Here is a 115,343-nt window from a genome sequence, read left to right on the forward strand (position 1 = left end):
TAGGACTGACGTTGCGCAAAAGCGGGAATCAAGCGCATATAGATGGGCCAATCTTGAGTCGCCGCCGTTTGGCCTGAACCTGTGGTCAGTCCTGCGGCCAGTTTTATTATTACGCTGTCTTGTTCTGCAATGGCTTGTTTTAAGCGACTGACAATGCGCGCTCTATCAATTGACTGTAAAGCGTATACATATTGTTCACCAGCGAAACGTTGTTCGTTAATCGCTTGTTCCAGCTCAATAGGGGCGGTAGCGATTTGAGTGTATGCCGTTTGAATTTTGGCAACTTGCTGGTTGCCATTGTTCGAGGTGACTTGCGTATTTTGCGTACTGACTTGACTGACTTGGGTCTTCAGTTGTTGAGCAATTTGTCCATTGCCGTTTTGCTCGGCTTGAGCAAAAGCCAAGGCTAGATTGTCTATTTTAGGCGCACTGCCAACTCCGTATATATGGGTTGAACTTTTAGGTGGAGAGCTTACCCAATCTGGCAGCACATTGGTGGCTTTATTTGTTTGACTAAAACTGCCAAAACACCCACTCAGGCTGGCGGCAATAGTTGCCCATAATAACCACTTAATAGTACGCAATGTTGCCATTAGAAGAAGCCTTTATCAGCTAACTTTTTTATTTTCTTTTGACCGTTCCAAACTTCGCGATTGGTGGTCATGTCAATCAACTTTAGGTCCACTTGGTAGAAGCTGACGCGCTGATCTCCATTTGAGTCGACAATAGAATTAATGGTACCTGATAAAGCAAATCCGGCACCTTGTTCTAAACCAAATTGTGCTGCAGTGCCTGGTGCCGCATTCAATTCTTGGTCTTCGCGTTCGCTGCGAATGTCTTCACGCTCTGCCCCTGACACAACGAAGTCCACTTTTCCGGCACGCAATAGACTACGCTTAATATCATTGATGAAGGTATCCACCGGAATGTGTTCAGAAGATTTATTACGAATCGTTTGAATGATGACGGTAGGATTACCTTTTTGTGTGAAATTGAAGTCTCGGAACCAAGGAAACGTTAGCATATCTGTCATCATTTCTTCGGCCACTAAGCGAGAGTCTGTGTCGTTCCAACGATCAGACAAAGCCACTTCTTCATTGTCTCCGAGACGTTTAACGCTGCCGCTGCAGGCTGTCAGTATCAATGCCAACATTAGGGTCAGTAGTTTATGCCATGAAAAAGCTTGCCAATGTACTGTGGTTGTCAGTTGGTTTTTCATCGTCTTTTCCTTATGTCACCTTGTGAAAAGTGCGTCACCGACGCTATATGTTCTGGGTTAGTGTAATCAATTTAGTATGGATTACGTAAGTTCCATACTTTAATTTCATTATTCTTAAGTTGTATTTTACCCAATGTAAAGCTTTGGCCATTGGTTTCATACTCAGGACTATATTCCCCGGCGCTCAGGGCTTGGCGAGTTAATCTTACTTGCGCAGGCAAGGTTAACCAATTGCGAGTATCCGCAGCAGAAGACGCCATAACAGTGACTTGTCCGATCAAATTAAACAATAACGCGGTACTGTCGTCTTGAATTTCTGATGTGACTCGATAAGCCAACCAGGTGCGAATGACCTCACGTATCATGCTTTCGTATATGTCTCTTTGTGCGTTGGCGAGTTGTTCTTGAAAAGCAATGTCGGCTAATGACGTCATGCGCAAACTGTTGACGGTTTGCAAGGTAGAGTGCTGGGGAAAAATGAGTTTGGTAGAGTGAGAATCTAAAGTGAAGCGACGATAGTAGGGCACAGTAACACGGATGGATTGTGAGGCCAGCATTTTATCGATATTCGCTTGTTTGAGTTGTCCCCAAATACCTGATCCTAAGATAACCCGTTTGGTAAACACACCAGAAAATGCGCCCCAAGCTCCGCCGACTTTATAATTGGCAATCATATTAAGTGGATTAATGTCAGCATACACCATAGTAAACCAACGAAATGCATCGTTATCTTCCATGCGGCCACCCCCATGAAGTGGTTCAAGTACCAAGCTGGTTGACCAAGGTTCAGCATAGAGTAATAAAGAAAGCTCACTTTTATCGGGCATAAAGCCCTGATGTTCCAAAATAACCAATTCAGCGTCTTTGTCTTGATAGGTTTGCAATATTTTTTGCATGGCCGCAGGAAGATGTTGTTCAATGGCGGCATCGATTTCGGCGCGGCTGTAACCGCCTTTTTGCATCATACGAATGGCGTCTAGCCAAGCTCGTTCAGCCGTCATCGGGCTGAGTTCGTATTGTTTGGCGTAGCCCGCTTCATAAAGTTCTGCTGATTTCTGGTAACTGATGCGGGCATCATCGTATTCGCCACTGATTTCGTATTGTAGCCCCGCCATGTAGCGCGCCCAGGCGTCATCACGATAAAGGAAGTTATCACGGTCTAAACGACCTGTGTAAAAGCCGCTTAGCCAGCGAATGGCTTGCTCATAAAAAGCACTATCTTTTTTAGCATCTAAAGTTTGATAGCTAGGTGTTTGTGCTGAAATTTCGTTGAGTTTTATATCAATTCGGCGTACTTCAACGAGAGCAGAGTCTAATAATTGTTGTCTGGCTTGGCGAGATGTAGCACTTTCTGACAAGGCCAGATAATTGAGAGATTTTAAATAACTGATGTAGACTCTTTCGATACCGTTACCACGGTAATCACTTTGTCTTGGGTTGCTTAATAAAGCCCAAGAGCGGTTCGCCAAACTTTCTTTTAGAAACGTATCACTGAGCCTTTCGGCCTGCTCTAGGAGCTGGTTGCTGCGTTGGTAGTCACCCTGATTTTGCGCCAAAGTACCTATTTCTAAGTAATACAAGAGTTTGTCTTGACTGTTATCTAGAGCATTACTAAGGGGTGTTTCAGCGGCTTGCCATTCTCCTTGTTTGGCCAGTTTTAAACCTTCGTCTATGTCTTCGCGGTAGGTGGCACAGCCAGATAAGAGAATGGCGTATAGGCCAATTAATAGCCAGTAGTATAGCTTGCTCACTCTAGTATCCCTTTGCTAGAAATTGATTCACTATCAGTAGGCCAAATAAGGCGAAGCAACAGAGATACAAAAGTAGCCAGCGGGCTTTGAGACAATTAGGACAAGGTTTTTTCTTTTTACTCATCACAGCATCCATTTGAGATTACATCACACCTTGTTGGTATGCGCTTTTCCTATGCTATAAAAAAAGGAGGCTTAAGGCCTCCTTTTTTTATACAAATTTGTATCCAATATTACTGTTCGGTTTCAGTCTTTTGTTTTTGCAGACTTTCAACATATAAAGCATCAAAGTTGATTGGTGCAAGCATGATGGCTGGGAAGCTGCCTTTTACCACAATCGCGTCAATGTTTTCTCGCGCATATGGGAACAGAGTTGCAGGACAAAAAGCGCCTAGTGCATGATGCAATTGCTGATCGTCCAAGCCAGAAATAACGAACAAACCACCTTGTTGAACCTGTACTAGATAACCTGTTTCACCGCCATTTTTTACAGTAACCGTGATTTCTAGTACGACTTCGTAAACGTTCTCGCCAACCTGACGGCTTTTGGTATTAAGCTCAAGACCAACTTCTGGTTTCCATTCTTCTTGGAAAATCATAGGTGCGCGTGGTGACTCGAAAGAAATGTCTTTCAAAAATACACGTTGAAGAGACAATTGTGGTGTTGGAGCTTCTTGAGTTGCAGCGGTATCAGACATGCTAGTTCCTTGTTTGAATCATTTAATGTGTTATTTGCTATGGTTTATTAGGTGATATGAAGAATGCTTTATTGCGTCAATAATGTGTCTAATTTTTGTTCACGCTCTAGTGCATAAAGGTCATCGCATCCGCCAATATGTTGTTCGCCAATCCAGATTTGTGGAACGGTATGACGGCCACTTTTTTCCATCATTTCCTGACGAAGTTCTCGCTGACCATCAACGCGAATTTCATTAAATGCCACATTTTTGGCGCTTAACAGTTGTTTTGCTCTAACACAAAATGGGCAGTAGTCGCTTGAATAGATAGTTACCGTGGCCATAATTCACATTAACCTTTCACTAATGGGAGGTTTGACGATTGCCATTCGGCAATGCCGCCTTGCATCTTGTATACCTTGCTAAAGCCTTCTTTTTTAAGATCTTTAGCACTTGGACCGGCGGTAATGCCAGACTTACAAACCAAAATGATGGGGGCATCTTTGTATTTCTCAAGACGATGTAAACTTTCTTTCATTTTGGTGGCTGGAATATTTAATGCGCCAGTAATGTGGCCAGCATTGAATTCTTTTTCGGTACGAATATCGACCACAACCGCATCTTGTGTGTTCATCAAATTCGTTGCTGCAGAAGGCGTAACACCCTGAGCGCCACCTTTTCGTTCTACGAAAATTAAGGTGATTAGGATAGCGAAGAAGACAGCGACCATTTCCCAGTGGTTGATCGAAAATTCAATAAATTGATTCATCATAATTGCAAGGCCCATTTTTAAACTGGGAGCATTATACACGGCAAGATGAATCGGTACATACTCAGACTGAATGGTAGGCCAAAAATTCCGTTACAGCATCTAATATCTAATACTGCGACTACAAGTAATTGTCACGTTTCTCAGCGTTGGTGGAGTCGAAGATTTTATCGGCGTTGCCTTCAATAAAACTGTCGAATAGGGTGCCGTTTGGCATGGTGTGACGACGTGCAAATTCGTAGAAACAGCTTGGTATGCTAGCTTCTTTGTCATCGGAAAAATGATATTGAATCTTATCTGCCATGGTGGAAGATTGCTCTAAAAAGAGTTCCGCCGAGCCTTTTACCAAACCGCCAACTTCATTTAAGGAGTAGCCTTGTTCCAATAGTAATTGGTTCACTGACTCTATGCTATTCAGTTTAGTTAAGTGGTTGATGCTAACCGTAAAGTGATTGGCTTGTAACCCCATGCTGGTTAACCAAGCTGCGTATTCGCTGTGTTTGGCAAGGGCCTGATAATCAGTATGACTTGGTGTTGACCACAGCAGACCTGTGTAAAAAATGCTTGGATCTTGTACTGCGTCAGCGGGAATTTGAGCGATGTACTTGTGCAATATTTCCTGACAAGAGGAAGGTAATTCTTCGACCAGCAATTCGGAAAGAAAGATTTTTGGTGCGTTTTGATCGTCTGTGTGGCGATAACAGCGCGCTATTAGGTGTTTGCTCTCAAAACGAAAAGATCCGTATGCTTGGTAGCCAAGAGAGAGCAGTTGAGGCTCTAGTTTGTCTAAGCAGATAGGGGAATTATTGAAGGTTCGAAACGCCACATGATCATTCACCACTTTCTCACCCATATTGAGAAATAAGTTTTGAATGCTCAAGGCTTGTGGCGTGACTTTGATGTATTGCTGCCACAAAGCGTTGAAAAAATCCTGATACGCCATGAAAAAACTCCAAATAAGGTGAGGCTAATAAATGTGGATTAGGTCACTTTACTATAGGAGCCAAATCAATCACAAAAGTAAAAAAAGCATTTCCTAATGCAAAAATGTCTTATGAAAGTCTGCGTAAAAAATACTTATTAGACTGACATGCTTGAACAAGTTTGCAGCTCTATTAGCCGCTTTCTCGTTGTTTAGCTTATAGTGTCTCTTTTAGTTCTTTGGGGAGTAAACAAGTGTTGTCTTGCGGTCAATATGGTGTTTATTAAGTGGGCAGGAAAACTGCGATTTTTAGGGTGGGCCAAACCAACCACGCGTTTTAGTTTTACGTCATTTAAAGGGCGCAGACATACATCGGCGCGCCCTCTTGAAGAATGTTCAGGAATCAGCGAGATGCCTAAACCCGCAGCGACCAAGTCCAATGCGTATTCTTCGGTTTTCACTTGCGCACGAACATCTGTGGTGAGCTCTTGTTTTTGCATCAAGTAGTTCCAGGATTCCAGAATGTCACAAGGTGTTCTGGAGATAAAAGCTTGCTTATCAATTTGTTTGAGGGACACGGAAGGAAAGTCCGCCAACCAATGATCTAAAGGCATGGCGATCACATAATCGTCTTCCCATAAAGGGTAAAACACGTCTTCTTCTGTCGTGTATCTCTGGCAAGTAAAGCGTAAGTCGGCGCTTTCGGATTCATCGACTAACTTGAGTGTTAAGCCTGCTACCTCATCCAACATGGTTTTGATGACTTGACTGATGAGTGCTCCAGAGAGAAAAGGCGCCAGAGAAATGGACAAAGACAGAGGCGTCGGCGACTGACTGAATAACTGTTTCATAGCGCTCATGTCACTGACCATTTTACAAGCATGTGGGTAAAGTTGACTGCCGCTATCGGTGGCGGAAACGCCTTTAGAATGTCGCACAAAAAGTTTGGTGCCCACATCCTCTTCTAATTGCATTAGGGTATTGGAAATAGAGGGCTGTGCTACAAAGCAACGCTTGGCTGCAGCACTGAGGCTGCCTTCTTCGTATACGGCAATGAAATAACGTAGTGATCGAATGTCCATGCTAGCCTCTGCTGATCTAATCTCTTCAATATACCTATAGCTACCTATGCTTGCTATAAGAAAAAACTAGACCCTTACCAGTAAAAGCATATTTCTCATCTATGGCGTCACTGCGCTAAGGTGATGACATCTATTTTTCTTTCAATCTTTGCTGACCAATTCAATAGTTAGGAGTTCATCATGTCACTGTCTTGCTTAGAAACTTTGGGTGTTACTTCTCTCGTCTCTGGCGATACGTATTTTAGTGTACTCACAGGGACTCAACAGAGTTTGGGGGAAGGGACAAAATTTTCAGTGCAAAGTCCAATCGATGGTAAAACCCTATCAAACTTTGCCAATGCCACTGCGCAACAATTGCCAAACGTCAATCAAGAATTACAAGCGGCTTTTAAAGCCTTGCGCGTCATCCCGGCACCTCGTCGTGGTGAATTGGTACGTCGTATTGGTGAAGAGGCGCGTAAGTATAAGCAGGAGTTGGCGCAAGTTATCTCACTGGAAGCCGGTAAAATCATGCCAGAAGCCCTTGGCGAAGTGCAGGAATGGATCGATGTATGTGATTTTGCCGTAGGGCAATCGCGCATGTTACATGGTTTGTCCATTGTTTCTGAGCGTCCAGGTCACCGCATGATGGAGCAATGGCAACCCCTTGGTCCTGTGGCTGTCATCACCGCCTTTAACTTCCCTATGGCGGTTTGGTCATGGAACGCTATGTTGGGACTAATTTGTGGTGATCCGATCCTTTTAAAACCTTCTGAAAAAGCGCCCTTATGTGCTCTTGCTATGTACCAAATTGCACAGAATGTGTTGGCGGATATGCCGGATATTCCAAAAGCGTCTGTATCCGTGATGGTAGGTGGGCGCGATTTGGGCGAAGCCATTGCTGCCAGCGAGACTTTTCCTTTGGTATCGGCAACCGGTTCTACGGCTATGGGGCGTGCTGTGGCGCAAACCGTGGCCGCTCGCTTAGGTCGTTCTTTATTGGAGCTAGGTGGTAATAACGCCATGATAGTGTCAGATACGGCGGACTTGGAGTTGGCTTTGCGAGCCATTGTCTTTTCTGCAGCGGGTACGGCGGGTCAGCGTTGTACTACTTTGCGTCGTCTGATTTGTCATGAATCTGTTGTCGAAGGGTTGGTATCTCGCTTGGCCAAGTCTTACTCCTTTTTGCCCATTGGCAACCCTTTGACAGAGGGTACTTTGGTCGGTCCACTGATTGATGAAAACAGTTATAACCGTATGCAGTCTGCAATTGAAGCGGCCAAAGCCCAAGGCGGTGAGCTAGTGTGCGGCGGTCAACGTGTGACGCAAGGGGTTCCGGAAGGGGGCTTTTATGTGCAACCAGCCATAGTGCGAATTGCGCACGATGCGCCCATTGTGCATGAGGAAACCTTTGCACCTATCTTATATGTGTTGACCTACTCAGACTTTGCCGAGGCCATTGATATTCAAAACGAAGTAACACAAGGTCTGTCTTCGGCTGTATTCACTGAAAGCATGCGTGAAGCCGAATTCTTCATGTCTCCTGCTGGTTCTGACTGTGGCATTGCTAACGTTAATATTGGTACCTCTGGCGCTGAAATAGGTGGGGCATTTGGCGGTGAAAAAGACACCGGCGGTGGTCGAGAGTCTGGGTCGGATGCGTGGCGTAATTACATGCGTCGTACCACTAATACGGTCAACTATGGTGGTGATTTGCCATTGGCTCAGGGCATTGTGTTTGAGTAAGGCTGTCCAAGCTGGCTTGTACTAGGATCGTAATTCTTTGGTTGTGAGGTGAAGAGAAATGACGCAATCTCCTTGTCGATCATTGTGGCGTGATAGCGCACCTGCAATACCTACTTTATCTTACTTAGAAGGTGAGCATCAGGTTGAAGTAGTGATTGTCGGTGGTGGTTTCACCGGTCTTTCGACGGCACTTCATCTGGCCAAACAAGGTGTATCCGTTTCCGTTTTAGAGGCCAATGAAATTGGCTTTGGCGGTTCTGGCCGTAACGTCGGTTTGGTGAATGCAGGCGTTTGGTTGGAGCCGAAGTTATTGGATAAAACCCTTGGTAAGGCCGCGGGCAGGCGCATGTATGATGCACTTGCTGTGGCTCCAGATTATGTTTTCCAGTTAATTGCGGAATATGACATAGCGTGTGAAGCAACACGTCATGGTACGTTGCACGCCTCGGTAGGAAAGTCGGGCTTGGCTCAATTGCAGCGTCGTTGCCAACAGATGCAAGCGCGCGGTGCTCCTGTGTCTTTGCTAAGTGAACAAGAGGCGCAACAACGTATCGGATCAGACAAATTTAATGCTGCTTTGTTTGATCCAAGAGCGGGCACTATCCAGCCTTTGGCTTATGTTCGAGGTTTGGCGCGTGCCGCGTTGCAAGAAGGCGCGAGTATCTATGACGGTTCCCCTGTGACCGCTATAGAAAAGAGCCAAAATGGATGGCAAGTCAGTTCCAAACAGGGTTCGATACAAGCGGCAAAAGTGATTTTGGCAACCAATGCCTATTGTCAGGATGGTGTTGCGGATTTGGCCGGTAAGTTTGTGCCTATTGCTTATTCTCAACTCGCGAGCAAGCCATTAACCGAATCGCAATTGGCTCATATCCTGCCGAACAAAGAAGGCGTATGGGATACCTGTACCGTGATGAGTTCGTTTCGCTTAGATCAGGCGGGGCGTTTGATCTTCGGTGGCATGGGAGCTGAGGGGCGGGTGTTATCAAATTGGGCCAGTCAGCGTGTTACTGACATGTTTCCAATGCTAGAAAAAGTAGAGTGGGAGTTTTGTTGGACGGGAAACATTGCTTACAGTGCTGATCACTTGCCTCATTGCCAGCAATTAGAGCAAGGGCTTTGGTCTATCTCGGGTTACAGCGGGCGTGGAATTGGACCTGGTACGGTATTGGGGGCTGAGCTTGCTGATTGGCTAGTTGGAAAGCGAGAGCAATTATCTGTCCCAACGTCTACTCTGAAAGACATTCCTTTCCGTGAGATCCAAAGGCTGTTTTATGAACTGGGTGCGCAGACCTATCATTTGGGTCAACAAACTCATGCATTAAGCTGATTCAGGGTAAAGGCTGGAATGATAGTTTTATTTGCCTCTTTTTGGTGCGTTTTTACGCTATTTTTGCCTTTTATCAGTTGGGAAACGCCTCGTTATAGGATACAGTTGTTGGCTTATGTTTTTCATTGATGAGTAACGCTTGGCATGCGTCGTTATATCCCTTCTTCTACGGCTTTGAAATGTTTTGAAGCCTCGGTCAGACATTTGAGTTTTACCAAAGCAGCTGAAGAGTTGCACCTTACCCAAAGTGCGGTAAGTCGTCAGATTCGTAATCTCGAAGAGTTTCTCTCGCGGGATCTTTTTATTCGACTTAATAAACGCTTGATTCTCACTGGAACGGGCGCCGCCTATTTTAGGGAAGTGGTGCCTTTGCTGGACAGGATGGAAAACGCTTCTTTACGTATGCTGCATCGAGAAGATGAAAAAATCACCCTGACCATTTCGGCTTTACCCACTTTAGTGTCTTATTGGTTGATGCCATTGTTAGCCGAGTTTCAGGCGACGCATCCACAATTTCAACTCAAAGTTCGTTCTTTAGATGATGCCGCTAAAATTGATCCCGATGCAGTGGATGTAATTCTGCATTATGGCGGTGATCATTGGCCGCGCGCTGTGTCTCATCAGTTGATGCGCGAAGAGGTAGTGGCCGTATGTTCACCAGAATTGCTAGAGAAAGTCATGCCTCATAAAACGGATTGGCAAGTTGAAGATGTGGTGAATTTCCCATTTTTACACCTTTCCTCACGCATTCATGCATGGCCGGATTGGATGATGGCTCAGGGCCTTGAAAGCGGCTCTTTTGCTGGCGCTTCTTTTGCTCACTTTCATATGCTGTTGGAAGCGGCGAAAAACAGCATGGGTATCGCGATTTTACCCTGTATCTTGGCGCAAAAAAGTCTAGCAAGTGGTGAGTTACGGGCGCCTTTTGGAGGCTCTGTGGTCACTCCCCATGAATATTTATTGTCTTATCCAATAGACAAAGCTGACCTTGAACAGGTCATGGTGTTTCGTGACTGGTTATTGGCTTGTTTGGCTGATCATAAGCAAAATTAATGGTCTGAATAGAGAAGGTAGTCTGTAATTAAATTACATGCCTGTGATAGTATCAAACAATAATCATGATCAAGTTTCGGGATAGATTACCATGAATAAAAAGACCACAGCACTTTTCATCCTTGATGGTTGGGGGTACAGCGAAACCTCAACTTCTAATGCCATAGAAGCAGCCAATACACCGAATTGGGATAAGCTTTGGGCCAATCACCCTCACTCTCTGATCAAAACCTCTGGTCTTGCGGTTGGATTACCTGATGGACAAATGGGCAACTCGGAAGTTGGCCATATGAACATAGGGGCAGGCCGGATTGTTTATCAAAACTTTACTCGCATCGGCAAAGCCATTGAAGACGGTTCATTCTTTGACAATTCAGCTTTAGTGGGTGCGGTTGATAAAGCCATTGCTGCAGGCAAAGCGGTTCATATTTTGGGCTTACTTTCGGACGGTGGCGTGCACAGTCATCATGAACAAATCATGGCAATGTGTGAGCTTGCGGTGAAGCGTGGCGCGCAAAAAGTCTATGTTCACGGCTTTACTGACGGCCGTGATACACCACCTCGGTCTGCGAAAACGCCGGTGGCTGAGTTGGAAGCAAAACTGGCCGAATTGGGTGTGGGCAAAATTGCTACGCTGACTGGCCGTTATTACGCCATGGACCGAGACAATCGTTGGGAGCGTGTGCAAACCGCTTATGATGCGATTGTGTTAGGACAAGGCGAAGGCGCGCAAAGTGCTGAACAAGCGATTCAAGCCGCTTATGATAGAGATGAAACCGATGAGTTTGTCAAAGCCTCGGTTATTGGTGATGCCGTACCTATGGAAGACGGTGATGCGGTGGTATTTGCCAACTTCCGCCCTGACCGTGCGCGTCAACTAACCCGTGCTTTTACGGATGCGGGTTTTGATGGTTTTGAACGTGCTGTTGTACCTAAACTGTCGGCTTTTGTGACTTTTACCGAATACGCTTCTGATATTGTCGCTGATGTGGCTTTCCCCCCCGAAGCTTTGAAAAATACTTTGGGTGAAGTGTTGGCCAGCAGTGGTAAGAAACAATTGCGTATTGCGGAGACAGAGAAATACGCTCATGTCACTTTCTTCTTTAATGGTGGTGAGGAAGCTTTGTTTGATGGTGAAGAGCGTGAATTGATTCCATCTCCCAATGTGGCGACCTACGATTTACAGCCTGAAATGAGTGCCCCAGAAATGACGGACAAGCTGGTGGAAGTGATTGAAGCGGGCAAGTACGACACCATCATTTGTAACTTTGCCAACGGCGATATGGTTGGGCACAGTGGTGTATTTGATGCGGCGGTAAAAGCCGTTGAAGCAGTGGATGCTTGCTTAGGACGCATTATGACAGCTCTAGATCACAATGGTGGTCAGTGTTTGATAACGGCAGACCATGGTAATGTGGAACAAATGCTGAGTGACGATGGTTCACAACCTTTGACGTCTCACACTAATGGACCTGTGCCATTGGTTCTGTACTCTGCAGATAAGCATTTGGCGCTTAACGATGGTGCTTTGTGTGATCTTGCCCCAACTTTATTGGACATGATGGGCATGGATTTACCTGCAGAGATGTCAGGTGTGAGCATCCTAACGCGTTCTTGAGGATAACATGATCGGAATATTACGTTCTTGTTTTATTTGCCTTCTGTTACTGCCAAGCGTGGTTTTGGCAGTCGGGGAGCCGCAAACGCCGGAAGAGGCCAAGCAGCAGATTGAGGCTTTGCAAAAAGATCTCAAAAAGCTAAACACTTGGCTTAAAGAGGTGAAATCAGAACGTTCCGATGTTGAAAAACAGCTGGAAAGCAAAGAAAAAGACATCCAAGAGTTACTCAAAAAGATTCAAAGTATTCAGGACAGTCTGCAACAAGGCGAACAGCAATTAAGTCAATTGCGTATCCAACAAAAATCTTTGCAATTAAGTATTCAACAGCAGAACGATCAAATAGCCGCCCAATTAAGGGCGGTTTATCGTTCAGGCAAAGAAGAAAGTATTAAGCTGTTTTTAAATGGTGATAACACCGAAGATTCGCAGCGTTTGGTGCAATACAATCGTTACTTTTCTAATGCACGACAATCCTTGATCAACGGTTTTATTACCGAAGTGAATGATCTCAATCTAGTGGAAAAGAGCATCCGCAGTCACCGGGCTCAGCAAGCCAGAGAAGAAGTAGAGCTCAAACAGCAACGCCAAGCCTTATTGGCGCAACAAACTGAGCGTCGCAGCCTCTTAGCTAAGTTGGATAAAGACTTAGCGCAAGGTGGTCAGCGAGCACGTCAAATTCAACAAGATCAGCAAAACCTAAAAGATTTATTGCAGCGACTGGAAGAAGCCTTGGCCGACATTCAGATTCCTGATCCAGAAGTACCATTTGCTTCATTACGAGGTAAGTTAATTAAACCACTCACTAGGTTATCCGAATTACGCACCACAGGTATTGATTTGGGTGGCGTGACATTAAGGGCACGAGAAGGTGAGCCTGTGCACGCAATTTCACAAGGACGAGTGGTATTTGCTGATTGGATGCGAGGTTTCGGTTTTTTACTGATTCTCGATCATGGCGATGGTTATATGTCTATGTATGGCTACAATCAAAGTTTATTAAAAGAAGTTGGCGAATGGGTAGGGGCCAATGATATTGTAGCCATGGCAGGCAGTACGGGTGGGCAGCCTGACAGCGCTTTATTCTTTGCCATTCGCCACAATGGAGCCCCCTTAAATCCGTTAGCTTGGGTAGCGGGTTAGTATTCTTCGATAGGAATAATTATGATCAAATTGTTTGGTTGTGGTCTGACATTCTCCGTGTTGATGACCATGACGCCTTTCTCTCTTGCTGCAGATTCACAAGATGGCTCAGTTTTGCCAACAGCACAAATTCAATCTTTTGTTGAAGCCTTTGAGACGATTCGTGAAGGTTATGTGGAAGAGCTCTCTGATGAGGATATTCTCCATAAAGCCTTAAAAGGTATGGCCACGGCTTTAGATCCACATTCAGAGTATTTTACCAAAACGGAATTGGCGGATTTCAACGAACTCACATCGGGAAATTATGCCGGCATAGGTGTTGAAGTCGAAATGAAAGACAAACGTCTTACTGTGGTCACGCCAATTGATGGCTCAGCGGCAGCCGAGGCAGGCATCTTACCAGGGGATGTCATAGTGCGTATTAATAATACCCTAATCACAGATTTGGATATGCAGGACATCGTCACTCTGATGAGAGGGGAGGTTGGTTCATTAGTGACTTTAGATATTGAACGTAACGGTGAGATACAAGAATTTGTGTTGACGCGTCGTCTTGTTGAAGACGACAGTGTGACTTATAAATGGTTAGATGATTCGATTGCGTATTTTCGTATCAGTCAGTTCCAAAGTGATACGTCGAGAGAGTTTGTGAATGCCATCGAAACACTCAAAGCAGAAAGTACCATTCAAGGTGTGGTGTTGGATTTACGTAATAATTCGGGCGGTGTTTTGCAAAGTGCGGTGGGTGTGGTCAATGCCTTTATTAATGATGGCATGATTGTCTATACAGATGGCCGTCATAACATGTCAAAAAGTCAGTTTGTTGCTGATCGTGCCAGTACTTTATTGGCGCAAGTAGCTGTGGTGGTATTAGTGAACGATGGTTCTGCTTCTGCGTCTGAAATTGTCGCCGGGGCTTTGCAGGATCATAAACGTGCAGTCATTTTGGGTACTGAAACCTTTGGTAAAGGTTCTGTGCAAACAGTAGTGCCTTTGTCGAATGGTGATGCGGTGAAATTAACGACTGCCTTGTATTTTACACCAAATGGACGTTCCATTCAGGCACAAGGTATTCAGCCTGATCTGATGATTCCGCAGGCTAAATTGAGCTTTGATGAAGAACAGTTTTTTGTAAAAGAAGCTGAATTAAAAGGGCACCTGGGTAATGCCACTGGCGGCAAAGAACGTACCAGTGCGGATGTAGAAACAGAGATTGCAGACCTTGCTAAAACGGATTTTCAATTGTTTCAAGCCGTTACTATCTTGAAGACGCTACCGAAACTGATTCAATAGTCGTGAAGTACCCAGTGAAAAAAAATGCTTTTGATTTGTGCTCAAACGCACTTGTTGTATTGTTATTGAGTTTGCCGATAGGCTTTTCTCAAATTGTGGAAGGGAGTGACAATACGGAGGAGAACGCTTCAGTAATGCCTTCTCCAGCGCCGATCGAAGATTATTTGGATTGGTCAGAATATTGGTCGTTACCGATTGAACAAGCTGCACCTATTTCACCACAATGGTTAGGTCCGGTGTTGCCCAAGGCGCAAGATATTCCTCTCATCTTGCCGACACAAAAGCCCATTTATGATGCTGGGCCTGTTGTTGGTGCCGAACCTAAATCTATTATTGATGTTGAACCTATTGTAGATGCAGAAAAAGCTTGGGAGCCAGTGGTTGCACCGATTTTGCAAGCACCGGATACGATCTTGAATCAGCAGAGCCATCCGCAACCTTGGTTGAATACTTTTACTGATGAGCAGGCTTCTCAATTGCGTAAGCAGGCGGTTGATGAGCACCCAAGACCCTCAAAAATAGCCATTTTGATCGATGACTTAGGTTATAACCGTCGTGGCATGAAAGGTTCTTTGGCATTGCCTACTGAAGTGGCACTGGCCATCTTACCTGAAACGCCTTACGCGCAACAAACCGCACGTGAAGCACAACAACAATCACGCATTACCTTATTACACGCGCCAATGGAGAATGAGCGTGAATTGAAATTAGGGCCTGGGGGCTTGTATGCCAAGATGTCTGAGCAGGAACTTAAAGCGGTATTGATAAAAGATTTAGAGGGCTTGCCAGGGATCCAAGGTGCTAATAATCACATGGGCAGTTTACTGACCACTAAGCCTGAAGCCATGAAATGGGTGATGGAAGTGTTACAAGAACGCTCGATGTTTTTCATCGACAGCTTAACCAGCCCGAAAAGTATTGCTGAGCAAACCGCGAGACAACATGGTTTAAAAACCGTCCGCCGTGATGTGTTCTTAGACAATATCCGTACTCATCAAGCCATTGATAAGCAATTTAACCGTTTGCTTAAATTAGCGCGCCGACATGGCAGTGCCTTAGCCATAGGTCACCCCTACCCAGAAACATTGGACTATCTTAAACAAAGATTGGTTCAGTTGGAAAAGGATGGCGTTTTACTGGTTCCCTTATCCGCTTTATTAAAATTGCCCAAAAAATAACATTTCAGAGTTTTTTGAAATAAAAGCGGATTTTTTTGCAATTTTTTCTTTGCGATTTGTACTAAATTATTAATGGCTTCAAAATTCTTTTTATTGAACCCAGTCTTTCTCTTCAAAAACCTCCTTGCCCTTTGTGTCCAAACGGTGCAACAGATCTCTATTGTCAGAAGAAAACTCTAAAATATTCTATTTTTATAGTGGCTTAAGCTATTTTTTCTTTTATTTATGGATTTATATTTGTTTTTTTGGTGATTTACCAGTGCACTGCTATTGACCAAGTAATGTGCAAATATTATTGTTTAGCTTTATTTTAGTGCACATTTCTTGAATAATTTCAGTGCAAGTTCCTTCCAAAATACTAATTTTAGGGTTTAGTTTTGGTTGGAACGCTTCTTGCTTTTGGATAACAACGATAAAACACAAAACGAGTAGAGGCTTTTCTTATGTCAAATGCGGTAATTAGAAAAACATTGGTATCTCTTGCTGTTGCTGGTGCAGTAACGGTCGCTCAAGCGGATGTTATCATCGGTGTTGCAGGTCCTCATACGGGTGCCTACGCAGCTTTCGGTGCGCAGCTATGGAATGGTGCTTCTGCAGCAGCCCAAGCGATTAATGACGCCGGCGGTATCGATGGCGAAATGATTAAATTGGTTAAAGCTGACGATGCTTGTGAGCCAAAACAAGCAGTATCTGTTGCCAACCGTCTAGTGGACTCTGATGAAGCGATAGCGGTGGTTGGTCACTTCTGTTCATCTTCTTCTATCCCAGCTTCCAATATCTATGAAGAGGCGGGTGTTCTTCAAGTGACTCCAGCGTCAACGAACCCTGGTTTTACTGATCGTGGTTTACCCAACGTATTCCGTGTTTGTGGCCGTGATGACCAGCAAGGCGACGTAGCTGCGAGCTACATTGTTGATACTTTGGGTGCCAAGAAAGTTGCCGTGATTCACGACAAAGATACCTATGGTAAAGGCTTGGCTGACGCTATGAAGAAAACCCTTAACAGTTACGGCGTGAAAGAAGTGCTGTATGAAGGTTTGACCCGTGGTGAGAAAGACTTCAACGCTTTGGTAACGAAAATTCGTTCTGTTGACGCAGATGTCGTTTACTTTGGTGGTTTGCATTCAGAAGCCGGCCCATTAGTGCGTCAGCTGCGTGAACAAGGTTCAAAAGCGGTGTTTATCTCAGGTGACGGTATCGTCTCTGATGAATTTGTATCGGTAGCAGGTTCACCTAAATACGTTGATGGCGTATTGATGACATTTGGTGCGGATCCAACCACATATGCCGCAGGTAAAGACGTTGTAGAGAAATTCCGTGCCGACGGCATCGAGCCAGAAGGTTACGTAATGTATTCTTACGCGGCGATGCAAGTGGTAGCAGAAGCGCTTAAACAGGCTGATTTGGATCCTGTCAAAGCGGCTGACTGGTTGCATGGTCATAAAGTAGAAACAGTAATGGGAACCAAGTCTTTCGACGAGAAAGGAGATTTGTTGGTGTCTGACTACGTAATGTACGAGTGGGACGACAAAGGCAAATACAGCATGCTAGACATGTAATGTCACTTTCTAAAAATCATGGGCTGGCTAACATCGCCAGTCCATGTGCCTTTCTGTTTATGTTCCCAAGAGGTTTTTGATGGATATCATTCTCCAGCAGCTGGTCAATGGGCTTTCCCTTGGCTCTGTTTACGGGCTAATTGCAATTGGGTACACCATGGTTTACGGGATCATTGGTATGATCAACTTCGCTCATGGCGATGTGTACATGGTGTCCGCTTACATCACGGCAATTGCGATTGCTTTACTTTCTTTCTTCGGTATTGAGTCTTTTCCTGTTGTTATTCTAGGTACTCTCATTTTCACTATTTTTGTGACAGGTGTTTACGGTTGGGTAATTGAACGCGTGGCGTATCGTCCTTTGCGCGGCTCCAGTCGTTTGTCTATTTTGATTTCCGCCATTGGCATGTCCCTGATTTTGCAGAACTATGTACAGTTAAGCCAAGGTGCAAAACAACAAGGTGTGTCCACTTTGTTATCCGGTGCTATTCGTTTTGACGTAGGCGATGGCTTTGTGCAGCTGACCTATATGAAGCTGTTTATACTCTGTGCCTCCTTTATAGGTATGGGTGTACTGACTTACATCATCCAAAAAACCAAATTAGGCCGTATGTGTCGCGCGACGCAACAAGATCCTAAAATGGCGTCGATTTTGGGTATCGATACCGACAAAATTATTTCAACCGTGTTTGTTATCGGTGCCACCATGGCCGCATTGGCGGGTGTTTTGGTAACACTGGATTATGGCGGTTTTGACTTCTATGTTGGCTTTATTATCGGTATCAAAGCTTTCACTGCTGCGGTGCTAGGCGGTATCGGTTCACTTCCAGGTGCCATGTTAGGTGGTATCATTTTAGGTCTGTCGGAAGCTCTATTCGCCGGCTTGATCAGCTCAGATTATAAGGATGTGTTCTCTTTCTCTTTATTGGTGATAATTTTGATCTTCCGCCCAAGTGGTTTATTGGGTAAACCTGAAGTGGAGAAAGTGTAATGAGCCAAACAACGACGAATATTGATTTCAAAAAAAGCATCATTGATGCCGTGATTGCCGGTTTATTAGCCCTGATTGTGTTTGGTCCAATCGTTGGTATTGTGCTGGACGGTTATGATTTTAATGCGGAACCACAGCGTCTTATCGGTATTATTGCCGTCGTGATGGCGGGGCGTTTTTTGGCATCTGTGTTTTTTCAAACACCAAAAGGCGCAGCTTTTCTTTATAAGCATGTCTCGAAAGACGACGGTGTTCACGTTTTGCCAGCCGACCACAAGTCTAAGCTGCGTTGGATTATTCCTTTGACCATAGTGGTGGCGCTGTTAGTGCCATTTGTCGCCTCAAAATACATCTTAACCGTGGTGATTCTGGGCCTTATCTACGTCTTGTTGGGCTTGGGTCTTAACATAGTGGTAGGGCTTGCTGGTCTATTGGATTTGGGTTTTGTGGGCTTTTACGCCATTGGTGCTTATGGCTTGGCGTTAGGCTACGAATATTTGGGTTTAGGTTTTTGGTCTATGTTGCCGATTGCCGCCATCATTGCCGCCATATTTGGGGCCATTTTAGGTTTCCCTGTGTTGCGTATGCATGGTGACTACTTAGCCATCGTAACCTTAGGCTTTGGTGAGATTATTCGTTTGGTATTAACCAACTGGACGGAAGTGACCCAAGGACCTAATGGGATGAATGCTCCATTGCCGACTTTCTTTGGTATGGAATTCAAGCGTCGCGCCAGCGAAGGTCATGTGCCTTTCCATGAATTTTTTGGCATTCCTTACAGCTCAGGTTATAAGTATATTTTTATTTATCTGGTCTTGCTGCTGGTCGTGTTAGGCGTGCTGTATGTGAAAAAACGCTTAACCAAAATGCCAATTGGCCGTGCCTGGGAAGCGCTCCGTGAAGACGAAATTGCATGTCGTTCATTGGGTCTAAACCATGTCTTGGTAAAATTGTCAGCCTTCATGATAGGGGCTTCTACCGGTGGTTTGGCAGGGGTATTCTTTGCGACCTACCAAGGTTTTGTAAACCCTTCTTCTTTCACCTTCTTTGAATCGGCCTTGATTCTGGCGATTGTGGTGTTAGGTGGTATGGGGTCAACTTTGGGTGTGGTAATTGCTGCTTTTGTTTTGACCGTTGCGCCAGAGTTGTTAAGGGAATTTGCAGACTACCGCGTATTGGCCTTCGGTATGCTAATGGTGTTAATGATGATTTGGAAACCTCGTGGTCTTGTACGTATGACTCGTACTGGTGTAGAGCAGCGTGAGGGGAATGTGAAATGAGCCAAGACAGTATCTTAAAAGTAGACAATTTGGTCATGCATTTTGGCGGTATTAAAGCCCTCAATGACATTGATTTTGAAATTAAACGTGGCTCAGTTTCGGCATTGATTGGTCCAAATGGTGCCGGTAAAACCACAGTATTTAATTGTTTAACCGGTTTCTATAAAGCGACTGGCGGTAGCATAATGTTGAACGCTGGTGGTAAAACGACCAGTATAATTCAAGTATTGGGTGAGCCATTCCAAGGTTCAGACTTTATTAATCCCATTGCCTTTATAAAACGTCTTAAATACAAGATGTTTGGCGGTTCGCATTTGGTGAACCGTGCAGGCTTGTCGCGTACCTTCCAGAACATACGTTTGTTCAAAGAAATGTCGGTAGTTGAGAATCTATTGGTTGCCCAGCATATGCGCGTTAACCGTAGTTTGATAGCTGGTATTTTCAACACTAAAACATTTAAAAAGTCTGAAGAAGAAGCTCTTGAACGCGCTTTTTACTGGCTTGGTGTGGTGGATCTGAAAGATTTTGCTAACCGTTTGGCGGGGGAATTGTCTTACGGTCAGCAACGTCGTCTAGAAATTGCGCGGGCCATGTGTACTAATCCAGAAATTGTTTGTTTGGATGAGCCTGCGGCCGGTCTTAACCCTTCTGAAACGGAAGCCTTGACCAAGATGATCCGAGTTTTGCGTGATGAGCACAATACCACAGTATTGCTCATTGAGCATGATATGGGCATGGTCATGAATATCTCTGATTACATTGTGGTGTTGGACCATGGTGAGGTAATTGCAAAAGGCGGTCCCGATGACATTAAGTCGAATCCAAAAGTGATTGCGGCTTACTTGGGAGCGGAAGAAGGTGAAGAGGTGACGTTATGAGCAGCTTGATGGAATTTAAAGAGGTTGATGTTCATTACGGTCCTATTCAAGCTCTAAAAAAAGTCTCTTTGTCGGTCAATGAAGGGGAGATAGTGACTCTGATTGGCGCAAACGGGGCAGGTAAATCGACCTTACTTATGTCCATCTTTGGTCAGCCTAGAATCTCGTCGGGCGAGATTGTTTATCGTGGTGAAGACATTTCTAAGAAATCGGCTCACTATGTAGCGTCGCATGGTCTGGCGCAATCGCCGGAAGGTCGTCGTATCTTTCCTGGTATGACGGTGGAGGAGAACTTGTTAATGGGCACCATTCCCATTGGCATGGATCACGCCGAAGAAGACATGCGTAAAATGTTTGATCTCTTCCCTCGACTTGAGGAACGCCGTAATCAGCGAGCTTCTACCATGTCAGGGGGTGAGCAGCAAATGCTTGCCATTGCCCGTGCTTTAATGAGTCGCCCTAAACTCTTGTTGCTGGATGAGCCGAGTTTGGGTCTGGCGCCTATTATTGTTAAACAGATCTTTGAAATTCTGAAAGACGTAGCTAGCACAGGCATGACCATTTTCTTAGTAGAGCAAAATGCCAACCACGCATTGAAGCTGGCTGACCGTGGCTATGTGATGGTCAATGGTGAAATTCGTATGACGGGCACTGGTGATGAGTTACTAGTGAACCCAGAAGTGCGCGATGCATATCTAGGTGGTCATTAAACGACTTAGTAAATTAGGTGATAGATAAAAGCGAAACGGCGAGTTGTTCACAGCTCGCCGTTTTTTTATATATGTGTATAAGTATATGACTTTTCAACAGAAATATTAAAATCTTATGTTGTTATCAAGCGCGAAACAGTTTTCCTGTTAGTATGTCTTTTACTTGAGAAGGTTGGGCTGCTGCGCCCAGTGGCGCTTGATAAATGCCGTCAAGTTGATCACCAAAGTAGTTCATTACTTGCTCTGCGCTTAGGGCAGGATCAAGGCCCGCAGGGTTTGCAGAAGTGGACACAATGACACCACCAAATACCTGAGATAATGTCTGAACTGGTGGATGTTGGCTAAGACGAATGGCAACGCTGGCATGTTCTCCTCGTACCCAACTTGGTGTGATGTCAGTATCCGGCACCACCCAGGAAGTAGGGCGCTCGGTTTTGTTGAGTAAACGTTGGGCAGCCTCTGTGGGTAAAGTATCTGCCCATGCTTGTAGATGCTCCGCTTGACCGGTAATTAGGATAAGCCCTTTGGCTTCTGGGCGAGACTTGAGTGTCAAAATTCGCTTTACCGCCACTTCATTGAACGGGTCACAACCTAGTCCCCAAACCGCTTCCGTTGGGTAGGCAATAACACCGCCGTTGCGCAAAATACTGGCAAGTTCGTGTGCAGAGGTAATGAGTTTCATAGCAGGCCAAAATAACATATAGGGTTGAACAAAAAATAGGCCGGCAATTGTAGCGAGAAAAATGGTAAGGAACCAGTGTTGGCCAACGCGAGGGCGTCAGCCAACAGGCCAGATATTATGACATAGCGTCGATTTTTTCTTTGATTTCGCTGATCTTGCTATTGACGACTTTTTCTAAGTGTTCAAGTTCTTTGATCAGATCTTCTTTGGTTGCTTTGCTTTGATGTTGTTTGCCGACGATTTGTTCTAGTTCCTCCATGGCTCTTAATACAACCAATGAAGGTTCTTGTACTTGACGATAGGTTTGTTGCCCGCCATCAGCCAATACTGTTTTAGTGGAACGACCGAACTTGAATTTCTTACTCTTTGGCAGTAAAGATCCTTTTTCGCGACGGTAATAAATTTTCAGTACGTCATGGCCAGATTCATAGCGTAGAGTGAATTTTTCAATGTCTTGAATACTGGTAACGCCCATTGACTGAAGAGTTGGATACATAAGTCTGTTCCCTTTATTAGTGTTCGAATCTCATCCGTAATTAGTAGGGGATTGACGCAGGAAAAGCAAGTCAAAAATACCCAGATAAACAGAAGATGCCAGTTACCTTGATGTAACTGGCAGTTTTTGCGACAAGCTTGATGGTTTATTCTTCGTCTTGTTCTGCGTGATCGATATTGAGCTCTTTTATTTTGCGTGTCAGGGTGTTACGCCCCCAACCGAGTAGCAAAGAAGCATCGCGCCGGCGACCACCTGTGTGGGCTAAAGCGGTTTCAATCATGATGCGCTCAAACTTGGGCACAGCTTGATCGAGAATGCCTTTTTGGCCCGTTGCAAGCGTACTGTCTACCCAGTTTTTTAACGCTTCTTCCCAAGATGAGAAAGGTTGTTCATTTGGCACTGCGGTTAATAACTCGGGTGGTAAATCCTCTACCAATACTTCACGGCCAGAAGCCATGACTATTAGCCAACGGCAGGTGTTTTCTAACTGACGTACGTTACCCGGCCAGTCTAACTGAGTTAAGTAGTTTTCCGTTTCTTTAGTCAGTTGTTTGGGTTCTACAGACAATTCTTCGGCAGCACGATTTAAGAAATGACGCGCTAGTTTTGGAATGTCTTCACGACGTTCAGATAGCTTGGGTAAATGGATGCGAATGACGTTCAAACGGTGAAATAAATCTTCACGGAATGAACCTTTTTGCACCAGACTTTCCAAATCTTGGTGGGTTGCCGCTATGATGCGTACGTCAACTTTTACGGGAGTATGACCACCAACACGATAAAATTCACCATCGGCTAACACACGTAATAGACGAGTTTGTGTTTCCGCTGGCATATCTCCAATCTCGTCTAGAAAAAGCGTACCACCGTTCGCCTGTTCAAAACGACCACGGCGTTGCGTATTCGCACCCGTAAAGGCGCCTTTTTCATGACCAAATAACTCGGATTCGATTAAGTCGTGTGGAATGGCTGCCATATTGAGGGCAATGAAAGGGTTTGCCGCGCGTGGACTGTGCGTATGTAACGCTTGTGCGACGAGTTCTTTTCCTGTTCCAGATTCACCATTAATGAGCACGGTAATGTTAGAGTTAGCTAGGCGACCAATAGCACGAAATACTTCCTGCATGGCAGGGGCTTCACCTATGATTTCTTTGTCGACTTGCGGTTCCACTTCTTGTTCCATGTCGTCCGTACTTGGCATGGCATTTTTATGGTGAAGCATGGCGCGCTTCACTAAGCTTACCGCTTCTTCGACATCAAAAGGCTTAGGCAGGTATTCAAAAGCACCACCCTGATAAGAAGCCACCGCACTCTCCAAGTCGGAATGGGCGGTCATAATGATGACAGGCAAATAAGGGTAGTCGTTTTGCAATTTTTCTAATAATTTTAAACCGTCCATACCTGGCATGCGGATATCACTGATAATGGCGTTAGGTTGCTCTTTATCTATCATGTGTACTAGGTTTTCAGCGGAATCAAACAAGCGACACTGAATGCCTTCTTGTTCTAAGGTTTTTTCTAGAACCCAGCGAATGGAACGGTCATCGTCAACAATCCATACGGTTTCTTCAGTTGTCATAACGCTTTCTCCTGTTCTAGGACTGTCGTCTCAATGGGAATCAAAATATTGAATTCTGTGTGTTTTGGCTCACTGTTACATTCCACTATGCCTTGATGTTGGTTAATAACAGATTGTGCAATAGAAAGGCCAAGTCCAGTGCCATCGGCACGGCCGCTGACCATAGGATAAAATAGGGTGTTTAAGATGTTCTCGGGAATTCCTGGGCCATTATCCACTATGCTGATTTTACAGACTAAGCGGTGACGCTTTGAACCAATGGTAAATTGACGAAGTGTACGTGTGACAATGTGAATGGTCTTGTCTTGATTATTATCATCTGCCATCAGTGCTTGCATGGCATTTCGGGTAATATTAAGTAATGCTTGAATAAGTTGTGATTCATCACCAATCAGATCGGGAATACTCGGGTCGTAGTCGCGAATGAGATGAATTTGATTGTCGGTTTCGACGGAAATCAATTGGCGAACACGTTCAATGACTTTGTGAATATTCAGTGCCTTATTTTTGGGCAATTGACGTGGCCCTAGTAATCTATCAACTAAATCCCGAAGGCGGTCGGATTCTTCAATAATAACTTGAGTGTAATCTTTTAAAGCTTCATCGCTAAAGGCACGACTAATCAGCTGAGCAGCGCCGCGTATGCCACCTAATGGGTTTTTAATTTCATGGGCCAAACCTCGCACCAACTCTTTGCTGCTTTCGTGATTGGCAATGATTTCATCTTCTTTGGAAATACGCTTCATTCGATCTCTTGGATAGAGTTCAATAATCAGACTTTCGGTAAAGTTTGAAGAACCCATCACCGGAGTCACAGTATAGTCGCAGAAGAGCTTTTTGCCATTGCTGCACTCAATTTCCGCTTCACGTTTGGTATAAGGATGGCCGGACTCAATAGCGGAATGAAGCGCTTCAATGCTCTCTTCAACTTCGCGGAATGCGGCACTTAAATCATTGCCATAAATGCGACGACGACTGACTGCCAACAGCATTTCTGCTGCTGGATTTAGATATTCGATTTCTAGTGCATTGTTAAGCTCAACAACGGCAGTTGATAAGTGATCTATAAGTAGGTTGTACACTGCATTCGCCTCTCTTCTGACGTTTAACTAACTGCAAAAAACGAACCAACATTGGGCAAATTAAAAGCGCTTGTTTTTCAAGAGTCTCATTTTTTTACGAAAGGTGTTTTGCACCATTATAGCGCACTCAATAAGAGTTGTTTTTTTTAGTGCAAAAAAAAAGCCCCGAAACTGTGTCGGGGCTTTTTGATGTTTAGTATGACTTAAACACTGTAGTAAAGATCGAACTCTACTGGGTGAGTGGTCATGTTTACACGCTCAACTTCTTCAGACTTAAGATCGATGTAAGCGTCGATCATCTCATCAGAGAATACGCCACCTTCTGTTAGGAAAGCGCGGTCATCAGATAGGCACTGAAGGGCTTCTTCTAGGCTACCAGCAACCGTTGGGATGGCAGCAGCTTCTTCAGCAGGAAGATCGTAAAGATCTTTGTCAGCAGCATCGCCAGGGTGAATTTTGTTTTTGATACCGTCAAGGCCAGCCATCAACATAGCTGCGAAAGCTAGGTATGGGTTAGCGGTTGGATCAGGGAAACGTGCTTCGATACGTTTTGCTTTCGGGCTGGCAACATATGGAATACGGATAGAAGCAGAACGGTTACGAGCTGAGTAAGCCAACATTACAGGCGCTTCGAAACCTGGAACAAGACGCTTGTATGAGTTGGTAGAAGCGTTCGCGAAGGCGTTGATTGCTTTAGCGTGCTTGATGATACCACCAATGTAGAACAAAGCTGTTTCAGATAGACCAGCGTACTGATCACCAGAGAATTGGTTTACACCGTCTTTCCAGAAAGATTGGTGCACGTGCATACCAGAACCATTATCACCTACGATTGGTTTAGGCATGAAAGTCGCTGTTTTACCGAAAGCGTGAGCGACGTTGTGTACGCAGTATTTCAATACTTGTACTTCGTCGGCTTTTTTCACTAGGGTATTGAATTTAACACCGATTTCGTTCTGACCCGCTGTCGCTACTTCGTGGTGATGAACTTCCACTTCAAGGCCCATTGTTTCCATTGCACCACACATTGCAGAGCGTAGGTCGTGATGCGAATCAACTGGTGGTACTGGGAAGTAACCGCCTTTAACGCGAGGACGGTGACCCATGTTGCCACCTTCAATTTTTTTGCCAGATGACCAAGCGGCTTCTTCAGCGTTGATTTCAACAGAACAACCAGACATGTCTGCTTTCCAGCGAACATCATCAAAGACAAAGAATTCTGGCTCAGGGCCGAAGAAAGCGGTATCACCCAAACCAGTCGATTTTAGGTATTCTTCTGCACGTAGGGCAACAGAACGAGGATCGCGGTCGTAACCCTGCATTGTAGAAGGCTCGATGATGTTACAGCGGATGATAACGGTTGGCTCTTCAGTGAAAGGATCAATCAAAGCGGTATCATCTTGTGGCATCATGATCATGTCTGATTCGTTAATGCCTTTCCAGCCAGCGATGGAAGAACCATCAAACATCTGACCATTTTCAAAAAACTCTTCATCTACAGAAGATGCTGGAATAGATACGTGTTGCTCTTTACCTTTAAAGTCAGTAAAACGAAGGTCAACCCACTTCGCGTCATGCTCGGCGATCAAGGCAAGGGTCTTGTTTGACATAGTTTTTCTCCAGTCGTAGTTTAAAGCTTTCATAGCTTTTCGTTTGATAGTGCTTCAAAGCAAAGCACAATTTCTCCAATATAAAGCACAACCTATGCCAGAAGTTTGTGCGGTCAAAAAAAGCCATAAAAAACATAAAGATAAATAATCTGTATAAAAAATATGCACAGAAGTGTGACCCATAAAAACACACAAAAACAACAAAACGCACCAAATTTGATCTATATTTTTTCTTTCGTTTTATTTTGGTGCAAATATTAAATTTTCGTATCTGGATGCTTTTCTTTATAATGCGCTCTCTTTTTAACCAGCTAACTACGAAACGCACACTTTTTATGAAATTTATTGTTAAGTTCTTCCCCGAAATCACCATTAAAAGCCGTCCTGTACGAAAAGCTTTTATTAAGCAACTTCGTCATAATCTTAAGCTGGTGTTAAAGAAACATGATGCAGACGTTGTAGTAGCAGGTAACTGGGATTTCATTGAGGTTTTATCCGATAAAGATGAGCTAAGAGACGATTTTACCGATACTCTTTCTCATGTTGCCGGTATCGCGCATTTTCAATACGTACGTGAGTTTCCACTGACTTCTCTTGATGTCATTGTTGACGAAGCGTTGGCTTCTTATGGGGATGTTTTACAAGACGCTGTTTTTGCCGTACGTGTTAAACGTGTTGGTCAACACGAGTTTTCATCCGTGGAAGCAGAACGTTATATCGGTGGTTGTTTGAAAGCCAAAAGTGGTGCTCAAGCGGTGCGCTTAAAGAACCCTGATGTGCTTGTACCGATTGATATTCGTGACGATAGAGTCTGGTTGATTGAGCAACGCGTTGAAGGGCTTGGCGGTTATCCATTAGGTTCGCAGGATTCTGTATTGTCTTTAATTTCAGGTGGTTATGATTCAACCGTAAGTTCATACTTGGCTATGAGTCGTGGCTTAAAAACGCATTTTTGTTTCTTTAATTTGGGCGGCGATGCTCATGAAATTGGCGTGAAGCAAGTGTCGAATTTTATCTGGGAAAAATACGGCTCGGCTTTGAATGTGAAGTTCATCACCATTCCATTTGAAGCAGTGGTGGGTGAAATACTGACTAAAGTCGGCAATTCTGAAATGGGCGTTATTCTGAAGCGAATGATGTTAAGAGCGGCTTCGCAAGTAATGGAAGGTGTTGGCGCAAAAGCCTTGGTGACAGGGGAAAGTATTGCACAGGTTTCCAGTCAAACCCTGGTTAATTTAAAAGTGATTGATCAGGTGACAGATGAGCTTGTTATTCGCCCCTTGATGACCACCAACAAACAAGAAATCATTGATAAAGCCATTGACATAGGTACGGCACCATTCGCTGCTAGCATGCCAGAATTTTGTGGGGTGATTTCTGTGAAGCCGACCACGCGCGCCAAAATGCATCGTATTGAACGCGAAGAAGCCAAATTTGACTTTGCTGTGTTAGAAAAGGCCATTGAAGATGCCAGAGTGATGTCGATCCAAAATGTGATGGACGATGTTGAGAAACAATATCAAGGTGAAGTGCCTGTTGTGCGTATGCCGGTGGGTGACGAAATCATCATAGACATTCGCCATCCGGACGAAGCAGAGAGAAAACCGCTTAAAGTGAGTGGCCGCCCGGTTAAAGCCATTCCTTTCTTTGCGCTGGAATCTGGCTGGGCCGACATGCCAGCGGAAACCACACACTTACTTTATTGTGGTAAAGGCGTAATGAGCCGAATCCATGCGTCTTACCTATTAGGAAAAGGCTATAACAACGTAGGCATTTACCTGCCTTAACCTTGTTTTAGGTAAAGCTCTGTATGAAGTAGAAGCCAACTCCTCAAGTTGGCTTTTTTGTTGCGCTGGATCTAGTGATTCTTTTGCAGGGTGAGGTAATTTTCTATGCCGTTAATTTTGTCTTCGGCATGATGGTTCACGTAGAGCACTGTGGTGTGTTGGCTAGCGCAAATTTTTTCGATTAGGGCCAATTCAAGATATCGGGCACAAATCACTTTCCTAAATCCTCCTTTAATTCTCGCGTTTTTCCCTGAGTTTAGCGCCATGAACAGCGATACGCTTTTTAACTACTGGAAAAAAGCCAACCATTAAAGGAGCAATCTGATGCCAAATAATCCCCTTCAAGGCAGGGCAGATCCGAGTGATAAATCGTCTGCCAATCCTATCACCGCTGTCAGAAAAATTGCCAAAGGAGCTTCATCAGGACAACTGTTAGGTGAACAACTATTGATCCGCTATGGCAAAGCTAACAATATTGAAAACCCGACAAGTATTACTCAACAGCAGATCTTGGATACATTTGTTGTTACTGGCTTGGACTTTGTTGGCCAGACCTCTCATGGATACGGTGCCAAAGGCGTGGGTGTTGGTATCGATTTTGGTGTCGATATTGGCAAAGCGGTACTGCCCGGATTCGTCACTGCCGGTGCTAATGTTAATTTGACTGCATCGGGTGCGAGCGAAGTGTTGGTCGCTTTGACCCGTCAACCTTGTGAACTTAATGTCTATCCTATCTGTTTGATGACCGCGAAAGGCAAGCTATGGGAAGGAGAATTGGGCATTGGCGCATCGATTGGATTGATGGCTTCCGCCTCAATCAATGCTTCGGGCCAGTCCAGTACTATGATGACCAGTGATGAGGAGGGTGACCGACAAAAAAAAGATGCACAGCAGCAGTTTGGTACTTATGGCACGTTAGCGCTAGAGCAAATTGCTTTGGAAGCTTCCGCTAGTATCGGGGCAGAAGCTAATGCCAAGTATCACGGTGAATTGATGATGCTACGAGACCCTTACCCTTCTTGGTATAACAGTGTAAGAGATCCGGCGCTAGAGGAAATTTTCTATGAACTGGTTGACTATGGTAGCAAAACAGGCAGCAAGTCGAGGATCAAACAATTCTTTGAGCGAGAAAGTAAAACGATAGGCCCATTGTTTAAAGAGTTAAGCTTCTGGCAAACCATTCAAAAGGCCATCACAGGCGGCAATATTCCATTTGAGCAACTACTAGGGAGTTTGTCCGATGCCAGCGAATGGTTACTGCAGATTCAGGCCATAAACGCAGATAACAAGCAGGGAACCAAAGAAACGTTAAAAAAATTATCTAAGGACATCACAGATCAACAGGAAGAAAACTGGTTTGTACGTCGTTTTGATAAGAATAAAAAGCGCGAAGTAAAAATAACCGCGCTGGAATATTTCGAAGAGCAAGGCTTTAACTTGTTGTTGCCCAAAAAAGGGTTAAGTGGCTATGCGAGTTTGAAGGACTGGCAAAATGCCATTTCCTGGATACAAGAAGCCTTAGCTTTGGACGCATCAAAGCTTAATGAATTGCTTGGTGAAGTTACTCATCACCAAAAAGTCATTGCCTACTTCCAGACTAAGCCTAAATCCTCACCGATGGTGCCAGCCTACTCATTCAGACGCAATCGTCTATGTTTTGTTAATTTATGGGGTCATGCTGCTGCCGCAGGAGCGGGTGCTAAAATTGAACTTTCGGGTAAGGCTACCCCAGCATTGTCGCTGGCCACTAATGCGGGGGTAAGTGTTAGCGGCGAGAAAAAATGGACGAGTTATCGCTTTCAACAATTTGAAGTATCTCCCGCTAAAAGCGAAGAGCAGATCGATGAGCGTATTTTTACTCAGGACAGCAGCATTACCTACACTCAAGCGGCCATCAAAGGAGAAGCGGCACTAAACATTTCACTGGTAGGCATAGATCCGGTGAAGAAACTCTCTGGTAAATCAGTAGAAGCTTCCAAGGATAAAGTCTTAGTCAATACCTTGGGGTACCATTCTGCCCAGTTCACCTGGCAGCCTATGTTAAAAGCGACAGAAGTCAAATTGGAAGAGGGGACAGGACTAACATACGGCTATTCCATTACAGTGGCAAACCTAAACAAGATTATTGCGAAAGCACCTGGTAGTGACAAGTTGTTGAATACCCTTGCTGACTTATTGCACGTATCGACAACCGATTTGCTTACTGTTATCACAGCTGGAAAATGGATTACAAAAAGCGAGCTACCAGCTCCAGTATTATTGTTAGAAAGCACGTTTGCGGTAGGTGAAGGTTCAAGTGCTCGTGTTAACTGGGGTGAACATCTTGAACCGCAGCTTTGTGAACACGCGCGTAGCCAACTAATTGAACGTACGAGCGCGGCAATTGAAGCGGATAAGAGTTTGTCTGCTGACGAGAAAAAATGCCTACAAACGATTCGCTTCCGCTATAGAATTGCGGATGTTTTAGACGACAGTAACTCCTTCAAATTAGGTATTCCAGTCGGCATATTCAATGTGGGGGTAGAGCTTAATGCGGTTGCACGAGCTGGCGCTTTCGGTATCGTCGATTTACACACTCATTGGTTTGGAAAAGATTCGGAATCTTTAAACCGTAAAGCCAATTATCCAACCAAAAGCGTTCCTGCTACAACATTATTGCATCAATAATAAAAAGAGAGTTTAAGTCAGTTACTTGTTAAGTTGTTGAGAGTTCCGCCTTTTCTTTTTAAGTATTGGCTCTCAATATCACCTTATAATTGTTAAGTTTAATTTTGTGTTTGAGGCCAACTCTTTTGAGTTGGCTTTTTGTTGCGCTGGACTTAATGGTTCTTCTCCAACCCCAAATAATTGTCTATGCCGTTAATTTTGTCTTCGGCATGATGGTTCACGTAGAGCACTGTGGTGTGTTGGCTAGCGCAAATTTTTTCGATTAAGGCCAATACCAGTTGACGATTCATGTCGTCCAATCCTAAACACGGCTCGTCGAGAATCAATAATGGTGGGTGTTTGACCATGGCGCGGGCGATCAGCAACAGGCGTTGGTCACCGTAGGAGAGTTTGTTAAATGGCTGGTCCGCTCTCTCACTCATGCCTAATAGTGCAAGCCATTGATCAGCTGTCGCTTTTTCCTTATCACTCGGTTTGCTGTACATGCCTATGCTGTCATGAAATCCTGAAATGATCACATTTCGACAGCTGGTGTTGACGCGGTACTCCCATTGTAGTGATGTTGAGACATAACCAATAAACTGTTTTATCTGCCAGATGCTTTCGCCGTTGCCGCGCTGGAAACCAAACACGAAGATATCATTCACATAACATTGCGGATGATCACCGGTAATCAGAGAGAGTACTCCGGTTTTGCCGCTGCCATTTGGGCCGCTGAGTTGCCAATGCTGTCCTTTTTCAATCGTCCAATTGAGCTTATCGACAATGACAGTGTCACCGTATTTGATGGTGATGTCCGTCAGTTTGACAAGCGGTTGGTTTGGATCAAGTTCGGGCAGTTGGTTGGCTGTATCAATGCCTGGGATGGTGAGTTTAGTGGTCTTTAGGTGGAACAGTTGGGCGAGTTCGTCGAACGCCTTTTTATCTTCTTTATCAATGGTCAATGCCAGACGACCAGAATCAGTCGAGGCGTCTTGGTGAGACTTTTCCATATAGGCCACATGGGTGATGAAATCTGGCATTTCATCAAAACGATTTAACACCAATACCATTGGTATGCTGTCTACGATGGACGCAAGGTGATTTTGCAGCATCGTTAAAGTATCAGCATCTAAGCCATCAAATGGTTCATCAAGAATAAGCAGATCTGGCTTGCTGCATAGGGCACGAATCAGCAGAACTTTGCGAGTCTCCCCAGTGGAGAGCTTGCGAAAAGCCCGATCTTGTAGATGATCTAGGCCAAATTTATCGATCAACTCTTTTGCTAAGATTTCATCTTGGCAATCTTCAAAGAGAATCTCATGCACAGGCGTGCCTTCTGAGATCACATCCATGATGTCGGCATCGTCTTTTTTTAATTCACGGGCGATAAGTTCAGCTTGAGCTTCAAAAGAGACTAAGGCAGGACGCTTTGGGCGACCATCAAATTGGCCGCTTTTTACTTCGCCAACACCTGCCAGCAAAGCTGCCAAAGCGGATTTACCTGAACCGTTGGCCCCCGTGATGACCCAATGCTGGTTGCTAGAGAGTTGCCAATTGAGGTTGTTGAGGGTAAAGCTTTCATCGAAATCCACGGTCAATTGGTTGAGACGAATGTCCGTTGCCATAGTAATCTTCCTCAAGTATCCAAGCCCATGCTAAAAACAAAAAAGCCGAGATGTTTTCTATCTCGGCTTTTGATTAGGTGTTGCCTAATATGAATTAAACGATTTTCTTCATGTCAGCCATGTGACCACGTAGAACAGCACCGATTGCTTCTACTGGGTGGCTACGTAACGCAGTGTTTACTTCGATTAGACGAGCGTTGTCTACGCCGTTGTCGTCAGATTCAAGACCTTTACCGATTACGTCAGTCTTGATGCCTTTCATGAAGTCGCCTAGTAGCGGTAGGCAAGCGTGGTTGTATAGGTAACAACCGTACTCTGCTGTATCAGAAATAGTCGCGTTCATTTCGTAAAGTTTCTTACGAGCGATGGTGTTCGCGATAAGCGGAGTTTCATGTAGAGACTCGTAGTAAGCTGACTCAGCGATGATGCCAGCAGCCGTCATGGTTTCGAATGCTAGCTCAACACCGGCTTTCACCATGGCAACCATCAAGATACCTTTGTCGAAGAACTCTTGCTCAGAGATTTCAACGTCGCCAGCAGGTGTCTTCTCGAAGTTTGTCTCAGCGGTTTCTGCACGCCAACCTAGTAGGTTTTTGTCATCGTTCGCCCAGTCTTCCATCATCACGCGAGAGAAAGTACCGTTGATGATGTCGTCTTGGTGCTTGTTGTAAAGCGGACGCATGATGACTTTCAACTCTTCAGAAAGATCGAATGCTTTGATCTTAGCTGGGTTAGATAGTCGATCTAGCATGTTTGTCACGCCGCCGTACTTAAGTGCTTCCGTGATGGTTTCCCAACCGTATTGGATCAACTTAGAGGCGTAACCTGCATCGATGCCTTCTTCAACCATTTTGTCGAAGCAAAGGATAGAGCCAGTTTGCAACATACCACAAAGGATAGTTTGCTCACCCATCAGGTCAGATTTTACTTCTGCGATGAAAGAAGACATTAGAACGCCTGCTTTGTGACCGCCAGTTCCGACAGCGTAAGCTTTCGCTAGAGCAAGACCTTCGCCTTTAGGGTCGTTGTCTTCGTGAACTGCGATCAGTGTTGGTACACCGAAGCCACGAACGTATTCTGCACGTACTTCAGAACCTGGGCACTTAGGTGCCACCATGATAACCGTTAGGTCGTCACGGATTTGCATGCCTTCTTCAACAATGTTGAAACCGTGCGAGTAAGATAGGCACGCGCCTTGTTTCATAAGCGGCATAACGGCTTTAACAACAGGCGTGTGCTGCTTATCTGGTGTTAGGTTTAGAACAACGTCAGCGGTTGGAATTAGCTCTTCATAAGTGCCTACTACAAAACCGTTTTCCGTCGCGTTTTTCCAAGATTGACGCTTTTCAGCGATGGCCGCTTCACGTAGCGCGTAAGATACGTCTAGGCCAGAATCTCGTAGGTTCAAACCTTGGTTAAGACCTTGAGCACCACAACCGATCACAACCAGTTTTTTGCCTTTAAGGGCATCAACACCGTCTGCAAATTCAGAACGGTCCATGAAACGGCATTTGCCTAATTGCTCTAGTTGCTCACGTAGCGGCAAGGTATTGAAGTAGTTAGCCATGATCAGCATTTCCTAATTTTGAAAGTGGAATCAATGATGAAAACACATTGAATAGGTTGTTCGTGTTACTCAAGCCGTCATGACTTGGTAACCAATGTAAGCTACTTTAGTGAAGTTTTTAATTTTCGTAAATTGATATATTTGCAAAACAATGTCCCATTTTTTGCAACGATAGAGTATGATGGTGTCTGTAAAAATTATTGGTCATTATTTTGAATATTAAAACCATCAAACATTTTTTAGCGCTGGCAGAAAGTTTGCATTTTGGCCGTGCCAGTGAAGAATGCCATATCAGTATTTCTGCTTTGTCGCGCAACATTCGTCAATTAGAAGAAGAGGTGGGAGTGGCACTGTTCACTCGAGACAATCGCACCGTGACATTGACGCAAGAGGGTAAGACGTTTTTAGCCTATGCCCGTGAGGCCATTAGCCAATGGCGTTTAATTCGTCATGAATTGTCAGACAGCTCTGATCAGTTGCACGGTGAAATCAGCATTTATTGTTCGGTCACCGCAAGCTATAGCTTTTTGTTTGAGTTACTAAATCGCTTTCGACAAGTGCATCCTGGTATCGAAATTAAGTTGCACACGGGAGATCCTGATGAAGCCATTAGCCGCATATTAGATGGTAAAGAAGACCTCACCATCGCGGCTCGTCCCGCCAATATGCATCCTAGTTTAGCCTTTAAACCCATTACCTTTTCGCCTTTGGTGTTTATTGCGCCGAATGAGCAACATCTGCCCAGTGTGCCGACGGTGCCGCCGGACTCTTCTGAGGCTTGGGCGCAAGTGCCTATGATAGTGTCAGAAGCTGGGGTATCGCGAAATCGCGTTGACGATTGGTTTTATCAGCACAACATCAGTCCGAAAATATACGCTCAGGTGGCGGGTAATGAAGCCATTGTCAGTATGGTGAGTTTGGGTTTTGGAATAGGCGTGGTGCCTAAAATTGTATTGGATAATAGCCCTTTGCAAGAAAGAGTGAAAATTTGGCCTGTGTTACCCGAATTAGCGCCTTATGATATAGGTTTGTTTACTCTGCAGAAAAATCTAAAAAACCCGATGATTTCGGCCTTCTGGGAGTTGATGGTGGAGCGTCCAAGCCCTTAAATTGTGCTAATTCTTCTGTAATTTGTCTTAAATCTTAGCTTGCCGAAAAAATCCATAATTTGCCTATTTCTTTATTGGTGAAAAAATGGACAATGTGCACCTAGTTTGGTCTTCTCTCTTCGATGGATTTTTCTTAGGTAATCATGACAGCTATACCGCCTTTAGAGGAAACGGTTTCACGCCGTGTCCAATACCTTCGTGTGTTTATTTTGGGTTTCAGTGCCTTTATTTTTAATACCACGGAATTTGTGCCGGTGGGGTTATTGACGGATATTGCCGATAGTTTTGCTATTGCGCCTGCTCAAGTGGGTTGGATGCTGACCATATACGCTTGGATTGTTGCCCTTATGTCTTTGCCTATGATGCTATTGACTCGCAACATGGAGCGTAAGACCTTGCTGCTTGCTTTGTTTGCGCTCTTTATCGTCAGTCACTTATTAACGGTATTTGCCTGGAATTATGGTGCCTTGTTAGTGAGTCGTATCGGTATCGCCTTTGCGCACGCGGTGTTTTGGTCGATTACGGCGTCCATTGCTATCCGAGTAGCGCCACCGGGCAAGGAAACCTTTGCTTTAAGTGTGTTGGCGACCGGTACTGGATTGGCTATGGTGCTCGGTGTTCCTGCCGGACGCATCATAGGGCAGTTACTTGGCTGGCGGGCTACTTTCGCCGTTATCACGCTGATTGCCATCGTGGTTGCAGTGGTGTTATTGAGCTTGTTGCCTAAATTGCCAAGCTTGTTTTCTGGCTCATTAAGCAAAGTACCCGAGGTGTTCCGAAATCGCATATTGCTGGGTATGTACTTGTTTATATTCGTGATTTTTTCTGCTCACTATACGGCATACAGCTATATTGAACCTTTTTTACAGCAAGTTGGCGGTGTCAGTGAGCACTTTACCACTCTTATCCTATTGTTATTCGGAATCGCAGGGATTGGTGGCAGTATCTTGTTTAGTCAGCTCGGTGATCGTGCCAATACACATATGTTAGTCATCAGTGCTGTCGTTGCGTCAATTTGCATGTTGGTGCTGTTTTTTGTGGCTCAGCGAACGAATGCTTTGATCTTTGCGATTTTGCTTTGGGGAGCGGCCATGATGATTATTGGCTTGAGTATGCAGATTAAAGTGTTGAGTGTAGACAGCAGTGCGGCAGACATCATTATGTCTTTGTACTCTGGCATCATTAACCTAGGCATTGGGGCGGGTGCTTTGCTCGGTGGACAAGCGATATTGCTTATTGGTTTACCCAGTGTGGGTTTTAGTGGCGCATTTTTAGGCGTTTTGGCATTGTTGATCCTTGCCTTATTGTTGAAATCGATTCAGCGCCAACAAGCTACTTCCATCAACACTAATCACTAGTTCGCATCGATGTCATCAAAGTGAGTTGCCTGATTGCGTCCTTGTGCTTTTGAGTCGTAAAGGGCTTGATCGGCAAACTTCATTAAGGCGTTTGCAACGATTGTGTTCAGCATTGAATACAATGGTAAAAGGACGATTCGCTTAAGTAATATGGCTTTAAACACAAGATAGTGGAAGATAGATGACTTATTGGTAGGCGACGTAAATTAGCACTAGATTCCTATTTGATGTTTTGGTCTGTTTCTTAATCACCGCATGGTCTAAGATGGGGGCAATTTTTTACTTCATTCACACCACATAAAAGATGTTTATGTTTAATTGGTTTAATGCCTCTATGACGAAGAAAGTCGGCGGTCTTGCTTTTATTTTGTTGTCTTTTTTGTTTATCGTTATTCTTTACTCTGCGCTGCAATCCCAACGTATTTATTGGAATATGAAAGAAGTTGCTGAGATTGATATTCCGTTATTGGAGGTCATCGCAGACATAGAGGTGTTGCAGCTTAAGCAAGATTTATTGTTAGAATCTTTGCGTTTACAACAACGTCAGGCGACGACACCTGTTATCTTATTCAATCCCTCTAGTCTCCATTCAGTAGAGGTAAGTTTTCATACTTTCAGTAAAGGGTTAATAGGGCAGTTAGAAAAAGCGGAAAAAATTCTATTAAATGCATTAACACTGGGCAATATTCGCCTGAACATAGAGCAACACCAAAGACTAATGGAACAGATTCGCCAGCTCCATAAACATCGTTTGGCTTATGAATACGCGATCAGGCCAGTGTTTCAACAACCCAGTATTGCCCTAGCGGCATGGCGAGATATTGAAGCACAAGACAAGCAATTACAGGCAGAAACAGATCAGTTGCTAGTAATGATAGGTGAGCTGGCGGTGAGCGTCAGCGCTAAAGTGGAAGAGCAAGAACAGCGTTTTGTAATAGTGAATGCCGTCTTGGGTATCTCGGCCTTTGCCATTGGCTTGTATTTAACCCTCTATATTATAGTGTCTTTTCGACGTCGAATTTGGTCATTACGGGGGCAAATTCAACATCTTCATCAGGCCATTTCAACGGACCTTGTTCAGGAAGAGAATACGCAATTTGGTAAAGATGAGCTGGATGAGTTGGAAATGGATTTGCACATTCTCATGGGGCGTTTGTCTTCTGAGTTAGACAGTCGCCAACAACTGGAAAGTCGCTTGATTGAGCTGGCGACACGGGACAAATTAACAGGTGCTTTCAATCTACATAAATGGGACGAACAGATTCAGCAAGCATTTGCGTTGGCAGAAGAAGACCATCCATTTGCTGTGTTATTAATCGATGTTGACCACTTTAAAAAAATCAACGATACCTATGGCCATGATATAGGAGACCAAGTGCTGCATAGACTGGTGATTGAGTTAAGTTCAAAACTTCAATTGCCAAGGGACAGTGTGTTCCGTCTTGGTGGTGAAGAGTTTGCGGTCTTAATGCGACAAACTGAATTGCCCGCTGCTACTTCGAAGGCAGAAGCGCTACGACAACATATATCTCAGTTGAACGTAGAAAATTTGCCCAAGATCACCATCAGTATTGGTGTGACGGCTGTTCAAGCAGGGGATGACAGTAAAAGCATTATGAAAAGAGCAGATCGCTTGTTGTATGAAGCCAAAGGCGCTGGGCGAAATCAAGTCATGGTTGGTTAGGGAAGCGATCGTCAGCGCCTTAAAAACGCTAACGTATCGCTTCCTATGCTTTGTTTGATAGGTTTTTATTGGGGTGCAAGATACGCTTTCAGAAAGTCATCAAACGGCAATTCATCTGCCGCCTCAATTGTCTCTTGTTCGTTAATAGAGGCAGTGGCTTGTTCCGCAAAAGTGTGTAGCAATTGCGTTGATAGAGGTTGAGCCAACCATTGTGATTGTTGCTGCTTTGACAGGTTTAACATGGCAGCTTGATAACCATTATGTTGCTGGCAAAGCTGCAAGAGCTGTGCGGAAGGCAATTTATTGGCATCTTTCAGCTTGTCTTTCTGTTGTTGTACGGCTTCAAGGTAAGCCGCATTCCCCGTTTGCGATACGAGGAAATGCGCAACTTCTTCTAACGCTTCCAATACTTTATTTGCTTTATCTGCCAGCTTGATAGGCCCGTGGCCAAAATCAAAGTCTTTCTGTAAGTCTCGGCCGTGAGCAGCAATTTGTTGTTGTAGTGAACGCAGCTTGCTGCATTCTTCTGCATCCAATCGTTCGTCTCCTCGCAACATACAGAACAATAAAAAGACGTCAATAAAATACAGGGTAGAGGTTTGCATCCCGATGGGAGAAGATGGGTCCAAGTCCATGATGCGCACTTCTATGTATTCGACGCCGCGAGACTGTAATGCCGCACTGGGGTGTTCACCTGATCGAGTGACTCTTTTAGGGCGAATGTCACTGTAGTATTCGTTTTCAATTTGCAGCAAATTGGTGTTTAGTTGACGATAGTGCCCATCTACTTTTGTGCCTATATCCTGATATTTTTGATAAGGTGTCTGTAGAGCTTTTTTTATGGTGCTGATGTAAGTATCTACTTCGTTGTAGCACACATATAAATCGGCTTGAGCCTTATTTTGATAACCCAAGTCACTCATGCGTAATGACGTTGCGTGAGGGCCATACCAAGTGTGATCACTCAGTTCTTCCAGACTACTGGGCTTGCTCGGTAAAAAACTGCTATCGACGGCGGGTGAGGCGCCAAATAAAAGTGATAAAAGCCAAGAGTTGCGGCGGAAATTACGGATTAATGCGAAGTAACTGTCAGATTGAAAGGCTTGTTGCTCATCGGCTGTTAAGTTATGGCGTCCTTTGTAGTTCGCTAAGAAGTGCCAGAAGTGATTGTCAAAGGAAAAGTTATAATGCATGCCCGCGATGCATTGCATAATACGACCATATCGATTGGAAAGGCCTTCTCGATACACTCGCTTTAGCTTGCCGGTGTTGGACTCACCATAATAGGCAATCGGCACATCCTCGTTACCCTCTAAGAAACACGGCATGCTGGCTGGCCATAAGACTTCATCCAACTGATCCAACTTATGATTGACTACTTGATGAATGTCTTCCAGTTCTTTGATTACCCCTTCTACGCTAGGATGAACTTGGGTAATAAACTCCATTAGCGCTTCAGAATAGTCTGTGGTAATGGCGCTATGAGTAAGGGTAGAACCTAAACTTTTAGGATGAGCTTGATGAGAAATACGGCCATTTGAAGCTTGTACTCGCAAGGCTTCTCGTTCGATACCTCGATGAAAGGTGATGGCTGTCGATGAACCGGAGTGCTGACAAAATTCCGCTAATGCGCTTAATGCATTGGTTAAGGTGGTCAAGAAGTGTTCCTTCTGCAAATAAAGCCAAATGATGTCGCAGATTGTACTCGGCCTGACTCTGACGCGGCAAGTTATCCATTACATTGTGCACAAAAGTTGCGGACTTTTATTATGCAGGTTAAGCATAAGCGCTAATGGCACTATTTGTACTTTCTTTAACTAAAGGATCATTATTTCAACAAATGACCATTGGCACAATTTTTAGAAATGTCCCCTGCCATGGCGCGGATCAGATTATCGATTGCACAAATGATCATTTTATGGCGAGTCTCTTGGGTTGCTGAGCCGATGTGCGGAAAGAGCACAGCATTGTCTAACTGGCATAATGGTGAATCAGCGGGTAAGGGTTCTTGTTGGAAAACATCCAATCCTGCTGCTCTAATTTGTTTGTTTTGCAGGGTTCTTATTAAAGCATCTTCCTCTATGACTCGGCCTCTGGAACCATTAATAAAGATACTGTCTGGTTTCATTAAAGCAAATTCCCTTGCCCCAATCAGACCTTCTGTTTCGGCGGTTAATGGTGTCATCACGCAGACGAAATCAGAGTTCGCCAGTAAGGTGTCCATGTCCATATATTGTGCTTTGTAGGCTTGTTCCGCTTGTGGATGGCGACGGCGATTAGTGTATTGAATCTTCATATCAAAACCTAAGTGCGCGCGCTTGGCCAAAGCTTGGCCGATCCGTCCCATACCAATAATGCCAAGGGTTTTGCCGTACACATCCGTGCCATATAGTTCAGGACCTATGGTATGTTTCCAATTTCCTTCCTTTACCATGTTAGACAGTTCGATAGTGCGTCGAGCAGTACACATAAGTAAGGCAAACAGGGTGTCGGCAGTGGTCTCATTGAGCACGCCCGGGGTGTGCATAACAGGGACATTGCGGCGTGCGAGATAGTCCAGATCGTATTGATCTGTACCAACGGAAATGGTAGAAGCGACTTTAAGATTGACAGCTTGTTCAAGTTGTTCTGTTGTCAATTTGATGCCTGAGCCACCAATGATTCCCTCAGCTTGTCTTAACGCCGTTAAAAACTCGATGTGATTATCAGGGTGAAAACCATCGAACTCGACGAGGTCAAAGTGAGTCGCAAGTCGCTGTCGCTCTCCATCTGGAAGGGGCTTGTAGAGCAATACTTTAGGCTTCATATCCATCCACTTTTTCTAAGGTGTTTAGTCGATCTCTTGTTGGTAAACCTTCGCTGTCCCCTCGCACCTGAACGGTTAAGGAGCCTAGTAAATTACCGCGACGGGCTGCATGGGTCATATCATGGCCATCCAGCAAGGCAGAAATGACCCCCACAGCAAAACTGTCACCTGCCCCTACGGTATCAACAACCTTATCCACTGGGAAACCTGCCACAGTGGCTGACTCGCCAGAACGTATTTTATAGTATGCGCCTTTACTGCCCAGTTTTACCACCACAGCTTGGCTGCCACCCTGTAAGTAGAAGTCAGCAATCGCTTCTGGTTGATCACTTCCTGTCAAAATTTTACCTTCTTCAATGCCGGGTAACACTATGTCACTTGCAAAAGCAAAGTCGTTGATTTCTCTAATCATAGTGGCTTGGTCTGGCCATAGGGCAGGGCGCAAATTGGTGTCAAAGGAGACCCGACAACCTTGCTCTTTTGCCTGTTTTAAAGCGTGTTTAGCGGCATTTCGTAGATTTTCGGAAACGGCAACTGACACACCGGTGAGGTGAAGGTGAGGTTGTTGGTGGAAGAGGCTAGTATCAATGTCGTCAGCGTTTAAGGTGGAGGCCGCCGAGTTTCTCCGGTAATACTCCACCTTTGGATCACTGCCATCCGTCACATTGGATTTCAGCATGAAGCCAGTGGCATTTGTAGCGCATTCTAATATCTGGTGGGTTTGAATGTTTTCGTGTTGAATCGACTGCTTAATAAAGTCACCGAAGCTGTCATTACCCACTTTAGTGATGTAGGTGGAATGAAAACCCAGTCTCGCCATGCCAATGGCCACATTGACTTCAGCGCCCGCTAAAGAGCGTGAAAATGAAATCACCTGAGATAAGTCCCCTGGCGTATCCGCCACAAACATGGTCATGGCTTCTCCAATGGTGACAAAGTTTGGAACAACATTCGACATGGTAGACCTCTTTTAATTTATCTTTATTATTGGTTTAAAAGACTATATATGGAACCGGTTCCATAAGCAATCTTAGTCGCGAAATTTGGCTTTCTAGGAGGGCGGCTAATTAGGTGGATTTTCGGACAAGGAGTTCGGCATTAAGGGTTAAATGTTGTGGCGCTTCTTGATTACCTTGAATGCGACTGAGTAAGCGCTCACAGGCGGTTTTTCCTATGGTTTTAGAGGGTTGGCGCATGACAGTAATACCACCCTCAAATAGTTGTGCCCATTCAGGATCATCAATGCCAATTAACCCAATGTCATGACGAATTTGTAGTTCGAGTTTTTTTAAAGCTTTGGCGGTGCTCATCATGGCCACGCCATTGGTGGTAAATATGGCTTTCTTATGTTTAGGAAATTTTGCCATGAAGGTTGAAATGGTTTGTGCAATAGAATCAACACACATTTTATCCGTTTCAAACACTTGATACTGGAATCTTGCGTTTTGTTCACAGAAGTTACTTATGGCATCCACACGTGCTTGTCTTGGCTCAACTTCCAACGATTCTGTGATGACCAATAAGGCATCATAGGATTCGCTGACGAGGTGCTGACAGGCTTGAGTAACGGCTTGCTGGTTATCCAGACCTACGGAATCATAACCGAGAGAGGTATTGATTCGGTCTACCAGCACCAGTGGGCAACTTAGCGATTGAAAATGGCTGACTTGTTTTGGTGTCATACCTGCTGTGTTGACAATTAAGCCATCGACACGATGCGCTTCTAATAAACTTAAATATTGTGCTTGTAGATCCTGTTGATTATTGGTGTTACACACCATCAACATATAGCCCTGTTGGCGACAGACATCTTCAATGCCTTGTAAAACATCTATGGAATAGGGGTTAGTCACATCCGCTAATACAAGACCAATCAGTTTAGATTGTCCTGCTTTCAGCATGCGCGCAGAGTGATTAGGGCGGTAATCTAACAGCTTGATGGCACAGGCGATTTTATCAACCATTTGTTCTGATAATTTATTTTGCTCGCCGTTTAAATATCGCGACACACTGGTTTTGCCAACATTAGCCTGTTTGGCAACATCTGAAATGGTGGCGAAGCCTTTTTTCTTCTGCAAACTGGTTCTCGATCATTGTGAATGGAGACCTTTACTCTAATGTATGCTGAGTGTTTTAGGCAATTTTTCTGTTATCACTGTTTTGAGTATGAAAGTAAGAGATAAGACACACTTGTTATAATCTAGTGTGTCCTATTTTATCTTAATTATTACCAGTCATAGCTCACGCTCGCAATGATGTTGCGGCTGTCGCCGTAATAGCAAGTATTTGTATCACCTAGTGCGTCGCTAGTGGTTGTTGAACAAGTTGATACATATTCTTTATCAAACAGGTTTTTCACCATGATTTGGAACTTATAATCGTTCCACTGATAGTTCGCCATGGCATCAAATAAGGTGTAAGAGGGAACCTTGATGGTTTCTTTATCATCTCCATAAGAATCACCTATGTAACGGACGCCTGCACCGACCTTTAAGCCATCTAAAATGCCATCCATAAAGCGGTAGTTGCCCCATACAGAGGCCAGTCGGTCTGCAATTTGCTGTGGGGTTTTACCCACTTTCGAACTGTCATCGTCTTCTGTGACTTCTGAATCGACAGAACTCAATGTGCCCACCAGAGTAAAGGCTTGGTTAAGGTTGGCCACGGCTTCAAATTCAATGCCTCGGTTACGCACTTCGCCGATTTGCTGAAAGCTTGAAGTACCACTGGAGCCGCTGGTGAGATTTTCCTTGGTGACCTGATAGGCAGCGACGCCAAATTGACCATCGAAGTTTTGTGGCTTGAACTTCACACCAACTTCATAACTGTTGGCTCGTTCTGGGTCGGCCGGATCATTGTTTTCATCGAATGAATTGATCGGCGTGAAAGATTGAGCAAAGTTAGCGTAGGTCACCACTCCCATACCTAGATCATAGGAAGCGCCCACATTGGAGGTCCAAGCGTCAATGTCCACATCCGTTTTCGTGTTCGTATCGATAATATGGGTTTCATTGCTGACATCATCATAACGTAAGCCCGCTAACAAGGTTAGCTGTTCTGTTAATTCGGCTTTATCCTGAACATAGAAGCCTAACTGACGATTTTTGGTTTTAGTTGTTACTAAATCATCATCGGTGAGGGCTGCCGTGGATAATGTACTTAGGTTGGTTACCCTAACTAGAGAGGTGTCACCATAAGTTGGGTTAAATGGATTGAAAAAAATGCTACCATTTACTGATGCAAGTGGTGTGGTTGATCCAAAATTTTGTCCTTCTTTATCAAGACTTTGATAGTCTAGTCCAGTTAATAGAGTATGTTTGATTGAGCCTGTATCAAAGTCATAAATAAAACGATTGTCGAGGTTCAATGCATCTGATTCGCCATCTTCATAGGTGACACCACGAATAATTGAGCTGCTACTACTTAAAGTTGTAAGGTAATACATTTGGCGTACATTGATGTCCATGTGGCTAAAGCGCGCCGATTGTTGGAATTTGAGATCCTCGTTGAAAATGTGTTCCAGCTCATAGCCCACTGAGGTTTGTTCCCGTTGAAAGGTTTCCCAGTCGGGATCGCCTAAAGCCATGTCATAGTCAATAGTGCCGCTGTCTGTTGTTAGAGTGCCATCTTTAGGAAGAAACTGTACGTACGGATCGGAATCGTCTTTCTGGTAGCTGGCTAAAATGGTTAGGTTTGTCTTATCGCTGATTTGCCAAGCCAGAGAAGGGGCCAATAAGGTACGTTCTGCTTCGACGCCATCCACCTTGGTGCCGTTTTCACGGGTGAGGGCCACCATGCGGAATGCCATCTTATCGTTGAGTAGCTTATTTACATCAAGGTTGATTTCTTTACGGTCGTAGGAGCCAACGGAACCCGTCACAGCGCCAAAATCTTCATCTAATTGGGCTCGTTTGCTGATCACGTTGATAACCCCACCCGGTGGCGTTTGGCCATTTAACGTCGACGCTGGCCCCCGTAAGATTTCAATGCGCTCTAGCATGAAGGGGTCGATTTGCCAGCTATAGAAGCCAGACGAATAAAGGCGTGTGCCGTCTTGGTATAAACCATTATTGGCTTGCTTAAAGCCACGTACCACAAACCAATCTTGTTTGTTGTCTTCGCCATAGAAGTTAGTCTGGATGCTGGGAGTGTATTGCAAAGCATCGGAAATACTGATGGGAGCGCGATCGTCCATTTGTTCTTGGGTTACCACGGAGACAGCGCGGGGAATTTTAACTATTTCCTCATCTGATTTGGTTGCCGTTTGTGCCACATCACTGACATAGGAAAAGTTATTTGCGGTAGAGCTTTGTTCTTCGGTATCGCCTTCAACCACAAGGGTGTCAAGGTCTTCGGCGTCGCTTTCAAGCGCAATGGTGCTAGTGTCTTCGGCATGGCCAAGCATGCTAAAGAGTGAAAGGGTTACCGCCAGTGAAACAGGAGTTAAGCGGAATAATGAATTCATTTACAACATCCTTAAGTTATTATCTGATTATGAGAATCATTAGATTTTGTGTGTGGATACTATTTTAAATGATCATCATTTACAAATGTAAATTGATTGCAATAATTGCTTTAAATATGGTTTGTGGTTAGCTTCATTGCTTCCATAAAGCCATTAAAAAAACCATGTCTAAAGCAATCATTTTATGATTACTTTAAGGAGACTTTATTGCCTATAGTGTCACTTTATTTCGCACGATTTTAATGGCAGATAGGTGATTTAGCATGACGCATAACAAAAGTATTGGTATTGGAACGCAAGCAGTATGGGGCGGTGAAGAAGGGCATCCATACCGAGCAACGCAGACGCCAATCGTGGCTAGTGCGGCCTATGGCTACCAAGATATTGATCATTGGTATGATGTGGCATTGGGTGAAGCTCCTGGTTTTATTTATAGTAGAATGAGCAATCCAACCGTTGAAACCTTGGAAGCCAAAATATGCGTATTGGAAAATGCCGAGTCTGCGGTGGCTTTCAGCACAGGGATGGCGGCTATCAGTAGTGCGTTATATACCTTCTTAAAGAATGGCAGTCGTGTGGTGTCTACCAAAGACAGCTACGGTGGCACGAATAAGGTGTTTGAGGAGTTTTTACCTCGCATGGGAGTGGAGGTGGTGTTATGCGAAACCCACAGTCACGAGCAAATTGAAGCAGAAATTGCCAAAGGATGTGACGTTCTTTATCTGGAAACACCAACGAATCCGACTTTGAAAATTGTCGACATCAAACGCTTAGCAACTGCTGCTAAAAAGGTTGGGGCTATTGTGATGGCGGATAATACGTTTGCCACACCATTAAATCAAAACCCCCTTGCTTTGGGGGTAGACATTGTCATTCACAGTGCCACTAAGTTCTTAAGTGGTCATGCCGATGCGATGGGTGGTTTGGTATGTGGTGCAGAAAGCTTGATGGAAAAAGTTAGGCATTACCGAGAAATAAACGGAGCTGCATTGGACCCTTTTTCAGCTTATTTGATTATTCGTGGTATCAAAACCTTGGCATTACGTGTTCGTCAGCAGCAGCAAAGTGCGCAAGTAATTGCAAAATATCTACTGACCGAACCTCTGGTCGAGGCGGTAAATTATCCAGGTTTGCAGACGCACAAAAATCATCACATCGCAGTTGCGCAGATGCGCGGTTTTGGTGCTATGGTTAGTTTTGTGCTGGCTGGTGGTATGGACATGGTGACGCGATTGTTACCGCAATTGCGTTATGCCCATTGTGCCGGAAATCTAGGTGCGGTTGAGACTATATATGGCCCAGCAAGAACCACTAGCCATGTGGAAAACACCTTAGAAGAGCGTCAAGCATTGGGGATTTCAGAAGGTCTAGTGCGGATTTCCGTGGGTATTGAAGATACTGAGGATTTAATTGCTGATCTAAAACAGGCGTTTGAGATAGTTAGGAATGCTTCTTGCAGGTAAATTGCACATAAGCTCATCGCTAGCCTCATAGGCTTCAGGTTCAAAAAATGAGAATTCATAAGGACTGTTGATATGAATTTAGGTATTATGCGCGGCTTAGTTACAACACTAAGATAATAATGATTTGTTAATTGGGGACATTAGATAATGAAAAAAGTACTGATTGCCTTTGCGGCCCTAGTAAGCGCAACTGTTGCGTCTGCTTCAGACAACAGTTTATGGGAAAAATCTACCTTGAACGAGATTCTAACGCGCGGTGAGATGCAAGTGTGTCTTGAAGCGGGTTACATGCCATTCGATATGCGTGATAAAAAAGGCAACATCGTCGGTTTTGATGTGGACATTGCCAAATCTATGGCAAAAGCAATGGGCGTAAAAATCGATCTACGTAACACGGCTTGGGACGGTATTATTCCAGCATTATTGACTGCGAAATGTGACATCATCATTTCTGGTATGACCATCACTGCGGAACGTAACTTGAAAATTAATTTCACTGACCCCTACATCGTTGTTGGTCAAAGTATTTTGTTAAGCAAAAAACTAGAAGGCAAAGTGAATTCATACCGTGACCTTAACAACAGCAAGTACACTATTGCGACTAAGCTTGGTACGACTGCAGATTACGCAACGAAGCGTTACCTAAGTAAAGCCAAGATCAACCTTTTTGAAACAGAATCTGATGGTGCACTAGAAGTGATCAATGGTAACGCAGACGCTTTCGTTTACGACTTACCATTTAACGCAATCTACGGTGCGCAAAACAGTGACAAGTTGGTCCACCTAGACATTCCCTTTACTTATGAACCTCTCGGTATGGCGATTCGTAAAGGCGATCCAGACTTCATGAACTTTATCAATAACTACCTAGCGCAAATTAAAGGCGATGGTACTTACGATAAAATTTATAACAAATGGTTCGCAAGTGATGCATGGATGAAGAACATCCAGTAAAATCCGTTCCGGTTACGAGAAGTGGCGCAATCAGCGCCACTTTTTGTTTGCAGAACGGCTAGCTGATGGCCCCCTCGGTCTGGCTAGTGTCCTAGTAGGTTTGGATACCTATTCTTAATTAAAGTTGGAAACACGACGGGGAATCTCTCATCGATGGAAAAACAATCACATCTGCTTTTATGGAAAGGTCTTTTTGTGCTAATCCTACTAGCCTTAGGCTTTGGTATATATGCCTCCAGCAAAAGCATTGACTATACTTGGCGTTGGGAACGTATTCCCCAGTACATAGTGAGTACTGAGCCGACGGAAATTCGGGCGCCTTTTGATGGTACGGCTTACGTAGACGATGCGACCAATACCATTACTATAGAATCCGACATTGGTCTTGATCCTCTTATCATTAAGAAATTTGACGATGCGCTGATTTATGATGGTGATCTGGTATTTGAGGGTGACCCAGTCGCTCAGCGAATTGGTTGGACAATTGGCCCTATTACTTGGGGGTTATGGATCACACTGAAACTGTCTGTGGTGTCTTTGATTTTTGCCGTTATTATTGGTTTGTTTACCGGTTTGGCGCGTATTTCTCACAATCCTACCCTGCGCTACCTCGCCATTACTTACATTGAATTGGTACGCGGTACGCCGCTTTTAGTACAAATTTTTATCTTCTATTTCTTTATCGGCACGGTATTAAGCTTAGATCGATTTACGGCTGGTGTAGCAGCATTGTCTGTATTTACAGGGGCCTACATAGCTGAGATTGTGCGTTCTGGTATTCAATCGATTCATCCAGGGCAGATGGAAGCGGCACGCAGTTTGGGCATGAATTATGTTCAGGCGATGATCGAAGTCATTTTGCCGCAGGCGTTTAAGCGTACCTTACCGCCGATGGCGGGACAATTCATCAACCTGATCAAGGACTCCTCGTTGGTTTCTGTTATCTCGATTACAGATTTAACCAAGGCGGGACGCGAGGTGGTCAGTTCTACCTTTGCGCCGTTCGAAGTCTGGTTTACCGTTGCATTGTTGTATTTGGTGCTTACTGGCACTTTATCTTGGGCCATTCAATATCTAGAGAAGAGGTTGTCAGCCAGTGACTAAGCAAGTTGATGAGCGCATTATTCGCGCCAAACATGTGGAAAAAGTGTATCCAAATGGCTGTCACGCCTTAAAAGACGTGTCTTTGGATATTAAGCGTGGTGAAGTGGTGGTAATTATTGGGCCGAGTGGCTCAGGTAAATCGACTTTTTTGCGTACCCTAAATCAGTTAGAAACCATCTCTGAAGGCACTATACTGATCGATGATGTCAGTTTGACGGATAAGAAAACCAACATTAATAAAGTCCGTGAAGAAGTGGGCATGGTGTTTCAATCCTTTAACTTGTTTCCGCACAAAACGGCTCTTGGTAACGTTATGTTGTCGCCTATCAAGGTGTTGAAAAAGAGCAAGCAAGCAGCGGAACAAGAAGGTCGTGAGTTGTTGCAGCGTGTTGGTCTGGCTGAGCGTATGAACAACTTCCCATCGCACTTATCAGGCGGTCAACAGCAACGTGTTGCCATTGCTCGAGCTTTGGCTATGATGCCGAAAATCATGTTGTTTGATGAGCCAACCAGTGCCCTTGATCCAGAAATGGTTGGGGAAGTGCTGGATGTAATGAAGAGTCTTGCCAGTGAAGGCATGACCATGGTGGTGGTAACGCACGAAATGGGCTTTGCCCGTGAAGTGGCTGATCGTGTTGTCTTTATGGAAGACGGTGAGTTGGTATTTGAAGAAGCTCCAGAACGCTTCTTTGAATCGGACAACCCACGTTTACAGCGCTTCTTGGGGCAAGTTCTATAAGGGCTTGTGCGGTTTGACTGCTGTATAACATAGCCACCTTGCTGATTTGGTGTAAGGTGGCTTTATTAGGCATTGAATATGAACCAAAAGTCTCTCCCTCCTTTAAACTGGCTGCACACCTTTGAAGCGTCTGCACGTCACCTTAACTTCACTCATGCTGCGACAGAATTGTGTCTAACCCAAGGGGCGGTAAGTCAGCAAATACGTTTGCTCGAAAGTCATCTTGGTGTGGCTTTGTTCCAGCGCTTAGCCCGTGGCTTGAGCCTAACCAAAGAAGGGCGCGCTTATTATCCTGTGGTACAGGACGCTATCAGTCGCCTGTCTGCGGGCACCGGCGAAATCTTCTCTTCTAACAGCTCCAGTATCGTCAAAGTGCGCGGGAGTCTGGCCTTTTTTAGCTTTTGGTTAGCCCCTAGATTGGCCAATTTTAAAGCGCTTTATCCGCACATTGATATCCGTTATGCCAGCCACATCTGGTTAGCAGATTGGGATGCCGAGGAAGACATGGAAATTCGTTGGGGGCATGGTGATTGGCAGGGTCTGCAATCACAGCGTTTGACATGGGACAGCTTGCTGCCGGTTTGTTCGCCAGCTTTATTGCAGCATACGCCTTTAGCATCGCCTGCAGATTTAGTGAATCATATTTTATTGCATGTTCTAGGTTACGAAGAAGGGTGGGGATATTGGTTGAATATCATGGGCGAAAGCTCGGTTGATTATTCCAAAGGAATGCAATTCGATACTTTAGTTTCCACTTTACGTATGGCGGAGCTCGGACAGGGTGTGGCGTTAGCCAGGTCGTCTATGGTCGAAGGTTTGATTGCAGAAGGGCGATTGGTGGCGCCTTTTGCTAAACAAATCGAAGCAAGTGAGTCGTTTTACCTAGTGAAGGAGCCCAATGCACCATTGCACATGGCGGCACAAGTATTTTTTGATTGGTTATTAGAGCAGGCTCACCGCAGCAAACCTGCTTAATAAGCATAGGAATTACTCTTCAAGATTAAAAAAATAACCAGCTGAAGAGTTCAATGACACCAGCGACGAGGCCAAAAATAACCAAGAGTAATAAAGTGTTTACTGTGTATTTTAGACGCTTGTAGGCTTTGCGATTGGTTTTCTTCAATTCTTTACTGCGCTGCAGCATAGGCGTCACAGTTTTAAATACTTTGTTCGCTAATCCGCTTTTATCTTCTGAGGTGTTAGGTACCAATGACGCCTTCATTAAAATCTTGTAGCAGAAATTGATCAATTTTCCGAACAGATTCACTGGGCGATCAAAATCACACATCAAAATCAAACGGCTTTCTTCAGTGTTGTTTTTGACAAAATGTAAGTAGGTTTCATCAAATAACAAGTCTTTACCATCTTGCCAAGCGTACTCTTGGCCATCCACATTGATAAAGCAGTCTTTAGAATTAGGAGTCTGAAGACCCAAGTGATAGCGCAAGGAACAAGCCACAGGGTCAAGGTGACGAGTCAGTTCAGAGTTAGCTGGCATGTAAGCAAACATGGCGCCGTTGATGTTTTTGATTCGGCTGAGAATTTCCGTTGTTTTCGGACACATGGTTTGTGCTGATGTGTGAGTGTAGCCATACCATTTAAGATAAAACTTACGCCAACCGTACTTGTGGAAGGTTCTGAACCCGACATCATAGTATGCGTCTGAGCCCGGTTGATTGATGTCTTCTAAATCCCCTTGCTGTTGTAAAGCGAGAGCTTCGTCTCGAATCACTTCCCAATTATCGCGTAATTCATCTAGCTCTTTGAACTGTAGCGTATCGATAATAGGTTGTTTCACTTTCTTATAAGAAAACAGATACAAAAGACAATTCAGTGGCGCAAAAATGGGCCAGCCTTTACGAAAGTACTCTGTCCAATTGGCATAGCGAATATTGCCACGGTAGGTATAGATGTAATACATGGAAGACAAACTGAAGAGCGCTGCGAAGAATAAAATGACGAGAAACTGCATTTCTTTATCCTAAAGAATAAACGACATTGTGCATCATTATTGACTAAATTGGTTGAAATGTGAACAAAATAGTCCTCATTTAATCCTTTTTTATGCCACATATAACAAATAGGACTAAATGTTTTTCTTTTTTTGGAATAATTTCTATTCACAAGGCATCAGAAATGACGTGTGATAAAAAGTCGTACAACGGAATTTGTTAGCACGACTTACCCTGTTGAGGAAAAGATTAAGACTGCGAGTGATAATAAATCCTAAGCAGCGTGGCTCTCATCAAAGTTGTCGTCATCAAATGGATCGGCGATGGCTTCTTCTTGATAGACTTGTTCTTCATCGGTTTCTATCACCAAGTCTTCTAAGTCTGTGCTGGGTGTTTTGGGCGTTTTATTGAGAGCCAGTTCCGTTTGTGGACTGGGGGTGTTCTTCTTTTTGCTGGTCGTTTTCTTTTTTGGGCCAAGTGCATCAATGACACTGTTTTTGTGTTCTGCTAAGTACATAGCTATTGTTTCTTTCAGCTGATCGTCTTCAACAAGCTGGCTATGACTGAGAATCTCCATGAGTGCCTCAGCACTATCGAGAAGTTTATCGTACGCATCGGCTTCGGCTTTTGAAGTAAAGGTCATTTTTTCGATTCCATGGCGTTCTACGACGTATTTAATAATGACGGACATAAGTCACCTCACAAAAATTATGCTGTATAAATATACAGTATAATTTTTTATCTTGTCTAGACTTTATTGTTGTCGTAGTGAATGAATTGTTGTTGCAAAGAATGATTGTTAAGGTATCGACTTTCACACAGAAGTGACTCTTTATGCCTTTCGATTATTCTCAATGGGATGTTTCCATTATTACAGATCATGTAGAACTGGTTCTTACTTTGGCCCTAATCTTACTGGTCTATTTTATTCGCCGCTATACAAAGCGCGCCATTCGTCTTAACCAACATATTGATCATGATAAAAAACGTCAAAGGATCAATGCGGCAGACAATTCCTTTAATTTTTTATTTGTTGTGGGTCTGATCCTCATATGGTCATCTGAACTGCAAAACATTGCCATTTCCATTGCTGCTTTTATGGTGGCATTAGTCATTGCCACAAAAGAATTTATTGCTTGTATCGTGGGGGCGTTTTACCGCGCGAGTACACGGCCTTATCAAGTAGGAGATTGGATTAAGGTTGCGAATTTTGAAGGTGAAGTGACGGACAGTGATTGGTTATCCACTACTTTGTTTGAAGTGGATTTAAAAGGTGGCAGCTACGCTTATACCGGCAGAACAACCGTTGTGCCAAACAGTGTGCTATTGATTCACACGGTGCAAAACCTTAATTACATGCGTCGTTATGTGACTCATACTTTTTCTATTTCCAGGCAATCAGATGAAGTAAATTTATTTGAGATCAAGGAGCAAATCATTGGCAAAATCCGTGAGTATAGCGAGCATTTTCATGAGGTGGCCATTCGTTATAACAGCCTGATCGAAAAGCGCCTTGATATTAATATTTCGGGTCCAGAGCCTCGTGTTCGTATTACCACTACGGCAGAAGGCTTTAATATCTTTACGGTTTCTTTGTTTTGCCCAACCGATGAGGCGGTGGAAATAGAACAAAAAGTAACGGAAGACTTTATGCGTTTTTGGTTTGATAAACGCCAAGCATTTTTAACACAGAAGCCGAATTAGGAGACCTCATGAGATTGAATAGACAATCTTTATATCTTGCGTTATTAACATTACTGAGCCTCACTTTGAGCGGTTGCAATAGTTTTCGCATCAGTGAAACGAAAATTAATGATGATCTCGCCAAGCAAATAGAAAGTGCGCAAAATACTCGCTTTGAATTGGCGGAAGAGGGTCAAGCAGTCGCATTAAATCTAGCCATTAAACAAGCAGACATCGACTTTCTTGAACGTGATGGTGGTGTGATTGCGATCGCCTTGATGTGTGATTTAACCGGTGAAGTGTCGGCGTTTGGACAGAGCTTTTCATTAACCATGCAAGTCAATCCTGACTTTGAGGCAGGTATACGTATTCAAGATAAAGATCTTTTTTTAGTGGCACCACGACTCACACAAGTTGCCATCAAAGGCTCCCGTTTTAATGAAAAAATCATCCGCTCGACGCTAGGTTCTTTGCAAGACCGAGTGGAACGGGTGCTGCGTCAATATTTTGATAAACACCCAATTTACACCTTAAATCATTCACAATTTGAGAAATTGGCAGCCACTTTGGTGTCGGACATTGAAATAAAAGATGATTCTCTTGAATTATCACTGTTTTAGCGGAATGAAGCCCTTATAATGGCACCATGCATTGTGCAGTAACCTATTGAAATAAGGATAACCCATGTCGATTGCAGACAATCAAGTGGTGCAGTTTCACTACACCCTTCGCAGTGGTGACGAACTGATCGAAACGTCCGCTGGTAAAGATCCAGTGGCATATCTTCATGGTCACGGCAACATTATTCCGGGCTTGGAAAAGGCCATGGCTGGAAAAGCGGCTGGAGAGGAATTCGAAGTGACCGTAACCCCGGAAGAAGGTTATGGTGAACGTAAAGAAAACCACACTCAACAAGTGCCAGTAAAACACCTTCAAGGCGCTAAGCGTTGGCAGCCAGGTATGGTGGCGACGGTTCAAACAGACAAAGGTCTGCGCCAAGTCACCATAGTAAAAGCAGGTTTAAAACATGCCACAGTGGACATCAACCACCCACTGTCAGGTAAGGATTTAACCTTTAATATCCAAGTGATTGATGTACGTGAAGCGACTAATGATGAAATCGCGCACGGTCATGCGCACGGCGTTGGTGGTCATCACCACTGATTTAAGTGTCAATAGTCAAATTTGTAGTGCTGTTCAGCCTCTACCTAGGTAGGGGCTTTTTTGTGCTTTTTGCCTAATGTTAATGATCTTAATCAAAACTCTCACCATCATGTCTAAATTTTAATAAGAATCGTTATCAATTTCTTGACAGCCTAGGATTAACCGAACATTATTGATAATAGTTATCATTTAATATATCGGAGGGTAGGACGATGAGTCGTTACTTGGTGCCATTTTCTGTTCTTGAGCAAACCATTCAGGCAGGTCAGTGCGCCGACTCGCCGGAGGTTTTGTACCACTATCTTAATTTGACTGAAGAATACGCAGAGCGTTTGAACATTACAGATGCCACACAATTGCACCAACGAGTGTTTAATGTCCTATTGGATACCGTGTGTGATACCAGTATCGCGCCACAATGGCGACAAACCTGTTTGGACAAAGTGTATCTGCCTCTGTCGCACCTGAAACGCCTGATTGTGACCTACCAAGACGCAAGAAACTATTTCAAAATGGAGCATAACCTTAGGGTATTGAGCCATTACTTCATCTCTTCTTTTGAGTCGTAAACAAAGGAAACCATTAGCGAATGAAAACACGCATTGAAAAAGACAGCATGGGTGAGCTAGAAGTCCCTGAAAACGCCCTGTATGGTGCTCAAACCCAACGCGCCATTAACAATTTTCCTATCAGTGACGAAGCCATGCCGGAGGCTTTCATTCGTTCTCTGATCTTGATCAAAGCCGCTGCCGCACAGGCCAATGAAGCGCTTGAATGCATTACCCCGAAACAAGCTCAAGCGATTCAGAATGCTTGCAATGAGTTGTTGGATGCCGATGACCTGATGCAGCACTTTCCGGTGGACGTATATCAAACCGGCTCTGGCACCAGTTCGAATATGAATGCCAATGAAGTGATTGCCACTTTAGCCAGTCAATACAATGGCGAGACCATCAACCCTAACGACCATGTGAACTTTGGTCAGAGCAGTAATGACGTCATACCCAGTGCCATTCATGTGAGCGCCACATTGGAATTGGCTGGCCACTTGTTACCCGCTTTGGAGCATTTAAAAAATACCATTATTGAAAAGGGTAAGAGTCTTGCGGGTTATACCAAAACAGGTCGTACCCATTTAATGGATGCCATGCCTGTGCGTCTGGATCAGACATTCAATGCTTGGGCAGCGCAGCTGCAAGATAACATTGATAACCTCAATCATATCAAGACAAAAACCAGCCAATTGGCGCAAGGTGGCACGGCGGTAGGGACGGGCATTAATGCGCATCCTGAATTTGCCGCAGGCTTTGCGAAAGCCTTATCTGAATTAACTAAGGAAACCTTCTCTCCGGGTCAGGATTTCTTTGCCTTGATTGGTTCACAAGACACAGCAGTGGCCTTGTCTGGTCAGCTGAAAGCCGTGGCGGTGACCTATATGAAGATCGCCAATGACTTGCGCTGGATGAATTCAGGCCCATTAGCTGGGTTGGGGGAAATCACTCTACAAGCCTTGCAACCTGGGTCGTCCATTATGCCGGGTAAAGTCAACCCGGTGATTCCAGAAGCGGCGGCTATGGTTGCAGCGCAAGTCATAGGTAATGACGCAGCCATCACCATTGGTGGACAATCAGGTAATTTTGAGTTGAACGTCATGTTGCCAATGATTGCCAAAAATCTATTAAACAGCATTAAATTATTGACCAACAGCGGGCAATTATTAGCAGACAACGCCATTGCCACGCTGACGGTGAATGAAGACAAATTGAATCAAGCGCTGCATCGCAATCCAATATTGGTCACCGCCTTGAATCCCATCATTGGTTACGCAAAAGCAGCTGAAATTGCTAAGAAAGCCTACCGAGAAGGGCGACCTGTGATCGATGTGGCCGATGAGGGTACGGATTTAACGCGAGAAGAACTAACCAATTTGCTTGATCCCGCTAAATTGACCCACGGCGGTCTGTAAGTTTATTAGTAGATTAGTAGGTTCGATGGGTTATCCCTTGCCTGTTAATTCACTCCCTATTGATGAAATCAAGCCAGCAATCTTTGCTGGCTTTTTTGTTTGTGCGTCGAAATCTTGTTAAAGAGTCTTGATCTGTTACAGAGTTTTGGTCATAAAGGTGCTGTAAGGATCAGGCTGGTAATCGGCAAATGGACCACACTCTGTAAATCCATGTTTTTTGTATAAGGCTCTTGCCGGTGCGAAAAAGTCTTGCGTACCTGTTTCTAAACTGATCTTAATCAGACCTTGTTGTTTGGCGTCGTTTAAAATGTGTAGTAACAAGGTGGAGGCAACGCCTTTCTTACGAGCGGCATGGGAAGTGCGCATGGATTTGATCTCGCCTTCCTCTGTATTGTGGTTTTTTAATGCGCCACAACCGAGTAACTGACCTTTTTCCCACACTGTCCAAAGGCGAATGTCGGTTTGCTTTAGTTCGGATAAATCCAGTGCGTGAACGCTTTCCTCTGGTGAGGTCTGATACATGTCATCCAAATGTTCTTGCAACAACTTCTTGATTTCAGGTCCGTTTAAATCGTCTAATCGAATGTCCATATTAAAGCCCTTAATGAAAATATAACTTGGGGTGAAAAGGTATCGTTAACAAAGCAAATTTTGACCCTTTATGCCCTTTTGGTAAAGTGAAATGACCTTGGCAATGACGAAATAACAAAAATGAGGACTGTGTGTGTTAGTTGAATTGCGGCAGGCGACGCTGGAGGATGCAGACCTGTTATTAGATTGGCGCAATGATGCTTCGACTCGAAAAGCGTCCATATCGTCTGAGAAAGTCTCCAAAGCCGAACATCTCACTTGGTTACAGGCATCATTACGCAACAAAGATCGTCGTCTGTGGATGGCTCAAGTTGAAGATGCCGTGATTGGCAGTTGCCGAGCAGATCGCCTACCAGAAGGCTGGTTGTTATCTTGGACAATCGCGCCTGATAGGCGAGGCAAAGGATTGGCATACCCAATGTTGCAGGCAATGCTAACGGATTTAACAGGCCCTTTCTTTGCACAGATCAAAGAGGACAACTTAGCCTCAATTAAGGTGGCTGAAAAGGCGGGCTTTACTTGCCAAGAGAGAAAGGGCGAGGTTTTGTATTATGTTCGCGAAGTGGGTTAATCATCAAAGCGAATGCGTACTTTGGGTTCGTCATTCTTGCTCTGCTCAGGCAAACGCAATGGATCGACCAAGTTTTCCAAGCCGTTGATTTTGATCTCCAAACAAAGTTGCAACCAAGTGCCTAAATTACCATTCGGCCAACCCTCGTGAGCAAACCACAATAAATAGGCTTCGGGAAGGTCAATTAAAATGCGTCCCTGATATTTACCAAATGGCATGGTTTGGCGTGCGACCTGAATTAAATCTTCTTGTGCAAACATGTGATTGTCCTGATGAATTGCCCGCTATTTAACCATACTCGCGATGTTGATGAAATGGGGCATTATCTTGAAAACAGGTGATTAAATAATCGCAAATGGCACTGAGTTTAGGGGACGGGTGTTGAACTTTTGGGTATACCAACCAGACCCCACTATAGGGATATTGATATTGAGGCAAAAGGGATACTAAGCGGCCGGCGGCTATTTCGTCTTTGACATAATAATCTGGTAATTGGGCAATGCCTAAGCCCTTTTTCACCGCATCAAGTAACGCCGGGCCAGAATTGCTGCGCCATTGATTGCTGACTCGTACTTCCTTGCGATGACCTTCTTGTTGAAATTGCCAATGACTTTTTGAGCCTAATAAACATTTGTGTTTGTTCAGTTCTGCCAAAGTATGTGGCACGCCAAATTGATCAACGTATTCTCTGGAAGCACACAGAAACTCCTCACGATCACATAAGCGTCGCGACAGCAAACTGGAGTCTTTCATCGCCCCCATGCGAATGGCCAGATCGTAATCTTCCTCAATCAAGTCGACTGCTCGGTTGGTCAAGTGTAAGTCCAGCTCAATTTTGGGATTTTGCTTGAGAAAGTCATTCATCAATGGCGCGATATAACGCTCACCAAAGGTGGTGGCGCAGGTCATTTTGAAACTGCCAATTGTCGCTTGATTTAAGGATGACACGACTTCTTCAGCACTGGTCAGAGCGGCTGGTAAATTACGACAATGTTGGTAATAGAGCTCACCCGCTTCACTTAAGTTAATGCGTCTTGTTGTACGATGTAATAGCGTACAACCTAGGGTATTCTCCAGTTGTGTCACTAAGCGGCTGATATGTGACGCCGACACATTGAGCTGGCTGGCGGCAGCCGAAAAGCTGCCTTGTCGCACGACTTCGACAAAGGCTTCCATGGCTTCCCAATTCTTCATACAGACAACCCCAATTGATTTAATAGATTGTTATATTATAACCATTTAAGGCTCTTTTTAAATTATTATTGCTGTATGGCAATAATGAATTGCTGAAATGTCCATTATCCTCGAACCAAATTACGACTAGACTGAATAACATTCAAAGAGTCACTCGGACTCATCTTAGTAAAAACCTATGTTGGAGAATTGCATGAAATGTAAAGCTGCTGTTGCTTGGGGCCCTGGTCAACCGCTAAAAATCGAAGAAGTGGATGTACAAGATCCGCAAGCAGGTGAAGTATTGGTGCGTATGGTGGCAACCGGTGTGTGTCACACAGATGCTTTTACTTTGTCAGGTGAAGACCCAGAAGGTATTTTCCCCGCCATTTTAGGTCACGAAGGAGCAGGTGTCGTTGAGGCCGTCGGTGAAGGCGTTACCGGTCTTAAGCCTGGTGATCACGTTATTCCTCTGTACACTGCTGAGTGTGGCGAATGTAAATTCTGTACATCAGGCAAAACCAACTTGTGTCAGGCGGTTCGTGAAACCCAAGGTAAAGGCTTGATGCCTGACGGTACCAGCCGTTTCAGTATTAATGGCGAGCCAATTTACCACTACATGGGCACCTCAACCTTCTCTGAATACAGTGTGGTACCGGAAATTTCATTAGCAAAAATTCACGTTGACGCGCCGCTGGAAAAAGTGTGTCTGCTAGGTTGTGGTATCACCACGGGTATCGGCGCCGTACTTAACACGGCGAAAGTGGAAGAAGGTGCCACGGTAGCGGTATTTGGCTTGGGCGGCATTGGTTTGTCGGTTATTCAAGGGGCTCGCATGGCGGGGGCTTCGAAAATTATCGCCATTGATATCAATGAGTCTAAGTTCGAAATGGCGCAACAATTTGGCGCAACTGACTGCATCAACCCGAAAAACTTTGATGCACCGATTCAGCAAGTGATCGTCGATATGACAGACGGTGGTGTGGATTATTCGTTTGAATGTATCGGTAACGTGCAAGTGATGCGTCAAGCACTTGAGTGCTGTCATAAAGGCTGGGGTGAATCCATCATCATAGGTGTGGCGGGGGCTGGCCAAGAGATTTCTACTCGTCCATTCCAGTTGGTTACGGGCCGTGTGTGGAAAGGTTCCGCCTTTGGCGGTGTAAAAGGGCGCAGTCAATTACCCGGTTACGTAGAAGACTACATGAATGGCAAAATAGAAATCGATCCCTTTGTGACTCACACTATGCCACTTGAGCAGATTAACGAAGCGTTTGATCTTATGCATGAAGGTAAGAGTATTCGTACGGTTATCTTGTTTGATCAATGAGTGTGGAACGATACCTTATTGCCATAATGCACGCCGTCTAATTTAGGCGGTGTGTGTTCACAGGAGAAAAACATGGAACTTATATCCAGCACCAAGAGCTTCGGCGGTTGGTTAAAGCGTTACCAGCATGAAAGTTTGTCCGTAAAGGGTGATATGACCTTTGCGATTTATTTGCCACCGCAAGCAGAAAGTCAGCAAGTGCCAGTACTTTATTGGTTGTCCGGTCTCACTTGTACTGATGAAAATTTTACCCAAAAAGCCGGCGCCTTTCGCAAGGCTGCAGAATTAGGTTTGGCCATCGTTTGTCCAGACACCAGCCCTCGCGGTACGGATTATTATGGTGAACACGACAGTTATGATTTTGGCTCGGCAGCGGGGTTTTATCTAAATGCAACCGTCGTGCCTTATTCGAACACTTACCATATGTACGATTATGTGGTGCAAGAGTTGCCGCATCTGATCGAAACCAATTTCCCTGTCACCGATAAACGTTCAATTTCAGGTCATTCCATGGGCGGTCACGGTGCCTTGATTTGTGCCTTGAAAAACCCAGGTTATTATCAGTCTGTGTCTGCGTTTGCGCCTATTGCCAACCCTACCAACTGCCCTTGGGGTGAAAAAGCCTTTACTGGGTATTTGGGCGAAGATAAAAGCACTTGGCAAGAATGGGACGCCAGTTTGTTGATCGCAGATGCCAAAGAGCGTTTGCCTTTGTTGGTGGATCAAGGGGAAGCGGACAATTTCCTTGTAGAACAGCTGAAACCAGAAGCCTTGGAAGCAGCGTGTGAATCAGCGGGACATCCACTGACGTTACGTCGTCAGCCGGGCTATGATCATAGCTATTTCTTTATCGCCAGCTTTATCGATGACCATTTAGAGCATCATGCTAAAGCATTAGAGCTTTAGATTTCATAAACCAAAGTTGGACAAAGCGAGCTGAGGCTCGCTTTTTTGTTGCTTCATTGGCGATGCTTATCATTACCTTCGATCATTTATTTTGTCTCTCTTTTACATGTAAAACATAAAAAACAATAAAAACGGTATGTTGTTATGGTTATTGATTTTGATCAATTCTTTAAAATAAAACATTGTTTTATTAATTTCCTTAGACTATTTTTTTCTGGCGATATCTGTGATCAGAGGGAGGCAGAAACGGGATTGCGTTAACCTTTTTGTTCTCAACTCGCGAATGGCTTTGCTATCGTTATTAGAATAGGGATAGTTTTATGATGGGCTTTTCATCCTATCATTATCCGAATATCAACATATTAAAGTAAGGATGAAGGGATGACTTTACGATATTCAAAAAGACTCTTTAATACCATCATAGCAGTGTCTATTTTTCTTGTTACGACATTGCTTCATGCTAAAAATGTAGATTTAAGTGGTCAAATCGCCATTGACGGTGTGTCAGGGGCGGCAGAGATTTATGACAAGGTCGGCATTGTTGATGAACAAGTGATTTTCAAAAAAGAAGGGGCATGGCAACTGGGGCCAAAACTGCCTGTGCAAGGGAGTAGTAATCCAAATCGACATGTCAGTGTGAGTAAACGATTTATCGCTGTTGGTTCGCAATCAGAGAACAAAGTCTGGGTATTTAAGCGATCAAACGATGATTGGTTGTTAATGACAACATTCACTCCGCCGTCAGGTTTTTTGCCAGGCAATTATGGCGGCACTGTCTTCATTGATGACCACCTTCTTGCGGTAGCAGACACCTCAGGTCAACAGGTTTTTCTTTATAAACGAAGTTATGACCATTGGGAGTATGAAAGGCAGCTGGACGCCTCGGATTTGCCCCAGAGCTTCTATCAATCTTTTGGTATGACAATCAAAAAAGTTAAGAATGAGCTGTATATCAGTGATTCAGGTTCCGATAGATTGTTCATTTATAAGAACATAAAAGATCGCTGGCAACGTTCGCAAGTCATTGAAGCGCCTATTGAGTTGCCGAATGTTGATAATCAAAGTTTTTCTTATGCTTTTGATGTAGATCGACATACCTTGGCGATTAGTGCTTATGTGTTTGGTCAAGGCTATATACAGATGTATAAGCGAGACCATTCCAACCAGCCTTGGGTTATGGGGCAAAGGATTCATCAAACTGATATTGATGACCAAAGTGGTTACTTTGGACATGATGTTGAATTGGATCGTTCGGTACTTTTGGTGGGCGATGACCACTTGAAAAAAATCTATCGGTTTGATGAACGAGAAGATCAATGGCAACTTACTGACATGCTTATGGGGGATCAATCTAATACTAATTTTGGTTACTCGTTTGGTTATGATAACGGTATCTTGCTGGTGGGGGCCAAGCAGTCATTTCTCTATACTCGCCCTTTTAAAACTGTCAAACTCTTTGGTCGCGTGTTAACGGATAATCAAATACCCGTAAAAAATGCCCAAGTTCAAGGCTATCTAAATAATGCCTTAACCGATCAAAATGGTGAATACGCGTTGACAGTGCAACGCGGTTGGTCTGGAGCTTTGCAAGCGACGCCGACTATTTTTATGGAGCAAGACGTGGTTTCTCAAATAGAAACCCTGAATAGAGTCACGCGTGATACACAGCTTAATGATCTTGTTTTTACCTCTCCTTATCTTATTCAGCAATGGATTGGTTTTTTGGGGAATTGTTTTGATCCAAATATGACGTTTGCTGGGTTATCAGATGATGCAGTGGAAGTGACTGAGAGAGGTACTGTTAGTGTGACGACAAACTATGGTTGGAGTGGCTTATTAACCCCAGTTTCAGACATATGTACTTTCACCCCAACTTCCATTGCTGTTGAGTTTATGGATTACGATAATTTTTTTATGTTTAACTCACAGTGAAGTGACATGCTTGTCATTTCACTTGATCATTTATTTTGTTTCTCTTTTACATGCAAAAATCAAAATACAACAAAAATTGTATTTTGATTTTTGCCATAATACAGAAGAGAAGCAATGGCGTGTCATTGACTCACCTGAAAATACTCTGCAGATTAAGCCAGTTCAGATGATGGGTAAGGTAACGGAAGTTTACTGACTGCGTGATATTTCCCGAATTGCCTGTTTGACATCATCAACATGCGTCAAGTTGATGATGTGGTCAGCGCCTTCTAGCCATTTAACGTCAACTTTACTGTTTTTAAACAAGGAGGTGGCAACCGATGCATTATTCGGTCGGACAAGTTTATCTTCCGTCCCTTGTATCACTTGAATCGGCTGTGTGATGGCTGAGAATTTTACTCTCGCGTCTGCAAGCCCCTGTGATAAAGCCAGCACTTCGTCGTTTGAATGTGCCCATATATCTGGGACGACGGCCTTTGGAATCCAGTTAAGGGCATGGTTATACCAACGAGCGGCGGCTAATTTAGCATCGAGATCGCCAGCTAAAATGACAAGACTTTTTACGTATTGGGGATAATCTGCGGCGAGTAGAGGTACCAAAGATCCTCCTAATGAGTGACCAACAAGAGTAAATTTTTGTTTGTCATTATTTTCCCAGATGGATTTCAACATAGGCCCTAACAGTTGTGATTGTGTCTCTAACGATAAGGGAAAAACGTCGCCGGGATATGAGGATTCTCCCCAGCCTGGTCTATCTAAAGAAATGAGGCGAAAATCTTGTTCAAATGATTCTTCTAGATAGTATTTTGAAAAGCTAGACCAACTTCCAGGTGTGCCATGCACAAATACCACGGTTTGTCTTGATCGGATACTGAGATCATTGGTCTTATAATGAAGCTTATACTGACCAAGGTGATGATCGACGTCGACATATGCGTCTTTGGTAAGGCCTGATGTGTTTAATACCAGATTCGTTGTTGCTTGATTTTTACGGATATCTTCTGGCGTAGTGCATGCCGCTAGAGCGAGGGAGCAGAAAGTAACAAGGGGGGCCTTTCTGAATAATGGTTTCATACGTGCTCCGTTTCAGAGAGTAACATTATTGAGACGTGATATGGGACTGCAGAGGGACTCGAAAGTTCCTTTGATATTTTCCTAAGGTGCGCCATTGCCCCTGATTACGTAACGTCATAGTGTATTCTATATGACTTGCTTCTCAGAAAAGACCCTTTCGTTGTGAATGGGGTATAGTTAGTTATCAAGCCATCATAGACTTTACTCCTAGCGTAAAGTCTATGATGGCTTGTGCGATTAAGAGAAACGGAATTGAGAGATTTTGGTATTCAATTCGTCAGTCATCTTGGCGATGATATCACTGTTGTCAGTAACTTGCTGAGCATCAATTAAGACTTTTTCAGAAACCTGTTTTATCTCCATTAGATTATGATTGATGTCTTCGGCGACGACATCTTGTTGCTCAGCAGAGGAGGCAATATGCTGACTGCGATTAGATACATCATCAATTTGTGTCTGCATATCGCTTAATTTGGCGACGGCATATTGTACTTGTTTGGCACCTTTTTCCGCATCTTGTGTACTGCTTGCCATAGACTGAGAAGCGGCGGTAGATTGCTGTTGTAGTTTTTCGATAATACTGCGAATTTCGATAGTGGATTCTTGGGTGCGATTCGCCAAAGATCTTACTTCGTCAGCCACCACAGCAAAACCACGCCCTAATTCACCAGCTCGTGCGGCTTCAATGGCGGCGTTAAGAGCAAGCAGGTTGGTTTGTTCTGAAATATCACCAATCACACCAAGTACAGAATCTATGTCATTGGTTTGATTAAGCAGCTCTAAAATGACTTGATTGGCGCTTTCAATCTGTACTGTTAAATGTTGGATATCGGTATTGGTGGTATCAAGTTCTTGACTACTCTGACGGGTAACTTGTTGAACCGTTTGGGTCGCATGAGCAGTATCAAGCGCATTTTGAGCGACGTCTTTAATGGAGTAGGACATCTCATTCATAGCGGTCGCCAACGCATCCACTTTTTGAAACTGATTGTTCATTACTTGTTGGGTATTTTGTGAGCGCATTCGCATGTTTTCACATACGTCTTTTAGAGCCAAAATAGAGTGCGCGAATTGCGTCAGGGTGGCGTTTAGAGAATGTGACACCGTATTGGATGCGTTGGTGAGTAAGCCGATTTCATCATTACGTTGCATGTTAAGTGACTGCGTCATGTCGCCATTAGCAATGCCTTGTAAATGTTGGGTAACCTTTTTTAAAGGAAGAGTAATATTACGCACAATACTGATACAAAGAACCAATACTAAGCCGACTAGAATCACTTGAATAAGAATCGATTTTTGTAGGCTTGACCAAAACCGACTGGCGACTTCTTCATACAATACGCCACTGCCAATAATCCAACCCCATTGATCAACGCCTTTAACAAAGGAAACCTTTTCCAGTGGCGGCGCGGCGTTAGGTGGTTGAAAATAATAGCTAACAAATCCTTCGCCGGCTTTTTTGACAATAGATACCATCTTTTGCCAATGATAAGCGCCGGTAATATCCTGATTATTAAACATGTTCTTGCCATCCAACTCAGGTTTAATAGGATGCATTAAGATGTTGGCATCCATATCATTTACCCAAAAATAGCCATTGCCTTCATAGCGCAAACTGGACAGGGCTTTTAAGGCTTGTTGCTGTGCTGCGGCTTTGCCAATGGTGGGGGCTTGCTGAGTGTAAAAAGTGACTAATGAATGCGCGCTTTCAACCTGTGATTTCACCATATCTTTACGCGCATTCAGTAGGTCTTGATAAAGCTGTTTATAGGCCAAACCTTCAAAAATAATGAGAACAGATAGCATGGAAGCTATGATGATCCATAATTTATGACCAATTTTTATTGAGCTAAGAAACATGGATACCTTCCTATCATTTCAATTGCTAACTCACATTCATACCTATCTTAGGATGATGTAAATGATAAGTGGCAGGCATTATCAACTTACATCTTGGATTTTGCTTTGCTCTATTGTTTATATTTGTATTTATTTAGGACTGTTATTGTTTATTTTTATATTAATTAAGGGGCGTTATGGTTTAGATTTATAATTATTATTGAACAATAATATAGATCAACAACTTGTATTCTCAATGAAAAGCAAGAATATTTCAATAGTTTAGATATATTAACTATTAAGGGTGTGAGTAGACCCATCGATTTTTTAGTAAGGTAAAAATGCGTGAGGTAAACAGTCTCTCGGATTGAGTCCTGCATTCAGTTGGGGAGCAATGCATGAATACTCTTTTATTATTCAAAGCAAGTTATTATTCAAGAAAAGTTTCGCCATGCACAAGTGCAAAATAGTTTTTGCTAAATCTAGACCAACTCGCATAATAGCCATGCGGACGTGGTTTCAACAAGGTATCTTTGTTTATCTACGCTGTGTTTATCGATGAAAAGGGTGGGAGCCCATATCATTTCTATTGTAAGGGTGAATGCTATGCAATTTTCTGTGTTGATGACAGGCTGTTCCAGCGGGATTGGATTGGAAGCTGCGCGTATGTTGCAACAGCGAAATTTTCTCGTGATCGCCAGTTGCCGTCAGCAAAAAGATGTCGATGCTTTAAAAGCACAAGGCATAGAGCATGTGGTGCAGTTAGATTTAACGGATCCTGATTCCATTGAGAAAGGTCTTGCCGCCACCTTAGAGATCACAGGTGGGCACTTGTTTGCGTTATTCAATAATGGTGCGTACGGACAGCCAGGTGCAGTGGAAGACCTGCCTGTGGCGGCATTGCGAGCGCAATTTGAAGCCAATGTTTTTGGTACTCATGATCTTACCACACGAATAATCAAGTTGATGTTAGCACAGGGTTACGGTCGTATCGTGCAAAATAGCTCGGTGTTGGGTTTGGTTGCCGCGCCATTTCGAGGCGCTTATAACGCCAGTAAGTTTGCTTTAGAAGGACTGACCGATACCTTGCGCTTGGAGTTGCACGATACCCCATTGAAAGTGAGTTTGATTGAACCAGGTCCAATAGAGAGCCGCTTTCGTGCGAATGCCTTGCAGGCGTTAAAAGATAACATTGATATAGCGGCCAGCCGTCATCAACAAGGCTATCAAGAAGCCATTACTCGTTTGAGTAAGGAAGGGGTGGCCTCATCACACACTCTGCCAGCCAGTGCGGTGGTGAAGAAATTGCTTCATGCCTTAGAATCACCACATCCTAAAGCTCGATATTATGTCACCACACCGACCTATGCTGCGGCACTGATGAAGCGCCTTTTGCCGACGGTTCTGTTGGATTGGGTGATGCGTCGTCAAGGCAGCTAATCTGCCTTGGCATTGCTTAGTAAATTTGGATTATTGGCTGCTCAGCTGCGCTAACCAATCGTCCATCGCCTGTAAATATTCCTTTCTGGCGTTTTCATGAGACAAGTACAAATCGTGGAAGCCTTTATCAATCACCACTTCCGTTAGGTTGGTAAAGCTTCTATGGGCAGCTTGTTTCATGCTGTTTACGTCTAGCACACCATCCCCTTGCTGGGTTTCAATTACACTGTCTTTGCCTATGGTGCTGATTCTGGAGCGACACAATAGGGTCGGTATATTGAGACTTTGTTGTGCTAAATTGCGCTGCGCTAGAATGATTTCTCTGAGCCAATGAAAGGACAGATCAAAACCTTCTGCAGGTTTCCAATCGAGTCGATAATCCCATTCTCCACCAAAACGACTGTGTAAAGTCTTGGCATAAGTGGTGATCTTCTTGGCGCGTAAAGAAGAGAAAGGCAATGCCGAGACCAAAATACGAATTGGCCAGCTGATGCGATTCAGTAAAGCTGGAGGAAAGGGCAGTGCTAAAAAAGGACTGTTCAATATAAACCCGATCACTTCGGGAAACGACATTTGGTAATGGCTTTCCCGCTCAGGCAAGGCGTAAGGTTGCGCTAAATAAGTGGAGACCACTAGACCGCCGGTAGAATGGGCTAATATCACTACTTGCTCAACGCCGTCTTGCTTCATGGTCGCCAAAGCAATGTCCAAATCTTGGCTGTATTGCTCTACTGAGTCACACCAGTTAGGTGGGGTAGAAGGGCGGATAGAACGGCCATAGCCTTGTAAGTCTATCGCGTAAAAACGGTAGCCTTGATCAACAAAGTGCTGTGCTAAACCCGCTTGAAAAAAGTAGTCTGTGTAGCCGTGCACATACAAGATCGCTTTACTGGCTTGTTGATTCCCCAAATGATGGATCAAGGTGGTGTGAACCTGTGTTTTTGGGCCAGGGAAAGCGAAGGTTCGGTAATAGAAGTCCGCGCCCAATTGGTCTTCACCTTGATTGAGTAAACGCCAAGCTTGTCCTAATGGTGCGCTCATAAAGACTTCTCTTGTTTGTTGATAAGTATTCGTTGAACCCGATTAGTTGAACAGGTTCTTGCCTAATTGATCTATGGTCAGTTTGGCTTTACGTACGGTGATTTCAATGCATTCATCACGGTTTGCCATGAGGTCTGAACGAATGAAATTATGCACTTTTTGTTCTTCCCCTTCGCCTAAGGTAATGGTTGCAGCTACGCGATACTGACCGCCGTCTTTCATTGGCGCTGGGGTGATTTGGTAACCATTGTATTCAATGGCGTCTGCGGTTTTTTCTGCAGGCGCTTCACCACCTGAAAATATGCCTTTTAGAGCAGATAAAATACCCATTTCTTGTTTCTCCTAATTGTTATGGTGGTTATTCTTCGGGGATTTTATGCAATAGTCAAATTAGGTCGATGAGTTATACTAGGAAGATATTAAATAAAGGGGAATAACTTGCCACAAACTCAACAAAATAATCCATTGCATGGCGTTACGTTAGAAAAAATGGTGACGCAACTTCAAGAGCATTATGGTTGGCAGGAATTGTCTTGGCTGATCAATATTAACTGTTTTAAAAAAGACCCATCAGTAAAGTCGAGTCTAACGTTTTTGCGTCGTACGCCTTGGGCGCGAGAAAAGGTCGAAGCCTTGTATTTAGAAACCTTTCATTAATTGAGTTCGTCAACCAAATCATTATGGTGCACTAGGTTGCGTCCTTTGTGCTTGGCGGAATAGAGGTTTTTGTCTGCCGCCTTGAGGAACCGACTAAAGGAATGACCCTGTTGCAGTTTGGCAATACCGATACTGACGGTAATCTTGATTTGATGTTGGCTGGCGCGGAACACAGACGCTTCTACGCGCTGGCGAATGTTTTCGGCAAAATCGTAGGCTTGCGAAGCGGTAGTATCTTTTAAAATGATTAAAAACTCTTCGCCGCCAAAGCGATACACATGATCTTTCCCTGTGTAAAACTGTAAGAGTTCCGTCAATTCTATCAAGACTTGGTCGCCCACTTCATGACCACATTCGTCGTTTACCGTCTTAAAGAAATCAATATCGACAATTAATAAACGAGTGGCCCATTCTGAATCTATGTAGAGGGTTTTGGTTTCACGATTGAAATGATCAAAAAACACTTTCAATGCATGACGGTTTTTGGCGCCTGTTAATGGATCTTCAAAGGCCATTGTCTTTAGCCGCTGGTGTTGATTATTCTGTTGAATCTCGTAGAGATAACAGACGGCATAGACCATAAAATAAGCCAATACATAGTTTAGAATGGAGCGGTAATGAATGAAGTTGTCGGTGTCAGAGCGGAAATAAATAATAAAAATAGCGGGGAAAGAGGCCAGTATAGTATAACAAAGCCCGGCTTTGGCACCGCCTAATAGACAGAAAACAGCGGGCAATAACATTAACCAATACACAGAGCCTGCGCGTAAATCCGCATATCCAAAGGTAAACAGAGCAGCAGAACAGAGAGTAATTATGAAGAGATGACGATGCCAAGCTTTGGTTTGCTCATGGCGGGCTCTCCAAAAGAAGTAGAAATTGAGTAGGCACAAGCCAGATTGAATTAAGCCTAAGTTTTGCTGGTCAAGCATGAAAGTATTCAGCAAGCAGAAAAACAAGATAATGATGCCTGTGCTTAAACTCAGCCATTTATGCAACGTATTTCTTGTCGCTTGGAATAGGGATTCAGTAGCAAAACTCATTTATCTACATCTCAAAGAAAAATAAGGCATGTTTTTTGCGCCATATTCTCTCTCAAAAGAATAGATGAGTTAGACTTATTTCAGTAACAATTTGTTATCGATGGCTGTGAACTCAGTGGCGGCTTGGATAAGCGACTGTGCCGTTAGGTCTTCGACACCAAAAACTTCCACTTTGGTTTGATGTTTATCAATCAAGGTTTTGGCCAGTAAATCAAAATCCCCATCCCCCGATGCCAGCACTAAGATGTCCGCATCACGACCGTACTCTAGGGCATCTATGGTAATACCCACATCCCAATCGCCTTTCGCGGAACCATCAGCACGTTGAATAAAAGGCTTTAATTTCACTTCGAAACCAATGGCGCGCAATATGTTTTGGAACTGGCGTTGCTTTTCGTCGCCACGGTCAGTGGCATAAGCAATGGCTTTTACCAACTGTCTTTTGTTCGTTACCTGTCGCCAAAAAGCGTTATAGTCAAACGATCGTGAAAATGCCTGTCGAGTGGTGTAGTAGATATTCTGTACGTCCACCAGAATGGTTACCCTAGGTTGTGCTGTTTGCTGAGAGTGTGCCATTAAATAGCCCTTTTGTTTGCTCATTAAGCGAGTACATCATTATGGCGTGTCGTGTTGACGGATGGACACATTCGCAGATTTTGCTAAATCATCTTCACCAGCGAATAACACCAGTTTTTTTAAACTGATTGGCTCTGCTGGTCGTAATTGAAGGGTCAGGTTTTGATCTCGTTCGATAAGCGAATAAAGACCTTGTGCCATTTCCAATGCAGTGACACTATTTGCTGGCGCTAAGCCCAGTTGTGAAATTTGATTTTGCAGATTCAACAAAGCCATGTCTGGTGTTTGCCATGTTTGCAAAAGGTGTTGGTATAAGCCTGCGTTGTCAAAGCTAAGCTGTACTTGAGCAAGCTTGAGTTTGTCGCCGTAAATAACGAGTACGGCTTCGGGTTGACCAAGGGCAATAGAAGCCAGCAGATCGGTTCGCACTTCGGTCAAATTGAGTGGCGTTTGATCGACTAGGCTGTCACTGGTGATGTTCCATTTACCTAGATCTTTAATGTCCAGATGCAGCTGTGACGTTACTTGCTCACCGTCGACTTGAGAGCGAAAGTGGCCTTTGCCCAATACCGTCTGCAAACCCGCATGGCGAAATAGGCTGGCACTGCTGGCGGCTAGCTGGTTCACCGGTGTTTCTTTGATCCAGAAATCCACATCCAAACTGGGTTGCTTGAATAAGTAAGCGTTAAACGATATGCGCGATAAATAAAGCCAAGGGGCTGAGGCAGAACCAATGCGAACGTTTTCTAATGAAGGCGTCAAGGTAAAGGGATCGAGATGCAGACGTTCATAATGAATCAGCTGCGTTAATCCAGCATTTTGAATACGCTGTTGAATTTTTTCCTCAGCATAATCGCTGCCAAACTTTTGTACCAAATAGAGGACAAAAATAGCGATACAAGCAAGGACAATGAAGAAGGCAACGCCTTTGGCTAATTTGGTCGTGACTGAATAATTCAAACTAACATTCCGTAATAGTAGGTAAAGTAAATTTAACTTACCGCTCAATACTGAGAAAATATCATATTCTCAATAACATATGTCAGTTTATCGCTTGTGGTATGATGCACAAGCGCAATGCATCACAAGGAGTCCCCTATCACAAATCTCATTCCATCCCGTCAAGACTTATGGTTTCTCCCACTTGGGGGTACTGGCGAAATCGGTATGAACTTAAATCTTTATGGTCACGATGGACAGTGGCTGATGGTAGATTGTGGTGTGTCATTCAATGAGCCTCTTACACCGCAAGAGATTCGCACTGCCGATATCGTCAGTGCTGATCCAAAGTTTATAAGCGATCAAAAGGAGCGTTTGGCGGGCATAGTGATTACCCACGCCCACGAAGACCATGTCGGCGCCTTGCCTTATTTATGGCGACGCTTTAAATGTCCTGTGTATACGACCAAGTTCACGGCCGAAGTGTTGCGTCGTAAATTGGCGCAAGTAGGGTTGCTTGAGGCTGTGCCTATCATCGAAGTGGCCGATCAAGCGTCGCAACGCATTGGCGTGTTTACTGTGTCTTGGATTGGTTTAACCCATTCTACGCCAGAAGCCTTTGCGCTAACCATAGATACTCAAGCGGGTCGTGTGTTTCACACCGGGGATTGGAAAATTGATCCGTCTCCTGTTGTCGGAGAAGGCTTTGATGCTCAGCGCTTTTGTGCCTTGGCGAAGCAGGATATGCTCGCCATGGTGTGTGATTCCACCAATGCGTTACAAAAAGGTCATTCCGTCTCCGAAGAAGCCTGTTATCAAGCCTTACTTGAAACCATAAAAGCGGAGAAAAATCGCGTCGTCGTGGGCTGTTTTAGCAGTAACTTGGCGCGTTTGGTGTCCCTTGGCAAAGTGGCCAAAGAAACGGGGCGATATTTGGCTTTATTAGGTCGCTCTATGATCAATATGGTTAACATCGCAAAAGCGACAGGCTATTGGCCCGATGATTTGCCCTTAATTGATGCCGCGCACGTGGGGTATTTACCCCGTGAAGAAGTGTTGGCCGTGGCCACTGGGAGTCAAGGGGAACCGCGCGCGATGTTAAATCGCTTGGCGGCCAACAATTGTTTTGATTTGACTTTAGAAGCCGATGATTTGGTGCTGTTTTCCGCCATGATGATTCCGGGCAACGAAAACGACATACTGCGCTTGGTGAGTCAATTTAAAGGGCAGAAAATTCGCACCTTGCAACAGCAGGACACTAGCTTACCCATTCATGTGAGTGGCCATCCCTATCGCGACGAGTTGCAAAAACTCTATTCTTGGGTGCAGCCGCAAGTGGCCATTCCAGTGCATGGTGAAGCAGCTCATTTAGCGGCCAATGCGGATGTAGCGAAAGACAGCCACGTGCCTCACCAGCTTGTAGGCCTAAACGGTGACTTGTATCAGCTGGCTCCCCGTATCAAATTGGATCGTAAGGTGGTGAACACGGGGCGCATTGCTTTATTGCGTTAATCTTTGCCCACTAGCGGTTAGATTCTATCAGTGGGGCATATTGGGTTTTGGCTTGTTGGCCAGGAATTTCTTTGGCGAGTTTGGGCATCAGATAGCCGGGTAATTCTGCGGCCACCTTGCCCATCAAAACCTGCGCCTCTTCAATGCTGATATCAAAGTGCGCTGCCCCTTCCACGGGGTCTAATGTGAATAGGTAATAGGGCAGAATGCCTGCGGCAAACAAGGCTTCGCTCAAGTTTACTTGATCTTCCACTTGATCGTTAATGCCTTTGAGTAACACCCCTTGATTGAGCAAGGTTACGCCAGCCTGCTTGAGTTTATGGCTAGCATTCGCAATGGCTTGATCCACTTCATTCGCATGATTAATGTGCCAAACCATGACAATGTCCAAACGGCTGCTGCTGATCCAAGCCAACAATTCATCATTAATGCGTTGTGGAATCACTACGGGTAAACGGGTGTGAATGCGTAAACGTTTAATTTGTGGCAATTCTTCAAGCTGTCGCACCTTATCCGCTAACAGGCTGTCTTTCATCATCAAAGGGTCGCCGCCACTTAAAATGACTTCATTGATGTCGGGATGGTCTTGTAAGTAAGCAAACACGCTTTGCCATTCTGCTTGGGCTAACTGGTTGTCACCATAAGGAAAATGACGTCGAAAACAGTAGCGGCAATTCACCGCACACACGCCAGTAGTAATCACCAAAAGACGACGCTTGTACTTGTGGACGAGGGCTTTTTGCGGGTTGTGTTCAGCCTCGGCCAGTGGGTCTGTGGAGTAGCCCGCCACTTTTTGCATTTCTGGTGCGCTGGGCAAAATTTGTCGTAGCAGAGGATCGTTTTGATTGCCGTATTCCATGCGCGCTACATAAGGTCTTGGTGCCAATAAGCGGAAACTTTGATGCGCTTCTACACCTTGTAATATTAGGTCTTGCGATAAGCCCAAATGATCGATCAGATCAGGTAATGAGGTAATGGCTTGTTTGAGCTGTTCTGTCCAGCTTAGCTGGTTTTCAGTTTGAATCGGTATCACGTCAAATATCTGCAAAATTGAGTTTATTTAGGTTATGATTGCGCCAAGGATTTTGGCCACTTGGCCGATTGGCTCACAAAGATCTCTGCAAACGCTATTTTACGACCCTAGGCTTAAAAACGTTTGCAGAGATCTTAGGCTGACATGATACGCCAGTCAGAGCGTTTTCTCTAAACATATACGGTGAGGATGTATGGCAAATATTTCTACCAGTGACATGCGTAGCGGCACAAAAGTAATGGTCGATGGCGATCCATGTGCAGTATTGGACAACGAACACGTAAAACCAGGTAAAGGCCAAGCCTTTAACCGTTTGAAATTGCGTAACCTAAAAACAGGTCGTGTTTGGGAACGTACCTTTAAGTCTGGCGATACTTTGGAATCGGCTGATGTCATGGACACCGACATGGAATACTTGTATACAGACGGTGAGTTCTGGCACTTCATGGCGGTTGATGGTTCATTTGAACAGCACGCAGCGGATGAAAATGCCATTGCGGATACGAAGAATTGGTTGAAGGAACAAGAGAAATACGTTGTAACCTTATACAATGGTGCGCCGCTGGCGGTTACGCCACCTAACTTCATCGAGTTAGAAGTGGTAGAAACCGATCCAGGTGTGAAAGGTGATACCGCCAACGGTGGCTCTAAACCAGCTTTCTTGACTACAGGCGCTATGGTACGTGTGCCTTTGTTCATCAACATTGGTGAAGTATTGCGTGTGGATACCCGTACGGGCGAATACGTTTCTCGTGCGACAGGCAAATAAATCTGATTCGCTAGAAGCATGTTTGAAGAAGGGAAGCCGTGGCTTCCCTTTTTTGTGTCTGCTTTTTATTAATGGCTCTCAGTCTGACTTATCATTATGTGCTGCGCTGCTTTGTCCGCAATCGCTAAAGTGGGCGCCGTGGTGTTGCCGCTGACCAAGGTAGGCATGATGGAAGCATCAATCACGCGGAGTTTATCAATGCCGATCACTTTCAGGTTTTCATCGACAACCGACATTTCATCTGTGCCCATTTTGCAAGTACCGACTGGATGATAAATGCTTTCTGCGTGCTGTCGTATGTAGTCGATCTTTTTGTCTTCCGTTAAGTTTGACTTGCTTGGTTGCCAAATTTGTTTGGAAAACGCTTTGAATGTGGATTGCTGTAAAATGTCATTGGCACAATCGAATGCTCTTATCATGCCTTGTAAGTCTTCTTCCGCGGATAAGTAATTGGCTTGAATTCTAGGCGCAGCAAAGGGGGAATTCGAATGCAAGCCAATCTGGCCACGGCTGGCAGGGCGCAACAAACAAGCCCTTAGGGTAAAGCCAAAGTGACGTGTGGTAGGCCATAAATTTAGACCGTGATTCACCTCAACCGCAGGCAAAAAGTGCAACTGTACATCGGGTCTAGGATTGTCAATTTGCGTGGCGACAAAGGCACCGGCTTCGGCTATGTTGGACGCTAACAAACCGCGACGCTTAGTGTATTGCATCACTGCCTTAATGCCTTGGGGTAAAAAGCTTGGGTGAAAGGAAATGCTAGAACGGGTTTTGTCTAAATGAATCAGACTAATATCCAAATGGTCTTGTAAATTCTGACCGACGCCTGCTAACTCATGCTCAAGCTTAATGCCTTTGGGTGTCAATTCTTTGCTTGCGCCGATACCGGATAACATAAGAATCTGCGGACTGTGAATGGCACCTGCGGATAAGAGAACTTCTTTTTGGGCTTCGAGGAAATGCGATCTGCCATCCTTGCAATACAAAACGCCAGTGGCAGCTTTATCATGTAACGGAATCTTTTCCACTTGCGCTGCTGAAATGATGGTCAAGTTGGTTCTGTGTTTGGCTTTATCAAGAAAAGCGTGAGCCGCACTGCAGCGTTGACCATGGTTTTGCATAACATCGTAAAAGCCTGTGCCCAATTGCTCTGCGCCATTGAAATCAATATTCAGCGGTAAACCGTATTCTTGACAAGCGTCGACAAAGGCATGCGAAAGAGGATGCTGGTGGCGCAGAGCTTGTACTTGCAACTCGCCATCGCCCCCATGCCAAGCGTTTTCACCACGGTGATAGTGTTCCGTGGCTTTGAAATGCGGTAATAAGCTGGCGTAATCCCATCCTTTAGCTCCGTGTTTTTGCCAGTCATCATAATCTTGCGCTTGGCCGCGGGTGTAACACATGGCATTGATGGCAGTACTGCCGCCTAAGCCCTTACCTCTGGGCCAAAATAATTGTCGATTGTTTAATTCCGCTTCGGCTTCTGTGTGTAATGCCCAATTGAATGTTTTATGGCGCATCAAGCCAATAATGCCTGCAGGAATCTTTACTAGGGGATGATTGTTTGCTCCGCCAGCTTCTAGCAAGGTGACTTGCCATTGCGGGTTTTGAGATAGGCGTTCGGCCAACAGGCAACCTGCTGCACCACCGCCGATGATGATGTAATCCATATAAAGCACTCATTTTTGTTATTGGTTTGGCGCTATTGGATTTGATGTTAACTGATAAACTGGGTGGATTGAAGCTTCTAAATTAAGGGAGCTTCATTGATTTCCCTTGTCGTTATAGGTGAGTAAAATTACAGCTCAACAATCCATTTAGCTTGGTTTTTGCCTTCAAACAGTAAAGTGAGTGTGGGCCTCTACTTTAGAGGTTCATCATTTCGATAATCCATTGCTCAAATGCTTTAACAGAGGGTAAGTGCGCCACTCTTTGGGGAATGAGTAAATAGTAATCCTGTCCGGGAATGTGCAGAGAGTAATTTTTTTCTCCCCTCTGCAACCAAGCATTTTCAAGAGAATGCTCGGCGGTGATTCTACCCAATAGAGCGATACCTTGACCTGATAATGCGGCCTGAACGGTGAAGCTTTCATCATTGAAATATTGGGTTTTCGTATTTGGATAGTTTTTAGGTAGCTGTTCTTCTAGGTTCAAAGGGGCTAAGTTTGGATTTTTCCATTGAGTCGCAAAAAACTGTATTTGTTGCTTATCTCGATTTAATGCTTGCCAGTACTTTGGCGTTGCGTAAAGACAGAAATATTCTGTGAACAAGGTTTTTTTAACGAGTGTGCTCTTATGATGGTTTTTAGAAGAGTCGCCGTAGCGAATAACCAAATCAATTCGTCTATCGTTTTCTATGTCTACCATTTCATCTTCACCTCTGATCTGAATATTGATATCCGGGTACGTCGATTGAAATTTATTTAAGTTTGGGACGAGCCACTTACTTGCAAATGAGTTTGTCGTGCTAACGGTCAAATCATTGGGCATTTTTTGTAAGTAATTCATTTTCGTTAGTAACCCTTGTAAAGACTGATGAGCTGCTTCAGCTAAAATGATGCCTTCAGGTGTGAGAATGACTTTTCTGGTTTGTCGTTCGAAGAGCCTTATATTCAACTTATCTTCGAGAGTGCGGATTTGATGAGAAATGGCTGTCGCTGTAACATGGAGTTCAGCAGCCGCATCTTTGAAACTTCCAAGTCGAGCAGAGGCTTCAAACGCTCGAATTCCATTGAGAGAGGGTAATTTCTGAAACATACAGCATTTCCTTATAGATGAAATTAACTTATTTATAGGTAAAATTTAATCCTTTGTCATAACGCCATTTTAAATGAACACTGTCCTCTGTAAATGACAAGATAACAGAGGATATTATGAATAATATATTGCATATCGATTCAAGTGTTCGTTTAAGCGAGAGTGAAACCTCCTCTCATGCATCAATATCTAGATCACTAGGCCAGCACTTTCTAACTTTATGGATGAATAAAAATAATGCTACAGAGGTGGTTTATCGAGACTTAGCTGCTAATCCGCCTGAGTTTATTTCAATGGATTGGCTAGCGGCTGCGTTTACCGAACCAGGGACATGTTCGGAGCAGCAAAAGAGAGTGCTTGAACAGTCAGATTTGTATTATGAAGAAGTAAAACAGGCCGATTTAATTTTAATGACCGCGCCTATGCATAACTATGGCATGCCAGCCGTCCTAAAGGCTTGGTTTGATCAGGTTTTGAGGGTTAATCATACATTTACGTTTGATCTTGCGAGAGGCGATTTTCCGATTGAGCCGATATTGTCAGGAAAAGTATTAGTGCTATTAACCTCATCAGGTGAATTTGGCTTTCAAGCAGGTGGTGTTCGAGAAAAAATGAACCATTTAGGGCCTCATGTAAAACAACTTGGACGTTATTTAGGGGCGGAATTATTTTATGAAATTGGTTCTGAATTTCAAGAATTTAAAGATGCTAGACATAAAGAGTCAATTGCAGCGGCAAAGCATCGTATAGAGAGCTTAGTGACGGAATTATTAGGCTAAAAGTATTCGACCTCTCTAATGAGAGGTCGAACTTTTCTAGCTGAGATGAAACACTATTTGTTGCCAATTACTTTATCTAGTGACAAAGCGCCAGCGCCACTGAAAGCCAAAGACAAGCAGGCAACCAGCAGGGTTAGAGCGTATTCATAACCATTGTTTGCCATGAAAAGACCATTGCTGAAATGCACAGAGAAGATGGCGATTAGCATGGTGAAGGCCAAGGCGATGCCAGCAGGACGAACTAACAAACCAATGACTAAGGCCAGACCACCAAAGAATTCTGCGCTGCCCGCCAGCAGAGCCATCAGGTAACCAGGCTCAAGACCAATGGAGGCCATCCACTGACCTGTGCCTTCTAAACCATAACCACCGAATGCACCAAATAATTTTTGTGCGCCGTGAGCCATCATAATCAAACCAACGGGGATACGAAGAATGGTGCTTGCCCAGCCGGATGAAGTGCGAGTGATGTTTTGAATAAATGCTTGCATAGTTTATACCTTGAGATTTTTTATGAAGGATTGAAATACAATATACAGTTGGAAACAAAATAGATAACGAAGTATTTTGATTAATATGTTCAAAAAAGTTGAACAATAATGAGAGCTTATAACCAATTTTTCGTTTTTATTACGTTATTTTTTCGCATTGGACTGAATCAATTCACATAAGGTTACTAGCTGCTGGTGAGTATTGTGTTGCTCTGCCTTGCGTTCAAGGGGCCAGCCACAATTGATACGGAAACAATCTGTATAGAAATTATGGGTACTGAAACAAGCACCACTGCGAATGTCTATATTAAGCAGCTGGGCATCGGCTTCTAATTGCACTGCATTCAGTCCCGGGACCTGAACCCATAATACCATTCCTCCTTGTGGCGTACTGATCTTAGCGTTTTCAGGAAGGTTTTTGGCTAATACCTGTTGATATTGGTGAATGTGCTGTGCCATTTGATAACGGATTTTATGAACATGGCTGCGGTATTCGTCAGTGTTAATGAATTCTGCCATACAAGATTGCACCAAGCCGTTTACACCAAAGCTGGTGAGCGTGTGCTTGCGCATGTAGTCTGAAAAATAACGTCCCGGATGACACCAGCCTAACCTCATGCCTTCAGCCAAAATTTTTGAAAAAGATCCGCACCAAATCACATAACCTTGTTGATCCCAATACTTTGCGGGCAAGGGAACGTCCTTTTGATGGCTTAATTCAAAATACACATCGTCCTCTATCATGGGGGTGTGATATTTGGCAGCCAGTTCCGCTAAGGCTTGTTTTTGCTGATTTGAAAAGCTGATGCCATTGGGATTGATATTGTTAGTGCTGAACAAGGAGGCTTTCACTTTGCCCTTTTTGAGCAAGTTTTCAAATTGCAGTAAATCTATTCCATCTTGCCCAATAGGTACTTCGATAACTTGCCTTGATAAGGTGGTGAGTAAATCCAGTAAACCACTGAAACAGGGCGAGCCAATCGCGATAGTATCGCCTTCATTGGTGAGTGTTTCGATGGCTTTTTTGACGCTGTCGATACAGCCATTGGTGATCACCAGCTCTTGGCTCGAAAAGGCCAAACCGTAACGTCGTAAATGGTCTGTCAGGGCGGTTCGTAAAATCATATCTCCTTGAATATCAGGGTATTGAAAGAGCGGCTGGCTGGCACGATGGGCAACGCGCTTGATACTGCGTTGTAAACCTGTAGTAGGCAATAATTGGGGAGCAATCATAGAGGTGCCAAGCGGACTGAAAAATGCAGAATGGGGGTTGTAGCCTCGACTGGGGGCATACTTCTTAGGATCTCTTTGCTCCATCAATAGGTTAGAAAGAGCAGGAAAAGCCGTGTCCGTGATGCGACTAGCAACGAAATAGCCGGCCTGTGGACGCGCATAAATCCAGCCTGTTTGCTGAAGGTACTGATAAGCGCGTGTTGCGGTCGTCATGCTGACCTGATGTTGTTTGGTTACTTTGCGAAGGGCGGGTAAACGGGCGCCCGCGGGAAGCTTCTGGTGATTAATCTGCTCAATAAAATGTTCTGCCAAGCGTTGAAATTTAGACATAAGGCCAGTTCTATCTCAAAAAGTGAAACTTGATGTTGAACAATAGCAAAATTGTACTCTTATTTTTATTAAAAATTGAATCTGCTCTCTTTTATCTGTTGTTGCAATACTAGGTGTGTCATTTGCCGCCTTGCAGGGCGAAAGGAAGAAGAAAATGAAACAGAGAGATGTGGGTTTATTGTTCGCCTTGATGGCTTTATGGGGCTTGAATTTCAGTGTGATTAAGTTGGGGGTCAATAATATTGATCCGCTGATGTTGACCGCATTGCGTTTTACCTTTGCTGTGTTTCCCTTGGTGTTTTTTATTAAGCGTCCTAACGTGCAGTGGCGTTATCTGGTGGCATACGGTCTGTCATTTGGTGTCGGTGTTTGGGGCTTAACTACCTTGTCGATTCGCTTAGGGCTATCCGCTGGCATGGCGTCCTTGTTATTGGATATGAGTGTCGTTAGCAGTTTGTTAGTAGGGTATTTTGTGCTGAAAGAAAAGTTGACCTTCAATAAGTTATTGGGGGCGGGACTGGCCTTAATGGGGTTATTCATCATAATGCAAGCGGATGGCGGTGCCATTACCATGGCTGGCCTTGTATTGGTCTTATTGGCTTCGGTGTGTTGGAGTGTGAATGGGGTTATTGTGAAATGGGCCAATACGCGAGACATTTTCGCTTTTAATGTATGGGGGATGTTGTTTGCGCCTTTACCTTTGCTGGTTTTGTCGCTTCTTATAAATGGCTCACAGGTCGTATTGGAACTGTTGGCAGGGGTTAATCGTTCGACCTTATTTTCAGTGTTGTTTCAGGCTTATCCGACGACATTATTAGGGTATTGGCTATGGAATAAGATGATAGTCAGATACGGTATTTCCAGCGTTGCTCCCATGACCTTATTGGTTCCTGTGTTTGGGGTGTTGGGTGGTTACTGGTTTTATGATGAAGTGATTCATATCAGTCAGATGCTTGCTGGTGCAATGATTTTAGGAGGATTATTTATCAGTCAAATGCCAAGGCAAGTAGTGTTTTTAAAAACAGGTTAAGAAAAGTCGTTTTTTATGTATCAATTCTGATGAGCAGGCTGAAATGATGCTTTTTTGAAAACACAATGTGTTGGATATGATCGATTTTGTTATTTTTTCAACAAATTATTACAGATCAACTGATGAAGCTACTTATGTTTGATCGCTAGTATCTAGACTTCCGCAAGATTTTTTTGTTATGGAAGTGTAGGCATTTTATATGAGTACCAAAGCGCTTTTTGGAAGTACTGATTTGTATAAACAGTTTGTCGAATTGGCACCTGTTTTGTTTTTTGCTGTCGATACAAACTTTAAGTTTACCTATATCAATATCATGTATGCCAAAGTACATGCTGTCGCTCAAGAAGAGGCAGTGGGTTTACATCTTGCTGACTTGATTGGCGAAACTGCCTTCAAGGCAAACCTGAATTTTTATAAAAAAGCCTTGTCTGGAAAGGCAGTACAATATAAAGGTTTAACAACCAAAATTGACGGTAAAGAATATTATTATAGTGCAACCTATGAGCCCTTTATGGTAGACGGAGAGGTAGTGGGTTTTACTGGCACGGTACAGGATAGAAGCTCAGAATATCGACTGGCTCAATTGTCCGATACGGATTCGCTGACGGGCTTAAGAAACAGACGGAAATTTGATAGAGATTTAAAAGCAATCTTGAGGAAAAAGGGACAGAGTGCCTTAGTGATGATGGACTTGGATCATTTCAAAGCCATTAATGACAACTTTGGTCACGACATAGGAGATGAGGTATTGGTCAAGGTGAGCCGTTTTTACAAAAAATACATGCGCACTAAAGATGTGGTGTATCGCATTGGTGGTGAAGAGTTCGCTATTATCTTACATAGCAATGAAGTAGAGGATATCGAACTGGCAGAATATTGTAATCGGATTTGTTATCAGCTGGCGAACACCTCTATCTTGCAAGAGCATCCGGTTACCTTAAGTATTGGGGCAACCATGGTATTGGCTGAAGATAATGCCAGTTCGTTAATGAGGCGAGCAGATAAGGCCATGTATCAAGCGAAATACAGTGGTCGCAATCAGGTCAGTATTATCTAAGTCGCGGTCAGATTACAGTATTCAGGGAAAAAGGAAGTGGTTATGCAGGACATTCATTACGGTTTGATTTTAATGGCTGCCTTTGTTGCGGTGGCAAGCCCTGGGCCTGCTACCTTAGCAATAGCCAGTACGGCGATGAGCTCAGGGCGATCTAATGGCATAGCAACCGCATTTGGCGTGCTGACAGGGTCTTTCCTTTGGTCTTTTTCTGGCGCCTTTGGCATGGCTGCTGTGATGTACGCTAATGCATGGTTATTTGAAATCTTGCGTTATTTTGGGGCTGCCTACTTACTATTTCTGGCTTTTAAGTCCTTTAAGTCGGTAGTGCGACCTAAGCCAATCGCCTTAGAGCAGACGACGTCAAAGTCTTTGCAAAGCGATTATTTACGCGGCTTGGGAATACATTTGACCAACCCTAAGGTTATTTTGTTTTTTGGCGCCTTGTATTCCATGGGTGTGCCAACTGGCGTGGAAGTCCAAGGTTTGCTTTCGATTATCTTTTTGATTGGTTTGCAAAGTATGTGTTTGTTTCTTGGCTATGCTTTGTTGTTTTCCCATGAAACATTTCGACGTCTTTATTTAAGGATGAGCCGATTATTTGATGGCCTGTTTACTGTGTTTTTTGGTGTGGCAGGTGTGAAAATGCTACTGAATAAATTCACGCCATAATTTGACTAAGGCCGGCGCGATAAATTTGCTATGATGGGCTTTATTTTTTAGGGCGTTTCCTATGTATGATGCTGCATCATGGCAACCCAGTGCCGAACTTTCTGTGTTGCGTCAGCGTGCTGATGTATTTGGCAAAATACGACAATTCTTTGCCGAGCGAGAGGTGATGGAAGTCGACACTCAGTGTTTGTCTCTAGCAAGTATTTCGGATCCTCACATCGAAGTCCTCACCGCTCATACCCGCTCCATGGGGCAAGACCTCATCTATTATTTGCAAACCTCACCTGAGTACGCCATGAAGCGATTGTTGTGTGCCGGTGCGGGTTCGATTTATCAGTTAGGTAAGGTCTTCAGAGCTGAGGAAATAGGGCGTCGCCACAGTATCGAATTTACCATGTTGGAATGGTATCGCATCGGCTTGGATCATTGGCAATTGATGGCTGAAATTGAAGCCTTGTTGCAAGCTGTGATTGCATCGAGCCTTCAATGTGAATACCTCAGTTACCAGCAAGCTTTTATCGACTTTACTGGGTTAGACCCTTGGCAAGTGAGCCTTGAGGACTTGCAAACCTGCGCACATCAAGCAACTGAATACGGCCTGCAAGAAGCAGACAGAGACACCCTGTTAGAGCTGATTTTTGCGAGCGTGATAGAACCCAAAATTGGTCAGCATAAACCTTGTTTTATTCACAGTTATCCAGCGTCTCAGGCGGCACTAGCAAAGTTACAAAAAAATTCTGAAGGCAACCTCATCGCGGCTCGATTTGAGCTTTATTGGCAAGGCATGGAACTGGCGAACGGCTATTATGAATTGACCGATGCACAAGAACAGGCGACACGTTTTGCGCAAGATAAAATACAAAGAAAGATGGCTGAATCGGCTGAACGCCAATTCGATGAGCGACTGATAACCGCCTTGACTCAGGGCATGCCAGAGTGCGCTGGAGTGGCGTTAGGTATTGATCGCCTGCTCATGCTAATCTGTGGCAAAAAGGACATTGCTGAGGTGTTGGCATTTGCTCATGAACGGGCTTAATCCAATTGCGTAAAATGAGGTTTTGGTGAGCAAGTTATCCGATACATTGAGTGAGGCTGCGGCTTTGTCTGTGGCCCCGAGAAAAGCCATCTTGCTGTCTTTGTTGGCGATTTTATTCGTGGTGATTGTCATCATATGGAAAGGCGGAGAGGCGCTTAAAAGTCGGCAAATTGAAGACTTACAACTGACATCAGAAGAGCAATTGGCGCAGTTGGCCAATGTGATTGAAAGTGCCATTGCCAAATATCAGCACATGCCGACCTTACTGGCGACCAACGGACGAGTCAAAAAAGCCTTGCGTGATGGTTTTTATCAGGACATCTCTCAGTTAAACCTCGAACTTGAGCAAATCAACCGTATTACCGAGGCGTCCGATAGTTATATTTTAAATAAGGATGGTCTTACCATCGCGGCGTCTAACTATCAAAGTGACGCCAGTTTTATCGGTAAAAACTTCGCTTTCAGACCCTATTTTCAACAAGCTATTCAGGGCAAACCGGGGCGCTATTATGCCTTAGGCACCACCTCAAATCGACGTGGCTATTATTTTTCTTACCCTGTTGTCGATGAAGAAGAAATCATTGGTGTGGCCGTGGTGAAGGTAGACATTAGTCAGTTTGAGAAACGCTTTGCCAATCAAAATTATGACTTTATCTTGCTGGATCCAGACGGTGTCGTCTTCAGCAGTTCAAGACCAAGTTGGCTTTACCAAGTCTTGCGTGAATTATCCTACAGCGAACTTAAGCGCATTGCCGAATCTCAACGCTATAAAGACAGACCGATTGAAAAACTGCCGATTGCTTACCAGAAACCGTTAAGTGATACGGCTACCTTAGTGGATGTGCTAGAAACCAATCCGGTGAATGGGGAACTTGAGCGCCGTTCTTATTTGAAAATGAGTCGTCCTATTCAGTTATTGGGTTTCACGATTTCTCTTTTGTCGCCTCTGCAATTGATCAATGAAGACATTGCTTTGTGGCGCGCCATATTTGCTGGTGCTTTGATCATCACAGGTTTGCTTGCTGGTCTGGCTCTGTTGCGACGTCGAATGCTACTAGAGCGTTATAACGCCAATGAAATGACACGTCATAACCAAGCCTACATTCGAGAAGTGATTCAAAACACCCAAGCGGGCTTGGTCACATTGGACGATAAGCATCGCATTGAATCCTTTAATCCAGCCATCGAAAAGTTGGTGGGGCAATCCCTGAGCGCCTTAATTGGTCAACCCTTACAGACTTTGTTTCATGCCGATGACCAGCAAGCGCTGGATAGTGTGTGGCATGACGATGATGAATTGGGCATCAAAGTCGTCACCATGGAAGGGTATTTGCAATGGGATCAGCTGGAGTCGGTTCCCGTTGAGATGACACTTTGTGAAATGAAATTACCTAACCGGCGCAGTTATCTGGTGACCTTCCATGACATGACAGAACGCAAACGCTATGAGCAAGAGGTCATGCAAGCCCAGCTTGAATTGGAAAAACGTGTACATGAACGGACCTTTGAACTGGAGCAAGCCAACCTTCTGTTACGTCAAGAAATGGCCGGTCATAAAGATACTCAGAGGGAGCTGATTCAGACGGCAAAATTGGCGGTATTAGGGCAATTGAGTGCCGGGTTAAACCATGAATTAAATCAGCCTTTAACGGCCATTCGTGCCTTTGCTGGTAATGGGTTGACATTTTTGGACAGGCAAAACTATCAACAAGCACACAGTAACCTTGAACAAATTAATCAGCTGGGTCAGCACATGAGTGATATTATTGCTCGTTTCAAGGTGTTTGCTCGCAAAGGCGATGTGCAACAAGCGCCTATTGCCATACAAACGGCCATAGTGGGCGCGATAAAAATCATTTCTCCGCGCTATAAAGAAGTGGGCATTGAGCTTCAAATACCGGACGACCAAGGCTTTATTGTTCAGGGCGATATGGTGTTTTTAGAGCAGGTGTTGGTCAATTTATTGGCCAATGCAGTCGATGCCATTCAAGAGGCAAAACCTCATTCGCTCGAGCGCCGACAAACAGTGTGTATTGAACAAAGTGCTGATGAAAAAGAAGTGACCATTTGTGTGCGAGATTCCGGTGATGGCTTGACTGATGAAGCCATTAAGCATTTGTTTGAACCATTTTTTACCTCCAAGTCATCTGGCGTGGGTCTAGGGCTAGGTTTATCCATCAGTCAGCGTATTGTCGATCTCATGGGTGGGCAAATCAAAGCCCATAATAGCCCAAAGGGCGGCGCAGAATTCGTGGTGGTGTTGCCACGTTTCCAATCGAAAACAATGAATGAAAGAGAACAGCATGACGGATAAAAATCAGGTTTTATTAATTGATGATGAACAGGCTGTTCGTATGGCAATTTCGCAAACCTTGGCGCTGGAAAACTTTGCTGTTGCTGAGTTTGGCTCTGCACAAGGCGTGACGGAAAAATTATCCATTGATTGGCCTGGGGTGATTGTCAGCGACATTAACTTGCCAGGGAAAAGTGGCTTGGCGCTGTTTGAAGAAGTAAAAAAGATTGATGCAGAGATCCCCTTTATTTTGATTACAGGTCATGGTGATATCAGTATGGCGGTGAGCGCCATTCGTGATGGCGCGTATGATTTTATTGAAAAACCTTTTTCCAACGAGGACTTTGTTGAGGTGGTGCGACGGGCCAGTGAAAAACGTCGTTTAACCTTGGAAAATCGTAATTTGCGCCTTGAACTGGCAGCGCAAAATGCACCGGGGCCACGCATTATAGGTAATACACCGGGAATTCATCGCTTACGTCAGGCTTTGTTGCATGTGGCCGATACCGGCGCCGATATTTTGATTCAAGGCGAAACGGGCACGGGAAAAGAGCTGGTGGCACGTTACCTACATGAGCACAGTTCCCGCCGTGGTCAACCTTTTGTGGCCATTAATTGTGGTGCTGTGCCGGATTCCATTATGGAGTCAGAGTTATTTGGCCATGAGAAGGGCGCCTTTACCGATGCCAAAGTGCAACGTATTGGTAAGCTAGAGCATGCCAATGGCGGCACGCTTTTTTTAGATGAAATCGAAAGTATGCCTATGTCGATGCAAATACGCTTGCTGCGGGTGTTAGAGGAAAGACGCTTGGAGCGCCTAGGATCGAATAAAGCCATTGATTTGGATTTACGAATTTTGGCGGCCACCAAGGTGGACCTGAAGCAATTGAGTGAAGGGGATAGCTTTCGCGAAGATTTGTACTACCGTCTCAATGTGGTACGTGTGGACATTCCACCATTGCGGGAACGTAAAGACGATATTTCTTTGCTGTGGCAGCACTTTTGTTTGGTAGCAACCGCCCAATACAAACGTGAATCAGAACCCTTATCAGCGCCGCGTATGCACAGTCTGTTAAGCTATGATTGGCCAGGTAATGTGCGAGAACTGAGGAACTTAGCGGAGCGTTATGTTTTGATGGGAGAAGCGGGATCGTTTGAGTTTGATCAAATCATTATTAACGAAAACAATCCAGGAGTCATGACCTTACCAGAGCAAATGGAGCGTTTCGAAAAAACCTTGTTAGAGCAAGAATTAATGCGACAAAAAGGCTCTATTAAAGACACCATGGATGCATTGGGCTTACCGCGAAAAACCTTGTACGACAAAATGCGTAAATACGATCTTGATAAAGATTTGTTTAAACAGTAGCTGAGCAAAAGTAAATAAGATTGAAATTGCGCTTAGATTGTTTACTTATATAACATTGTTTTGTAAATTAGCGAGCCTGTCAATTCTATTCATTACTCAGGCTTCTCATCGCCACGTTCGATGTCGCGTTGTAAGAACAGGCTAAATGGATACTATAACTCGGTCTTTCTTGCCAAAGTGGAATTGCGCTTATTTAGGTAGAAGTCACAAAATCAGTTTGTGATTTTTCTGTTTTTATCTATCAGCTGGGAGGCACAGTGACACCCATTATTCGACATTTGTTACGTTCGTTAGGACGAACAGGCTTGGTGCTGGTGTTAACTCTCTCTGCCATTTTGATTGCCATACTATTAGACATTACTTTTGCGACGCTATTGGGTTTTACTCTCGATGTTCAGCGTGATGTCATAATGATCCTGATAATAGCGAGTGTAACGACGCCAATTTTATCTTGGTATTTGGTCGGCTTGTTTTTGCATGTGGATGTAATGGAACAAAAAATGAGACACCATGCTTCGATAGACAGTCTCACATCTGTTTATAATCGTGGGTATTTTTATAAAGAAGGTCTGGTTGCTTTGTCATCAAAAGCCAGTTTAAAAAAACCAGGTTTGTCTGCGTTCTTTGTTCTGGATTTAGATGGTTTCAAGCAAATTAATGATGAGTATGGCCATCTTTGTGGTGACCAAGCGCTGGTGTGCTTTGCGGAAGCGCTGCGTAGTGTCTTTCATTCTCCAAATGTGGTCGCGCGTTTGGGGGGAGATGAATTTTCTGTGTTATTGTGCAATGTGACAGAAGCAGAAGTGGCGAGTATTGCTCAGCGTATTTTGGAACGAGTGCGTACTATCAGTATAGCAACTGAGCAAGGCGCACTTAACTTTACCGCCAGTATCGGCATAGCTATGTTTCAAGGACAGGGTGAGCAAGTGTTTGAGCAGGCATTTCAGACCGCAGATAAAGCCTTGTATGAAGTAAAAAGGGCTGGTCGTGACGGCTATAAAATTCAAGCCGTCGAACACGGATAAAGGGTGTTAATCCTGCCAATATAAGCGGTCTGGGTTATCGACAAATATCGCTTTTCGAGTGTTTTTATCTGGTATCCAGCTCTGTACCAAATCCAATAAATTTGCATCGTTTGGTGCCTGTTCCGGTGTGCTTGAAACGTGTGGCCAGTTACTGCCCCAAATGATGCGCTCAGGGGCGTGTTTGATTGCCGCTTTGGTCATCTCAGCAAGGTCTTCATAGTCTGGTCCACCACTGGCTGAGCTTTCATAACAGGCGGCAATTTTATAATAGCAATTGCCCTTATCCAAAAGCTTGAGTACCTGTTTGAATTCGGCACTCGTAGTTTTAACTGGGGGCAAAAACTTGCCATGATGATCGAGACTAAAATTGCCTTTGATCTTATCCAGCAAGCTTGCGTGCTCTAAGATTTCTCGACCATTGAACTGCACGATGCAACTCCACCCAAGCGAGGCAATTTTATCGTTAACAGACAACAAGTCTTTTAGTCTGACTGCGCCTTGAGTCAATTGCATAATGCGGGCACCACGGGCGCCCATTTGATGCCACTTTTCCAGCTCGGCTTCGGTCGTTTCCGGAGTGACAACCACAATGCCGCGGGCTTTATTGCCCATTTTTTGTATCGCGTTGAGTAGCACTTGATTATCTGTCTGATAAGCATTGGGCTGGGTAATAACCACCTTCTCAATGCCTAACCACCTCATCACTTGCTGGTAATCCTCAAGGTTTGCTGCGTCGGCTGGAATCTCAGGGCCACCTGGTCGGTTTGGATGCTGAGCATCATAAACATGTATATGGGTATCAATGCTCCCTTTGGGCAACGCCATGTTGGGAGCGTGTCCGTTTAGTCGTCTTGCCATGATGTTTTCCTATGCTGTTGGACAATACTTCGCCAGTTCTTCAGGACGGATGTCAATTCCTAAGCCATGGCCTTGTGGCACGGTTAAATAGCCATCGTTAAGCTCAAAAGGTTGAGTAACAATACTAGAACGGAAAGGGTTATGAGTTTGATCGTACTCAAAGCGTGGCGAATCCGGTGTACAGCCATAAGAGGGCGGACTAGGTGGGATGATGGCATGGAAATGCAGTCCTGCTGCCAATGCCACGCTAGTGCCCCAAACATGAGGTACGCAGCGTACGCCATAAATATCACACAAGGTGAGCACTTTTTTGGCTTCGCTTAAGCCCCCCACACCACATACGTCAGGTTGCAAAATATCAACGGTATTTTGCTTTAACGCTTCGTTGATGCCCCAGCGTGTGTGCCAAGTTTCACCGCCAGCAAGGGGAATCGCTTGGCTGCTTCTGAGTTTGTGATAGCTGCTTAAAGCTTCAGGGACAACTGGCTCTTCAAACCATAACAAGTTGCAATCACTGACCGCATTGGCAACACGTGCGGCATCAATGTGATCATAACCATGATTGGCGTCTATCATAAGTTCAATATCGTCTCCTAAACACTCGCGTACCGCTTTGATCGAGGCGATGTCCAGCTCAATACCAAAACCAATTTTGATTTTTACGGCCGTGAAGCCCGCTTGCTTATAACCAGACACTTCATCCAGCAAGCTGGTGATACGATCTTGCCCAACCAATCGAAAGCCACCAGTGGCGTAGACTGGGATTTGCTCTCGATAAGCACCGCCTAACAGTTCATGAGTAGGGCATTGGTGGTATTTGCCCGCTAAATCCCATAGGGCAATATCAATGCCGCTAATGGCGTTAATAGTGGCACCGCGTTGGCCTTGATCACGTAACAGGTTGTACAGCTTGAGCCAGATAGGTTCGATGTGTAGGGCGTTTTCACCGATCAGATGAGGTGTCATGACCTGAATAAAAGCGTCATTGACGATGCAGTTACCCAAACATTCTCCCCATCCGACGAATCCCTTGTCTGTGTGGATTTCGACTAGTAGGTGATCTCTCGAGGTAAACAGCATGGAGGCAGACTTAAATGGCTGTTCCAGCTGGTGGCTCAAATGGTGAGTAATGATCTCTGTGATTTTCATGGAAAATGACCTTGTGTATCGGTTTATTCTTATTAGATGTGGCAAACATAACACAAGTCATTTTAGAAAATCTATAAATTCATACTATGATTTTGCGCGTTGTATGTCGCGCATCAGTTTGCGGTAGCGTTCGCAGCCATTGTTTAGGTGGACTCGAACTGCTTCTTTGGCGGCTTCTGCATCGCGAGCCTCAATAGCATCTAAAATGGCTTTGTGTTCGCGATTAAGGGATTTGTCGATTTCAGGATCACGAGGCAGGCCTGCTTCTTCACGCAGTCGCGCGCGTGGAATAGTGCGACGGCCAAGCACTTCTAAGAAGTCCACAAAATGTTGGTTGTTGGTGGCTTTGGCAATGGCCAAATGAAACTCAAAATCTTCTTGTTCGGCGCTTTCGCCTTTCTGTACTTTACGCTCATAGGCATCGAAACAGCGGTAGATTTCTGCTTCTTGTGCCAATGAGCAACGCGCGACGGCAAGGGCCACGGCCTCAATCTCTACGGCCGTTCTGAGCTCCAACGACTCTATTGTGTCGGTCAGAGTTTGCGTGCTGTTGCGCAGTAGTGAACTGAGTTTTTGCTCTGGTTCTGAGACAAACACCCCAGCCCCTTGTTTGGCCTTCACCAGACCTTCTGCTTTCAAACTGGCGATGGCTTCACGCAGAACGGTACGACTGACAGACAACTCGCTCATCAACTTAGGTTCCGTCGGCAGTTTGTCACCGGGTTTCATGCCCATGGTGGTAATGCGCTGACGAATTTTTTCTGCCGTTTGTTGGGGCAAACTGGCTTTTATGGTTTTGCTTGTTGGCATGGTCTGATGGCCTTTCTAAAACAAAAAGATGTTGCTTTTTAATCACTTGAACATGTTATCACATAATATGAATAGCGCTTAATCTAGCTGTTAAGTGATTAAGTGAAATTAATTTTGTGAAATTCATACTATGATTATTGTCTATTCCTAATATCCTATGCTACAAATAAAAAAGGTTGGATGGCTATCTTTAGGTTTTCGTCATAAAGTGGTTATCCAAGCAGGCAGAAAAAATTACAAGAATAACTGGAGACACAACAATGATAATAAACTTTCCCGCAAGAAAAATTGGTAAAGCTTTGGCCCTGATGACGGCGACTTCTGCAGTGCTATTTTCTTCCGCTGCCAATGCGGAATGGAAAGGTTGGAACATCCATAATACTGGCTACCCGGTGACGGATGCGTTAGAGTCTTTCATTAAAGAAGCGGATAAGGCTACAGACGGTCGTGTTAGTGGTCGAGTTTATAATGGCTCAGTGCTTGGCAGTCAGTCTGATGCAATTCAGATGTTGCAAGTGGGTGCGATTCAATTTGCTGGTTTTAGCCTAGGGCCAATGGGTGATGCGGTACCTGAAGTTAATGTGGTTTCCCTTCCTTTTATTTTTAAAGACCTTAATCATATGCATCGTGTCATGGATGGGCCGGTTGGTGACCAACTCAGTGATGCCATGGCGAAACAAGGCATTATGTCCCTGGCTTGGTATGACGGTGGCGCACGTTCTTTCTATAACACTTCCAAACCGATTCAGACCCCTGCGGATGTGAAAGGTGAGAAGTTCCGTGTCATGAATAATGAATTATACGTTGGCATGGTAGAAGCCCTAGGTGGTAATGCAACACCAATGGCGTATTCTGAAGTGTATCAATCTTTGAAGACCGGTGTGGTTGACGGTGCTGAAAACAACTGGCCGTCTTACGATTCTAGTAACCATTATGAAGTGGCGCCTTTCTACTCGTTAACCCAGCACTTGATCATTCCTGAATGTGTTTGTGTAAGCGTAAAAGCCTGGAATGAACTGTCAGCGAAAGATCAAGCGGCAGTGAAAAAAGCGGCTCGCGATAGTTCTGCTTTGCAACGCAATTTGTGGGCACAACGGGATGAGGAAAGCCGTAAGAAAGTGCTCGCGTCTGGTGTTAAGTTTAATGAAATCAAAGATAAAAAAGCCTTCAGTGATGCGATGAAACCTGTCTACGCGAAAGCGGTGAAAGACAATCCCTCTTTGAAGTCATTTATCGAGCAAATTCAAGATACTCAGTAAGAAATAACGGCTCAGGCTAATCTGCTGTTGGCAGATTAGCCTTTTGATGACATTGCTAGAAAGAGTGTGATTATGGCTTTCTCTTCTTCTACACAACCCAAGATCAAATCTATTTTGGATGCGATTGCCTATTTGGTGACCGCTTTGTCCGGTGTGTTTTTAGTTTTGTTGGTTGCTTCATTCGGCTGGTTGGTATTTGGTCGTTATGTGTTGAATGACACCCCAACTTGGGTCGAGCAAATGGCCATGTTGTTGGTCACTAATATTACCTTCTTGGCCGCAGCGGTCGGCATTCATGAACGCACGCATTTAAGTGTCGACATATTGTCCATGCTGGTGCCCGAACGTGTGGGCCAGATTGTTAATATCTTGATTGATCTGTGCATTGTCGCCTTTGGCTATGCTATGGCGTTGTACGGCAAAGAACTGGTGGACTTTGGCTGGTTTAGAAGCATTCCATTATTGACTGTCTTGGAATGGCGGGTTCCGGAAGGTATCCGCTATTTTCCAGTGGTTGCCAGTGGTGTCTTGATGTGCTTGTTTGCAGGGTATCGCGCGCTTTATGGCACGTTATATTTATTTTCAAAACAATCTGTGTCAGCAGATTCTCATTCTTCTGATGTAGCGGGAGACAAATAATATGGGCTTAGCGATTTTACTGGGCTTATTTGCTCTGCTGACCTTTGTCGGAGTACCTGTGGCGTTTGCTCTGGGTATGGCTGCGATTTCAGCGTTTTTTTACGAAGGCTTGCCGTTAATGATTGGTTTTCAGCGTATTGTCGCCGGAACCTCAACCTTTTCATTGCTGGCCATTCCTTTCTTTATTTTTGCGGGTGAGTTGATGTTGCATGGAGGCATTGCCGCGCGTTTGATTCGCTTAGCTTCTTCGGCTGTGGGCTGGGTGCGTGGCGGACTAGGCCAAGTTAACGTCTTTTCCAGCATGTTGTTTGGTGGTATTTCGGGTTCCGCGGTAGCCGATGTGTCGGCGCTTGGCTCTTTGTTGATTCCGGTGATGAAAGAAAAGGGTTATGACGATGCCTATGCAGTCAATGTCACCGTCACCTCGTCCATTGCTGGCATCATGATTCCACCAAGCCACAATATGATTCTTTATGTGGTGGCCGCCGGCGGTGGTATGTCTGTTGCCAGCCTTTTCATGGCCGGTATTGTGCCAGGCATCTTAATGTGTGTGTTGTTGGGCTTGGTGGCCCGATGGATGGCAATTCGCAATCACTATCCAACAGAACCTTTTGCCGGTTTGAAGGTGATTTTTGTCGCTTTCTTAGCGTCATTTCCCGGTTTGATTACTGCCATTATCGTTGTGGGTGGTGCGTTATCTGGTGTCTTCACTGTCACCGAATCCGGAGCCATTGGAGCAATTTACGCTGTGCTGATCACCGCCTTGGTGTACCGCTCTTTAAGCTTGCGTGACTTCTGGGTTGCCGTCATTCGCTCTGTTCGTACGACGGGTCTGGTGATGATCTTAGTGGGTTGTGCGTCTGCCTTTGGTTACATGTTGGCTTTGTATGAGGTGCCGAAAGTATTGGCCACAGGTTTAACTTCTATTTCAGATAATCCAATTATCATCTTTTTGATGATGAACCTGATCCTCTTGCTGTTAGGCATGATCATGGACATGGCGGCATTGATCCTGATTTGTACCCCCATCTTTTTGCCTGTGGCGGTGAGTTTGGGCATGGACCCAATTCAGTTTGGCATTATGTTGATGATGAATTTGGGCTTGGGTTTGTGTACACCACCAGTGGGCGGTTGTCTGTTTGTTGGTTGTGCCATTGGTGACGTGCCGATTCAGCGCGCCGTGAAAAGCATTTGGCCATTTTATCTGGCGATATTAGCCGCGTTAATTTTAGTGACATTTGTGCCTGCTATTTCTATGGCATTACCAAATTGGATCAGTGATTAAGGGGAAAGATATGAAACGAGTATTGCTGACAGGCGCTGCCGGTACTTTGGGTAAGGCCATGCGCCGAACCTTAGCAGGTTGGGCGGAAGAATTGCTACTGTCCGATTTGATTGAGATCACCGACCTAATGCCGGGTGAGTCTTTTCAAGCCTGTGATCTAGCGGATTTTGATGCGGTAAAAGCCTTAGTAAAAGGCTGTGATGGCATTATTCATCTTGGCGGACAATCCATTGAAGGCACTTTTGAAAGCATTCTCAATGGCAATTTGAAAGGCACTTATCATATTTATGAAGCGGCTCGCCAACATCAGGTGTCGCGTATTTTCTTTGCCAGTTCCAATCATGTGGTGGGCTTTCATTCCCGTGAGACACGTCTGGATGCGGACAGTCCAATGCGACCAGATAGCTTATACGGTGTATCAAAAGGCTTTGGTGAGTTATTAGCACGCTATTACTTTGAGAAATTTGGTATCGAATCGGCTCTGGTGCGCATCGGCAGTTGTCTGCCTAAGCCGCTTGATCGTCGTATGTTGTCGACCTGGCTAAGCGAAGAAGACATGGCGGATTTAGTAAAGTGCGTGTTCAGTGTCAATCGCTTAGCTTGCACTGTGGTTTATGGCGCATCAAATAACCCTTGGTCTTGGTGGGATAATCGTAAGTCCAACTTCTTGGGATGGCAGCCGAAAGATTCGTCGGCACAATTTGAGACAGAGGTGTTGGCACAAGATCCGTTAATGGATCTTGACCACCCCGCATTGTTATTTCAGGGAGGGTTCTTTGCCACTGCAGGCCACTTTGAAGATCATGATTAAAACTAATTTTAGCTAACGTACTTTTTAATTTTTAACTCCTAACAATGACATTTTTGCTCAGTAATGTGGGCAGGAGTTTCGTTTGCCCAAAATTTGGGTATTTGAAAAATAAGAGGATTCTTTTATGGCGCTTTCAATTGAGCAAATTCGTTTATCTTTAAGCGACGGTTTACTGTCATTCCCAATCACGGATTTTGATGCGCAAGGACAGTTCCAAGCGGATACTTATAAACAGCGTATTGAATGGTTTATCGAGCACGGCGTATCGTCTGTGTTTGTTGCCGGTGGTACGGGGGAATTTTTCTCTCTGGGCTTAGAAGAGTACCAAGAGATTTGTCGCGTTGCGGTGGATACCGTTGCGGGTCGAGTGCCTGTTATCGCCAGTGCCGGACGCAGTGTGGTTGAGGCCAAAGCCTTTGTGAAAGCGGCAGAAGAAGTGGGCTGTGATGGTATTTTGTTGATGCCGCCTTTTTTAACCGAATGCCCAGAAGAGGGTGTGGTGGAGTATGCGACACAAATCATGCAGAGCAGCGCCATTCAATTCATATATTACAATCGTGCCAACGGTATCTTGTCAGCAGAAAGCGTGAAGCAATTAGCAGCGCAGAATTCTAACTTAATTGCTCTAAAAGACGGTGTGGGAAATGTCGCGGCGTTAAACGATACCATCAAAACAGTGGGTGATCGTTTGGTTTATATTGGTGGCGTACCCACGGCGGAGATTTTTGCTGAAGCCTACTTAGCCATTGGTGTAAATACCTACTCTTCTGCGGTATTTAACTTCATGCCAGAGATGGCCAATCGTTTTTATAAAGCGTTGCGAGCGGGCGACAAAACCACAGTACAAACCATAGTGAAGGATTTCTTTATTCCTTTCTGTCGTTTGCGTGATGAGAAAAAGGGCTACGCGGTGAGCTTGATCAAATCTGGCGCTAAGTTAATTGGTCGTCCAGCGGGCGAGGTGCGTGCGCCACTGACCATGCCGACTCAAGCACAAGAAGCGCGTCTGCACGCTCTCATTGAAGCGAATAAATAACCACAGTCCCAGACCTTTCGGTCTGGGGTTTTGTTAATGACTGAATTTGTGGAGAAGACAATGCAAATTACAGGACATATGCTGATCGGACAACGCTCAGTACAAGGGCATAAAAAAGCCATTCAGGCACGAAATCCAGCAACCAACGAATATCTGCAGCCGGAGTTTCTAGGTGGTGATCAACAGCATGTTGATCAAGCCGTGGCATTGGCTTGGCAAGCGTTTGATGACTATCGAGGAATGACTAACGAACACCGAGCTCTGTTTCTGGAAACCATTGCGGATGAAATCCTAGCCCTAGGCGATACTTTAGTAGAGCGCGCTATGGCGGAAACTGGTTTGCCGAAAGCTCGCATTGAAGGTGAGCGTGGCCGAACCATGGGGCAATTGCGCCTGTTTGCTTCGGTCGTTCGCATGGGTAAGTTTCTCGATGCGCGCATTGATCCTGCGCTGCCTGATAGAGCGCCACTGCCGCGAGCGGATTTGCGTTTTCAAAAAATTCCATTGGGCCCGGTGGCGGTATTCGGTGCCAGTAACTTTCCATTGGCCTTTTCGGTGGCGGGTGGAGACACGGCGTCTGCATTGGCTGCTGGTTGTCCTGTGGTGGTAAAGGCGCATTCGGCTCATCCAGGGACGTCTGAATTGGTTGGTCGTGCCATCCAACAAGCGGTGAAAAAATGTCAGATGCCAGAAGGTGTTTTCTCTTTGTTGTTTGGCGCAGGCTCCGATGTGGGGGGGGCTTTGGTGGCGCATCCGCAAATTAAAGCGGTGGGCTTTACCGGCTCCCGATCGGGAGGTGTGGCCTTGATGAATATTGCAGCGAATCGTCCCGAACCGATTCCGGTTTACGCTGAAATGAGCAGTATTAACCCTGTTTTCATGATGCCGAATAAATTGGCTACCGAAGCGAAATCCGTGGCATCTGGCTTTGTTGCTTCCTTGGCAATGGGAGCCGGGCAATTCTGTACCAACCCAGGTTTGGTGGTGGTCATGGATGGAGCGGATTGTGAAGACTTCTTGCAGCAGGTGGCCATGGACATTCAAGCGTTGGGCACGCAAACCATGCTCACAGCTGGAATTCATCAAGCCTATTGTGATGGCGTGAACAGCTTGATTGAGCATGACGGCGTCAGCTTGTTGGCGCAATCGTCTAACTCGGATTTACCAAACCAGTGTAAGGCGCATGTGTTTGTGACACACGCCAAGACTTTTTTAGCGGATAAGCGCTTAGAAGGTGAGGTCTTTGGTTCGACTTCCTTAGTCATTAAGTGTCAGAGCCTTGAGGAATATCGCCAATTGGCTGAGCACTTTGAAGGTCAGCTGACCATTACCATTCAAATGACCAAAGCTGACGAGGATGCGGTAAGAGCACTCTTGCCAGTGTTTGAACGCAAAGCCGGGCGTTTGTTGTGTAATGGTTATCCGACCGGCGTTGAAGTGTGTCAGGCCATGGTACATGGTGGGCCATTCCCTGCGACATCAGACAGTTGCTCCACTTCCGTAGGCAGTGCGGCCATTGAGCGCTTCTTGCGCCCTGTGTGCTATCAGGATTTTCCTGCGAGCTTGTTACCAAACAGCGTGCAGGATGATAATCCTCTGACAATCCCACAACTGATAGACAGTAAACTTAAGTTAGCTTGATTGGTAGGGAAGGTACGAACAAGTCCACTGACGTCAGCGTATGGATAACTCTCTTTTATTCGAGGCAAGTTTCGCCGTCCAATATGAACATATTGGCAAGAAGCTTAACAAAGAATAAAGAGAGCTTAGCTCACGCCCTTCGGGTCTTTCAGAGAAACGGCCTCTCTGTGTTAAGAGTGATTGAAAGGTATTAACATTCCTGCTCACTCTTGCCTTGATAGGCCATTTCTCTGATAAGACTGATGTTCAGAAGACTTATTCGCACCTTCCCTAGTATATTAGTGACATTTGGATAGGTGTCACATTGGCGAGGCTTCGGCCTCGTTTTTTTTGTCTTACTATTTTTGTTCTACAGTTATCAGTAAGGAAGGCGGCGATTGGCTTTAGTGGACTGTAGAGAGCATAAATTGAAAAGATATAATCATTTTTTTGAAAAAGCATTTCAAAAAAATGATTAAAGTCATTGAAAAAATGAAACTCCTACACTAATATCGAAAATGCAACGTTAATAACAACAAAATAGAGTTGATTAATATGTATGAAAATCGACGGTTAGGCTTGGCCTATATCAGCCCCTACATAATTGGATTGCTGGTTTTTACCGCTTTTCCATTTTTGTCGTCATTGATCATTAGTTTTACCGACTATGATCTGATTAATCCGCCGCAATATATTGGGTTGGACAATTACAGCTATATGCTGGACGACGATACTTTCTATAAGTCGATGGGTGTGACCTTCGCTTATGTTTTCCTGACGATTCCCCTCAAATTGGCCTTCGCTTTGTTTATTGCCTTCGTACTGAACTTTAAGTTACGTGGCATTAAATTTTTCCGTACCGCTTATTACATTCCTTCTATCTTGGGAAGCAGTGTGGCCATTGCGGTATTGTGGCGCGCTATCTTCTCCCTTGACGGTTTGCTTAACAGCTTCTTAGGAGTATTTGGTGTGGAGCCGATTTCTTGGTTAGGTGAACCTGTGTTTGCCATGTTCTCAGTGACGCTATTGCGGGTTTGGCAATTTGGTTCAGCTATGGTGATCTTCCTTGCTGCTCTGCAAAGTGTACCTCAGTCGCAATACGAAGCCGCTATGATTGATGGCGCTTCTAAGTGGCAAATGTTTACTAAGATCACAGTGCCACTGATTACGCCGGTGATTTTCTTTAACTTCATCATGCAAACCACTCAAGCTTTCCAAGAGTTTACTGCGCCTTATGTTATTACCGGCGGTGGTCCTGCGAAGTCGACCTATCTGTTCTCTTTATACATTTATGAAACCGCCTTTAAGTATTTTGACTTAGGCTATGGCAGTGCCTTGGCATGGGTATTATTCGTGGCAGTGGCCATTTTTACCGCTATTTCCTTTAAGTCTTCTAAATACTGGGTGTTCTATTCTGGTGATAAGGGGGGTAAATAAACATGGCTAAATTATTCATAGACAAATCCACCGCCGCTGCGGTCGATAATGATCGTCATTTGCGAGTGCAAATGCGTAAGCAAAAAATTGGTGCCGGCATTCGTTACTTCATTCTCTTGTTTTGCGGTTTGGTGATGTTGTATCCCTTGTTTTGGATGTTTTCTGCGTCATTCAAACCTAACCATGAAATCTTCAGTTCGTTGAACTTGTGGCCAAATGAATTCTCTTTGGACGGTTTTATTAATGGTTGGAACACGGGAACGGAATACACCTTTGGGCGATTCTTCCTGAACACCTTCTATTATGTGGTGCCGAAAGTCATTTTGACGGTGATTTCTTCTGTCATTGTGGCCTACGGTTTTGCCCGTTTTGATATTCCCTTTAAGAAATTCTGGTTCATTACCCTGATTGCGACCATCTTGTTACCCACTTCAGTATTGTTGATTCCACAATATTTGATGTTCCGTGAAATGGGTATGTTGGACAGTTATATGCCCTTATATTTACCCATGGCGTTTGCCACACAGGGCTTCTTTGTCTTCATGCTGATTCAATTCTTACGCGGTTTGCCAACCGACATGGAAGAAGCGGCTATGATCGACGGTTGCAACTCTTATCAATTGCTTTGGTACATAGTGGTGCCCATGCTAAAACCAGCCATTATTTCTGTGGCCTTATTCCAGTTCATGTGGTCAGTAAACGACTTTTTAGGACCACTGATCTACATCTCAAGTGTTGAAAAATACCCCATCGCACTCGCGTTGAAATTGTCCATTGATGTCACCGAAGGGACCCAATGGAATGAAATTCTTGCCATGGCATCGATTGCCATCGTTCCGTCAATTGTCGTCTTCCTGATTGCGCAAAACTATTTTGTGGAAGGGATTACGTCCGGTGGTGTTAAAGGTTAGGTAGTTATTATGTCTAAAGTTGTATTAGAAAATTTAACGAAAGTGTACTCGAACGGTTTTAAAGCGGTTCATGGAATCAATTTAGAAATTGAAGACGGTGAGTTCTTGGTAGTGATCGGGCCTTCGGGTTGTGCTAAATCCACTACCTTACGTATGCTGGCGGGTTTGGAATCCATTTCCGGTGGCACCATCAAGATTGGCGATCGTATCGTCAATAACTTACCGCCAAAGGATCGAGGTATTGCCATGGTGTTTCAAAACTACGCCTTGTATCCACACATGAGTGTGCGTGAAAACCTAGGCTTTGGTTTAAAACTGGCTAAGGTCGGCAAGGAAGACATTGAGAAGCAGGTCAACGAAGCTGCTGAATTACTAGAATTAACGCCTTTATTGGATCGCCTACCACGCCAATTGTCGGGTGGCCAGGCACAGCGTGTGGCGGTGGGTCGTGCCATTGTCAAACGTCCTCAGGTGTTCTTGTTCGATGAGCCCTTGTCTAACTTGGACGCGAAATTACGTGCATCTATGCGAGTGCGCATTTCGGATCTACACAAAACCTTAAAGAAAACCAATCGTTCGGCGACCAGTGTTTACGTTACCCACGATCAAACGGAAGCCATGACCATGGGGGATCGTATTTGTGTCATGAAAGACGGTCATATCATGCAAGTCGATACCCCTGCCAACCTTTATAAATTCCCACAAAACTTGTTTGTGGCCGGCTTCATTGGCGCGCCAGAAATGAACATGGTGGAAGCGGACTTATCGCGTAATGAGCAAGGGGAATATCACATTGCTTTGGCTCAACAAGGTCTGACATTACCGGCAGAAAAAGCGCAGAAATTGGCGGATAAATTCACCTCGGATGTGGTTTTTGGTATTCGTCCAGAGTTTATCAAATTGGCTGATGACAACGCACCGCAAGGTGCAGTGGTGAAAGGCACAGTAATTCGTATGGAAAACATGGGCGCAGAATTTTATGTGCATTTTTCCGTCGACGGTGAGAAGAAGGAAATGTGTGCGCGCATTCCTTCAGAAATCGTAGAAACACAATTATGGAATTCAAAAGGTAAGGAGCAGTTGTTCCATTTTGAAATGAACAATGCCCATATCTTTGATAAGCAAAGCGAAGAAAATATCTCTCTTTAACGGCTTTTTATGCGCTGCTTGTACTTGTCTCAAGCGGCGCTAAGAAGTTTTAACATGATGTTATAAAACGAGGAAAGCAAGCATGAAAATAAAAACAATAGCTATGTTGGTCGGATTGGCAAGCGCAGGCTCTATGGTCAGTGTGAATGCCAGCGCAGATGAATTGCGTATGTCTTGGTGGGGTGGGAACTCTCGTCACGCAGCGACCAATGCTGCCGTGGATGAGTTTGAAAAAGTGAATCCAAACATCAGAGTCAAAACAGAATACACAGGTTGGGGCGGTCACTTAGAGCGTTTGACCACACAAATTGCTGGTAACACTGAGCCTGATTTGATGCAAACCAACTGGAACTGGATGCCTATTTTTTCCGCTCGCGGTGATGGCTTTAAAAACTTGCGCGACTACAGTGACATTCTGGATCTTAGTCAGTTTGATGAAGCGGCATTGGCGGCGGGTACCAATAACGGCAAGTTAAACGGTATACCCATCTCCATGGCAGCGCGTATTTTCTACTTCAATAAGGATACTTGGGACAGAGTGGGTTTGCCTTACCCAGTGACTTGGGATGATTTCATGAAAGCCGGCCCAGTATTCAAAGAAAAACTGGGTGATGAGTATTTCCCATTGGTGTTGGAAGGCCGTGATGTGATTGCCATGAACCGTTCCTACATGGTGCAAAAATATGGCATTCCAATGGTAGATGAAGACAACAAGCGCATTGCGTATTCCGATGAGCAAATGCTGGAGTTCTTCAAACTTTACGAAGACATGGTGAAAAACCATGTGGCGCCAAGCAGTAAATACATCGCTGGCTTTGGTGCGGCCAACCTTTACGAGCACAAGCCTTGGATCAATGGTGAATGGGCAGGTGTCTATATGTGGAACTCGGCGATTAACAAGTACAACGATAACCTTAAACCGCCAATGTCGTTGGAATTGGGTTTCTATCCAGTGATGAAAGGCTCCAGTGATGCGGGTCTATTCTACAAGCCAGCGCAGATGTTTTCGATCGGTAAAAACTCCGATAAGCCTGAAGAAGCGGCGAAATTGTTGAACTTCATTCTGAATGATCCAGCAGGTTACAAAGCCATGGGCTTAGCACGTGGTGTGCCATTAAGTTTGGCGTCGCGTCGTGCTTTGATGCTAGACGGCACCATTAAAGAGTCAGATTTATCTGTGGCGGGTCTGGCGCAAATTAATGATTTGCCGAAACAGCTACAAACCTCTGCTTACTTTGAAAACCCACAGTTTGTCAGCTTGTTCCAAGAGTTAATCGAAAAAATGGACCAAGGACAAATTACCGTAGAGGAAGCGGCTGATGACTTCATGAAGCAAGGTAATCGTATTTTGCGTCGTGCTATGCGCTAGACAATCGTCCGTGCGATTCGACCGAGGCGCGCGGTCATTTAGCAAACAAACAGGGATGTTTGTTTGCGCTTTAAACAGCACTTACAGCTTACTTCTTTGTGCCCAAGGTTACCTTTTGCGGCAGTGGATTTGTTTGGCTAATTAATTTAATGAAAAGCTGTTTCATTAAATTTAAAAATATATTTTCTTGTGTTATTCTGAATGGACAAGCGAACTGCTATGTCATTGATTGGCGGATTTTTGCAGTGAAAAATTGATTAGGTGATTTTATGAAAGAAATGTTTGATCTAAGCAACAAGGTTGCCATCGTTACTGGGTGTAATACGGGCTTAGGACAAGGTATGGCTTTGGCGCTAGCGAAAGCGGGTGCAGATATTGTTGGCGTTAATCGCGATGATCCATCGGAAACCATTGAACTTATGGCAGCAACGGGTCGCAAGTTTCACAGTGTGATTGCGGACATGAGCAAAGTGGACTCGGTTGATTTAGTCGTAAAAGAGGCAATTTTGGCATTTGGTCGAGTAGATATTCTGGTAAATAATGCAGGTATCATCCGTCGCAATGATGCCATTGATTTCAGTGAGAAAGACTGGGATGACGTCATGGACGTCAACATTAAATCCGTATTCTTCATGTCACAAGGCTTCGCTCGTCAGGTGATCAAACAGGGTACGCCTGGCAACATTATCAATATTGCTTCCATGCTGTCTTTCCAAGGGGGCATTCGAGTACCTTCTTACACCGCATCGAAAAGCGGCGTAATGGGGGTTACTCGCTTGCTGGCCAATGAATGGGCGCAGCATGGTATTAATGTGAATGCCATCGCACCAGGTTATATGTCTACCAACAACACACAAGCCTTGCGTGCTGACGAAGAGCGTTCAAGTGAAATCTTAGGACGTATTCCAGTGGGGCGTTGGGGCTTACCAGAAGACATGGCGGGACCGGTTGTCTTCCTGGCTTCTGATGCATCGCGCTACGTGAATGGTTACACCATCGCTGTCGATGGCGGTTGGTTGGCTCGCTAAGCCGACGCATCATTCAGAATCCAAAAAAAGAGCCGCACCTTTTCAGATAGCGGCTCTTTTTTGCGTCTGAGAGACTCTCTAGAAGGTCTCTCATAGTTTCTTATAAAGTCATTACTGAACGATCTCTGGCCCCATGATGCTGTAAGGTAAGGCCGTTGATAGAGCAGGAATGTAAGTTACCAATACTAAGAACACCATTAGTACCAATACGAATGGCATAGCGGCTTTTACTACGCGAGCCAAACTCATGCCGGTGATGCCTGAGGTAACGAATAGATTCAAGCCAATGGGTGGTGTGATCATACCGATTTCCATGTTAACCACCATGATGATACCCAAGTGAATGGGGTCAACACCCAGTTCCATCGCGATAGGAAACACCACAGGGGCAACGATAACCAACAGACCTGATGGTTCCATGAACTGACCACCGATCAACAATAGGATGTTGACTGCGATCAAGAAGGTGAACCAGTTGAAACCAACACCCAACATCCACTCAGTAATGGCTTGTGGAATACGCTCTGCCGATAGGGTATGAGCGAACAACAAGGCATTGGCGATGATGAACATCAACATAACGGTGGTTTTGGTGCCTTCCAGCATGACTTTGCGTGACTCCTCGCCAAACAAAGATGGGAAGAAGCCGCGTAACATCAGACTTAGGTTACGACCCCAAATAGGTAAACCTGCCGCCAAGCAAGCACCAATTGAGGCGTCCAATTTGGCAGAGCGTTTGTAAACATAGAAGACGGCCAACAAGACTGACATGATCAATCCCCATAGGGCACGATCACCGCCGGTGATGGTTTCACTGTCAGCGAGGGCGAAAAATGACATGATTTCCCATACAAGGAAGAAGGACACACCATAAACCATACCATTGAAACCCACGCGAGCGTGCGCTGCATCATTGTCGTTGGTCCAGGTTTTACCTTTCAATGGGCCCATGTCACGATAAACAAACAGGGCGATGAACATGGAGTACACTGCTGCAACCACCGCGGCTTCAGTTGGTGTAAATACACCGCCATAAATACCGCCCATGATGATCACTACAAGGAACAAGCCCCAACCAGCGTCTTTACCGCCACGAATGAGGTTGCCAAATCCCTTCCACTCTTCAGCGGGCAGCTTTTTGATGCGTGCCACCACATAAATGGCCAGCATTAACATGCCGCCGGCCATCAAGCCTGGGATAACCCCAGCCAAGAACATACGACCAACGGATACATCAACCGATGCGGCGTATACCACCATCACGATAGAAGGTGGAATCAAGATCCCCAAAGTACCCGCGTTAGCAATAATGCCTGAGGCAAACTCTTTGGAGTAACCCACTTGACGCATACCCGCGATGGCAATGGTACCAATAGCAACCACTGTGGCTGGAGACGAGCCAGACAAAGCCGCGAACATCATACAAGCCAACACGGACGCCATGGCTAAGCCACCACGGAAGTGACCGACACTGGCAATCGCGAAGTTAATCAAACGCTTTGCCACGCCACCAGTCGACATGTAGGACGAGGCGATGATGAAAAACGGGATGGCCAGCAAGGTATAGTGCTGCCCCGCCCCAAACAAGGATATGGCCACAGACGATAAAGAGTCGTGGGAAAAGAAAGTAATAAATAAGATGGACGATAAGCCCAACGAGATACCCACCGGTAAGCCGATAAACAGCAGGGTCAGTACCAAGGAAAAGAGAATAAGAGATTCCACAATAAAGCTCCCGTGCTAGTCTTTTAGGGCGTTTTGATTTTCTTTGACCAGGTCTTGAGCTTCATGACCGCTGATCAACATGTCGCGTTTGCCACGCGCAATACTGATGAAGGCTTGCAAAGAACGATAAGACAAAAGCGCCAAACTGATCGGCAGAATCACCAATACTATCCAACGTTGGATACGTGGACGTACACCGAACCATTCTTGAATAAAGGCTGGGTAACGCAACTCTTCAGAACCAATACCAATACGGAACATTTTTGACCAGTACTCAATTGCGCCGCCGCGTACATCGACGCCAAGCATGGCCAACCAAGTAGAATCCAATAGGATTAAGCCATACAACATGGCGGCCGCAGCACCAAATAAAGAAAGACCTTTGGCGATTGGGCGAGGAACAGCGTTGAGTACGATATCGACGCCCAAATGAAGACCGGTTTTAATGCCGTAACTCATGCCCAGCAAGATCAACCAAGAGAAAGCAATGGTGTTGAATTCCAGAGCGGCATCCCAGCCAGTGTTAAAGCCATAGCGAGCAATGACCTGACCGAAAGACACAACCATGATGGATGAAATAACAATAATGAGCAGGTTTTCTTCTGCTCTTTCCATTACCTTTGGAAAGCGCTTTTCTAAACCCCAAATAACCAGGATAAAGAAGAGTAAATATAAATGTGGCCAATATGCCATGAGGTTCTCCTAGTGCTTGTGGAGCAAAACAATAAACAGCAGCGTGTGGCAAGATTGTGAAACTATAGGGTCATCAGAAGGAGACGGGGGTCACATTAACACCACAAAGAACTGGCCCCGAAGGGCCAGCTCACTGCAGGGTGGAACTCGCTTACGCGCCAGCCGCCGCGTTGATTAGGTCAGTACCTATGTAGCTTTCGAACTGTTTCCAAACCGGCTTCATCGTCTCAACCCAAACATTTAGTTGTTCTGGAGTTAAGGTGTTTATTTTACCGCCAGCTTTAAGGATGTTGGCACGGTTCGCCGCTTCTTTCGCTTTAACAGACAAGTTAGCTTCTTGAGTTACGTCGTCAGCAATTTGTAGGAATTGCGCGCGATCTTCAGCAGATAGGCTGTCTAGGAATTCAGAAGACGTCATGAACAAGTAAGCCAACAATTGGTGGTTAGTTTCTGTGATGCTGTCTTGAACTTCGTAGAACTTTTTCGTGTAGATGTTAGACCAAGTGTTTTCTTGACCATCTACCACGCCTGTTTGTAACGCGCCATACACTTCAGAGAAAGCCATAGCTTGTGGAGAAGCGCCCATTGCTGCAATCATTTGTTTTGCAACGTCTGACGTTTGTACGCGGAATTTCAAGCCCTTGGCATCGCTTGGTTCAATGAGTGGTTTGTTGGCAGAGAAGTACTTCATACCAGACATCCAGTAACCTAGTCCGACGAAACCTGCGTATTCATCCATTTCCAACAAGAGTTTTTTGCCTTCTGGTGTTTTCGTGAAACGAATGGCGTGATCCATGTCTTTGAAAATGAAAGGTAGGTCGAATACACCGTATTTATCTGTGTAAGAACCGAATTTAGAAAGAGAAGGTGCCAGTAACTGAACATCACCTAGCAACAGTGCTTCCAGTTCTTTTGAATCACCAAAAAGTGTTGAGTTTGGGTAAACCTCAACACACAACTTTCCATCCATCTCTTTGTTAACGCGCTCTGCAAAATTATTAGCCGCCACTACTTTAGGGTGCGTTGTACCACCTGTAACGTGGCTGAATTTTACCACACGCTCACCAGCATCACAGTTAGCTAAAGCGGTATTTGCAGAAAACGCCAATGCAAGAGAGGTTAGAGCAAGACTGATTTTTTTCATTTTTATAAGACTCCAAAAAGCTTATTTATTATTGTTGCCTGTTAGTTGTTACATGGACGAACAAAACAGGTATTGCTAGGGTCAATCATTTACACAATGTATGCCAATTCTTTAAAAATACTTTTATCTATATGATTTTATTGAATTTTAACTTTTTTTAATGAAATGGTTGTGATGAATTAATCAAGCTCATGGGGGAGACTTGGCACACTTTGAAAGTCTATATGGGTGGTTGTCCACCCATTTCTATAAGATGTTTCTCATGCTCTTTCAGCAGTAATTTGAGACGCTTGAGTAAGTCTTTTTTTCCTGAGAGGCGCGCTTGCCCTTGCAGTGCCTGTGTAGGGCGTCCTAGCCCTGTGGCGAGAAACACCTGATGTAGAGCGTGATTAGCTTGCAAATGGCCTTGAATGGCCAGCTGTAAGCAGGCTTTGTATAAAGCGGGTCGCAAACTGTCTAAGGGTTTGTGATGGTGAATGAAAAATTGCAGTTCACTCATTTCAGTCGAGGTTAAATGCAGTGACGTAGGGAGGTGAGTTAAGTCATGGTGAGAATGTAAGACATGTAAAATTAACTCACAAGAAACATCCTGATATTGCAGTACAAGACTTAGGCAAAATTTGTCTAAAAAACGCCTACGCCAACTGGGGAAAACCCTTTTTGCATCAGCGCTAACCGTTTTTAACATCATGATGGAATAGCAACCGCTGGCCTGATCTTTGGCGGTACCCAGTCGGACAATCTGATAACCGTTTTTCAGCCAAAAAGACAGTACATCCGAGGTAACGGCAAAGCTGGTGGCGAGAAAGTCACACGCCTCTTTCGCGTTTTGAGCGATATTTTGCAGTAAATGGCTGCCAATGCCTTGGTTATGCAGAGAAGGCTGAGTGGCAATTCGGCTGATGCGCCAATATTGAAACTGTCCCGCTTCAGCAATGGCTTCATGGGCTAATAATGACTGTGGTAATAAATGTCCCCGTGGGCGTCGCTTGCCTGCCATGATTTGTTGACTCAGTTGCTCGTCTAACAGGCCTTCTTCGCTGACAATGGCGAGCGCTCGTAATTCGTTTGAGTCATAAAGACTATGAAGGTGTAAAGAAGGATCGTCTAAAACCCAGCGAAGATTATCGGCTGCTGTTTGATAATGAGCCTTGGCCAGTAATTGAAATGCCTGTGCCAATTGGTTGGGTGTGTTAAGCCAGTCTTTTGCTTGATTGTGTTGATAGTGTAATGCACTGGATCGTATTTTTTGCTGAGTAACGTCAGGCCAAGACTGACTGAAAAAGAAGCTTTCGTTCACCCACGTTTCGAGTGGGTCATTTTTCCCCCATCGTATCGGCTCGTCTAATTCAAGTTGAATAACCTGAGGTTGAGACACGTTTTGTTGTTGCAAATAACGATAAAAACGCAAACTAAATCCTCTACCAGCTCCTTCATAACCATAGTCTGTGGTGCTAAATAAAGTGGTTTTGGCGCGTTTGCTTAACTCGATGAGCTGCGGCACTGGCAGCATGGCAGCTTCATCTACCACCAATAGATCCCAGTCTGATGCATCAGTTAAGAAAGCATCGGGGGCATAAAAAGGCAGCTCAATCTCTTTTCCATTTTGTTGGCAGCGAGCAAGGAATTGGTTTCTTAGGGTACCAATGGCATCCTGATTAACCGCTACTAAAGCCACTTTGCAATGACTTCGGCATAAGGTCGCTAAACTGTCACCCAACAACGTGGATTTGCCACGTCCACGCGGTGCGCATAACACATAATGCTTTGCTTCTCGTTTTAGCAAGATTTGTTGAGCTGTGTGCTGGGCAGGTGTTAACGAAATCTGCTTTGGTGGTGCAGCAAGCGCAGGGAGTGGTGATAAATTTGATGTAAAAAGGGCTTGGGCGTTTTCTAATCGAGTGAGTAAATACTCTTTAAAATAACTGTGTACCTGCTGAGGTTCATAAGGCCAAGGTAAGTAGCGACGTAAATCTTCGTCCACATGACTTTGCCAATCTCCTTTTGGTAAGGCTAGGGCAAACAAACCTCTACCACAAACGGTACCCGCTAATATTGCCAAGGCACTGGCTGAAACCCCTTGAGTGAGATCCAGTAAAACGGCTTGATGAGTTTGGCCAAGCTGCTGTCGAACTTGTTTGAACGAGCAGGTCTCAAAGTGACCTTGATTGAGGGGGTGATACAGGCTGGGGTCTTGACTGCAAATAAGGGGACGGTTCAAGTGTTGAGCGACATGCAAAAATTGCGACAATATTTCGTGGCGGTTACCTCTAATAAGTAGGCAGTGGCGATGATTGTCAGGGTGCGTCATTCCGGTCTCCTTGTTGCCACAATATGATACTGTGACAACAGGAGAGAACCAAGGCCAGTTTACTTGATGGTAAAAATAGACAGATCTTTCTGTAGTTCGTTGGCCAAGTCAGAAATTGACTGACTGTGCTCTTGAGATTCTTCTGCCTTAAACTGAGTGTGTTGCGCTGCATTTTGCAGTGCTTCGGCGTTTTGACGAATTTGCGTTGACGCCACACTCTGTTCTTCTGTCGCTGCGGCCACGTTGCTGATGCCCACTTCCACTTCTTGAATGGATTTTAGGATATCGTCCAATAGCTGATCCGCTGCTTGCGTTTGTTTTATACTGTTTTGTACCTGCTCAGAGCCTTGTTCCATATCTTGAACGGCCGATTGACTGTTGTTCTGCAGTTTATCCACCACATTGCGAATTTCTTCTGTTGAGCTTTGTGTGCGTTGTGCCAATACACGAACTTCGTCAGCCACCACCGCAAAGCCGCGGCCTTGCTCACCAGCGCGAGCTGCCTCGATGGCGGCATTCAGTGCTAACAGGTTGGTTTGCTCGGCAATATTATTGATCACTGTAACCACTTCACCAATATCTTTTGAGCTATTTTCAACGTCCTTAATGGTGTTAGACGCTTGTGAGAAGGCAGATGACAACATGCCCACAGTTTCTTCTACTTGTTTCACCGCATGATGGCCTTGTGTCGCCAAGTGAGAGACTTTAGCCGATTGCTCGGAGACCTGATTTGAGCTTTGCGCGACTTCCTCAATCGAAGCAGAAACTTGAGTGATGGAGGAGCTAACTTGAGTGGTTGCCTCTTGGCTTGAATCGGCACTTTCCACCATTTCTTTATTTGCTGAGGAAATGCCTGCTGTAGAGGATAATAGGTTTTCACTTGACGTTTGAATTTTGCTGACCAAGCTGATGAGATTGTCACGCATTTTCACGGCATCACTTTGCAGCAGGTTGATTTCATTGCGACTTTGTTTGTCCACCTTTTTTTGGAAACGGAAAGCCAAGTTGCCTTTGCCTAATTCGGACATGGCTGCTGACATTTCTTTCAATGGTGACAATGCCTTACGAATAAAGAGTATCAGAAAAAGGGTTAACATAAGTGCACAAATTAACGCAATAATAGCGACGATAAAGAGGACGTGATTGATCTCCTCAGCGTACTCGTCGTCATAAGATTTCAGAGCAACCACCCAACCCCATTTAGTGGCTTCTTGGAAGACAACTTTGGCAGGACGAGCGGTATCACCTTTCCCGGCGACTTGTAATGCGTAGTGAATGGTGCCTTTATCGGATTGGAACAGTTTCTTGAAGGTATCGGTCAACTCACTGCTTAGTTGGTAAAGTGTTTTGCCTTCTGAAGTTGGGTGAATAACCAATAAGCCTTCTTTTTCTTTACTGGATTCAACCACATACATGTAGCCAGTTTTACCAAAAACAGTTTTGTTTAACGAATCACGCAGAGGTTTGACGATGGCTTCAAAAGGATACAATTGTTCAATGAATGCATTACTTTGATAATGCATAGGCTGGTAAGACGCAAAGTACTCTTTACCATCGATGATTGTTCTGCCCACATAGTGTTTGGCATTACGTAGCCCCTGATTGGCTTTTGAATTTGAGTTCATCTCGGTAGGTAAATTTAAGCTTGAGCTGGCGGCACGGTAAAATTTATCTTGTTTGGCAATCACTATGCTGATGTCAGCTTCTGCTGCGATTGCTAAGTCTTGAATGATTTGGCTGTGGCCGTTTATTGTTTCTCCATCCAGCTGAAGACTCGGTAGAGATACGCCGTTCACTTGTGTATTGCTATTTTGATTTACACGCATGTTTTGCAGGTTCATGTTAATCAGATTGTTATTAAAACCCGCAATACGAACGAATGTGTTGTAACGACTATTGATGCGATCCACCACCAGTTCCACTTCTTTCTTTTGGTGTTTCGAAACTATGTCATTGATCTCATAATTGAATAGTTGACCAATGATCAGCACTAGAACCATAAAACTGATTATTACGGTTAGCAGTGTTCCTATTCCTAATTGTTTAGGCAGCGAAGACCTTTTAAAAATTGAGATCATGACCTTTCCGTCCTCATTGTTTTATTTTAAAAAATGCATTGAAACTGGGTAGGAAGGTAAATATACAGATCTATTAAAGGTTTACAAATGCTTACTTAATGTTTCTTAATCTAAAGATCATAATAGCCACATATTGAGGATAATTTATATTGGTTAATCAATAGATTGAAGCCAGTATTTCTCAATGTTGAGGATAGTGGTGCTTAAATATTGTACTAAAACATTGTTTTAAGAATTTTTTTTGTAATAAAGTGTAACTTTTTAGTGTCTTGCATTTTTTATTAAATGGCCATTTCTGATGATTTGAGGAGCGTTGGCACTGTTTAGATTGGGTGTATTTTGATAAACCTGAGAGTTGCTTGTCTATTGGCATACATATTATGAGTGGGATATTACCCAATATATAAAACCATCAAGCGAGAAGAGGGGGCATGAGTCAAACAACACCTTTGTTTGACTCATGAATAATAGTGAATGGTGAACGGTTTAAATGACAAATAAATCCATAAAGCGATTCACCGCAGTGTTTTCCAGCGCCTTTTGATCTTGGCACAGAGTAAAAATGTGTTTGCAACGAGCACTTGGGAATCGCGTTGCCAAATTGTTGTGGAATTTTTGCTCCAGCAGAGGAATGCCTTCCGCTCGCCGGCGGCGATGGCCAATTGGGTATTCCACCACCACTTCCTCTGTACTTGAACCGTCTTTGAAAAAGACTTGAATGGCATTGGCGATAGAGCGCTTATCGGCTTCTAAGTATTCAGCACTAAAACGAACATCTTCGACGATTTCCATCTTGTCTCTTAGCTCATCAATGATTGGATTAGCTTGATGAAAGTCGTCTTCATAGTGTTCTGCGATTAATTCACCAAAAGCTAACGGAACGGCGGCCATGTATTGCAAGCAGTGGTCACGGTCTGCAGCGTTGGCCAAAGGTCCGACTTTGGAGATGATACGAATGGCTGATTCATGGGTGCGAATGACGATTTTCTCTATCTCGGCGAGCTTGTCTTTCACTTGTGGGTGCAAGGTGACAGCCGCTTCTGCGGCGGTTTGCGCGTGAAATTCTGCGGGGAACGAGATCTTAAACAGAATGTTTTCCATCACATAGGCGTCATAACCTTGTGGGAAGGAAAATTGTCTCTGCTCGATTGGTTTGATGGCTTGGTCTTTATTGGTTTTGCTGAAAGACACGTCATAAAACCCCCACTGTGGCGCGGTTAATACACCCGGAATGCCCATTTCGCCGCGCATCGACATGTCGGCTAAACGCACGGCACGAGAGGTGGCATCGCCTGCGGCCCAAGATTTGCGCGAGCCAGCATTGGGTGCATGACGATAAGTACGCAGGGCCGAGCCGTCTACCCAAGCTTGAGAAATGGCAGCCATGATTTGTTCACGATCTCCGCCCATTATCTTGGTCACCACAGCACTGGATGCCACGCGCACCAACAATACGTGACACAGACCCACTCGGTTAAAGGCGTTTTCCAATGCCAGAACACCTTGAATTTCATGGGCCATTACCATGGCTTCGAGCACTTGGCGCATGGTCAGAGGGGCTTCTCCTTGTGCAACTTTTTGTTGGGAGATAAAGTCTGCCACGGCTAAGATTCCACCGAGATTGTCCGAAGGATGCCCCCATTCTGCCGCCAACCAAGTGTCGTTATAGTCTAGCCAGCGAATAATGCAGCCAATGTCCCACGCCGCCTTCACAGGATCCAGTTGCAAAGAGGTGCCGGGGACACGAGCGCCATTTGGTACCACAGTTCCTTGCACGATAGGGCCAAGATGCTTAGTACATTCAGGAAAACGTAAGGCAAGTAAGCCACAACCTAGGGTGTCCATTAGGCAGTTGCGCGCCGTCTCCAGCGCTTCTTCACTAGTCACTTGATAATTCAACACATAATCCGCAATGTCTTGAATAACTTGATCGTAATCGGGGCGGTTATTGACGTCTACATTGGCACTCATATCTTGTCCTTATTATTAATATGTATTCTTTATGGGCGATCTTCGAGATTGATCCACTCAGCATGATCAGGCCCTATGTAATCGGCGCTGGGGCGAATAATACGGTTGTTGGCTCTTTGCTCCATCACATGAGCAGCCCAGCCGGTGACGCGAGAGCAAACAAAAATCGGCGTAAAAAGCTTGGTGGGAATGTGCATAAAGCGGTAGGCACTGGCGTGGAAGAAGTCCGCATTGCAAAAGAGTTTTTTCTCGCGCCACATGACAGCTTCACAGCGTTCAGAGACAGCATAGAGATGCTCGTCGCCCACCGCTTCACTTAATTGTTTTGACCATTTTTTAATGATGTCATTACGTGGATCTCGCTCACTGTAAATAGCGTGGCCAAAGCCCATGATCTTGTCTTTATTAGCCAGCATCTTTAACAATACGGCTTCGGCTTCATCTGGGGTGCGCCAGTCTTCAATCATCTCCATGGCGGCTTCATTGGCGCCGCCATGCAAGGGGCCTCGTAAGCTGCCAATGCCGCCGGTAATGCAAGAATGCATATCAGACATGGTGGAAGCACAGACCCGCGCGGTGAAAGTGGAAGCGTTGAACTCATGCTCTGCATACAAAATTAGGGATGCATTCATCACCTGAGTATGGAGTGGATCAGGTGTTTTATCATGCAACATGGTTAAGAAATGCCCCGCCAAAGACGGCTCGTCTGGATTATGCGTGTCGATGCGCACCCCATGATGAGAGAATCGATACCAATAGAGCACCATAGCGGGTAGGGTGGCAACGAGTCTGTTGGCGACTTCTAATTGCTCTTGATGATTTTTTTCGGGTTCGATATTACCTAAAAAAGAGCAGCCTGTGCGCA

The 115,343-nt window shown here is 44.6% G+C and carries 101 protein-coding genes (2 of these 101 only partly in view); 54 read left to right on the forward strand and 47 right to left on the reverse strand.

Annotated elements, in window-relative coordinates:
• The 8 genes from ACXAH2_RS01440 to ACXAH2_RS01475 all read right to left on the reverse strand — a co-directional run.
• Positions 1 to 593, reverse strand: partial view of an LPP20 family lipoprotein gene (locus ACXAH2_RS01440; RefSeq protein WP_475076062.1) — the 5' portion only. The gene continues 427 nt to the left of window position 1, outside the view; the window shows 593 of its 1,020 coding nt (coding positions 1-593); its start codon is at positions 591 to 593; its stop codon lies off the left edge, out of view.
• On the reverse strand, positions 593 to 1,219 hold the full coding sequence (locus ACXAH2_RS01445) for a penicillin-binding protein activator LpoB (RefSeq protein ID WP_475076063.1): 627 nt from the start codon (positions 1,217 to 1,219) through the stop codon (positions 593 to 595). Before ACXAH2_RS01445 ends, ACXAH2_RS01440 begins: the two co-directional genes overlap by 1 nt.
• Before the next feature lie 71 nt (positions 1,220 to 1,290).
• A complete protein-coding gene (locus ACXAH2_RS01450) occupies positions 1,291 to 2,970 on the reverse strand; it encodes a COG3014 family protein (protein ID WP_475076065.1) in 1,680 nt (559 codons plus the stop codon).
• A gap of 233 nt (positions 2,971 to 3,203) precedes the next feature.
• Positions 3,204 to 3,668, reverse strand: coding sequence for a protein-export chaperone SecB (gene secB / locus ACXAH2_RS01455; protein ID WP_475076067.1), 465 nt, complete (start codon positions 3,666 to 3,668; stop codon positions 3,204 to 3,206).
• A 68-nt stretch (positions 3,669 to 3,736) separates the two neighbouring features.
• Positions 3,737 to 3,991 carry a glutaredoxin 3 gene (grxC, locus tag ACXAH2_RS01460; protein ID WP_353667223.1) on the reverse strand — a complete coding sequence of 85 codons (255 nt, stop codon included), beginning with the start codon at positions 3,989 to 3,991 and terminating at the stop codon, positions 3,737 to 3,739.
• Between the two features lie 8 nt (positions 3,992 to 3,999).
• Complete coding sequence (locus ACXAH2_RS01465) at positions 4,000 to 4,419, reverse strand: rhodanese-like domain-containing protein (protein ID WP_475076069.1); 420 nt, start codon at positions 4,417 to 4,419, stop codon at positions 4,000 to 4,002.
• A 118-nt stretch (positions 4,420 to 4,537) separates the two neighbouring features.
• Entirely contained in the window at positions 4,538 to 5,359 is an 822-nt protein-coding gene (locus ACXAH2_RS01470) for a 2-oxoadipate dioxygenase/decarboxylase family protein (protein WP_475076071.1), read from the reverse strand.
• Positions 5,360 to 5,550: 191 nt separating this feature from the next.
• The gene (locus ACXAH2_RS01475) at positions 5,551 to 6,420 is read right to left on the reverse strand and encodes a LysR family transcriptional regulator (protein WP_475076073.1); all 870 of its coding nucleotides are present in this window, start codon (positions 6,418 to 6,420) and stop codon (positions 5,551 to 5,553) included.
• Positions 6,421 to 6,600: 180 nt separating this feature from the next.
• Here ACXAH2_RS01475 and amaB point away from each other — a divergent pair, with 180 nt between their 5' ends.
• The 12 genes from amaB to ACXAH2_RS01535 all read left to right on the forward strand — a co-directional run bounded on the left by amaB (position 6,601) and on the right by ACXAH2_RS01535 (position 21,176).
• On the forward strand, positions 6,601 to 8,145 hold the full coding sequence (gene amaB / locus ACXAH2_RS01480; protein ID WP_475076074.1) for an L-piperidine-6-carboxylate dehydrogenase: 1,545 nt from the start codon (positions 6,601 to 6,603) through the stop codon (positions 8,143 to 8,145).
• 58 nt (positions 8,146 to 8,203) lie between these two features.
• Positions 8,204 to 9,475 carry an NAD(P)/FAD-dependent oxidoreductase gene (locus tag ACXAH2_RS01485; protein ID WP_475076075.1) on the forward strand — a complete coding sequence of 424 codons (1,272 nt, stop codon included), beginning with the start codon at positions 8,204 to 8,206 and terminating at the stop codon, positions 9,473 to 9,475.
• Positions 9,476 to 9,619: 144 nt separating this feature from the next.
• On the forward strand, positions 9,620 to 10,528 hold the full coding sequence (locus ACXAH2_RS01490) for a LysR substrate-binding domain-containing protein (protein ID WP_475076076.1): 909 nt from the start codon (positions 9,620 to 9,622) through the stop codon (positions 10,526 to 10,528).
• A gap of 91 nt (positions 10,529 to 10,619) precedes the next feature.
• A complete protein-coding gene (gene gpmI / locus ACXAH2_RS01495) occupies positions 10,620 to 12,146 on the forward strand; it encodes a 2,3-bisphosphoglycerate-independent phosphoglycerate mutase (protein ID WP_475076078.1) in 1,527 nt (508 codons plus the stop codon).
• Between the two features lie 7 nt (positions 12,147 to 12,153).
• On the forward strand, positions 12,154 to 13,287 hold the full coding sequence (locus tag ACXAH2_RS01500; protein ID WP_475076080.1) for a murein hydrolase activator EnvC family protein: 1,134 nt from the start codon (positions 12,154 to 12,156) through the stop codon (positions 13,285 to 13,287).
• A 21-nt stretch (positions 13,288 to 13,308) separates the two neighbouring features.
• Positions 13,309 to 14,580, forward strand: a complete 1,272-nt coding sequence (locus tag ACXAH2_RS01505) for a S41 family peptidase (RefSeq protein ID WP_475076082.1) — start codon at positions 13,309 to 13,311, stop codon at positions 14,578 to 14,580.
• Between the two features lie 14 nt (positions 14,581 to 14,594).
• On the forward strand, positions 14,595 to 15,758 hold the full coding sequence (locus tag ACXAH2_RS01510; protein WP_475076083.1) for a divergent polysaccharide deacetylase family protein: 1,164 nt from the start codon (positions 14,595 to 14,597) through the stop codon (positions 15,756 to 15,758).
• A gap of 443 nt (positions 15,759 to 16,201) precedes the next feature.
• Complete coding sequence (locus tag ACXAH2_RS01515; protein WP_475076084.1) at positions 16,202 to 17,317, forward strand: branched-chain amino acid ABC transporter substrate-binding protein; 1,116 nt, start codon at positions 16,202 to 16,204, stop codon at positions 17,315 to 17,317.
• A 79-nt stretch (positions 17,318 to 17,396) separates the two neighbouring features.
• A complete protein-coding gene (locus ACXAH2_RS01520; RefSeq protein ID WP_475076086.1) occupies positions 17,397 to 18,308 on the forward strand; it encodes an ABC transporter permease subunit in 912 nt (303 codons plus the stop codon).
• Positions 18,308 to 19,588, forward strand: a complete 1,281-nt coding sequence (gene livM / locus ACXAH2_RS01525; RefSeq protein ID WP_475076087.1) for a high-affinity branched-chain amino acid ABC transporter permease LivM — start codon at positions 18,308 to 18,310, stop codon at positions 19,586 to 19,588. The genes ACXAH2_RS01520 and livM overlap by 1 nt, the downstream gene beginning before the upstream one ends.
• Positions 19,585 to 20,466 carry an ABC transporter ATP-binding protein gene (locus ACXAH2_RS01530; RefSeq protein ID WP_475076089.1) on the forward strand — a complete coding sequence of 294 codons (882 nt, stop codon included), beginning with the start codon at positions 19,585 to 19,587 and terminating at the stop codon, positions 20,464 to 20,466. Before livM ends, ACXAH2_RS01530 begins: the two co-directional genes overlap by 4 nt.
• Complete coding sequence (locus ACXAH2_RS01535; protein ID WP_475076090.1) at positions 20,463 to 21,176, forward strand: ABC transporter ATP-binding protein; 714 nt, start codon at positions 20,463 to 20,465, stop codon at positions 21,174 to 21,176. The genes ACXAH2_RS01530 and ACXAH2_RS01535 overlap by 4 nt, the downstream gene beginning before the upstream one ends.
• Positions 21,177 to 21,300: 124 nt before the next feature.
• Here ACXAH2_RS01535 and tsaC read toward each other — a convergent pair whose 3' ends face one another.
• The 5 genes from tsaC to glnA form a co-directional block, all read right to left on the reverse strand.
• Positions 21,301 to 21,858: an L-threonylcarbamoyladenylate synthase type 1 TsaC gene (gene tsaC / locus ACXAH2_RS01540; RefSeq protein ID WP_475076092.1), complete on the reverse strand. Its 558-nt coding sequence runs from the start codon at positions 21,856 to 21,858 to the stop codon at positions 21,301 to 21,303.
• Between the two features lie 115 nt (positions 21,859 to 21,973).
• Positions 21,974 to 22,354, reverse strand: a complete 381-nt coding sequence (locus tag ACXAH2_RS01545; protein WP_475076093.1) for a DUF3461 family protein — start codon at positions 22,352 to 22,354, stop codon at positions 21,974 to 21,976.
• Between the two features lie 145 nt (positions 22,355 to 22,499).
• On the reverse strand, positions 22,500 to 23,933 hold the full coding sequence (gene ntrC / locus ACXAH2_RS01550) for a nitrogen regulation protein NR(I) (RefSeq protein WP_475076095.1): 1,434 nt from the start codon (positions 23,931 to 23,933) through the stop codon (positions 22,500 to 22,502).
• A complete protein-coding gene (gene glnL, locus ACXAH2_RS01555) occupies positions 23,930 to 25,015 on the reverse strand; it encodes a nitrogen regulation protein NR(II) (RefSeq protein WP_475076096.1) in 1,086 nt (361 codons plus the stop codon). The genes ntrC and glnL overlap by 4 nt, the downstream gene beginning before the upstream one ends.
• Positions 25,016 to 25,218: 203 nt before the next feature.
• Positions 25,219 to 26,625 carry a glutamate--ammonia ligase gene (glnA, locus tag ACXAH2_RS01560; RefSeq protein WP_475076098.1) on the reverse strand — a complete coding sequence of 469 codons (1,407 nt, stop codon included), beginning with the start codon at positions 26,623 to 26,625 and terminating at the stop codon, positions 25,219 to 25,221.
• 335 nt (positions 26,626 to 26,960) lie between these two features.
• Between glnA and thiI the strand changes: the two genes are divergently transcribed.
• Together thiI and ACXAH2_RS01570 are read left to right on the forward strand one after the other, a co-directional pair.
• Positions 26,961 to 28,412 (forward strand): tRNA uracil 4-sulfurtransferase ThiI, encoded by a 1,452-nt coding sequence (thiI, locus tag ACXAH2_RS01565; protein ID WP_475076099.1) that lies wholly within the window; start codon positions 26,961 to 26,963, stop codon positions 28,410 to 28,412.
• A 324-nt stretch (positions 28,413 to 28,736) separates the two neighbouring features.
• Positions 28,737 to 31,079, forward strand: a complete 2,343-nt coding sequence (locus ACXAH2_RS01570; RefSeq protein ID WP_475076100.1) for a hypothetical protein — start codon at positions 28,737 to 28,739, stop codon at positions 31,077 to 31,079.
• Between the two features lie 152 nt (positions 31,080 to 31,231).
• Here ACXAH2_RS01570 and modF read toward each other — a convergent pair whose 3' ends face one another.
• Together modF and ilvC are read right to left on the reverse strand one after the other, a co-directional pair.
• The gene (gene modF, locus ACXAH2_RS01575) at positions 31,232 to 32,686 is read right to left on the reverse strand and encodes a molybdate ABC transporter ATP-binding protein ModF (RefSeq protein ID WP_475076102.1); all 1,455 of its coding nucleotides are present in this window, start codon (positions 32,684 to 32,686) and stop codon (positions 31,232 to 31,234) included.
• Between the two features lie 94 nt (positions 32,687 to 32,780).
• Complete coding sequence (ilvC, locus tag ACXAH2_RS01580) at positions 32,781 to 34,253, reverse strand: ketol-acid reductoisomerase (RefSeq protein ID WP_475076104.1); 1,473 nt, start codon at positions 34,251 to 34,253, stop codon at positions 32,781 to 32,783.
• Positions 34,254 to 34,465: 212 nt separating this feature from the next.
• Here ilvC and ilvY point away from each other — a divergent pair, with 212 nt between their 5' ends.
• The 3 genes from ilvY to ACXAH2_RS01595 all read left to right on the forward strand — a co-directional run bounded on the left by ilvY (position 34,466) and on the right by ACXAH2_RS01595 (position 38,404).
• The gene (gene ilvY / locus ACXAH2_RS01585; protein WP_475076105.1) at positions 34,466 to 35,362 is read left to right on the forward strand and encodes an HTH-type transcriptional activator IlvY; all 897 of its coding nucleotides are present in this window, start codon (positions 34,466 to 34,468) and stop codon (positions 35,360 to 35,362) included.
• A gap of 143 nt (positions 35,363 to 35,505) precedes the next feature.
• The gene (locus ACXAH2_RS01590) at positions 35,506 to 36,720 is read left to right on the forward strand and encodes a sugar transporter (RefSeq protein WP_475076107.1); all 1,215 of its coding nucleotides are present in this window, start codon (positions 35,506 to 35,508) and stop codon (positions 36,718 to 36,720) included.
• Between the two features lie 310 nt (positions 36,721 to 37,030).
• Entirely contained in the window at positions 37,031 to 38,404 is a 1,374-nt protein-coding gene (locus tag ACXAH2_RS01595) for a GGDEF domain-containing protein (RefSeq protein WP_475076108.1), read from the forward strand.
• Positions 38,405 to 38,469: 65 nt separating this feature from the next.
• On the opposite strand, the gene gshA is transcribed toward ACXAH2_RS01595, so the two are convergent.
• From gshA to ACXAH2_RS01620, 5 genes are all read right to left on the reverse strand, one after another.
• Entirely contained in the window at positions 38,470 to 40,062 is a 1,593-nt protein-coding gene (gene gshA / locus ACXAH2_RS01600; RefSeq protein ID WP_475076109.1) for a glutamate--cysteine ligase, read from the reverse strand.
• Between the two features lie 170 nt (positions 40,063 to 40,232).
• Entirely contained in the window at positions 40,233 to 41,210 is a 978-nt protein-coding gene (locus tag ACXAH2_RS01605; RefSeq protein ID WP_475076111.1) for a 2-hydroxyacid dehydrogenase, read from the reverse strand.
• Positions 41,200 to 42,168, reverse strand: a complete 969-nt coding sequence (locus ACXAH2_RS01610; protein WP_475076112.1) for a sugar kinase — start codon at positions 42,166 to 42,168, stop codon at positions 41,200 to 41,202. The genes ACXAH2_RS01605 and ACXAH2_RS01610 overlap by 11 nt, the downstream gene beginning before the upstream one ends.
• A gap of 109 nt (positions 42,169 to 42,277) precedes the next feature.
• Positions 42,278 to 43,288, reverse strand: coding sequence for a LacI family DNA-binding transcriptional regulator (locus tag ACXAH2_RS01615; RefSeq protein WP_475076114.1), 1,011 nt, complete (start codon positions 43,286 to 43,288; stop codon positions 42,278 to 42,280).
• 149 nt (positions 43,289 to 43,437) lie between these two features.
• Entirely contained in the window at positions 43,438 to 45,675 is a 2,238-nt protein-coding gene (locus tag ACXAH2_RS01620; protein WP_475076115.1) for a TonB-dependent siderophore receptor, read from the reverse strand.
• Between the two features lie 263 nt (positions 45,676 to 45,938).
• Here ACXAH2_RS01620 and ACXAH2_RS01625 point away from each other — a divergent pair, with 263 nt between their 5' ends.
• From ACXAH2_RS01625 to ACXAH2_RS01645, 5 genes are all read left to right on the forward strand, one after another.
• Positions 45,939 to 47,138 (forward strand): cystathionine gamma-synthase family protein, encoded by a 1,200-nt coding sequence (locus ACXAH2_RS01625; RefSeq protein WP_475076117.1) that lies wholly within the window; start codon positions 45,939 to 45,941, stop codon positions 47,136 to 47,138.
• A gap of 147 nt (positions 47,139 to 47,285) precedes the next feature.
• Entirely contained in the window at positions 47,286 to 48,092 is an 807-nt protein-coding gene (locus ACXAH2_RS01630) for a transporter substrate-binding domain-containing protein (protein WP_475076119.1), read from the forward strand.
• Between the two features lie 195 nt (positions 48,093 to 48,287).
• Positions 48,288 to 49,196 (forward strand): amino acid ABC transporter permease, encoded by a 909-nt coding sequence (locus ACXAH2_RS01635; RefSeq protein ID WP_475076122.1) that lies wholly within the window; start codon positions 48,288 to 48,290, stop codon positions 49,194 to 49,196.
• Entirely contained in the window at positions 49,189 to 49,935 is a 747-nt protein-coding gene (locus ACXAH2_RS01640; RefSeq protein ID WP_475076123.1) for an amino acid ABC transporter ATP-binding protein, read from the forward strand. Before ACXAH2_RS01635 ends, ACXAH2_RS01640 begins: the two co-directional genes overlap by 8 nt.
• 78 nt (positions 49,936 to 50,013) lie before the next feature.
• Positions 50,014 to 50,910: a LysR substrate-binding domain-containing protein gene (locus tag ACXAH2_RS01645; protein WP_475076125.1), complete on the forward strand. Its 897-nt coding sequence runs from the start codon at positions 50,014 to 50,016 to the stop codon at positions 50,908 to 50,910.
• Positions 50,911 to 50,935: 25 nt separating this feature from the next.
• Here the strand turns inward: ACXAH2_RS01645 and ACXAH2_RS01650 are convergent, their stop codons facing one another.
• Both ACXAH2_RS01650 and ACXAH2_RS01655 read right to left on the reverse strand, forming a co-directional pair.
• Positions 50,936 to 51,907 (reverse strand): aspartyl/asparaginyl beta-hydroxylase domain-containing protein, encoded by a 972-nt coding sequence (locus tag ACXAH2_RS01650; RefSeq protein ID WP_475076126.1) that lies wholly within the window; start codon positions 51,905 to 51,907, stop codon positions 50,936 to 50,938.
• A gap of 254 nt (positions 51,908 to 52,161) precedes the next feature.
• The gene (locus tag ACXAH2_RS01655) at positions 52,162 to 52,578 is read right to left on the reverse strand and encodes a YebG family protein (protein WP_475076127.1); all 417 of its coding nucleotides are present in this window, start codon (positions 52,576 to 52,578) and stop codon (positions 52,162 to 52,164) included.
• Positions 52,579 to 52,721: 143 nt separating this feature from the next.
• Between ACXAH2_RS01655 and ACXAH2_RS01660 the strand changes: the two genes are divergently transcribed.
• From ACXAH2_RS01660 to ACXAH2_RS01680, 5 genes are all read left to right on the forward strand, one after another.
• Positions 52,722 to 53,591: a mechanosensitive ion channel family protein gene (locus ACXAH2_RS01660; RefSeq protein ID WP_475076129.1), complete on the forward strand. Its 870-nt coding sequence runs from the start codon at positions 52,722 to 52,724 to the stop codon at positions 53,589 to 53,591.
• Positions 53,592 to 53,599: 8 nt separating this feature from the next.
• Entirely contained in the window at positions 53,600 to 54,190 is a 591-nt protein-coding gene (locus tag ACXAH2_RS01665) for a DUF1439 domain-containing protein (protein ID WP_475076130.1), read from the forward strand.
• Between the two features lie 64 nt (positions 54,191 to 54,254).
• Positions 54,255 to 54,734: an FKBP-type peptidyl-prolyl cis-trans isomerase gene (locus ACXAH2_RS01670; RefSeq protein ID WP_475076132.1), complete on the forward strand. Its 480-nt coding sequence runs from the start codon at positions 54,255 to 54,257 to the stop codon at positions 54,732 to 54,734.
• 212 nt (positions 54,735 to 54,946) lie between these two features.
• Positions 54,947 to 55,303 (forward strand): hypothetical protein, encoded by a 357-nt coding sequence (locus tag ACXAH2_RS01675; protein WP_475076133.1) that lies wholly within the window; start codon positions 54,947 to 54,949, stop codon positions 55,301 to 55,303.
• Positions 55,304 to 55,323: 20 nt separating this feature from the next.
• Positions 55,324 to 56,700, forward strand: coding sequence for a class II fumarate hydratase (locus ACXAH2_RS01680; protein ID WP_475076135.1), 1,377 nt, complete (start codon positions 55,324 to 55,326; stop codon positions 56,698 to 56,700).
• 135 nt (positions 56,701 to 56,835) lie between these two features.
• On the opposite strand, the gene ACXAH2_RS01685 is transcribed toward ACXAH2_RS01680, so the two are convergent.
• The gene (locus tag ACXAH2_RS01685; protein ID WP_475076137.1) at positions 56,836 to 57,291 is read right to left on the reverse strand and encodes a GNAT family N-acetyltransferase; all 456 of its coding nucleotides are present in this window, start codon (positions 57,289 to 57,291) and stop codon (positions 56,836 to 56,838) included.
• Between the two features lie 133 nt (positions 57,292 to 57,424).
• Between ACXAH2_RS01685 and ACXAH2_RS01690 the strand changes: the two genes are divergently transcribed.
• Positions 57,425 to 57,862, forward strand: a complete 438-nt coding sequence (locus ACXAH2_RS01690; RefSeq protein ID WP_475076139.1) for a GNAT family N-acetyltransferase — start codon at positions 57,425 to 57,427, stop codon at positions 57,860 to 57,862.
• On the opposite strand, the gene ACXAH2_RS01695 is transcribed toward ACXAH2_RS01690, so the two are convergent.
• Together ACXAH2_RS01695 and ACXAH2_RS01700 are read right to left on the reverse strand one after the other, a co-directional pair.
• Positions 57,859 to 58,122, reverse strand: a complete 264-nt coding sequence (locus ACXAH2_RS01695; protein ID WP_475076141.1) for a DUF3820 family protein — start codon at positions 58,120 to 58,122, stop codon at positions 57,859 to 57,861. The genes ACXAH2_RS01690 and ACXAH2_RS01695 overlap by 4 nt on opposite strands.
• A 28-nt stretch (positions 58,123 to 58,150) precedes the next feature.
• Positions 58,151 to 59,056, reverse strand: a complete 906-nt coding sequence (locus ACXAH2_RS01700; RefSeq protein ID WP_475076143.1) for a LysR family transcriptional regulator — start codon at positions 59,054 to 59,056, stop codon at positions 58,151 to 58,153.
• 193 nt (positions 59,057 to 59,249) lie between these two features.
• Here ACXAH2_RS01700 and ACXAH2_RS01705 point away from each other — a divergent pair, with 193 nt between their 5' ends.
• The 3 genes from ACXAH2_RS01705 to ACXAH2_RS01715 all read left to right on the forward strand — a co-directional run bounded on the left by ACXAH2_RS01705 (position 59,250) and on the right by ACXAH2_RS01715 (position 63,203).
• Positions 59,250 to 60,365, forward strand: a complete 1,116-nt coding sequence (locus ACXAH2_RS01705) for an S-(hydroxymethyl)glutathione dehydrogenase/class III alcohol dehydrogenase (protein ID WP_475076145.1) — start codon at positions 59,250 to 59,252, stop codon at positions 60,363 to 60,365.
• 72 nt (positions 60,366 to 60,437) lie between these two features.
• Positions 60,438 to 61,271 carry an S-formylglutathione hydrolase gene (fghA, locus tag ACXAH2_RS01710; protein WP_475076147.1) on the forward strand — a complete coding sequence of 278 codons (834 nt, stop codon included), beginning with the start codon at positions 60,438 to 60,440 and terminating at the stop codon, positions 61,269 to 61,271.
• A gap of 381 nt (positions 61,272 to 61,652) precedes the next feature.
• The gene (locus tag ACXAH2_RS01715) at positions 61,653 to 63,203 is read left to right on the forward strand and encodes a hypothetical protein (protein ID WP_475076149.1); all 1,551 of its coding nucleotides are present in this window, start codon (positions 61,653 to 61,655) and stop codon (positions 63,201 to 63,203) included.
• Between the two features lie 189 nt (positions 63,204 to 63,392).
• Here the strand turns inward: ACXAH2_RS01715 and ACXAH2_RS01720 are convergent, their stop codons facing one another.
• On the reverse strand, positions 63,393 to 64,277 hold the full coding sequence (locus ACXAH2_RS01720; RefSeq protein WP_475076151.1) for an alpha/beta fold hydrolase: 885 nt from the start codon (positions 64,275 to 64,277) through the stop codon (positions 63,393 to 63,395).
• Positions 64,278 to 64,514: 237 nt separating this feature from the next.
• Positions 64,515 to 66,137, reverse strand: a complete 1,623-nt coding sequence (locus tag ACXAH2_RS01725; RefSeq protein ID WP_475076153.1) for a methyl-accepting chemotaxis protein — start codon at positions 66,135 to 66,137, stop codon at positions 64,515 to 64,517.
• A gap of 585 nt (positions 66,138 to 66,722) precedes the next feature.
• Between ACXAH2_RS01725 and ACXAH2_RS01730 the strand changes: the two genes are divergently transcribed.
• A complete protein-coding gene (locus tag ACXAH2_RS01730; RefSeq protein WP_475076155.1) occupies positions 66,723 to 67,556 on the forward strand; it encodes an SDR family NAD(P)-dependent oxidoreductase in 834 nt (277 codons plus the stop codon).
• Positions 67,557 to 67,586: 30 nt separating this feature from the next.
• Here ACXAH2_RS01730 and ACXAH2_RS01735 read toward each other — a convergent pair whose 3' ends face one another.
• The gene (locus ACXAH2_RS01735) at positions 67,587 to 68,597 is read right to left on the reverse strand and encodes an alpha/beta hydrolase (RefSeq protein WP_475076156.1); all 1,011 of its coding nucleotides are present in this window, start codon (positions 68,595 to 68,597) and stop codon (positions 67,587 to 67,589) included.
• 42 nt (positions 68,598 to 68,639) lie between these two features.
• Positions 68,640 to 68,927 (reverse strand): HlyU family transcriptional regulator, encoded by a 288-nt coding sequence (locus ACXAH2_RS01740; protein ID WP_475076158.1) that lies wholly within the window; start codon positions 68,925 to 68,927, stop codon positions 68,640 to 68,642.
• A 108-nt stretch (positions 68,928 to 69,035) separates the two neighbouring features.
• Between ACXAH2_RS01740 and ACXAH2_RS01745 the strand changes: the two genes are divergently transcribed.
• Entirely contained in the window at positions 69,036 to 69,254 is a 219-nt protein-coding gene (locus ACXAH2_RS01745; protein WP_475076160.1) for a VF530 family protein, read from the forward strand.
• On the opposite strand, the gene ACXAH2_RS01750 is transcribed toward ACXAH2_RS01745, so the two are convergent.
• From ACXAH2_RS01750 to ACXAH2_RS01760, 3 genes are all read right to left on the reverse strand, one after another.
• Positions 69,251 to 70,297 (reverse strand): GGDEF domain-containing protein, encoded by a 1,047-nt coding sequence (locus tag ACXAH2_RS01750; protein ID WP_475076162.1) that lies wholly within the window; start codon positions 70,295 to 70,297, stop codon positions 69,251 to 69,253. The two genes, ACXAH2_RS01745 and ACXAH2_RS01750, sit on opposite strands and share 4 nt — an antisense overlap.
• Positions 70,298 to 70,372: 75 nt before the next feature.
• Positions 70,373 to 70,873, reverse strand: coding sequence for a LabA-like NYN domain-containing protein (locus tag ACXAH2_RS01755; RefSeq protein WP_475076163.1), 501 nt, complete (start codon positions 70,871 to 70,873; stop codon positions 70,373 to 70,375).
• A gap of 39 nt (positions 70,874 to 70,912) precedes the next feature.
• On the reverse strand, positions 70,913 to 71,833 hold the full coding sequence (locus ACXAH2_RS01760) for a hypothetical protein (protein WP_475076164.1): 921 nt from the start codon (positions 71,831 to 71,833) through the stop codon (positions 70,913 to 70,915).
• A gap of 207 nt (positions 71,834 to 72,040) precedes the next feature.
• Here ACXAH2_RS01760 and ACXAH2_RS01765 point away from each other — a divergent pair, with 207 nt between their 5' ends.
• Positions 72,041 to 73,324 carry a ribonuclease J gene (locus ACXAH2_RS01765; RefSeq protein ID WP_475076166.1) on the forward strand — a complete coding sequence of 428 codons (1,284 nt, stop codon included), beginning with the start codon at positions 72,041 to 72,043 and terminating at the stop codon, positions 73,322 to 73,324.
• 10 nt (positions 73,325 to 73,334) lie between these two features.
• Here the strand turns inward: ACXAH2_RS01765 and epmB are convergent, their stop codons facing one another.
• A complete protein-coding gene (gene epmB / locus ACXAH2_RS01770; protein WP_475076168.1) occupies positions 73,335 to 74,357 on the reverse strand; it encodes an EF-P beta-lysylation protein EpmB in 1,023 nt (340 codons plus the stop codon).
• Between the two features lie 193 nt (positions 74,358 to 74,550).
• Here epmB and efp point away from each other — a divergent pair, with 193 nt between their 5' ends.
• Positions 74,551 to 75,126, forward strand: coding sequence for an elongation factor P (gene efp, locus ACXAH2_RS01775; protein WP_475076170.1), 576 nt, complete (start codon positions 74,551 to 74,553; stop codon positions 75,124 to 75,126).
• A 68-nt stretch (positions 75,127 to 75,194) separates the two neighbouring features.
• Here efp and ACXAH2_RS01780 read toward each other — a convergent pair whose 3' ends face one another.
• Both ACXAH2_RS01780 and ACXAH2_RS01785 read right to left on the reverse strand, forming a co-directional pair.
• Positions 75,195 to 76,796, reverse strand: coding sequence for a GMC family oxidoreductase (locus tag ACXAH2_RS01780; RefSeq protein WP_475076173.1), 1,602 nt, complete (start codon positions 76,794 to 76,796; stop codon positions 75,195 to 75,197).
• Positions 76,797 to 76,992: 196 nt separating this feature from the next.
• Positions 76,993 to 77,883 carry a LysR family transcriptional regulator gene (locus tag ACXAH2_RS01785; RefSeq protein WP_475076175.1) on the reverse strand — a complete coding sequence of 297 codons (891 nt, stop codon included), beginning with the start codon at positions 77,881 to 77,883 and terminating at the stop codon, positions 76,993 to 76,995.
• Between the two features lie 116 nt (positions 77,884 to 77,999).
• On the opposite strand from ACXAH2_RS01785, the gene ACXAH2_RS01790 reads away from it, so the two are divergent.
• Complete coding sequence (locus ACXAH2_RS01790) at positions 78,000 to 78,662, forward strand: FMN-dependent NADH-azoreductase (RefSeq protein WP_475076177.1); 663 nt, start codon at positions 78,000 to 78,002, stop codon at positions 78,660 to 78,662.
• 53 nt (positions 78,663 to 78,715) lie between these two features.
• Here the strand turns inward: ACXAH2_RS01790 and ACXAH2_RS01795 are convergent, their stop codons facing one another.
• Both ACXAH2_RS01795 and ACXAH2_RS01800 read right to left on the reverse strand, forming a co-directional pair.
• Entirely contained in the window at positions 78,716 to 79,153 is a 438-nt protein-coding gene (locus ACXAH2_RS01795; RefSeq protein ID WP_475076179.1) for a DoxX family protein, read from the reverse strand.
• 144 nt (positions 79,154 to 79,297) lie between these two features.
• On the reverse strand, positions 79,298 to 80,716 hold the full coding sequence (locus ACXAH2_RS01800) for an aminotransferase-like domain-containing protein (RefSeq protein WP_475076181.1): 1,419 nt from the start codon (positions 80,714 to 80,716) through the stop codon (positions 79,298 to 79,300).
• A gap of 154 nt (positions 80,717 to 80,870) precedes the next feature.
• On the opposite strand from ACXAH2_RS01800, the gene ACXAH2_RS01805 reads away from it, so the two are divergent.
• The 7 genes from ACXAH2_RS01805 to ACXAH2_RS01835 all read left to right on the forward strand — a co-directional run bounded on the left by ACXAH2_RS01805 (position 80,871) and on the right by ACXAH2_RS01835 (position 89,195).
• Complete coding sequence (locus ACXAH2_RS01805; protein ID WP_475076183.1) at positions 80,871 to 81,746, forward strand: EamA family transporter; 876 nt, start codon at positions 80,871 to 80,873, stop codon at positions 81,744 to 81,746.
• Positions 81,747 to 81,945: 199 nt separating this feature from the next.
• Complete coding sequence (locus tag ACXAH2_RS01810; protein WP_475076185.1) at positions 81,946 to 82,803, forward strand: GGDEF domain-containing protein; 858 nt, start codon at positions 81,946 to 81,948, stop codon at positions 82,801 to 82,803.
• Between the two features lie 42 nt (positions 82,804 to 82,845).
• Complete coding sequence (locus ACXAH2_RS01815) at positions 82,846 to 83,472, forward strand: LysE family translocator (protein ID WP_475076186.1); 627 nt, start codon at positions 82,846 to 82,848, stop codon at positions 83,470 to 83,472.
• A gap of 61 nt (positions 83,473 to 83,533) precedes the next feature.
• Positions 83,534 to 84,508, forward strand: coding sequence for an EF-P lysine aminoacylase EpmA (gene epmA, locus ACXAH2_RS01820; RefSeq protein ID WP_475076188.1), 975 nt, complete (start codon positions 83,534 to 83,536; stop codon positions 84,506 to 84,508).
• A gap of 25 nt (positions 84,509 to 84,533) precedes the next feature.
• Entirely contained in the window at positions 84,534 to 86,822 is a 2,289-nt protein-coding gene (locus tag ACXAH2_RS01825; protein ID WP_475076189.1) for an ATP-binding protein, read from the forward strand.
• Complete coding sequence (locus tag ACXAH2_RS01830; RefSeq protein ID WP_475076191.1) at positions 86,812 to 88,170, forward strand: sigma-54-dependent transcriptional regulator; 1,359 nt, start codon at positions 86,812 to 86,814, stop codon at positions 88,168 to 88,170. Before ACXAH2_RS01825 ends, ACXAH2_RS01830 begins: the two co-directional genes overlap by 11 nt.
• 257 nt (positions 88,171 to 88,427) lie before the next feature.
• Positions 88,428 to 89,195: a GGDEF domain-containing protein gene (locus ACXAH2_RS01835; RefSeq protein WP_475076193.1), complete on the forward strand. Its 768-nt coding sequence runs from the start codon at positions 88,428 to 88,430 to the stop codon at positions 89,193 to 89,195.
• Positions 89,196 to 89,201: 6 nt separating this feature from the next.
• Here ACXAH2_RS01835 and ACXAH2_RS01840 read toward each other — a convergent pair whose 3' ends face one another.
• The 3 genes from ACXAH2_RS01840 to ACXAH2_RS01850 form a co-directional block, all read right to left on the reverse strand.
• Positions 89,202 to 90,053, reverse strand: coding sequence for an amidohydrolase family protein (locus ACXAH2_RS01840; protein WP_475076195.1), 852 nt, complete (start codon positions 90,051 to 90,053; stop codon positions 89,202 to 89,204).
• A gap of 9 nt (positions 90,054 to 90,062) precedes the next feature.
• Complete coding sequence (locus ACXAH2_RS01845; protein WP_475076196.1) at positions 90,063 to 91,202, reverse strand: mandelate racemase/muconate lactonizing enzyme family protein; 1,140 nt, start codon at positions 91,200 to 91,202, stop codon at positions 90,063 to 90,065.
• A gap of 84 nt (positions 91,203 to 91,286) precedes the next feature.
• The gene (locus ACXAH2_RS01850; RefSeq protein WP_475076198.1) at positions 91,287 to 92,012 is read right to left on the reverse strand and encodes a FadR/GntR family transcriptional regulator; all 726 of its coding nucleotides are present in this window, start codon (positions 92,010 to 92,012) and stop codon (positions 91,287 to 91,289) included.
• A 260-nt stretch (positions 92,013 to 92,272) separates the two neighbouring features.
• On the opposite strand from ACXAH2_RS01850, the gene ACXAH2_RS01855 reads away from it, so the two are divergent.
• The 11 genes from ACXAH2_RS01855 to kduD all read left to right on the forward strand — a co-directional run bounded on the left by ACXAH2_RS01855 (position 92,273) and on the right by kduD (position 104,556).
• Complete coding sequence (locus tag ACXAH2_RS01855; RefSeq protein ID WP_475076199.1) at positions 92,273 to 93,271, forward strand: TRAP transporter substrate-binding protein; 999 nt, start codon at positions 92,273 to 92,275, stop codon at positions 93,269 to 93,271.
• A gap of 72 nt (positions 93,272 to 93,343) precedes the next feature.
• Entirely contained in the window at positions 93,344 to 93,910 is a 567-nt protein-coding gene (locus ACXAH2_RS01860; protein ID WP_475076201.1) for a TRAP transporter small permease, read from the forward strand.
• A gap of 1 nt (position 93,911) precedes the next feature.
• Positions 93,912 to 95,195: a TRAP transporter large permease gene (locus ACXAH2_RS01865; protein ID WP_475076202.1), complete on the forward strand. Its 1,284-nt coding sequence runs from the start codon at positions 93,912 to 93,914 to the stop codon at positions 95,193 to 95,195.
• A gap of 10 nt (positions 95,196 to 95,205) precedes the next feature.
• Positions 95,206 to 96,006 carry an NAD-dependent epimerase/dehydratase family protein gene (locus ACXAH2_RS01870; RefSeq protein ID WP_475076204.1) on the forward strand — a complete coding sequence of 267 codons (801 nt, stop codon included), beginning with the start codon at positions 95,206 to 95,208 and terminating at the stop codon, positions 96,004 to 96,006.
• Positions 96,007 to 96,130: 124 nt separating this feature from the next.
• Entirely contained in the window at positions 96,131 to 97,042 is a 912-nt protein-coding gene (locus tag ACXAH2_RS01875) for a 5-dehydro-4-deoxyglucarate dehydratase (protein WP_475076206.1), read from the forward strand.
• A 60-nt stretch (positions 97,043 to 97,102) separates the two neighbouring features.
• Positions 97,103 to 98,683, forward strand: coding sequence for an aldehyde dehydrogenase (NADP(+)) (locus ACXAH2_RS01880; RefSeq protein ID WP_475076208.1), 1,581 nt, complete (start codon positions 97,103 to 97,105; stop codon positions 98,681 to 98,683).
• A 534-nt stretch (positions 98,684 to 99,217) separates the two neighbouring features.
• Positions 99,218 to 100,099, forward strand: a complete 882-nt coding sequence (locus ACXAH2_RS01885) for a carbohydrate ABC transporter permease (RefSeq protein ID WP_475076210.1) — start codon at positions 99,218 to 99,220, stop codon at positions 100,097 to 100,099.
• 2 nt (positions 100,100 to 100,101) lie between these two features.
• The gene (locus tag ACXAH2_RS01890) at positions 100,102 to 101,010 is read left to right on the forward strand and encodes a carbohydrate ABC transporter permease (RefSeq protein ID WP_475076212.1); all 909 of its coding nucleotides are present in this window, start codon (positions 100,102 to 100,104) and stop codon (positions 101,008 to 101,010) included.
• Positions 101,011 to 101,019: 9 nt separating this feature from the next.
• A complete protein-coding gene (locus ACXAH2_RS01895) occupies positions 101,020 to 102,159 on the forward strand; it encodes an ABC transporter ATP-binding protein (protein ID WP_475076213.1) in 1,140 nt (379 codons plus the stop codon).
• A gap of 82 nt (positions 102,160 to 102,241) precedes the next feature.
• A complete protein-coding gene (locus ACXAH2_RS01900; RefSeq protein ID WP_475076215.1) occupies positions 102,242 to 103,528 on the forward strand; it encodes an ABC transporter substrate-binding protein in 1,287 nt (428 codons plus the stop codon).
• Between the two features lie 269 nt (positions 103,529 to 103,797).
• Positions 103,798 to 104,556 (forward strand): 2-dehydro-3-deoxy-D-gluconate 5-dehydrogenase KduD, encoded by a 759-nt coding sequence (kduD, locus tag ACXAH2_RS01905; RefSeq protein WP_475076216.1) that lies wholly within the window; start codon positions 103,798 to 103,800, stop codon positions 104,554 to 104,556.
• A gap of 111 nt (positions 104,557 to 104,667) precedes the next feature.
• Here kduD and ACXAH2_RS01910 read toward each other — a convergent pair whose 3' ends face one another.
• The 7 genes from ACXAH2_RS01910 to prpC form a co-directional block, all read right to left on the reverse strand.
• Positions 104,668 to 106,281 (reverse strand): TRAP transporter large permease, encoded by a 1,614-nt coding sequence (locus ACXAH2_RS01910; RefSeq protein WP_475076218.1) that lies wholly within the window; start codon positions 106,279 to 106,281, stop codon positions 104,668 to 104,670.
• A 15-nt stretch (positions 106,282 to 106,296) separates the two neighbouring features.
• Positions 106,297 to 106,974, reverse strand: coding sequence for a TRAP transporter small permease (locus tag ACXAH2_RS01915; protein ID WP_475076220.1), 678 nt, complete (start codon positions 106,972 to 106,974; stop codon positions 106,297 to 106,299).
• 151 nt (positions 106,975 to 107,125) lie between these two features.
• Positions 107,126 to 108,118 carry a TRAP transporter substrate-binding protein gene (locus ACXAH2_RS01920; RefSeq protein WP_475076222.1) on the reverse strand — a complete coding sequence of 331 codons (993 nt, stop codon included), beginning with the start codon at positions 108,116 to 108,118 and terminating at the stop codon, positions 107,126 to 107,128.
• A 220-nt stretch (positions 108,119 to 108,338) separates the two neighbouring features.
• The gene (locus ACXAH2_RS01925; RefSeq protein WP_475076223.1) at positions 108,339 to 110,429 is read right to left on the reverse strand and encodes a tRNA(Met) cytidine acetyltransferase TmcA domain-containing protein; all 2,091 of its coding nucleotides are present in this window, start codon (positions 110,427 to 110,429) and stop codon (positions 108,339 to 108,341) included.
• A gap of 59 nt (positions 110,430 to 110,488) precedes the next feature.
• Positions 110,489 to 112,507, reverse strand: coding sequence for a methyl-accepting chemotaxis protein (locus tag ACXAH2_RS01930; RefSeq protein WP_475076225.1), 2,019 nt, complete (start codon positions 112,505 to 112,507; stop codon positions 110,489 to 110,491).
• A gap of 486 nt (positions 112,508 to 112,993) precedes the next feature.
• Positions 112,994 to 114,478: a 2-methylcitrate dehydratase gene (gene prpD / locus ACXAH2_RS01935; RefSeq protein ID WP_475076226.1), complete on the reverse strand. Its 1,485-nt coding sequence runs from the start codon at positions 114,476 to 114,478 to the stop codon at positions 112,994 to 112,996.
• Between the two features lie 29 nt (positions 114,479 to 114,507).
• Positions 114,508 to 115,343, reverse strand: partial view of a bifunctional 2-methylcitrate synthase/citrate synthase gene (gene prpC, locus ACXAH2_RS01940; protein ID WP_475076228.1) — the 3' portion only. It continues 292 nt past the right edge of the window; the window shows 836 of its 1,128 coding nt (coding positions 293-1,128); its start codon lies off the right edge, out of view; the stop codon is at positions 114,508 to 114,510.

This window comes from Marinomonas sp. ABL3_031 (genome assembly GCF_056161265.1).

Bases quoted from the DNA above. Each gene is read 5' to 3' on its own strand.
- ACXAH2_RS01445 (WP_475076063.1), bottom strand. From the start codon at position 1,219: ATGAAAAACCAACTGACAACCACAGTACATTGGCAAGCTTTTTCATGG.
- secB (WP_475076067.1), bottom strand. From the start codon at position 3,668: ATGTCTGATACCGCTGCAACTCAAGAAGCTCCAACACCACAATTGTCT.
- grxC (WP_353667223.1), bottom strand. From the start codon at position 3,991: ATGGCCACGGTAACTATCTATTCAAGCGACTACTGCCCATTTTGTGTT.
- ACXAH2_RS01465 (WP_475076069.1), bottom strand. From the start codon at position 4,419: ATGATGAATCAATTTATTGAATTTTCGATCAACCACTGGGAAATGGTC.
- ACXAH2_RS01470 (WP_475076071.1), bottom strand. From the start codon at position 5,359: ATGGCGTATCAGGATTTTTTCAACGCTTTGTGGCAGCAATACATCAAA.
- ACXAH2_RS01475 (WP_475076073.1), bottom strand. From the start codon at position 6,420: ATGGACATTCGATCACTACGTTATTTCATTGCCGTATACGAAGAAGGC.
- amaB (WP_475076074.1), top strand. From the start codon at position 6,601: ATGTCACTGTCTTGCTTAGAAACTTTGGGTGTTACTTCTCTCGTCTCT.
- ACXAH2_RS01485 (WP_475076075.1), top strand. From the start codon at position 8,204: ATGACGCAATCTCCTTGTCGATCATTGTGGCGTGATAGCGCACCTGCA.
- ACXAH2_RS01490 (WP_475076076.1), top strand. From the start codon at position 9,620: ATGCGTCGTTATATCCCTTCTTCTACGGCTTTGAAATGTTTTGAAGCC.
- gpmI (WP_475076078.1), top strand. From the start codon at position 10,620: ATGAATAAAAAGACCACAGCACTTTTCATCCTTGATGGTTGGGGGTAC.
- ACXAH2_RS01500 (WP_475076080.1), top strand. From the start codon at position 12,154: ATGATCGGAATATTACGTTCTTGTTTTATTTGCCTTCTGTTACTGCCA.
- ACXAH2_RS01505 (WP_475076082.1), top strand. From the start codon at position 13,309: ATGATCAAATTGTTTGGTTGTGGTCTGACATTCTCCGTGTTGATGACC.
- ACXAH2_RS01515 (WP_475076084.1), top strand. From the start codon at position 16,202: ATGTCAAATGCGGTAATTAGAAAAACATTGGTATCTCTTGCTGTTGCT.
- ACXAH2_RS01520 (WP_475076086.1), top strand. From the start codon at position 17,397: ATGGATATCATTCTCCAGCAGCTGGTCAATGGGCTTTCCCTTGGCTCT.
- livM (WP_475076087.1), top strand. From the start codon at position 18,308: ATGAGCCAAACAACGACGAATATTGATTTCAAAAAAAGCATCATTGAT.
- ACXAH2_RS01530 (WP_475076089.1), top strand. From the start codon at position 19,585: ATGAGCCAAGACAGTATCTTAAAAGTAGACAATTTGGTCATGCATTTT.
- ACXAH2_RS01535 (WP_475076090.1), top strand. From the start codon at position 20,463: ATGAGCAGCTTGATGGAATTTAAAGAGGTTGATGTTCATTACGGTCCT.
- tsaC (WP_475076092.1), bottom strand. From the start codon at position 21,858: ATGAAACTCATTACCTCTGCACACGAACTTGCCAGTATTTTGCGCAAC.
- ACXAH2_RS01545 (WP_475076093.1), bottom strand. From the start codon at position 22,354: ATGTATCCAACTCTTCAGTCAATGGGCGTTACCAGTATTCAAGACATT.
- ntrC (WP_475076095.1), bottom strand. From the start codon at position 23,933: ATGACAACTGAAGAAACCGTATGGATTGTTGACGATGACCGTTCCATT.
- glnA (WP_475076098.1), bottom strand. From the start codon at position 26,625: ATGTCAAACAAGACCCTTGCCTTGATCGCCGAGCATGACGCGAAGTGG.
- thiI (WP_475076099.1), top strand. From the start codon at position 26,961: ATGAAATTTATTGTTAAGTTCTTCCCCGAAATCACCATTAAAAGCCGT.
- ACXAH2_RS01570 (WP_475076100.1), top strand. From the start codon at position 28,737: ATGCCAAATAATCCCCTTCAAGGCAGGGCAGATCCGAGTGATAAATCG.
- modF (WP_475076102.1), bottom strand. From the start codon at position 32,686: ATGGCAACGGACATTCGTCTCAACCAATTGACCGTGGATTTCGATGAA.
- ilvC (WP_475076104.1), bottom strand. From the start codon at position 34,253: ATGGCTAACTACTTCAATACCTTGCCGCTACGTGAGCAACTAGAGCAA.
- ACXAH2_RS01590 (WP_475076107.1), top strand. From the start codon at position 35,506: ATGACAGCTATACCGCCTTTAGAGGAAACGGTTTCACGCCGTGTCCAA.
- ACXAH2_RS01595 (WP_475076108.1), top strand. From the start codon at position 37,031: ATGTTTAATTGGTTTAATGCCTCTATGACGAAGAAAGTCGGCGGTCTT.
- ACXAH2_RS01605 (WP_475076111.1), bottom strand. From the start codon at position 41,210: ATGAAGCCTAAAGTATTGCTCTACAAGCCCCTTCCAGATGGAGAGCGA.
- ACXAH2_RS01610 (WP_475076112.1), bottom strand. From the start codon at position 42,168: ATGTCGAATGTTGTTCCAAACTTTGTCACCATTGGAGAAGCCATGACC.
- ACXAH2_RS01620 (WP_475076115.1), bottom strand. From the start codon at position 45,675: ATGAATTCATTATTCCGCTTAACTCCTGTTTCACTGGCGGTAACCCTT.
- ACXAH2_RS01625 (WP_475076117.1), top strand. From the start codon at position 45,939: ATGACGCATAACAAAAGTATTGGTATTGGAACGCAAGCAGTATGGGGC.
- ACXAH2_RS01630 (WP_475076119.1), top strand. From the start codon at position 47,286: ATGAAAAAAGTACTGATTGCCTTTGCGGCCCTAGTAAGCGCAACTGTT.
- ACXAH2_RS01645 (WP_475076125.1), top strand. From the start codon at position 50,014: ATGAACCAAAAGTCTCTCCCTCCTTTAAACTGGCTGCACACCTTTGAA.
- ACXAH2_RS01650 (WP_475076126.1), bottom strand. From the start codon at position 51,907: ATGCAGTTTCTCGTCATTTTATTCTTCGCAGCGCTCTTCAGTTTGTCT.
- ACXAH2_RS01655 (WP_475076127.1), bottom strand. From the start codon at position 52,578: ATGTCCGTCATTATTAAATACGTCGTAGAACGCCATGGAATCGAAAAA.
- ACXAH2_RS01660 (WP_475076129.1), top strand. From the start codon at position 52,722: ATGCCTTTCGATTATTCTCAATGGGATGTTTCCATTATTACAGATCAT.
- ACXAH2_RS01665 (WP_475076130.1), top strand. From the start codon at position 53,600: ATGAGATTGAATAGACAATCTTTATATCTTGCGTTATTAACATTACTG.
- ACXAH2_RS01670 (WP_475076132.1), top strand. From the start codon at position 54,255: ATGTCGATTGCAGACAATCAAGTGGTGCAGTTTCACTACACCCTTCGC.
- ACXAH2_RS01675 (WP_475076133.1), top strand. From the start codon at position 54,947: ATGAGTCGTTACTTGGTGCCATTTTCTGTTCTTGAGCAAACCATTCAG.
- ACXAH2_RS01680 (WP_475076135.1), top strand. From the start codon at position 55,324: ATGAAAACACGCATTGAAAAAGACAGCATGGGTGAGCTAGAAGTCCCT.
- ACXAH2_RS01685 (WP_475076137.1), bottom strand. From the start codon at position 57,291: ATGGACATTCGATTAGACGATTTAAACGGACCTGAAATCAAGAAGTTG.
- ACXAH2_RS01695 (WP_475076141.1), bottom strand. From the start codon at position 58,122: ATGTTTGCACAAGAAGATTTAATTCAGGTCGCACGCCAAACCATGCCA.
- ACXAH2_RS01700 (WP_475076143.1), bottom strand. From the start codon at position 59,056: ATGAAGAATTGGGAAGCCATGGAAGCCTTTGTCGAAGTCGTGCGACAA.
- ACXAH2_RS01705 (WP_475076145.1), top strand. From the start codon at position 59,250: ATGAAATGTAAAGCTGCTGTTGCTTGGGGCCCTGGTCAACCGCTAAAA.
- fghA (WP_475076147.1), top strand. From the start codon at position 60,438: ATGGAACTTATATCCAGCACCAAGAGCTTCGGCGGTTGGTTAAAGCGT.
- ACXAH2_RS01715 (WP_475076149.1), top strand. From the start codon at position 61,653: ATGACTTTACGATATTCAAAAAGACTCTTTAATACCATCATAGCAGTG.
- ACXAH2_RS01720 (WP_475076151.1), bottom strand. From the start codon at position 64,277: ATGAAACCATTATTCAGAAAGGCCCCCCTTGTTACTTTCTGCTCCCTC.
- ACXAH2_RS01725 (WP_475076153.1), bottom strand. From the start codon at position 66,137: ATGTTTCTTAGCTCAATAAAAATTGGTCATAAATTATGGATCATCATA.
- ACXAH2_RS01730 (WP_475076155.1), top strand. From the start codon at position 66,723: ATGCAATTTTCTGTGTTGATGACAGGCTGTTCCAGCGGGATTGGATTG.
- ACXAH2_RS01735 (WP_475076156.1), bottom strand. From the start codon at position 68,597: ATGAGCGCACCATTAGGACAAGCTTGGCGTTTACTCAATCAAGGTGAA.
- ACXAH2_RS01740 (WP_475076158.1), bottom strand. From the start codon at position 68,927: ATGGGTATTTTATCTGCTCTAAAAGGCATATTTTCAGGTGGTGAAGCG.
- ACXAH2_RS01750 (WP_475076162.1), bottom strand. From the start codon at position 70,297: ATGAGTTTTGCTACTGAATCCCTATTCCAAGCGACAAGAAATACGTTG.
- ACXAH2_RS01755 (WP_475076163.1), bottom strand. From the start codon at position 70,873: ATGGCACACTCTCAGCAAACAGCACAACCTAGGGTAACCATTCTGGTG.
- ACXAH2_RS01765 (WP_475076166.1), top strand. From the start codon at position 72,041: ATGAACTTAAATCTTTATGGTCACGATGGACAGTGGCTGATGGTAGAT.
- efp (WP_475076170.1), top strand. From the start codon at position 74,551: ATGGCAAATATTTCTACCAGTGACATGCGTAGCGGCACAAAAGTAATG.
- ACXAH2_RS01780 (WP_475076173.1), bottom strand. From the start codon at position 76,796: ATGGATTACATCATCATCGGCGGTGGTGCAGCAGGTTGCCTGTTGGCC.
- ACXAH2_RS01785 (WP_475076175.1), bottom strand. From the start codon at position 77,883: ATGTTTCAGAAATTACCCTCTCTCAATGGAATTCGAGCGTTTGAAGCC.
- ACXAH2_RS01790 (WP_475076177.1), top strand. From the start codon at position 78,000: ATGAATAATATATTGCATATCGATTCAAGTGTTCGTTTAAGCGAGAGT.
- ACXAH2_RS01795 (WP_475076179.1), bottom strand. From the start codon at position 79,153: ATGCAAGCATTTATTCAAAACATCACTCGCACTTCATCCGGCTGGGCA.
- ACXAH2_RS01800 (WP_475076181.1), bottom strand. From the start codon at position 80,716: ATGTCTAAATTTCAACGCTTGGCAGAACATTTTATTGAGCAGATTAAT.
- ACXAH2_RS01805 (WP_475076183.1), top strand. From the start codon at position 80,871: ATGAAACAGAGAGATGTGGGTTTATTGTTCGCCTTGATGGCTTTATGG.
- ACXAH2_RS01810 (WP_475076185.1), top strand. From the start codon at position 81,946: ATGAGTACCAAAGCGCTTTTTGGAAGTACTGATTTGTATAAACAGTTT.
- ACXAH2_RS01815 (WP_475076186.1), top strand. From the start codon at position 82,846: ATGCAGGACATTCATTACGGTTTGATTTTAATGGCTGCCTTTGTTGCG.
- epmA (WP_475076188.1), top strand. From the start codon at position 83,534: ATGTATGATGCTGCATCATGGCAACCCAGTGCCGAACTTTCTGTGTTG.
- ACXAH2_RS01830 (WP_475076191.1), top strand. From the start codon at position 86,812: ATGACGGATAAAAATCAGGTTTTATTAATTGATGATGAACAGGCTGTT.
- ACXAH2_RS01840 (WP_475076195.1), bottom strand. From the start codon at position 90,053: ATGGCAAGACGACTAAACGGACACGCTCCCAACATGGCGTTGCCCAAA.
- ACXAH2_RS01845 (WP_475076196.1), bottom strand. From the start codon at position 91,202: ATGAAAATCACAGAGATCATTACTCACCATTTGAGCCACCAGCTGGAA.
- ACXAH2_RS01850 (WP_475076198.1), bottom strand. From the start codon at position 92,012: ATGCCAACAAGCAAAACCATAAAAGCCAGTTTGCCCCAACAAACGGCA.
- ACXAH2_RS01855 (WP_475076199.1), top strand. From the start codon at position 92,273: ATGATAATAAACTTTCCCGCAAGAAAAATTGGTAAAGCTTTGGCCCTG.
- ACXAH2_RS01860 (WP_475076201.1), top strand. From the start codon at position 93,344: ATGGCTTTCTCTTCTTCTACACAACCCAAGATCAAATCTATTTTGGAT.
- ACXAH2_RS01865 (WP_475076202.1), top strand. From the start codon at position 93,912: ATGGGCTTAGCGATTTTACTGGGCTTATTTGCTCTGCTGACCTTTGTC.
- ACXAH2_RS01870 (WP_475076204.1), top strand. From the start codon at position 95,206: ATGAAACGAGTATTGCTGACAGGCGCTGCCGGTACTTTGGGTAAGGCC.
- ACXAH2_RS01875 (WP_475076206.1), top strand. From the start codon at position 96,131: ATGGCGCTTTCAATTGAGCAAATTCGTTTATCTTTAAGCGACGGTTTA.
- ACXAH2_RS01880 (WP_475076208.1), top strand. From the start codon at position 97,103: ATGCAAATTACAGGACATATGCTGATCGGACAACGCTCAGTACAAGGG.
- ACXAH2_RS01885 (WP_475076210.1), top strand. From the start codon at position 99,218: ATGTATGAAAATCGACGGTTAGGCTTGGCCTATATCAGCCCCTACATA.
- ACXAH2_RS01890 (WP_475076212.1), top strand. From the start codon at position 100,102: ATGGCTAAATTATTCATAGACAAATCCACCGCCGCTGCGGTCGATAAT.
- ACXAH2_RS01895 (WP_475076213.1), top strand. From the start codon at position 101,020: ATGTCTAAAGTTGTATTAGAAAATTTAACGAAAGTGTACTCGAACGGT.
- ACXAH2_RS01900 (WP_475076215.1), top strand. From the start codon at position 102,242: ATGAAAATAAAAACAATAGCTATGTTGGTCGGATTGGCAAGCGCAGGC.
- kduD (WP_475076216.1), top strand. From the start codon at position 103,798: ATGAAAGAAATGTTTGATCTAAGCAACAAGGTTGCCATCGTTACTGGG.
- ACXAH2_RS01915 (WP_475076220.1), bottom strand. From the start codon at position 106,974: ATGGCATATTGGCCACATTTATATTTACTCTTCTTTATCCTGGTTATT.
- ACXAH2_RS01920 (WP_475076222.1), bottom strand. From the start codon at position 108,118: ATGAAAAAAATCAGTCTTGCTCTAACCTCTCTTGCATTGGCGTTTTCT.
- ACXAH2_RS01925 (WP_475076223.1), bottom strand. From the start codon at position 110,429: ATGACGCACCCTGACAATCATCGCCACTGCCTACTTATTAGAGGTAAC.
- ACXAH2_RS01930 (WP_475076225.1), bottom strand. From the start codon at position 112,507: ATGATCTCAATTTTTAAAAGGTCTTCGCTGCCTAAACAATTAGGAATA.
- prpD (WP_475076226.1), bottom strand. From the start codon at position 114,478: ATGAGTGCCAATGTAGACGTCAATAACCGCCCCGATTACGATCAAGTT.